Here is a 108,890-nt window from a genome sequence, read left to right as displayed (position 1 = left end):
ATCTCCTTTTTCACCTTGGATGCCTTGGTCCCCTTGATCTCCTTTATCACCCTTTTCGCCCTGGATTCCCTGAATCCCTTGGTCTCCCTGATCGCCTTTATCACCTTTTTCTCCTTGGATACCCTGTAAACCTTGGTCCCCTTGATCTCCTTTATCACCTTTTTCGCCCTGGATACCCTGTAAACCTTGGTCCCCCTGGTCGCCTTTGTCACCTTTTTCACCTTGGATGCCTTGGTCCCCTTGGTCTCCTTTATCACCCTTTTCGCCCTGGATTCCTTGATCTCCCTGGTCACCTTTCTCGCCCTGGATACCCTGTATACCTTGGTCCCCTTGATCTCCTTTGTCGCCTTTCTCTCCCTGGATACCCTGGTCTCCCTGGTCGCCTTTGTCACCCTTTACACCTTGAATGCCCTGATCCCCTTGATCTCCTTTATCACCTTTCTCACCTTGGATTCCCTGTAAACCTTGGTCCCCCTGATCGCCTTTGTCGCCCTTTACACCTTGGATGCCCTGTATACCTTGGTCCCCCTGGTCGCCTTTGTCACCTTTTTCTCCTTGGATTCCTTGTGGGCCGGTAAGATCTGAAGTCGTAAAGGAGGTACCGTCCGAATAGTTTATGGTAAACGTTCCATCGGCATTATCTACAAATGAAAAACTTCCGGTTTTACCGGAACCATCACAGAGATTGTTCCACTGTGCACCATTGAAGTAATAGATACATTGGGTATCGGTATTATATACCATGGCCCCATGTAGGGGAACAATACCTTGCATTTGGGAAGTGGAGACACGGGTAAGTACCAAAGCTTTGTCCGTACTTTCCAGCTCTACAATGGAGGCTCGGTTAATGGTATTCGGGTTTTCTCCTATTTTTACCTGTGCGGTTGCGAAGTTAACTCCTATAAGCAGGAGTAGCCATGGTAGTATTTTTAGATCCATTAGGTTATGATTTGGGGGTATTTGGTCTATTTTCCCGTAAAATTAAAAGACAAAGGGATGGGGGTCCTTAAAATGTTGTGTAGCCGCTATAAAATGTTGTGAATGAGGTAATGCCAGCAAATCACCTTGAAAAATGGTACTTAATCGAGGTCCCGAAATTCAATTTTGCTAGCGGGAGAGATACAAAAACCCTTGAAAATCAAGGTTCAAGTCTTCCAGGGAAACGATGTAGAAATAGATTCCAATGGGAAGTCCTTTTTCCCGGGCAATGACCATATTATCCACATTGGAAAATCCATTGAACTCATTTACATAGTTCCTTTTCTCGAATACTTTTAACCCATTTCGGTCATAGATCCGAAGTATATTATTGGGCGATTGTTCCAGTTCCGGGATGACTAAAAATTCGTTTAGACCATCGCCATTGGGTGTAATCAGGTAGTTGTCCAAATCGAGTATATCCGTGGGTTCCCCGAGGGTTCCAAAAGTGATGATCTCATAATTGTCTGGGATAAACGGGGCAGATACCACAAAACCTTGGTTCAGGTCACCCACTGCGCCACCTTCTCCCAGACTTTCCCATCTACCCGTACTTTTGTTCCATCCCATTGGGATAATTGTACCAATATCCTCTGTTATTGCCCCAATATTGCTGCGTTCATTCCAACTAATGCTAATGGTAGAGGACACATTGCCCACGAGCCGCCAAAATTCCACGGTACTTATGGCACCTATATCCCTCGGTCTATTTTCCGTATCAAAACCTTCCTCAAAGGAGGTAGGGTTGTTGGGGTCTTCCAAAAAATAAGCACATTTGGCGGAGGGATTGACCCCTTCGGAATTTAGGATCAAGGGCCGTAATTGGAGATTATCCCCAATTGGGAAGGTAAAATTCTGTTGGCTAATGATTTCGGCATAGCCGTTGACCTTGGAGAAGTTGCCCTCCCCGACATAAAAGGCCTGAGGCAGAAAATTATAGGTCACATCACTCTGGTTTCGGGGGGTCAAAAAATCCCCGGAGATAAAGTTGGTGTTATTGGCATTATCCAGACCAACCTCTAGCAATACCGCACTGTCATTGGCCAGTTCCACATCAAAAAACGAGGGAATAAAGGCCCCGGAAACGGTAAGGGGGGCAAAACCATAAAATCCGGCTAATCCCAGATTTTGGTCAAAAGCCGAATCATTGATTAGATTTGTATGGAAGCCTAGTTGCCCCTGCTCATGAATCCGGATATTGCCACTGTTGTAGAGCGCGGGTTGGGCCATAATGCCTGAGGATTGTAAGAGAACCAGTATGTAAAGGATCTTCCTCATTCGTTACTTATGTTGGCTTTGAGTAGGGCCTTTATTTCCTGGATATCCTTTCTTAGGGCCCGGACTTCTTGGGTCAGGTTATCATTTTCGTTTTGAAGCTGCTCGATCTTCTTTTGCTGGGCTATGGTATGGAGGAACAATTCTTCTATTTTTTCCAGGTTGATTTCTGTAGCCCTATTCACTAGAATACCACCAATTTTTTCTACTTCTTTTGCGGAAGGTACACCAGGGAGATGTTTTTTGGTTTTGATAAATCTCTCAACTTCTTTGAGATTCTTCATTTGATAATCCGGATTCATATCACTGATTCCATCATAATATTTTTGAAATACATAGTCTGGGGTTATGGTTCCGGTCGCTAAAATATTGCCGTTAACATGTAACTTTTGTGTAGGGGCAATACCTATACCAACGTCTTCGGCGGCGTTTATCTGTAAAACCAGAGCGCCCCCTGTTGCAAAACCTAGTTGATCTTCACCAATGCGATACATTCCCGTATTTGTATCACCATTTGTATGAAACCCGTAGCCGGGATTTCCAGCGGTGCCTTCTGATGCGGCAAAGCCATTCCTTGCCCTAACCTGACCATCAACATCTAATTTATCTTGAGGGGTAATACCACCGATACCAACGTTTCCGGAACCACCCAAAATAAAATTATTTCCACCTAGATTATGGGTTCTATTGGCAGATAATGCTAAATCTGTATTAAAAAGGTTTTGTGCACTGGAACCAGCCAGTGCTGCATCGATCCCTGCCAGGTGGGCCTCCACGTCGGGCGTTCCCGCGGTATAGTTGGTGGGCGCTGCGGCTACGGGCACTGCGGCCGCGTTCTGCGCATCGGTGTTGTCGAGATAGGGAGCCAGGTCAATGGGCGTCGCGGCCGGGTTGTTGGTAATGGTCAAAGTGTTCGTTGCCAGGGCAAGGTCCTGAATCTCGTCGGTGGGGTTCCCTCCGCCGACTGCCCACACCACGTCGCCTGCCCCGTTGGTGGTGAGTACTTCCCCTGCAGCCCCTTCCGCTATCTTGGCAGGAGTGACATTGTCGTCAAGGATTTTGATAGTGGTTATTCCGTTGTCCAATACTTGTAATGGGGTGGCGACACCATCTCCAACTATGGTCACCCCATCAGAAGTAACGGCACCACCTGTTCCCGTTGGAAGGTCATCCCAAACGACATTTCCTGTACCCAGCTCTGTTCTTAAAAATTGGCCTAAAACTGCTGAGGGCTCTATTTTAAATGGGTCGGCATTTGTACCAACACCCGTAATTGTAACTCCATCCACCTCCTCGGTAGATCCAGTGGTGGCCGGTAAGTCTACCCATGTAACTGCCGTACCTGCACCATTCGTTCTTAGAATTTGATCTGCAGCCCCTGGTGCTAGTTTGGTATTGGTTACATTGGCGTCCAATATATTAACCGTTTGCACAGCATTGTTGGCAAGCTTTGCATTATCTATGGCATTATCCGCAACCTCAAATTCATCTCCTACCTGACCATTCCCAAAAATAGTAACTTGGTCGGCCAACTCCGTTGAACCACCACCTCCTGCCAAAGCATTTAAATTAATCTCATTACCAATTGTGGCCGGTCGGGTCAATGTCAGTATGTTCGTGGTAGGATCAAAAGCCAAATCCGTTAGTTCGTTGGTATCATCCGTATCATCATTGGCAATATGGTTGGTTAGGTTGGTGGCATTGGCCGTTATACCCGTCTGTAGAGGAGCTGCATTGAACAAGGCACCGCCATCCGTACCTGCAACTATGGAATTGGGTGTATTGGCGCTTACTATGGTTTGTGCGGAGCCCCCTACAGCGGCATCTACATAGGTTTTAACCGCATTTTGGGTGGGGAAAAGAACAGCAGAGTTGCCCAAGGCCACATCATTGGATTTATTGGCCGTGTCCTCCTTTAGGGCAATGGCATTGGCATTGGTCAGGATATTTGCCGTATTGGTATTTACGCCGGTTTCCAAAACGCTATCATCATAAAAGGCCCCGCCATTGTCCGTAATGGCATTGCCCGCCGCCGCACTCACAATATCCCCTCCGGTAATAAAACCTGGGGTGTTTGTAAAATCGGCCAAAGTAAATTCGTCGGTCGCCAAGGCATCCACACCTACGGAATTTTCAGAGAGCTCGTCCCTGCCCACCGAATCATCCGCCAGTTTATTGGGGCCAATGGAATTGTCCTGGATGTCCTCCCCTCGGACACCTCCGTTTACGATTTGGTCGGTACGGATACTGTTGGGGGCCACCTCCAAATTGATGACATCGTCATTTCGCGTAATGAATATCGTACTTATCTGGTTCTCAATGGGATCTGTGGTAAATGTAAGATCTGCCGAATCACACAAGTTGGCCCACTGCACCCCGTCAAAATAATGGATACACTGGGTATCCGTGTTGTAGACCAAAGCTCCCGGATTGGGAGTAATACCTTCCATTTGTTGGGTGTTGATACGGGTAATGACCAAAACCCGTGAGTTGCTTTCCAATTCCAGTACGGAAGCAGGGTCTATGTTCTGAGGATTATCCCCGATTTTAATCTGAGCTTTCGCCATACTACAGGCGAGAAGGCCAATGGACAGGAGCACTATATTTACTTTCATAGATAGACGCTTTATGCCGTGAATGGCGGGACTAACAAAAGTAAAATTATCTACCCACTTACCTAATTTTAGCGGTTAAAATGTGCAGGTATCGCGGTGAAGTGAAAACATTGTTCCACATAGCCCTCGGGGACGGTTCGAACTTATCAAAATTGAGCGGATAATCCCATGAAAAAAGTAGAATTTCGGGAAATTAACAAAAGTTTAGAGACGTGTGTTTTTTTATGAGGATAACTTATACTTTCTTTATCTTTCTTAAAAAAAGTATAATGAGATACCTAATACCCCTGTTGCTTTGCATTTTTTGTAGTAACGCTGGATTGGCGCAGGAGGATGGGCGTACGATTTTACGGGGAAAGGTCTTGTATCGCAACAGTAGCGTTGTTAATGAAAATGTAATCAATACCACCACGGAACGTGCCACGATCACCAATAGCAATGGGGAGTTTGCAATACGGGTAAAGGAAGGTGACGAACTTGTGTTTACCGCGGTAAACTATCAATTGCAAATCGTAAGGATTACAGAAGAAATACTCAAGCGCAACCGTTTGGTGGTAGAGGTGAACGAGAAAGTAACGGAATTGGACGAGGTGGTACTGTCCCCGGAGGACCAAGAACGTTATTTGGAGTTAAGAAACGAGCAACTCAAAGGTTTTGAATACGAAATTGACCGTTCCACGGAGGTAGAGAACATAGCCATGTCGCAAACGGATCGTGGAATGCGCGATGGTCTAAATATTGCCAATATTTTTAGGGCATTGCTGAAGTCGGGCAAAACAGAGGAAGAAAATAGGCCAAGATTAAAGGTCAGTGAAGCGTTGCGACAAATCTACGATGATGAGTTCTTTGTGTTGGATCTAAAATTGCCTCAGGATAAAATCGATGCTTTTTTGTTGTATTGCGATGCCCAGATGCCGGCACAATCTTTGCTGCGAAAGGATAATGAGTTCCAGTTGATCGATTTTCTGGTAACACACAGCGAAACGTTCCGTAAGTCCTTGGATGAGGGAAAATAGTACAATTTTTATATGTTTTCTTATTTGCGCCATTTCCATGGAGGCCCAGTCCCCTTTTTCCAAAAGAGTGGAAGGTCGCGTTTACAGTACGGATGGGGACGTGGCCGCTACCCATGTATTGAACATTACCGCGCAAAAAGCGACCATAACCGATGTAAAGGGCTATTTTTCAATTTCGGCCAAGCTCAATGATACCCTGGTCTTTTCCGCGATCCAATTTAAGCGGAAGGAGCTTGTAGTAAGTCCGAACGTGTTGGAAAGCAAATTTTTACTGATTCCTTTGGAAGAAGCACTCACGGAGCTGGACGAAGTGGTAGTACGCTTATATAATTTGTCCGGCGATATGAGTTCGGATTTGAACTCCTTGGATACAGAATCCGTAGTTACGGCTTCCACCTTGGGATTGCCCAATGCCTATGTGAAGCCCCCAACACAGGCCGAAAGACAATTTTATGAGGCTACTACCGGAGGTGGTATAGTTCCCTTAAATCCCATTCTAAATGCTATTTCCGGTCGTACCAAAATGTTGAAAAACCGGCTAAAACGCAATGCAAAGTATGAACGCACCCAAAGGGTTCGGGAATTTTATCACGATTCCCTTTTTGTAAAGGATTTGAAAATACCCCAGGAAAGTATACCGGATTTTATGTATTTCTGCGAGGTGGATTCCACTTTTCAGGCCATAGTAGATACCCATGATCGGCTAAAGATATGGGAATACATGCGAAAAAAAAGTAGATACTATCGCAAGAATAATGCATTGGACTAATTTATATAAGGCGTTAAATGAGGGGACCAGAATTCAAAATTCAAATTCCAAGCATACAATTCAAATATCAATTTTGGCACATGGTTTGTTTACCTTTGAATGATGAAAATGCTTAAGAAAGGACTTTTTCTAATACTACTACCACTTTTTGCATTTGTTGCCGCACATAAGTTTTATGTTAGTGTCACTAATATTGCGTATTCAGAAAAGGAAGATGCGCTACAGATAACGTGTAGAATTTTCATTGACGATCTTGAAGATGTATTGAGAGAACGCTATGATTTTGAAGCGTATTTGGCCACCGAAAAGGAATCCGAGACTGCCGACAAACTTATTGAAAAGTACCTAAAGGCAAAATTTGCCGTACAAATCGATGAAAGGGATGTGGCCTATGATTTTTTAGGTAAAAAATACGACAACGATGTTGTGATATGCTATATGGAAGTTCCAAAAATTGATTTACCACACAAAAGCAGCATTCGTATTAGGAACGAAGTACTCACCGATTTGTTCGAAGAACAGCAGAACATCGTTCATTTTCGGATCAAGGGCACGAAAAAAAGCTTTGTGCTCACCAAATCCGATGCTAACGGAACGTTAAATTTGTAACATTTTTCTTCTTAAAACCAAAAAAAGTTTAACTTTCGCGCCTTTAAATTCAACAAGAATGAAGACTATTTCCTTTTTTTTCACCTCCATGTTATTCCTTTTCGGAGGAACTGCCATAGCACAGTCCAATGAAGAAAGTCGAGAGCCGGGCCACTATAACCAAAACAAGTTTAAGCAGCTCTATGAAGAGTTCTCCACTCCAAATACCTACCGATCGGCTTCCGGTGCTCCCGGCCCCGATTACTACCAACAACAGGCAGACTATGTCATGGACATTGAACTGGATGATAAAAATGCCAGAATATACGGAGAGGAGACCATAACCTACACGAATAATTCCCCCGACGATTTGGAATACCTCTGGGTGCAGCTGGATCAAAATGTACGGACCAAGGACACCAAATCCGCCTTACGAAATGGAACCAGGATTGCACAAGCGGAAAGGGTGGAGGACTTTGTAAAGAAATATGTTAACGAACCTTTTGACGGTGGTTTTAACATTGAATACGTAAAAGACGCCAATGGAAAGCCTTTACCATACACTATCAATCAGACAATGATGCGGATAGATATCCCCCGACCGTTAAAAAGTAAGGAACAGATTTCCTTTTCCGTAAAATGGAATTTTAATATTCCTGACCATACCGTGAATCGGGCGAGATCTGGATATGAGTATTTTCCAAATGACGGCAATAGAGCCTATGTTATTGCCCAATTTTTTCCGAGAATGGCGGTCTATAGCGATGTTCTGGGCTGGCAGAACCATCAATTTTGGGGAAATGGAGAGTTTGCCCTACCCTTCGGAAATTATGAGGTGAATATCACCGTGCCTGCAGACCACGTGCTGGATGCCACGGGGACCTTACAGAACCGCAAGGAAGTATTTTCCAAGGAAATGATGAAACGCTATGATCAGGCAAAAAAATCCTATGACAAGCCTGTACTGATAGTAACCCAAGAAGAAGCCGAGGCAGCAGAAAAAGGATTCTCGCAAAAAAAGAAAACCTGGCGCTTTAAAGCGAAAAACGTTAGGGATTATGGTTTTGCTTCGTCCCGAAAGTTTATATGGGACATGCAGGCTGTTAAAATAGGCAACAAAGATGTTATGGCCGTTTCCCTTTATCCCAAGGAAGGCAATCCATTGTGGGAGGAGTATTCCACCAAAGCTGTAGCCCACACCTTAAAATCCTATTCCGCGCATACTTTCGACTACCCTTATCCCAAGGCCATTTCGGTACATGCCAAAAACCAAGGGATGGAATATCCTATGATATGTTGGAACTACGGTCGCCCAAATACAGATGGTTCATACTCCAATCAGGTAAAATTTGGAATGATAAGTGTTATTATACATGAAGTTGGCCATAATTTTTTCCCGATGATCGTTAATTCAGATGAACGGCAATGGGGTTGGATGGATGAAGGTCTGGATACCTTTATGCAATATATGGCAGAGCAGGAATTCGGTGAAGAATTTCCAGAAGCGATTACGGGATACGATACTTATCCATCCAAAAGGGGAGAGCCCTATAAAATAGTTCCTTATATGGCTGGGGATCAAAGTACCTTGGCACCCATCATGTCCAATCCGGAAAATGTATACCAACTTGGACCGAATGCATACGGTAAGCCTGCGACGGCCTTAAATATCCTTCGTGAGACCATTATGGGGCGGGAACTTTTTGACCATGCCTTTAAAACGTATGCCCAACGTTGGAAGTTCAAACATCCCACTCCAGAAGACTTTTTCCGAACCATGGAGGATGCCTCGGCTGTCGATTTGGATTGGTATTGGAGGTCTTGGTTCTACACCACGGATTATGTGGATATTGGTGTGAAGGGCATAAAAAAGTATTTTGTAAACAATGGACCTACAAAAAAGATGCGCGAGTATATGGCGGAAAAGAACATTACCGAGGCAGATTTGCTGCCCCTGGTTTTTCTGGCCGAGGAAGATAGTGATGATTTTAATGAGAGCTTAACGGGAAAGGAAGCCTCTCAAAATTCTATGTTGTTAAAGGAGTTTATGATGGATAAGATGAGTGCTGAGGAAAGGGCACTTGTTAAGGAACCCAAATATTTTTATGAAATTACCTTTGAAAAGCCAGGGGGAATACCCATGCCGTTGATTGTTGAATATACCTATGCGGACGGAACAAAGGAGAACGTGACCTATCCGGCCGAAATATGGCGAAAAAACGATAAAGAAGTCAAAAGGGTCATTTCCTCCCAAAAAGAATTGACGGGTGTTATCGTAGATCCAAAATTGGAGACTGCAGATATAGATATGACCAACAACTCATGGCCCCAAAAAGAGGCAAAATCCGACTTTGAAAAATTTAAGGAGAATATCAAGGGCAAATAAGCTACCAACAAGCATTGATTCACCCTGTCCCTGGTAATCTGTTTACTATTTGGATAGGAAACCTTCGGCGTCCCTTCAATTGCTATACAAACTTGACTATATTTGTAGTATGTATGCTGTACACTTTTTGTTCATAAGCGGAGGGGAGATATTCTTTATTATGTTTATCGTAGTCATGGTTTTTGGTGCCGATAAAATTCCTGGTATTGCCAAAGGCTTGGGGAAGGGTATGCGCCAATTAAAGGATGCTACGGAAGATATTAAACAGGAAATTCAAAGAAGCGCGGAAAAACAAGGTATTGATACGAGCTTGGTATCGGATATCAAAAAAGACATCGACGATGTCAAAAGCAGTGTAAGTTCCAATTTAGGCGATGGCATTTCCAAAGAGCTGGGCGATGTAAAAAAAAGTATTGATGATGTTACGGGCACCATCAAGCGACAATAGTTGCGTTTATGCTCGACAAGATTCTTCAATGGGATAGGGAAACTTTTATTTACCTCAATAATCTCGGGATAGAGGAATACGATATTTTCTGGTCAACGGTTACCAACATCTCCACGTGGATTCCGCTATTCATTTTATTTTTTATCATCATTTACCTAAAATACCCGAAACGGGAGGCGCTTTTTATCACCTTGACCGTTATTGCCTTGGTCTTCTTTATTACCATGGCTACGGATATGACCAAGGAGTATGTAGCTAGGTTACGGCCCAATAACGATGCCCAGGTCAATACCTTGATACGGATCTTAAAAACACCGACTACCTATAGCTTTTTTTCGGGCCATGCCTCAAGCTCATTTTCCGTTACGACGCTAGTGGTGCTTTTTCTTCATAAGAGATTCAAATGGTGTTGGTTCTTCTACGTTTGGCCCTTACTTTTTGCTGCGAGTCGCATTTATGTGGGTGTGCATTATCCCGTTGATATCCTAGTGGGAGCCCTGGTCGGAGTTTTATCGGCCTTTCTCTTTTATACCATGTACCTTAGGCTTATCGTACCCTACTTAAGGTTAAACCATCCCTAATGGGCAAGAGGACGGTTTCTACTCGGGCATCTTCCTTTAATTGTCTGTTATAATCCAAGACTACCTTTGTGGTCTTATCCTTTGGATCTAAGGGCTCCACCACTTTGCCAGACCATAGGACATTGTCCGATAAAATAATGCTCCCGGATTTTGTTTTTTTAAGAACGGCCTCAAAATAAGCGGGATAATCCATTTTTTCCGCATCAATGAACACCAGGTCAAAAACTACCTCCAATTTTGGTATGATTTCCAAGGCATCCCCAGTATGTTGTATGATTTTACCCCCGAACCCACTTTTGTTAAAGTAACGACGTTGTATCTCGTACAATTCTTCATTTTTATCCACGGTATGTAGTTTTCCGTCGTAAGGCAGGCCCTCAGCGAGACAGATGGCGGAATACCCCGTATAGGTACCAATTTCCAAAATTGTATTGGGACGGATTATTTTGGATAACAGGCTGAGAACCCTCCCCTGAAAATGACCTGTCAACATTCGGGGCCGTACCACTTTTAGATGGGTTTCCCGGGTAAGTTCTTGAAGTATTTGCGGCTCTTCCTGAGAATGCCCTGCAATATATTCTTCCAATATGGGAGATAAAAAGTGCATAGAAGGGTTTTGACAAAAATATGGATTACCTTGAAATCGAAAAGCAAAAACCATGAACGGAATTACGATACGACCTGCTCTATTTAGTGATTTACCAATTCTCCAAAAATTTGAGCAAGGGGTTATAAAGGCGGAAAGGCCTTTAGACCCAACTATTAGGAAAGCCCCAGTGAACTACTATGACCTGGAAGCGATGATACGGGACGATGAAGTCGCCGTAATGGTAGCTGAGTATGAAGGCAATATTGTGGCTTCCGGTTATGGTATGGCAAAAAGGGCGAGACACTATTTGGACCATACCAATTATGCTTATCTGGGATTTATGTACACCGTGCCCGAATTTAGGGGAAAGGGGGTAAATCAAAAAATTCTTGCTGCCTTAAAGGATTGGGCCATTTCCAAAAACTTGACTGAAATTCGCCTTACCGTATATGAAGATAATCCCAATGCCATAAGGGCATACGAAAAGTTCGGTTTTAAAAGGCATATTATCGAGATGCGTCTGTTGTAATTTTTCCTAATGACCTTTTCCCAATATCCTTTTTGAAATCGTAGTTTTGAAAAAAAGAGTATGCTGTTCCACAACTCCCTTGATTTTGCCCAAAAACTCGATGCCGAAGATCCTCTTGGAGCCTATCGTGATGAATTTCATTTTCCCAAGATGCATGGAAAGGAAGTAATCTACTTTACAGGCAATTCCCTTGGGTTACAACCCAAACGTACCCAAAGGTATATTGATGAGATTATGACGGATTGGAGGGAATTGGCGGTAGAAGGGCATTTTCACGCCAGTAAACCTTGGTGGGATTATCATGAAAGGTTGGCCGAACCCTTGGCAAAGGTTGTTGGGGCAATACCCAAGGAGGTATGCGTTATGAATACACTTACCGTGAACCTCCATTTTTTAATGGCCTCTTTTTTCACACCTACTCCGGATAGATTCATTATTTTATGCGAGGAGAAAGCCTTTCCCTCAGATCAATATATGCTTCAGAGTCAGGTAAGGTGGCACGGTCTGGAACCGGAAGAGGCTATTGTGACGCTAAAAAAGAGGGATGGGGAGCATTTTTGGCGCACTGAGGATGTCCTTTCCAAAATTGAGGAAATTGGAGATGGGCTTGCCTTGATATTCATGGGCGGCGTAAACTACTATAACGGACAGTTTTTTGATATGAAGGCCATAACCCAGGCTGGAAAATCAGTTGGGGCAAAAGTCGGATGGGACCTGGCGCATGCTGTAGGAAATGTGGCAATGGAACTGCATAACTGGGAGATTGATTTTGCGGCGTGGTGCAGCTACAAATATATGAACAGTGGTCCGGGAAATGCTTCGGGCATCTTTGTGCACGAAAAGCATTTGGAAAACAAGGCCATTCCCCGATTGGAAGGTTGGTGGGGAACCAAAAAGGAAACTCGGTTCTTAATGAAACCCCAATTCGAACCTATGCCCAGCGCCGATGCCTGGCAAGTCAGTAACCCCCCTGTGCTCTCTTTAGCCCCTTATTTGGCTTCCTTGGAAATGTTCGATGAGGTTGGGATGTATGCGCTTATTGAAAAGCGGAACCGATTGACCACATACCTTGAATTTATCTTGAAGGAAATCGGCCGGGAGGTAAACGGTGAGTTTGAGATTATTACCCCATTGGAGAGGGGTTGTCAACTATCCGTCTTTTTACATGGAGAGGGAAGGCCACTCTTTGATTTTCTGATGAAAAATGGCGTAATCGTGGATTGGCGTGAACCTAATGTCATCCGTCTGGCACCGGCACCTTTTTATTGTTCCTACTCGGATATGTACCAATTTGGACAATTATTGAAAAGAGGCATTCTCTCAAAGACCGCTAATGGATAGTTATTCGTTTTTAGTAGTTTTGCCGTCTATTATCAAAACCAACCTGTAATACCACCAACCTCAGATGAAATCCCTCTTGCTTATACTTTCCAATGCCCGCTATTTTGGCCCTGCCTGGGTTTTCGCCAGTCTAAATATATTATTTGGAACATGGGCCATATACATTCCAACGGTAAAAGAAAACCTCGGTATAGATAAGGCCCAATTGGGAATCGCTATTTTCTTTCTATCCCTTGGGGTTTTTACCATATTTCCAATAGCCTCCACAATAATAAATAGGATAGGGGTAGGTAAGGCCACCGGGTATGGTGTGCTACTCATTTGTTTAACGGGCATACTGCCCATTATTGCCCCAAGTTATTACACACTTATGGCCGCCCTTTTTCTTTTTGGTGCCACCAATGGCTTTACGGATATAGCCATGAACACTTTGGTTACCGAATTGGAAAAGGAGGATGGGACAAAATTTATGTCCGCTTCCCACGGTTTTTTCAGTCTGGGTGGAGTTCTGGCCGGTTTGGGGAGCTTTTTGATCGGCCCATTGGCCAATCCAGCTTTACATATGGGTATGGCCATTGCCCTGGTCTTTGTAGTAAACCTTTTTTTCTATGGCAGATACAAGGGTATAACAGCCGCTCCCGTGGAGAAGGAACCTTTTGGCCTAAAACTGTTTAAACCTTTATTGTTATTGGGATTGATTTCTTTTGTTGCCATGGGGAGCGAAGGCGCCATTGTAGACTGGAGCGGACTTTATCTCAAGGAGGTGAGTATTGCCCCGGAAGCCCTCTGGGGAGCTGGATTTCTCGGCTTTCAGATAACAATGACCTTGGGACGTTTCCTAGGTGATGGTATCAGTTCCAAGATCGGTTCGGTGAAAATGGTTTCTTTGGGTACTTTGGTGGTAATTGTCGGCTATGCCTTGGTATTATCTACACAGACGTATTTGGCTATCTTAGGATTTGCAGTAAGTGGTCTTGGTTTTTCGGTAATGGTACCGGAAATCTTCCGGATAGGAGGTAACGTCCGGGGGGTAGAATCATCCCAAGGCGTGTCTTTCATAGCAGGAACGGGATATACCGGATTTTTGATAGCTCCGCCCATTTTAGGGTTTTTGGCGGACAGTTTTTCCTTAGTCACCTGTTTTCTGGTATTGACCTGCTGCGCCCTTTTAATTTTAGGGGCCACCTTTACGATGAACAAGAAAAGAATAAAATCCTAATCCAGGGCCTTTAATTGGTTTTTACCGTGACATTCGTAAAGTACAGTTTAAAACTGCCATCCTCCTTTTGATGCATTTTGGCGATTTTTAAACCGCCCATATCCACATAATCTTCCCAGGTGGTAATCAATGAAGGTTCCGCTTGGTTTCCTTTACGGAATACCCATTCCTTAACCATAAAATCATCCCCAAAATAAAAGTCATAGGCGTCTCCTGGTGTATAGCCCCCTTCGGAACCATAGACCACGGTAAGCTTTTGCATTGTTTTTTTGCTTATCGGTGCTTCCACGTTTTGGGAATGGTCGTAATCAATGCTATGCTCATCCCACAAAATATTAATAGGGGCAATCAACCAGTACTTATCATTTATAAAACCCCCGTTGGTTTTATGGGTTACACTATCCATGTCCTTTCTGAGATAGGTGAGGGTGTCGGTAGCGTTTATGGCCGTAACCTCATTGATTTTTGGTTTCCATATCCAGGTTCGTTCAAAATGACTGGTGTCCCTATCCACATTAAAGGTAAATTTTAGTTCTTGGACTTTGTTCCAGTTCTCGAATCCGTTGGCATAGGCCAATTCTTCCAAAACGGTCAATTCTTTTTCAGCTTCGACAGGGATCGTTTTTTTTTCGTTTTTACAGCCAATTGTCAGTGCAAGGCCCAATAGGAAGGTAAGGAGATATGGTTTCATACTTTGATTTTTTCAAAGATAATCAGTTTTATCCAGATGTCGATTCATTCATTTAGGGGAGTCAAGATTCCCAATAATTTGATTAATTTTACCACTTCACAAGAAAATAAAAAATGAGTTCAAAAAAAGGAAAAGTACAGCAGGCCATACAAGAAAAATTGCTCGATGAACGGAAAGTATTTCTATGGGGCATGGTAGATGATGATTCGGCCAAACACGTTATTGACCGTCTCTTGTATCTAGATCTTCAGAATAACAAGGAAATACAATTGATTATCAATAGTCCTGGAGGCTATGTAACATCGGGATTTGCCATTTACGATACCATCAAACAAATAAAAAGCCCGGTCTCCACGGTATGTTCAGGTCTTGCTGCTTCAATGGGCTCCATTTTATTGTCCGTAGGCGAAAAAGGTAGGCGGTTCATTCAGCCCCATGCCCGGGTCATGATTCATCAACCTAGTGGTGGTGCAAGGGGCCAGGCTTCCAATATAGAAATCCAGGCCAAGGAAATCATCAAGACCAAGGAATTGGGAGCCAAAATTTTGGCTGAGAATTGCGGGCAAACTTTCGAAAAGGTTATGAAGGATTTTGATCGTGACTACTGGATGGGCGCCGAAGAATCCGTGGCATATGGAATTGTCGACGGAATCTTGGAGTAGTTTCGGGCCAATCGGTCAAAACGGCTATTTATAATACTGAAAAAGTCCTTCGCAAATTTCATGGGAAGGACTTTTTTGGTAATGGTCGTTTGCCCTATTTTGACGCTAAAATTCCTTTTTTGATTTGAACTATAGGGAATTCGGTTCTTCTGTTGAGTTCCAATTCTTCCGGAGAACAGTCCTTTTTGTTCGTGCAATGATTGATAAGTTTCCTTTTGCCATAACCCTTATAGGACAATATGCGCTCCTGGGGTACACCTTTAGCGATTAGGTACTCGTAGGTAGACTTTGCCCTACTTTCCGATAATCTATCATTGTAGGCATGGCTGCCTATGGGGTCGGTATGCGCTTCTAGCCGTATGACCATATCCGGATAGGTCTTGGTCATAAGCTTTACTACTTTGTCCAATTCCAACGCGGCATCTGGCCTTATATCACTTTTGTTGAAATCAAAATAAATTTTGTTGAGATTAGCCAACAGCTTTAAATCAAGAATAGGTTCTAGAACAATATCTTGCCTTATGATTTTGGTTTCATGGGGAGTGCTATGCGTATTGAAGAAGGTATTTTTATGTGGATGTGTCCTTCTTACCGCTTCAATCATATAATTTGCGTTCCTATTGATGGGCATTCTATAATAGCCATTTTTGTCCGTCACGGTTTCTCCGGCCAAAGAGTTGGTCTGCTGGTCGAATAATCTAATTTGTACACTGTCCAAAGGTTTGTTGTTTACACCATCCGTAACAAAACCCTCAATATCCAAAGCAGGGGTGAATTTAAATTCATAGATATCATCACTTCCTATACCACCTTCCCTATTTGAACTCACATAACCGGAAATCCCGTTCGGGTCCGCATAAAACGCAAAATCATCGCTTGAACTGTTCATGGGCCTTCCCAAATTGATGACATCTACGATCTTGCCTTCTTCATCGGTTATAGTGGAAAATACATCCAATTGCCCAAAACCTACATGACCATCCGAAGAGAAAAATAGCTTACCTTCTTGATTTACAAAAGGAAACATTTCATTCCCCTCTGTGTTAATGACAGGTCCCGCATTTACCGGGGCTCCTATGCCACCTCGTTCATGGATTTCGGAATAATAGATGTCCGTACCGCCATAGCCCCCGGGGCGGTCGGAAGTGTAATACATTCTAAGCCTGTCCGAAGTTACCGTAGGATGGCCATTGGAATAATAGTCGCTATTTATTCTAATGTTCCGGTTCACGGTCCATTCCCCGTCCTTTTGAATGGCACTGAATATTTTTAGATTTATTTCTTTTTGGGCCCCGTACCCTTCCTTGTTATTGTAATAATTGTTACGGGTAAAGTAAATAATCGTATCATTTTTATAATCCGTTGAGAAAATCAACGAACTCTCATGAAATTTGGAATTTACGTCGCCTGGCAGTTTTTCCGGAACGGAGAGTGAGTCCCCTTCCCTTAATACAAAAAGATCTAACCAAGGTTCGTTGTTCCAGCCATAAGTACCCCCTTCAACATCTTCTTTTCTGGAGGACGCGAAGTAAATATGTCCGTCTCTTTTGAAAACCCCAAAATCACTTTCGGTAGAATTAAAATCTGCAAGTTCCACCTCATACCGTTCCCTACTGTTAAAAACGACGGAGGCCAAGTTCCCATCCTTTAGAAAACGTTTTAACCTGGAATCATTTTTATTGTATTTCTTATATTTTTTCAACCATTTTTCCGCCTCTTTCTGTTCCCCATTGCTGTATAGGGCCATGGCATATTTAAAGTAATAGTCCGTAGGTAGACTTGAATTATGGATAACAGCTTCAAAATGTGGAATGGCTTTCTTGTAATCCCTTATCAATAGGTAACATTCAGCCAGTTGTTGGTGCCCATAGGTTTCGTTGAATCCCCCTGCAATCATTTTTTCATACTCCTGTATGGCCTTTACATAAGAAAATTGGCTGAAGTAGTAATCGGCTCTTTTTTGTGCGCCATACTGGGCTTGCAAGGATTGGTTGGCAGCAAGAAGAAATAATAGTATAAGGAGTGTTTTGGCGTTTTTCATCATCTGATTTTTTTGGTTCCTAGAAGTATCTTGGAGATTTAGCAGGTCCTTTCGTTTGCTTGATTACTTCGTATATAAGAATGATTTCATGGGTGCCACCTGTATATGGTCTAATGGAGGATGTCGGTAAATCATAGGCATAGCCTACCCTAATGTCCTTGGTTATCTGATAGTCCATTATTGCGCCAAAATTTGAGGCATCGTTGAAACGATATGAGGCTCCCAACCAAAATTTCTCGTTAAATAAAAAGTTGGCGGTTAGGTCATACGTCGCCGGGGCACCATTGGTGAACTTTGTAATCATAGTGGGTTTGAATTTGGTTTTTTCGGACAGATCAAACACCAGACCTCCAATAGCGTAGTAGCTGTTTCGTTCCAATGCTTGGAATTCTCCTTCGTTCAAATCCGTATTCAGGATTCTAGGAGAGGATACACCGGCATACCACCTATTTGATCCTATATAGAAGCCTGCGCCAAAATTTGGATTCCAACTGTTGAAGTTGGGGTTAAAAAAATTATCATTTGGATCTGGATTGTCCAGATTATAATTGGTAAGACCAGCTTTAAGACCAAAGGACATCTTAACTTCATCACTCACTGGAACAGTATAGGAAAAATCACCATATACATAATTGGTGCTTTCAAAACCTAACCTGTCGTTGATGTAAGAAAAACCCAATCCAACCCTATCATTGCGTAATGGTGAATGAATTGAAAATGTACTTGTTCTCGGATTACCTTCCAGTCCTGCCCACTGATTTCTATGGAGAACGGTCATATTAATAGTCTCCCTGCTTCCGGCGTATGCCGGGTTTACCGAGATGGTATTATACATGTATTGTGTAAATTGGGGTAACTGCTGTGCAGATACTACACCGCTACTTAGAAAACTAACAAAGAGCAATGCTTTTTTAAAACTGTACATGATGTCTAGGTTAAGATTTAGATTTTACTATACAATTATAGCAGTAGGTCATTTTATACTTCAAAACTATTAAGAACCCCTGCTAATCAATAATTTAGACGTTTAAACCACCCCTAAACTCGTTCTGATACATTAGTTTCGGCCAACTGTTGTTTTCTATGGATGTACAAAACATAAAATTCATAACCAATTGATAATCAGTTTTATGTAATTGAAAGTCTATTCGTTTGAAGAAGCTTTTGGCTAACGTATTTATACATTACATGTGAGGAAAGGCCAATCCTTAACGATTGTACCTTTCCTGCATGTTTTGAGCACTTTATCTAGTGGAACCGAGATATATGTATCCATTGAAAGGTTCAAGTGTTTTGCCAACTTCTGCATCGGTCGCGGTAATAATATAGTAGTAGGTACCTGCCGGAAGAACTCCTGAATTACCAAAAGAGCTTCCTGGTGATGAACCACCCCAATCGTTTTGGTAATCTTTGGACTCAAATACTTTGTCACCCCATCTGTTGAAGACCATTACATCAAAGACAAACTGGCAGAAATCAACTCCTCTGATCTCAAAATGATCATTGGTGCCATCTCCATTTGGGGTAACTGCTGTTGAAATCTCAATTTCATCACGTCCACATGGTACGCAATCTGTATTTACAACTATGGTAAAGTCCACAAAGTATTTGCATTCTCCGCCCGTGGAGCTATAGGCAATCTTATATTCCCCTGGCTTGTGTTCAATGGGGTCAAATAGTGGGCCATTTAACATTACCTCTCCCTCAAGAGTCATGAATTCTCCATTGGCATCAAATCCTTCCGGGAGGTAGTTGAACAGATTTATTGCTTCGTCCTCCACACAAATATCAATGGTCACTTCTACCAACTGTGGTTGCAGTACAAAGATAATCTGCTCAAAGGAAGCCGTGTTTCCACAGGAATCGGTCACGTCCCAGGTATGGATAATCATAAAGTCATCCGAATCCTGTGAGTCCTGTCGTTCCTGGCTGAAAACTACTTGATAGTTTCCACATCCGCCGGTAAATGTCAACTGTGGTATTTCCGGGAAGGTGTCGCCACAAAGAATGGTGATTTCTTCCTCAAAGGGATCGGCCATGATCGGGCCAGTTGGTGGTACCGTGATTACCTGCATATGATTTACGGTATTACCCGCGCAATCACTTGCATTCCAGGTACGCGTAACGGTATATCCGGTAGCGCAGTTTGCGTTATTGGTCACTACTTCATCAAAGATAACTTCAATGTTGGGTTCACAACTATCAATCGCCGTTAGGACAATGGCTTCGGGCACTTCATTACAGGCTACCGTCATGTTCTGTGGTAAGGCCTCTACAAAGGTTGGAGCAACGGTGTCCTCAATCGTAATTACTTGCACATGCTCCCGTACATTGCCGACACAATCCGTAATTGTCCAAGTTCTTGTAATTGTATATTCAGTAGCACATTCATCATCTTGACCCGAAATGTCTTCATTGAGTACTACGTTGATGGCACAAGAGCTACTTGATGTAATATCCACTGCTGGTGGTATGGTATCACAAGCTTCAATGGTACTATCCGTTGGGTAACCTTCATTGCCGTCATTATCAATGATATTTATGGAAACCGTATTATTGGCCAAAAGATTCACCAAACTGGTTGAAATATCGCTTAGTACTACTTGGAAATCCTCCGTATCCTCAATGATAATATCATCGATAATTGGAATGATAATATTCTGAGTATTGGGATTTCCTCCACCGAAGGTCAAGACTTGAGTGTTTGCTGGGACTCCCGTATAATCAAAAGGATCATTTGCCAAGCCATCCGTTGTGTTGAATGCTACGGTAAATTCATTTTGTACATCAGCATTTAGGATTACATTTAGCGAAACAGTTCCAGCACCTTCATCAATATCAATAGATGTAACATCAAATTGAACGCCAAGTGAGGGATCCGCATCATTGTCAAGAATAGAACCGTTAGCCTGTGGCGTATTTATAGATACCAACGGGTTGGTAACACCGGTAAGGCTTACAATGTAATTCTCAGTGGGCTCTATGATCGTATCATCCAGTATTGTAATTTCAATTGTCCGGGTTTCTCCGTCATTCCCTAGGAAGGAAAGGATATCTGCTTGTGCATCAAAATCAGTGGCATCGGCAGTGCCAAAGGCTGTCTCGAAAGATACGTCAAATGGTTCTTGGTAGTTCCCTGTAAGGACCACCTCGAATATTGCCGTTGCGTCCGTCCCCTCTGTCACGGTTACGTTGTTGCTGGCGAAGGATATGCCCGTACCTGGTACCGCGTCGTCGTCGTTTATGTTCCCGTTGGCCGAATTGGTGGCCTGTCCGTCCACGAATCCTATGCCCAGGCCGGATACGATGTTGGACAGCTGTACGGAGAATGCCTCCTGTGGCTCTATCACGCTGTCGTCGATGATCGGCACGTCGATGTCGAAGGACTTGGACGTGGGGGTGAATGTAATGGTCCCCGTCTGTGCGGTGAAGTCGCTTGCGTCCGCGGCGGACCCGTCTATGGTGGCGTAGTCCACCGATACGTTCCCTGCGATGTCCCCGTTCAGGTTCACGGTGAACCTTGCGAAAGCGTCCGTCCCCTCTGTCACGGTTACGTTGTTGCTGGCGAAGGATATGCCCGTACCTGGTACCGCGTCGTTATCCAAAATGGAAATTGAAGTAGTCAGGTTTACCGGAGATTGATATGAGGAAGAAGTAACCTCAATATTCAACAACTCAGTGGGCTCAATGATGTCATCATCCGTAATCGGAACCGTAAAACTAAAGGTCTCCCCATCGTTACCTACAAAGGTATGATTACTATTCACAGCTGTAAAATCTTGACCTGAAACAGCTGTATTATCCATAGTTCTATAGGCAATTGTTGGACCTACTTGATAATTACCCTTAATTTGAACGGTTATAGTCGCCAACCCTATGTCTTCAGAAACCGTAATGTTCTGCGTGGTAATTTCAATACTCTTTGTAGTATCCGGATTAACCGTGATATTCACCGTCGCCGTGACAACAGTTCCATTTGCATCCGTGATTTTATAGACCAAACTGTCCGAACCGTTATAATATGGGTTGGGCGTATATACAATATAATCATCTAACGGGTCATTGGGGGTGCCATTATTGTTTACGGTAGCTGTGCCATTTGAAGGATTTGAATCAACCTCCAGGGCACTATTGTCTTGGGGACCGTCCAAACCAAAATCATCGTTGTCCAAAACATCAAATGTATTGCTGGCCTGGTCCTCGTTTATCGTATAACTGTCATCGTTTGCCGTTGGTAGATTATCCGGTTTTACAGTTAACGTAACTGTGGACGTATTGCAAACCGATTGGTTCGGTGCGGGTAAACAAACCTGGACTTCAAAAACATCAGTCCCTACAAAGTCGTTATCGGGAATATAGGTAAAGGTACCATCAACATTTACATTTACCGTTCCATTTAAAGGTTGAACACTGGCAAAGTAACTGTATGAAGAGTTTTCCGGTACATTATCATTTGCACCCACATCACCGTTAAATTCTTCCCTAAATCCAGATTCGAAGATATCATCTACCGCATAGGTCTGCATCAAAAAGAATTTACCATCACCGTTATCATGGGTTGCCGCGATATATCTAATGGAAGTTATGGTGGAACCTACAGGTGCCACATCCGAAAGTTCAAAAAGTGCAATTCCAATAATTTGTCCATTCTGATTATTCCTCCCGCTACTCCAGTAATCAGAATCCGTGGTTGGTGGGGCCTGTGGTCTTACTCCTGTAAGGTTTCCACTGTTTCTTACAAAAGTACGTCCTAGCAATTGCTCTGGACCACCTCCGGCAGGTATGCCATACAACTCCAAGTATTGACAGTTGTTTCCCCCTCTTTCCGTTACGGCCAGTATGCCATCCGGATTTGAAGGAATACCTGGGCTATAACGTATGGTCTGTATTTGTGAATCTGTTGTAGTTGCCGCATTGAAATCTCCACAGAAATTATCACCGTTGCTATTGGATTCGAAGTAGTGGTTAAGATTAAGGGATTGATAGGCCTCGATTGCCCTAGTATTCCAATTCACATTACCACTACTACCTAGAATTTCCGTTCCATTGCGCCAGATGTTGTTTCCATTATGCCCCCCAGGTCCTAATCGGGTCAATTCATAGGATGAAGGAACTACAAAAGTATTATAGACCGTTCCGTTGATGGTAATGGATTCCAAGTTAGCCGGATCCGAAATAGTACTTTGTGTGTCCGCCCAATTAAAGGTGACCCCAGAAGAAATACCTTGAGCGTTTACCTCAAGAGAGGAACCAACTAGGGAAAAAATGAAAAACACCAAAGATGAATAGGCGAATTTTATATTCAAAATTACTTGAAGTGTAGAGTTTCGCATAGGTTTACGGTTAAGATTTAGAGACAATAGGTGAATTATGGGCTGGTTTTCCTTTAACCCGATTTAGGTGGTAAATGTTTTTTATGAATTGCTAGACCACCCATGGAATAAAAAAATGGACTATGCATTTTTAAGGTACTTTTAACAAACAAAATTATGGTCCACCCTTTCGTGTGTGATATTTTCTTTGTTTAAGAATGTGTTTTGTTCGATTAAAGACCTAAAGTTCGATGAAGGGTAAAACTTATGGGTCGTAGGTTTCGGCAAAAATTCTCAAGATATCGTTTACCGGTCAAAAATAGTCTATGAATGAGATAGTTAGCTATTCTTGTTTTCTGATCTTTATGAAAAATAGCTTGGAAGGGTTTAGGGCCACCATCATATAAAAGACGACCCGTGTTTACAACAAAAAAAGTCCTTCGCAAACCTAATGTGAAGGACTTTCTGGATATATATGGACGCCTAAGCGGAAAATTCTAAATATATACGTTGTAAAGATAGTATAAGGATGTGTCAGCATCGTTAAATGTTTATTAAATGTGGATCAATACTTCTCAGGATTTTGGATAATGTCTTGCGCCCTACGCTTTAAATCCCTTAACTCCTGTTCATCTTTTTTTTCTAAAAGATTTAGCATCATACCCATCCTAGGGTTGTTTGCAAAATGTTTCTTTTTCTCATCCAAGAAATTCCAGTACAAGGCGTTGAAAGGGCATCCTTGTTCACCGGTTTTCTGTTTTGGACTATAGCGGCAATTGGTACAATAATTGCTCATTTTGTTGATGTAATTGGCACTGCTGACGTAGGGCTTGGTGGCGACTATGCCTCCGTCGGCAAACTGACTCATACCTCGGGTATTGGTAATCTCCACCCATTCCACCGCATCGATGTAGATGCCCAAATACCATTGATCCACTTCTTCCGGATCTGTCTGGGTCAATAAAGCAAAGTTTCCAGTTATCATTAAACGTTGGATATGGTGGGCATAAGCGGTGTCTAAACTTTGTTCTACGGCATGTTTTAGACAGTTCATTTTGGTATGGCCGGTCCAATAGAAACTAGGTAGTCTATTGTAATTCTCAAGTTTATTAAGATTACCGTAACTCGGCATCTCCATCCAATAAATTCCACGCATGTATTCTCGCCATCCAATGATTTGCCGAATGAAGCCCTCTATTTGTGAAATATGAATTTCATGGGAATGATTGTCAAAATATTCCAAAACTTGGTTCACGACCTCTTTGGGTGATAGCATCTTGCTGTTCATGGCAAACGAAAGTCGGGAGTGGAATAAGAATTTTTCATCTGTATGCATTGCATCCTGATAGTCGCCAAAGTATTTTATGAGATGTTGGCAGAAGTACTGCAACGTTAAAAGACAATCCCTTCTTGAAACGGGCCAGTGGAAGTTAGTCTCGTCCAAATTCCCAAAAGTCTCCACTCCCGATGACCGTATCTGTTGTACGACTGCGGAAACATCAACGCCAAACCTCTTTTCCTGGGGAATCGGTGGGGTTCCCTTCCATTTTTTCCGGTTGCTTTGGTCAAAGTTCCATTTACCTCCCTGGGGTTGTCCATTTACCATTAGGATATCATGCTTTTTTCGCATCATCCGATAAAAGCTTTCCATGACCAATTGTTGTTTCCCTTTAAAAAAATTCTCTAGCTCATGCCGTGCGGTATAAAAGTGTTCGGTGTCGAAGGATTGGGTATCCACACCCAGTTTTTGGCAGATAGATTGCAATTGGGAGTCCAACCGATATTCATCTGGAAGCTGGTACTCGAATTTTTCGGCTCCAGCACGCTTCATGTGCATCATTACTAATTTTTCCAGATCATGTGGGTTTTCAGGATCCCCGATTTTTAAGTAGATGACCTTATGCCCCTTTTTTTCAAGTTCTTTGGCGAAATTTCGCATGGAGAAAAAAAAGGCGACAACCTTTTGAATGTGATGTTTTACATAATCGGTTTCCTGCCTCAATTCCGCCATAAGATATACAATGGAATCGTCGGTCTGGTTAAACCAGCTATGTTCTGGATTGAGTTGGTCTCCTAATATAAGTCGTAATAACTTCATTTCTTATATGATTTATGGCACACAATTTTTAAAAAAGTGTTTCTTGGAGCCAAAGGGTTTGAAATTTTCCGTAGGGGTCATAGCGCTCTGCTTGATTTCTACTATTAAATGTACGATTGCGTGGGTCATTACCGACTCCACTATTGTACATCCAATTGCCCCAATTGCTGTGTACGTCGTAGTCCAGGAGCATACTTTCAAAATAGGCGGCCCCTATGCGCCAATCCTGTTGAAGTACTCGGGACCAAAAACTCGCAACATTTTGTCTACCTCTATTGCTCATCCATCCAGTACGGGCAATTTCCTTCATATTGGCGTTTATAAAAGGTTCAGTAGTCTGACCGGAAATCCAGCTTTCCATAACCTCTTTGGCGGTCTCCCATTTGTATTTCCTATTGAGAATACCCCCAATATGAAAAATTTGATTGCCGTGTTTTAGGGAAACATACTTAAAGAAATCCCGCCAAATAAGTTCAAAAACGAGCCAATAGGTATCTTGATTTTTTCTAACGGCCCTTTCAAATGCCTTGACCTCCCAGAATATGGTCCGGGCTGAAATGCTTCCATTGGCCAACCATGCGGAGAGCTTGGAACTATATCCCGGGCCCATTAGTCCGTTGCGTGTCCTTTTGTAAAAAGCCAACTTTTTGGTCTCCCAGAAATAGTTCTGAATTCTTTTTTGAGCGTTGGTCTCACCCCCATGGAAAGGAAAGGCCGTTCTGGTATCGATACTAAAATTGTTCAATCCCAGATCCTTTAAACCCGGAACTTCAGTGTTATTTTCGATTAGATTTGTTGAGGGCCTAGCCTTAGGACTTTCCAAGGCGGGCCTCACTTTGCAATAGGTTTCGCAATTTTTTCTAAACTCTGTAAATACCTTTGGTATTTGTTGAAAGTTATTATAGGGAATATCATGAGGATGAAAGAGAAACTGATCGTAGCTTTCCTCAAAATTCACGGAGACCGGAACATTGGCGATTACCGCATCGCGTGCTTCGTTTTCGTCCCGTGTCCATTCTTTCTGTAGAAATACGCTTTGTATTCCATGTTCCTTTATGAATTCTGGAATCCGGTTTTTAGGACTTTCCAGATAAACGAACAATGGAATGTTCAATTTCTTTAGGTTTTCTTTTAGTTGGATAACGGTTTCGATCAAAAATTGGGCCCTGAACTTTTCCGTTTTCTTAAAGCCATAATCACCCACGCCAAAATACAATGGATCAAAGCAATAAATACCCATTACTTTATCTCCCAAGCATGCTTTGTTAAGGGAAGAATTGTCCGTTATCCTAAGGTCGTTCCTAAACCAAATTAGATTATTCATTTGCAACGTAAAAAAGCTTCAAATTAAAATTCGCTTCAAAAGGATTGGTCCGGTTGACGAATTTCAATCTTTGATTTTTTATTTCGTCTACACCGTTTGCTACAGTATTTTACCGCTTCCCAATTTTTTCGCCATTTCCTTCGCCAACGAAACTCCAAGCCACAATTTTCACAGATTTTAGTGGGAAGGTGAACCTTTTTATGGGGCATTTTGATTTAGTTAAATTCATCAGGTCTGGCATAGGCTAAGCGGGTCAGCAGTTCGGGAAGGGCATAACCGTCCAGTCCCACGCCCGATAGGGTCTGTGCTTTGTCCAATTGTACCCATCCATCCGTATGCTGAATGTTTTCTGGCAAATAGATATGATGAATACTTCCGATAATTAAAAGGCAGCCGTTTTCCTTTATTTCATAAGCATTCTCATAATGACACCCTAATTTTATAGTGCTTTCCTTCACATAAGGAGCTTGAAAGTCATCTATATACTCCGCGGTCAAGCCGGTCTTTTCAAATTCGGAGATTTGCTTTTCATATTTTGCCGAAGTCTGGTGTGCCTTTTCCATTATGGATTTATTTACATGATTTACCGTAAAACACCCGTTTTGTCTTAGATTTTCGTACGTATCCCGTCTTACGGTAAGTGGTCTAAGGATGAAACCCAAAAGGGCAGGATTACTCCCTATATGTATAATAGAGTTAAAAATGGCCAGATTGGTAGTTCCTTCCTTAGAAACTGTACCAAGGAGGTTGCAGGCTTTATACCCTGTACAGCTATTGATAAGATTGGATTTAAAACGGGAAGGGAGCTTGTCCAAATCAGACCTTGAATAGTGTACCATATATTTTTTGTTCTACTAAATTAAACAAAAGTTAAACAAAAAATGTTAACTTATCTTTAAACTTAGGATTTTTGAATGCTGTCCAAGGCCATTGTTATGGATGTTTAAATTTTAGTACTTTTACCATCTTTAATCCATAGCCTATCGGATTTTTATGATACAGACTCCCCAAAAAATTGCCATTGTAGGCTCGGGACTGGTAGGTTCGTTGTTGGCCATTTATCTGCAAAGAAGGGGGCACTCCATTACTGTTTTCGATCGAAGACCTGATATTAGGACCATAGAGTTTTCAGGTCGTTCCATTAACCTGGCCATGAGCGACAGGGGTTGGAGGGCCTTGCGGGAAATCCAGATTGAAAATGAGATAAAGAAAATTGCCATTCCCTTGGACAAAAGGGCCATGCATGTTATTGGAAAACCACTTTATTTTCAAAAGTATGGTAAAGAAGGCGAAGCCATCTGGTCCATTTCCAGAGGTGTGCTAAATCGTAAGATGATTGATCTGGCTGAGGGTACCGGGGTCGAATTTCGATTTGAGGAAAAGGTTTGGGATGTAAATTTGCCCCAAGCCAAAATCTATACTGGGGAAACCGAAAAAGGTACGTGGCAAGAATACGAATACGATATTATTTTTGGATGTGATGGGGCTTTTTCGCGAATACGCCATAAAATGCAGAGAAGGAGCCGTTTTGATTATTCCCAGGACTTTATCGATGTAGGATACAAGGAATTGACCATTCCGGCCAATACGGATGGCTCCCATAAACTGGATAAGAATTCATTTCATATTTGGCCAAGAGGTAGGTTTATGTTCATAGCTATGCCCAATTTGGATGGGAGTTTTACCTGTACCTTGTTTATGCCTTTTGAGGGAGAGGTTTCTTTTGAAAACATCACTACAAAAAAAGAGGCAAAGGAATTCTTTAAAACCTATTTCCCCAATGTCCAAAAGGAGATTGAGAATTTGACCACAGATTTCTTTAAGAACCCTACCAGTGCCTTGGTGACCATGAAATGCTATCCTTGGACGTATTGGAACAAAGTTGCGTTGGTAGGTGATGCAGCCCATGCCGTAGTGCCCTTTTATGGGCAGGGAATGAATGCAGGGTTCGAGGATATCTATGTTCTGGACGAGCTGATGAAGCGATATGGCGATGATTGGGAGACTATTTTCCGAACCTATGAAAGACAGCGAAAACCCAATGCTGATGCGATAGCGGAATTGAGTTATCGCAATTTTATGGAAATGAGCAGCAAAACGGCGGATCCACAATTTCTACTACAAAAAAAGATTGAAAAACGTTTTGCCAAAAAATATCCGGATAAATGGATTCCAGTATATTCCCGGGTCACTTTTTCCAATAGGCCTTATGCCGAGGCCCTTGCCGTTGGTGATGCCCAGGAGGAAATCATGAAAAAAGTGATGCAACTACCGAACATTGAGGAAAAATGGGATAGCCGCGAAGTAGAGCAACACATATTAAGTTTGCTTTAATGTTTTTTTGCCGCTCGCATTTCTGCTTTGCGCATGGGCATACCATCAATCAAGTCAAAAACAAGTTGAGGATGTATTAGGAACTCCTCTTTTAGTTTGGCACCCCCGTCCTTCCCGATTAAAAGAATTCCCTTAAATTTTTTAGAAACCCCGGCAGTATCGTAAACATCTTTTAAAGACATACCCTGTACATGACCATTTTGGGTAAAAACATCCTTATCGGCCACAATAAACAGGATTAAATCCCGATCGATCATTTCTTTCTGTGTTTTCGAGAACTTTTCCAATTGTCTCTTTAGGGTATCCGACTTTCTAGAATCATCAAACAATAGAAGAATCCTATTTTTCCATTGATAGTCCTTTAAGGATTGGGCATTTAGCTCAAAAGCGCTTAAAAGTGCAACTGCCATCCCCCATTTTAATATGGTCATGTTTGAATTATTATCTCCTTGTAATATATAACAAAAAAAGCCATCTCACGTACGTGGATGGCTTTTGATTTTTTTTGGAGAATGTTTACAGGCTTGAAAACATTTTCTCCATTTTTTGTTGCTCTTCTTCAGCTAAAACGGGATCGACCAAAATTCGACCACTGTGCTCATCGGTTATGATCTTTTTTCGAGAAGCGATTTCTACTTGTACCTGTGGCGGAATTGTAAAGAAAGAACCTCCTGAGGCTCCTCGTTCCACCGGAACGACCGCCAGACCGTTCTTTACATTGCTCCGGATTCTGGTGTAGGCCTTTATAAGCCTTTCTTCTATTTCACTCTGGAATTTTTTGGACTGGTCCAACAAGGCCATCTCCTCCTTCTCGGTTTCGGCAAGAATAGCATCCAATTCACTTTTCTTATGTTTTAGATGCGCTTCCCTTTCGGCCAGTTTTTCCTTGGTTTCGGTTATCACCTCCTTCTTCTGTTCTATCTGTGCCTTAAACTCTTTAATATTCTTCTCGGCCAACTGGATTTCCAATTCCTGGAATTCCAATTCCTTGCTTATCGAATTGAATTCTCTACTATTGCGGACATTTTTTTGCTGTTCGCTATATTTCTTTATCAAGGCTTTTGCCTCTTCGATAAGATTCTTCTTTGCCCCGATTTCAAAATTAATGGTCTCCACATCGGTTTTGAGCTTGTCCATTCGGGTTTTAAGTCCTAAGACTTCATCTTCCAGGTCCTCTACCTCCAAGGGGAGTTCGCCCCTTACATTACGTATTTCATCTACCCTGGAATCGATTAATTGTAAATCGTATAATGCCCTTAGTTTTTCCTCTACGGTCGCTTCTACCTTCTTAGTCATATGCTTTATAAATACTTGATGGGATTGGTTTTACTTTCCGATAAACGGATTGCAAAACTAGGGATTTTTTTTGTAAGATAATCTACCAAAAGATTTTTTGTAAACTGCTCCGTTTCATAATGTCCTATGTCTGCTATAATCATTTTGTTCTCTGCCTCGTAGAACTGATGGTATTTTACATCGGAAGTCACAAAAACATCGACCCCGGAAGCTTTTGCCGCGGAAATGGCAAAGGCTCCGCTACCTCCAAGAACCGCTATTTTTTGCACCTCTTTCCTTAAAAGCTCCGAATGGCGTACACAGGACGCCTTCATTTTTTGTTTAAGGAACTCTAGAAACCTTATGTCGCCCATAGGTTCTTTTAGATAACCGACCATTCCCATCCCCATGTTAAGATCGGTGTTGTCCAGGGCGTAAATCTCATAGGCCGCTTCCTCATAGGGGTGGTGTTTTACCAGTGCGTTTTTTATTCTGGACTCGTTCATGGCAGAAAAGACCACGTTTATTTGGGTCTCCTCTTCATAATGTATCTGTCCCACCTGACCCTTTGTCGGATTGGCCCCGTCATTGGCTTTGTAACTTCCGGTTCCTTCTATAGTAAAGCTACAATCACTATACTTTCCTATATTTCCTGCTCCAGCAGCAAAAAGACCTTGCCGTACCTTTTCAGCATCGTCTTTGGGAACATAGGTAGTCAGTTTTTTAAGGGTTCCTTTTTTGGGAATCAATACTTTGGGATTAAGAATTCCGAGGACATCACAAATCTTCGCGTTTACCCCATTGGGTGAATTGTCCAATGCAGTGTGCATACTATAAATGGCAATATCGTTTTGGATAGCCTTGATTACGGTCCTTTCAACATAAGAGGAACCCGTTAATTTTTTTAGACCTCCAAAAATTATGGGATGGAAGCTTACGATAAGATTACAATTATGGGTAACGGCCTCATCCACTACGGATTCCAAAGTATCCAGAGTCACCAAAATTCCAGAAACTTCAGTTTTTGGATTACCCACTAAAATTCCGGTATTATCAAAATCCTCGGCGTAGTGCAACGGTGCAAGTTCCTCCAATATTTTGGTTACTTCCCGAACTGTCATTTTTTGGTTTTATAAGGCCATCAAAGATAAAATATTATATTTTCGTTCCGGTGCGACTTTTACGAAAAATAGCGTTTCCCATTTCATTGGTGTATGCCTTGGTCATACATATTCGTAACTATTTGTACGATATTGGGTTTTTGAAATCAAGGACTTTCGACCTTCCTGTAATTTGCATCGGTAATTTGAGTGTTGGGGGGACCGGGAAAACACCTATGATTGAGTTTTTGATATTGCTTTTTCAGGATTCGTGCAATATTGCCGTATTAAGTCGGGGATATAAGCGGAAATCCAAAGGTTTTCTTATCGGACGTGAAGAAAGCACGGTTGAAGAATTGGGTGATGAACCCTTCCAGATTAGTTCCAAATTTCCCAAGGTCGTCGTTGCCGTGGACGGGAACAGAACCAGAGGCATTCTCGAATTAAAAAAGCAGGTAAAGCCCGACGTAATCCTCTTGGATGATGCTTTTCAACATAGGAAGGTAAAACCAGGCTATTCCATTTTGTTGACCAAATATTCCAATTTGTATACGGACGACAGGTATTTGCCTACAGGGGATTTACGTGATGGTAAAAAAGAAGCCAGGCGGGCGGATGCTATTGTCGTTACCAAATGTCCTTCCTCGCTGTCCCAAATAGAGCGGGATACTATTACAAGAAGACTAGGGCCGACAAAAGATCAGCAGGTCTTTTTTAGTAGTTTGGCTTATGACCTCCCCGTAAGGGACACCACAACCGTACCCTGGGAAGATTTAATGGCCCTAAAGGTTACGCTTGTCACCGGAATTGCATCTCCTGAGCCTTTAGTCCGTTTCCTAAGGAGCCAAGGGCTTGTTTTTGAGCATCTAAGATTTCGTGATCATCATTACTTTACCAAGGAGGAATTGGCTCTTTTTAAATCCAAAGCGTGTATTCTTACTACTGAAAAGGATTATGTGCGATTGAAGGGGAAACTCAAAAACCTGTACTACGTACCCGTTCACCATAATTTCCTTGGCAAGGGACAGGACCTATTGAATACGGAACTGTCCAATTTTATGAGGCAGGATTCTTGAATTCTTTCTTGCTAAAAATATTTTCCCCGATTTTTTGATAGAATACTTCCGGTTTAAAGGGCTTGGTTACCACATCGTTACAACCTGCAGCATAGAAACTCTCCAGGCTATCGTCCAAAGAGATGGCCGTGAGTGCTATAATGGGGGTATGGCCATCGAATTTACGGATTTCAATGGTGGCCTCCTCACCACTGATGCCCGGCATATGGATGTCCATTAAAATTGCATCGTATGGATTCTTCCTGGCAAGTTCAACCGCTTCCATTCCATTGCTGGCAATATCGCTGGTGATTTCCTTTTTTGTCAACATTTTTTTGGTTATCACCTGATTTATCTTGTTGTCCTCTACGATCAAAAGATGAAGACCTTTAAAGTCGTAATCCTTCTGGGTAATTTCAAAAGGAATATCATCTACAACACTATCCTTACTTTTTAGCTTCAGTTCAAAAAAGAAAGAACTTCCCTCACCCAGATTACTTTGCAATTGTATCTTGCTATCGAATAGGCCTAAAAGACTTTTTACAATGGTAAGGCCCAATCCGGTGCCACCGTATTCCCTATTAATTTGAATGGAACCTTGTTCAAAGCCCTCAAAAATAACCTTCTGCTGTTCTTCGGAAATACCTATTCCCGTATCCTGAACTTCAAAATACAGGGTTACATCGTCCTCAATCTTTTTTATCAATTGGGCTATTACCTTTACCTCTCCATCTTTAGTGAACTTTAAGGCATTCCCAACGAGATTCATGAATATTTGCGAAAGCTTCAAGGGGTCGCTCATTAAATGGCCCGGAATGTTCTCATCGTATTCCAAAATGATTTTGGTATTGTTTTCCTTGGCACTTTGTTGCAGGGAATCAATAACCTCCTGAAGTATTTTTTTAAGATTGAATTCTATGTTAAGGGGCTCAAGCTTTTCTGCATCAATTTTATTGATTTGCAATATGTCGTTTATAAAGTTTAAGAGATAATCCCCTGAAAATTTCAGCGCCTTTAAATGTTCCTTTTGATTCTCACTGGGATTTTCCTCCAATAATAAGTGCGTCAGACCCGTTACTGCATAGAGTGGTGTCCGTAACTCGTGGCTTACAGTGGATAAAAAGTTAGTCTTGGCCTCCATAGCCTGTACGGCCGCATCCCTCGCACTTTGTAGTTCGTTATTTTTGGTCTGCAACAGGTCGTTCGTCTTTAATTTTATCTGATTGTTTCGGTATAGTGAAACGGCCAGTAGCGAAATAATGGACAAAAATGCTGAAGTGAGGATTGTAGCAATTTCCGAACGATTCCGCGATTCATTCAGTTCCTCTATACGCTGGTCCATCCGTTTGATTTCATCGCTCATAAAATCAAATTGGATTTTTTCCGCAGTTTTGGCCTCTGTTTTCACCTTTTCAATGGTAAATAAGGAATCCCGAATTCTTAGGAGATTTCTATTATGAACCAAGGATTTGTCAAATAGACCTAGGTTTTCATACAGTTGGGTCAATAACTGATTGGCTTCAAGAACTTCCCTGAAAAAGTTGTTTTCCTGGGCCAATTTCAATGCACTTTCTGCATTCAGTGCTCCTTCATTAAAATTCTTGTTTTCCTGGTTCAATTGTGCTAAACCGAGATGCGCCTTGGTCGTTAGATATTCCTTTTCGTATAAATCTGTGTTGACGACCAGCGAGTTGAAGTTTTTAGAGGCACTGTCATATTTTTCCAGGTTCAAGTAAATGTTTCCTTCTACCAACAGGATATTATTGAAGAAATTGCGATCGTTGTTCAATTGCTTGGCCTCATTGAGCATAAAAATGGCCTGAAAGTTTTTATCGTCCCTGAAAAGCAAGATGGCCTCTATAAATTTATGAATGGCATCACCGTAGGGATATTCAATATCTTTTAATATGGATTTGGCCCGATCCCAAAAAAAGAGAGTGGTTTCCTCTTTGTCCAATTTAAGGTAAAGTAGGGCGAGATGGTGGTAACTGTCGACCAAGGCTTTAACATCCTCATTTTTTTCTGCAAGTTCGGCAGCTTTTTCCAAGGACTCCAGGGCAAGATCCATCTTACTCTGGTTTTTTAATTCCCTGGCATTCTCAAAATAGGATTGCAAATCATTCTGTGCCAAGGAATCTTGCCCATGGGATATATGAAGGAAGGTCACAAGGAAAAAGGCCCATAACCATCTTTTAAGGATTTTATGTAAGATTGCGATTCTCAAATATTCTTTTTAATACGGCATGGCCCCTGAAAATTAAATATTCCATCGCATAGTGGAATACAACTTCAATTTTGTAACCGGGGTTCCTGGAAATGAAACGTATAAGAATGGCAACTATTGTTTATTTCAATCAATACCATAAGAATTTTCCTATAAATAGCACGATTTTTATTTTGTTTCCCGAAAACTTGCCAAAAAACTACAATTTATGGAATACCGGTTATATAGTTTGGTACTGTAGTTTTTACATTAATGCACATGTTTATGTGCTTTGTAAGACGATCTTACCAATGCACCGCTTTCCACATATCTAAACCCCATTTCCAATCCTAATGTCTCATACTTCTTGAATTGCTCCGGCAAAATAAATTCCTTAACGGGTAAATGTTTTTTGGATGGTTGTAGATATTGGCCAATGGTCAGGACGTCCACATTTACTTTTCTAAGGTCTTCCATGGTTTGGATCACCTCTTCTTCCTGCTCACCAAGACCAAGCATTATTCCGGACTTCGTCCTATTTATACCATTGTTTTTCAGATACTTGAGAACACCAAGACTACGATCGTATTTGGCTTGAATCCGTACTTCCCGGGTAAGTCGTTTTACCGTTTCCATATTGTGGGAAACTACCTCCGGGGCAACTTGGATTATGCGATCTATGTGATTTTCAATTCCCTGAAAATCAGGAATAAGGGTCTCCAAAGTTGTGTTTGGATTCATTCTGCGGACCGCTTTTACGGTCTCGGCCCAGATAATGGAACCCATGTCCTTTAAATCATCCCTATCCACCGAGGTAATTACGGCATGTTTTATTCCCATGATCTTTATAGATCGGGCTACTTTTTCAGGCTCTGACCAATCCACATTCTCCGGACGCCCCGTCTGTACACCGCAAAAACCACAGGAACGGGTACATATGTTTCCCAAAATCATAAAAGTGGCCGTGCCCTCTCCCCAACATTCTCCCATGTTGGGACAACTACCAGAGGTACAGATGGTATGTAAGTTATACTTGTCTACCAATCCCCTGAGTTGGGAATACTTTTTACCGGTAGGAAGTTTTACCCTAAGCCATTTAGGTTTTCCCTTGGGAGGGGCAACATTACCCAAAGTCTCTACACTCATAGCGAAAATTTACACAAATATACGAAGTAAATTATTGGTTTATTGTACGGTCGGTACTTGGAGGAAACAGGTTTTCTTAATTTAAGCGTTTGCCTTGTTCAAGTTTCCGAATCCTCCTCCATATTCCAAACCTTAAGTCCCTATTGTTTGCTGCCCTTTATGACTTCCGCCAATAGTTTTTTAGCTCTGAGCAATTTCACCTTTACGTTGTTGACGGGCTCGTTAAGCTCTTGTGCTATAGCTGCATAGCTAAGCTCATTGAAGTACCTAAGATTAATGACTTTTTGGTAATGGGGCTTAAGTTTTTTGATATGTAGAAGAAGGTTGGCGAGATTTTGTTCGGTTATTAGACGATCTTCCGCAGTAGGGGCATCGTCCAAAACCCTTTTAATCGCTTCATTGTTCCCATCGGCCTCCAATGGGTTTCTCTTTCTTTTTCTGATCAGGTCAATGTGAATATTCTTCGAAATGGTAATCAACCAAGTTTTGAATTCATAGGCCTCATCATAAGTGGAAATACGATCAAAGGCTTTGGAAAAGGTTTGTATTGTAATATCCTCTGCATCGTTTTCATTTTCTGTACGCTTTAATTGAAAGCCATAGACATCGTTCCAAAAGTTGTCCAAAAGCATGCTAAAAGCGATTTGGTTACCGGACTTGGCCCTTTTAATTATTTCTTGAAGTCCATTTTCCAGCTTGGCCAATCGTGGTAGGTATTGATAAAAATTTAAATATAGAAAAGGTAGGTCCTCTATTGTAGTTTTGGAGATATGTCCTTTTTGCAATCCTGTTCACTTGGAAGTTTTCCACACATGCCACAGGCTTGTCCTTCTTTGTTCAAAAATGGATTTTGGCTTGCACAAGTACCCGCAAATTTGCCGTCTTTTTGGGACCAAATCTTTATGGCTATTCCGGCGAATGCCAGCGCAAGCAAACCTATGGTCAACAGAATCAGCATTTTTTCTGAATTTTAGGCAAAGATATAAAAAAATATGGCCTCGAAGCTAGCTTCGAGGCCATATGAACCTTAAGATTTTCTTATCAATATTTGATATTGGCAACAATATTTTCAACAGTCGGTGTCTGGTTGCCTCCTTTGGGCTCAATGGTAATGTAACCCACGGCATTATCCGAATAGGGCAAGGCTAGTAACTTTTCCCGGCTTACCGCCTCTTTAATGACTCCTAAATTCACCATTTTTCCGTTGACCTCTGCCCACATTTGGAAACATTGGTCCTCTGGCAGGTTAGGCAATTTCTCCACATTGATATAGGACAATTTCTTCACCGGATTCACATAGGCCACGGCCTTTAGTTCCTTGGCTTTTTTATTTCCCTTTACGTTGTATTTCCTGGTCTGTGGATTATTGAGCACAATAAATTGGTTCCTTACGTCCTCCAACTGCTCTCTCATGTCCTCCTCCAAATTCTTTATCTTGTTGTTGACGATAGTATTTTCTTCTTGAAGGTTTTGATTTTGGTTCCAGAAGAAATAAGAGGCTCCCGCAAACAAAAGGGTGGCAAAACTAGCGGCTATGGCATATCTAAAGAACCTTTTTCTCGTTGAGTTTTCTGCCTTTATCCTAAAAAGAATTCGTTCTTTGAGACCTTCAGGAGTTTTTAGAGCATGCATTTTTGCGAAAGCCTCCAAGTTTTCTTGAAGCTCGTCATAGGTTTCACGTACTTCTGGATACATGGCAATATAGCGCTCCACCTGAAAGGCTTCCTGATCCGTAACAGTACCCAGCAAATACTTTTCGAGCAAATCCGAATCCAGGAATATTTTTATTTTTTCTTTCATTGTATCAAATTTAACAGCGGTAGAAAAGACATGGCCGGGCCATAAATCTTTTTCAATTCCCTAAGACCGATTTTTAGCCTGGACTTAATGGTGCCCAACGGAATGTCCAGTTCCTCACTGGCTTCTTGTTGTGTCATTCCTTGAAAAAATAGGGCTTCCAATACAATTTGATATTTGGGTTCTATTTTTTCAAGATTTTCCCGGATGTCCAAAAATTCAGGCCTAATACTTTCTACTCCTAGATTATATACGTCCGAAACGTCCATTTGGATTTCCTTGTCCGTTTTTGTATGGGTACTCCGTAATTTGTCAATGGCGGTATTACGGGTGATCCTAAAGAGCCAAGTAAATAATTTGGCCTTTGAGGAATCATAGGAATCCGATTTTTTCCAGATTTTTACAAAACTCTCCTGAAGCACATCTTGCGCCATTTCCTCATCTCGGACTACCTTATGGGCCACCCCATATAGCGTATCCCCATAGTGCTCGTACAAGAGTGAGATCGCTTTTTCGTTTCGCTCCTGGAGCAATTCTACGATGTGTTTTTCAAGAAGTGTGCTCATATATTGCCCGGAATACCAAAAAATTGAAACGGATAAACATCCAATCCAACCTTTTGACCGTATATCCCATAAACGCTAATTTATAAAATTGATTGTCACAGCAGACAATATCTCATATTTTAATTAGATAAATGTACAATTGGTAACTGTACATTTAGTTTTTGGTTAGTTTGGTTTGGTATAGCCCTCGAAAGAACTATTTTTCGGGGGTTATTTTATGATATTTACCTCAGGATGTATGGTAATGGAAAAATTTTTCCTCACACGTTCAATGATTTGTTCGGCCAGTTTTAGTATTTCCGTACCAGTGGCTTTGCCATGATTTACCAAAACCAAAGCTTGGTGTTTATGAACACCTGCATCACCGAAACGCTTGCCCTTGAAACCACATTGTTCAATTAGCCAACCCGCCGGAATTTTGTAAGCATCGGAGGAAACTTTGTAAAACGGGGCATCCGGATAGTCTTTCGCAAAAGTATCAAATTTTGATTGGCTTATAACGGGATTCTTAAAGAAACTGCCGCTATTCCCCAATTTTGCAGGATCGGGCAGTTTGCTTTTACGTATGGATATTACGGCGTTGGATATATCGATTATGGAGGGCTTATCGATTTTCTTCTTTACCAATTCAGTTTCTATTGCGCCATAGGCCATATGTATTCTATGATTTCTCTTGGTAAGCTCTATAGTTACGGAAACAATGATATATTTTCCCCTCCCTTCGTTCTTGAAATAGGAATCCCTGTACCCAAATTGGCAGTCCTCTTTATTAAAGCTCCTTGTCGTCCGATCGTCAATCTTTATAGCCTCGCAACCCACAAAGACATCCTGGAGTTCCACGCCGTAAGCTCCGATATTCTGTATGGGAGCAGTACCGGTATTTCCCGGGATAAGGGACATATTTTCGAGACCACCATAGCCCTTTTCTAAGGTCCAAAGAACAAGCTGATGCCAGTTTTCCCCGGCCATAACCTTAAGGGTAATGGTATCTTCGTCTTGGGCCAATACCTCAATACCCTTTATGTTTATGTACAGTACTAAGGCCTCTATGTCCTTGGTAATAAGCATATTGCTGCCGCCACTTAGGACGAAGATTTCGGGATGGTCCTTAAGCTGTAGCGCTTGGTCCAAGTCATCTATACTGCTTATTTCAATGAAAAAATTGGCTTTGGCATCAATACCGAAAGTATTGTAATCCTTAAGGGATATATTTTGCTGTATTTTCATCAACCTATATAACTCTTAAGGGCTTCCTTTAGTATGTTTACGGCCCTTTTTAAGCTATCCTTTTCCAATACATAGGCAATACGTATTTGGTTTTTTCCCAGTCCCTCGGTAGCATAGAATCCGGCGGCAGGTGCCACCATTATGGTCTCATTGTTTACCCTAAAGTCTTCCAAAAGCCATTGTGCAAAATCATCTGCGTCTTTTATTGGAAGTTCAACAATGCAATAGAACGCACCTTGAGGCTTCCCTATTTGTATGTTTTCTATTTTCTCCAATTCGGCAATGAGAATATCCCGTCTTTCCGTATACTCTTTTTTTACCTCGTCAAAATAACTTTGGGGGGTACTCAAGGCTGCTTCACTGGCTATTTGCGCATAAGTGGGAGGTGATAGGCGGGCTTGCGCAAACTTTAGGGCCGTTTTTATGACTTTGGTATTTTTGGAAACCAAATATCCTATGCGCGCCCCGCACATACTATATCTTTTGGATACGGAATCCACGACTATGGCATTTTCCTCCAATCCAGGTTCCTTCAAAATGGAATGGTGTTCCCTGCCATCATAGGCAAACTCACGGTATACCTCGTCGGCAATTAAAAACAAGTCGTACTTTTTTGCGATTCCCGCCAACTTTTGGATTTCTCCCTTGGTATAGAGATACCCTGTGGGATTACCCGGATTGCAAATTAAAATAGCCCTGGTCTTCCCGGTAATGCACCTTTCGAACTCCTCTATGGAAGGTAGGGCGAAGTTGTTCTCTATTTGGGAGACTACGGGGAGTACCTTGACTCCGTTAGCCGTAGCAAACCCATTGTAATTGGCATAAAAAGGTTCAGGAATTACAATTTCGTCACCGCTATCGGCAATACTACCTATAACGAAGGATAGTGCTTCGGAACCCCCGGTAGTTACTAAAATTTCCTTGGCCGAAACCGATATTCCTTTGTTGATGTAATACTCCGCTATTTTTTCGCGATAGTTCTCCGAACCTTCGGTCCTGCTATACTCCAACACTTCTAAAGTATTGTTTTTGACCGCCTCCAAGGCTGCTTGGGGCGTTTTGATATCAGGTTGCCCGATATTAAGGTGTATCACCTTGATACCTTTTCTTTTCGCCTCCTCGGCGAATGGTACCAATTTCCGTATGGGCGATTCCGGCATCAACTGTCCTTTGCGGGATATGGAGGGCATAACATTGTTAATTTTCCACAAAAATGGGAAAACCTAATGGACAAAACAATACAAGGAGATTTTATTTGATATATCGAATAATATGTTAATTTCTAATAGGATAAAGGGAAAATATGTAAATTTAATAATGTTACCGGTTTAAAGTTGAGGAATTTGAATAAATTACTTGTTCGCATTACATTCTTGCTAATTGGACTTCCTATAGTGGGAACAGGACAAGGATTTGATTTGCCCGAAGGACAAAAATACCAAAAGGTAAGGTTCAAGCTTATCAATAATCTTATCATTATCCCCATGGAGGTGAATGGAACAGAACTTTCCTTCATATTGGATTCCGGGGTCAGCAAGCCCATATTATTCAACCTCTCCGATCAAGACTCTGTTGAAATAAAGGATGTTTCGGAGATTACTATCAGGGGACTTGGCGACGGGGAACCCATAAAGGCCCTAAGTTCCAAGGGGAATACATTTGCCTTAAAAAATGTTCAAAATAAAGACCAGCTCCTCTATGTCGTTCTGGACAAAAACCTTAATTTTTCTCCTAGTCTTGGAGTTACGGTACATGGCATTATTGGATATGATCTTTTTAGGGATTTTGTAGTCGATATAAATTATGCATCAAAAGTCATAAAATTCCATGACCCTGATTCTTATGTCCGAAAGAAAGAAAAGAAGAGCGAAACGCTTCCCTTATTTGTTGCAGCCAAAAAAGGGTATATGGACGGAAGCGTTATCCTAAGGGATTCCGAGAACTTACCGGTACGACTTCTTTTGGATACGGGAAGTAGTGACGCCGTATGGCTTTTTGAAAATGATGAAATAGGGATTCCGGATAAAAATTATGATGACTTTCTGGGGAAAGGACTAAGCGGGGATATTTTTGGGAAGCGCACCAAGATAAATAGTATAAAATTGGGCAGTTTTTCCTTAAAGGATGCCAAAGCTGCCTTCCCTGAGCGCAGATCTTTCGGCGCGATCAAGTATTTGGGGGATAGAAACGGAAGCATTGGTGGAGAAGTTTTAAAACGGTTTAATATCGTTTTTGACTATCCCAACAATCAGGTTACCCTTAAAAAGAACAAAAACTTTAACATGCCTTTTCATTATAATATGAGCGGCATAGAACTACAGCATGACGGTGTGCGGTATGTTTCCGAGAGCATTGCCAATAGTAATGGTGTGGTACAAGGCAATAAAAAATCGTTCGGGGATGTACAGATTCTTTTGGAGAATCGTACCAGGCTGAGTTTGGTTCCGGAAATTGTGGTATCCGGTATTCGGGCCGGAAGTCCTGCTGAAATGGCAGGACTCCAAGAAGGTGATGTGGTATTGTCCGTAAATGGCAAAAGCGTTCATAGATATAAGCTCCAGGAAATTTTGCAAATGCTCAACGAAAAGGAGGGAAAACGTATTCGGGTGCGTATAGCAAGACAGGACAAGGACCTTCTTTACACCTTTGTACTCAAGGATTTATTCAAAGAAAAGCCCTGATTTTGCGAACCAGGGCTTTTCCAAAAAGGAAATTTAGATAATCCGGTTATTTTTTTCCTTCCGGAGCCTTAACTTCTCCTTTTATCTTCAAGACCTTTGTAGGGGTATCCGCATTGGATATAACGGTAATCGCTTTTCGAATGGGCCCTACGCGATTGGTATCGTATTTAACCTTGATTTCTCCTGTCTTACCGGGCAAAATGGGTTCCTCCGGCTTTTTAGGAATTGTGCATCCGCAGCTAGAACTTACCTTACTCACAATTAATGGCGCGTCACCGGTATTCGTAAACTCAAAAACCCGGACACCATCACTGCCTTTTTCAATGGTCCCATAGTCTACCGTTTCGGCCTTAAACTCAATTTTCGGGGCTTTTACTTGAGCGGTTAGGCTAAAACCCATTAGGCCCACAAACAATACAAGTACTATTTTTTTCATATTCGTAGTTTTAATTGTTTTTCAATGGTAAATGCAACTTATCAATAATCAAAACAGCCCTCTTTAGAAAGATTAACAGGGCAGATTTCCATTACGTTTATTGCAATATCTTGTGTTTTGGGTGAATTTCAAAAGTAAATCTTTTCAGATGAACGTCCAAAATCCTTTTGTTATCTATTAACGTTACTTATTTTTGTTTCGTATTTAACTTGGGCAAAAGACCCTGAACTTATCAATATTTAACATTCGTTTTAGACACGGTTTTTAGTGCCGCCGTTACTTTACCAAAAATTATTCCAAAAATGGATATTCCATCAAAATATGAGCCCAATACCGTGGAAAACCATTGGTATGACTATTGGATGCAACATAAGTACTTTCATTCCAAACCAGATGAAAGAGAGCCCTATACCATTATAATTCCACCACCAAATGTTACCGGGGTACTCCATATGGGCCATATGCTTAACAACACCCTTCAGGACGTTCTCATACGTAGGGCACGACTGTTGGGAAAGAATGCCTGTTGGGTTCCTGGAACGGACCACGCCTCTATTGCCACTGAAGCAAAGGTTGTTGCCAAACTAAGGGAACAGGGGATTCATAAAACGGACATATCGCGAAAGGAGTTCTTGAATCATGCTTGGGACTGGACCCATAACTACGGCGGGGTAATTCTGGAACAGCTAAAAAAATTAGGATGCTCCTGTGATTGGGAACGGACTGCTTTTACCATGAATGACAACATGTCAGACTCTGTTATCAAGGTTTTTGTGGACTTATTTAACAAAGGCTTAATTTATAGAGGGTATCGTATGGTGAATTGGGATCCAGAGGCCCAGACCACACTTTCGGACGAAGAGGTGGTCTATGAAGAAAGGCAGGGCTTGTTATACTATATAGCCTATCCCATAGAAGGATCTGAAGAAAAGGTGACAATAGCTACCACAAGACCGGAGACCATATTGGGCGATACTGCGATTTGCATAAATCCAAAGGATGAACGTTACCGGCATTTGAGAGGCAAGAAGGTCTTGGTACCCATATGCAATCGTGCCATACCAATTATTGAAGATGAGTATGTTGATTTGGAATTTGGTACCGGATGCTTAAAAGTTACACCTGCCCACGACATTAATGACCAGGCGTTGGGGGAGAAGCACAATTTGGAAGTCATTGATATATTTAATGCAGATGCCTCCCTAAACTCCAATGGTCTTCACTATGAGGGCAAAGATCGATTCTTGGTTCGAAAGGAAATTGCCCAGGAGTTGCAGGAAAAAGGATTTTTGGTGAAGACTGAAAACTATATCAATAAGGTAGGTACTTCGGAAAGAACCAAGGCGGTAATAGAACCCCGCTTGTCCGATCAATGGTTTTTGAAAATGGAGGAACTGGTAAAACCGGCCCTACACGCAGTGTTGGAGACCGGTGAAGTGAAGTTTTTCCCGAAAAAGTTCGAAAATTTATATCGGAATTGGATGGAGAACATCCGCGATTGGAACATTTCACGCCAACTATGGTGGGGACAACAGATACCGGCATACTATTTTGGAAGTGGTCAAAATGATTTTGTGGTAGCCGAAAATATCGATGATGCGCTGAAGTTGGGCCGTGAAAAATCCAACAATCCTAACTTGAACAAAGCGGATTTAAGACAGGATGAGGATGTAGTGGATACTTGGTTTTCTTCCTGGCTATGGCCTATGACCGTTTTTAATGGGATTTTGGAGCCTAACAACACGGACATCAAATATTATTATCCCACTAGCGATTTGGTAACGGCACCGGATATCATCTTTTTTTGGGTAGCCCGGATGATTATCTCCGGGTATGAATATCGTAAGGAACCGCCGTTTAAAAATGTATATTTTACAGGAATTGTCAGGGATAAGCAACGCCGCAAAATGTCCAAATCCCTTGGGAACTCCCCGGATGCCCTAAAGTTGATAGAAGAATATGGTGCTGATGGTGTCCGTGTCGGACTTTTATTGAGTTCTGCTGCGGGCAATGATCTTTTATTCGACGAAAGCTTATGTCAGCAGGGAAAAAATTTCTCCAATAAGATTTGGAACGCCTTTCGTCTGGTAAAAGGATGGGACGTAAGCGATGATTTATCCCAACCGGAGGCGTCCAAACTCGGTATAGCCTGGTATACGGCTAAATTTAACCAGACCCTATCGGAAATCGAGAATCATTTTGGCAAATATCGTATTTCAGATGCATTAATGGCCACTTACAAGTTGGTTTGGGACGATTTCTGTTCCTGGTTTTTGGAAATTTCAAAACCAGCTTACCAACAACCGGTAGATAAAGTCACTTTTGATTCCATAATTCATCTATTCGAGCAAAATCTAAAATTGCTTCATCCTTTTATGCCTTTCTTGAGCGAGGAAATCTGGCAACGCATAGCCGACAGAAACCCGCAACAGGCACTTATCATTGCGGAGTGGCCCAAAATGGAAGAGGAAATTAATCAGGGACTGATCAATGGTTTTGATTTTGCCTCTGAGGTGATTTCTGGCATACGGACCATACGAAAGGAAAAGAATATTCCCAAGAAGGAAGCCCTGGAACTGTCTGTTTTGAATCAGGAAAAGGTTTCCCATGTTTGGGATGTAGTTATTGAGAAATTGGCCAATGTCTCAACAGTTTCCTATGTGGATTATGGTTTGGAGGGTGCATTGACCTTTAGGGTCAAGAGTAATGAATATTTTGTTCCCATAAGTGGGGCCATAGATATAGATGCCGAAATCAAGAAAATACAGGATGAGCTAAACTACACCAAGGGGTTTTTGCAAACAGTTCAAAAAAAGTTGTCCAATGAACGTTTTGTAAATAATGCCCCGGAGCAGGTTGTTGCTATCGAAAAAAAGAAGGCGGCCGATGCCGAGGCCAAGATAGAGACTTTGGAAAAAAGCTTGGCCAGTTTGGAGTAAAAGGTATTTTACATAAACCATTATGGAAGCAATGACACCCTAGGATTCCTTTTTTGGATTATTATGTGACCCTTATTATCCGATTTTGGGATTTTTCATTCTTTTGGTCTACCTCATGGAAAACTCCTCCAGTATCTTTATCTTTAGGAAAAACAAGAATACAATGAAAAATTTAGTTTCCTTTCTTTTGATATTGGCTTTTGTTCCACTTGCTTGTCAAGAAATGGAAAAGCCGGAAATCCTTCCTACGGAAATACAAATAAAAACAGCTACGCTTCCTGCACCTGAAGCTGAAAAGGGTGGAGCTATGGTTTATGGTTATAATGAATCTGGTGAGTTGGTCGTTTTACGGGAGGGTACCAATAACCTTGTTTGTCTGGCCGATGACCCTAACAAAGAGGGGATAAGTGTTTCCTGCTATTCCAAAAAACTGGAGCCTTTCATGAAACGGGGAAGGGAACTTTCCGCTGAAGGCAAGGATTTTAACAAGAAAAGGGAAATTCGTGGAGCGGAGGTAGCTGCCGGTAAAATTCAAATGCCCAAGGAGCCTAGTATGATGTATGTATATTTTGGAAGTGATGAAGCTTATAACAAGACCACAGGAGAGCTTGCGGATGGTCAGTATCGTTATGTGATCTATACACCATTTGCAACTACCGAATCCACGGGACTACCGGACAAACCTCACGAAAAAGGGATGCCATGGCTTATGGATCCAGGGACTTTCAGGGCGCATATTATGATTGGACCGTTCAAATAAAAAATTTAGCGTTCTTATATTTATCTTTTTGTCAAAAATCCGTTTAATTCTGTCGGTACACTCCGGCTGTTTTGTATAAAAACACTATTTTGATGGATTATAGGACAACAGGGAAACCATTACTATTTTGAACTTGCGGTATTTCTATTGTTTAAACCGAAAATTGTTTCTGCAAACCGGCGACCACTATGCAATACACTTCTGAGGATTTATTGGGCGTAAAAACGAGAAAGGATTTAATTGAAATTGCCAAAAGGAAAAACATAAAGATCGATAACGTAGTCAAAAAATTGAAGTATGAATTGGAACTTATAAAACTTCAAAGCGAATTGGTCTCCCTCCAACAATGGATTTCAAAGAATAACCTACGTGTGGCCATTCTTTTTGAGGGTAGGGATGCGGCCGGAAAAGGAGGTTCCATAAAACGTTTTTATGAACATTTGAACCCTAGGACGGCAAGGGTAGTCGCCTTGTCAAAACCCACTGATAATGAAAAAGGGCAATGGTATTTCAGAAGATATATCAAGGAACTCCCCAACCCCGGGGAAATTGTATTTTTTGACCGTAGTTGGTACAATAGGGCTGTGGTGGAGCCCGTAATGGGTTTTTGTAATGAAGAACAGTATGCTCAATTTATGGTACAGGTTCCGGGTTTTGAACATATGCTTTATGAGGATGGCGTTATATTGATCAAGTTTTGGTTTTCCATCTCCAAGGAGGAACAGAAGAAAAGGTTCACGGCCCGATTAAGAAACCCGTTAAAACAGTGGAAGTTTAGCCCGGTCGATATGAAAGGTCAGGAACTTTGGGACAAGTATACCTACTACAAGGAACAAATGTTTACAAAAACCCATACGGATTTTAGTCCCTGGATCATAGTGAAGACCAACGATAAACAAACGGCTCGCCTGGAAAGTATGCGCTATGTGCTTTCTAGATTTGATTACCGGAAAAAGGATTATTCAAAAATACCCATTCAACCCGATCCCAATGTCATCGTTCGCTATTATAGGAATGCAAAGCAAATAGATATTTAGTATGGATCCTTTTAAGAATTTGCATTTGTCGGAAGAACATATTAAGCTTCTAAATAGTAAAATAGGTCTACGAAGCCTTTTTGCGAATAAGCACTTGGATTTGGAGAAGGCACTGAGGGATACCCAATACGAAACCAACTTGCGAAAGCGCCAGGTAGAGCTGGTGAAGTTACAAACCTGGGCCATTGAGAATAGAAAAAAGATAGTGATCTTGTTCGAAGGCCGGGATGCTGCAGGAAAGGGAGGTGCTATCCGCCGAATATCCGCCTATATTAACCCTAGGTACTATAGAATAGTTGCATTGAACAAACCCACGGAAGATGAGAAGGGACAGTGGTATTTTCAACGATATGTGAATAATCTTCCCGAGCCGGGTAAAATAGTATTCTTTGATAGGAGTTGGTATAATAGGGCCGTGGTAGAGCCGGTAAACGGTTTTTGCACTCAGGAAGAGTACAGCATATTTATGTCACAAGTGAATGATTTTGAGAAAATGATCATTCAGTCCAATACCTATTTGATCAAATTCTATTTTTCTATTACCAAGGAAGAGCAGCAAAAACGTTTTGAGGACATTAAGGAAAGTAATTTAAAACGTTGGAAAATGTCTCCTGTAGATGAAAGGGCCCAAGAACTTTGGGAAGAATATACCAAGTACAAGGAGGTAATGCTGAACCAAACGAATACTTCATACGCCCCTTGGGTAATAATAAATGCCAATAAAAAGACTAATGCACGCCTAAGCGCTATTGACCATGTCCTGAAGACCATTCCCTATGCCAAGTAAAACTGTGTTCTGGTGCTGAGGTTGATTCAGTTGATCTATAGATTTTATGGGACGGCCAAATCGGTTTAGAGAGATTGAATGAAGGAAAGCCATGGTTTTTTTGAACGATAGAATTCGTATTTAGCAAATGGCTTTTTAAGTTTGCGCTATAAAATCTGAGACTATGAGACCTTACATTTTGGCCGAGACAAATTGGGAGACCCTTAAAGATGTGAATTTTGATTTGGCCGTTCTGCCTTGGGGAGCCACGGAAGCCCATAATTATCACTTGCCGTATGCCACGGACAATTTTGAAGCGGATGCCCTTGCTGCGGGATCGGCAAAGATTGCTTGGGAAAAAGGAGGCAAAGTCATTGTGCTCCCCACCGTTCCCTTTGGGGTAAATACGGGACAATCCGATATCTATTTGGATATTAATTTAAATCCTAGTACGCAGTTTGCTATTCTATGCGATATTGTCGAGGTTTTGCATCGTCAGGGAATTTATAAGCTATTGATTTTCAATAGTCATGGAGGAAATAACTTTAAACCTTTGGTAAGGGAACTGGGCCTAAAGTATCGGAAAATGTTCATTAGCTTTTCTAACTGGCCCCAAGCCCTGGACAAATCGAATTATTTTCAAGAAGAAGGCGACCATGCCGATGAAATGGAGACCAGCCTTATGCTCTATCTAAAACCGGAATTGGTATTACCAAAGGATAAATGGGGCAGCGGCGGCTCAAAAAAATATAAAATCAAGGCGTTTTCCGAAGGATGGGTCTGGGCAGAGCGCAAATGGTCCCAGATCAGTGAGGATACCGGAGTAGGGAACCCGATAAATTCGACTTCTGAAAAGGGTGAACGGTTTTTCAAGGATGTGACCCAAAAAATGGGCAATTTTCTTTTTGAGCTTTGCGGAGCGGATATCAACGATCTGTATCAGTAAGGCTTAGAACCGACCTCAATTTTTCACTTGGTTTTTTCCATTGAGTCTATCTACTATTTCCTAATTTCCTTATTGACCAACTTTGTGTATTGTTTCATGGCCTCCTCCCTACCAATGTTTTTGGCCTGGATCAACGCATTGGCCTTAAAGGCGTTAATAAGCGGGGTCTTGCTTCCAGGGTTGCTAAAATTTTTATTTGCAATTTTATAATAGGCATAAAGTTTTAGTAAAAGATCGGCCGGAAGCGGTTTCGTATAGTTGTTCACAAACTCTACGGCCTCCAAAAAATCAGTATGTAATTTCTGCTTCTTCATCCTTGTCCACAATTGTGGCTATACAGGTTTTTGCACCGACTACCTTTTGATTCAGTTTAACGGTAATGGCACAATCCAAAGGTAGTAACAAGTCTACCCTAGAGCCAAATTTTATAAACCCTGCATCATCCCCTTGTTGCACACTTTCGCCTTTTTCCGCATAATTTATGATGCGCCTGGCCATTGCCCCGGCAATCTGTCGATATAGGATATCCCCAAATTTTGGGGTTCGTATCACAACTGTGGTACGTTCGTTGTCCGTACTGGATTTAGGATGCCACGCCACCAAGTATTTTCCCGGATGGTATTTGGAATACTTTATGCTCCCACTAGCTGGATATCGTGTTACATGAACATTGATAGGGGACATAAAAATAGATACCTGTAGGCGTTTATCCTTAAAATATTCGTCCTCTTGAACTTCTTCGATGACCACTACTTTCCCATCTACAGGGGCCAAAACTTCATCGAAGTTTTTGAGGACTTTTCGCTTTGGGTTACGAAAAAATTGAAGTATTAGAACAAGAAATACCAAAGAAAGAATTTGAATTCCTAACCGCAACCAAGCCGTACCAACATAAAATTGGGATAACAATACTGCTGCACAGACTATAAAAAAAGTTGTAATAATAATTTTTTGGCCTTCCTTATGAAACATAAGTACAAAAGATTAAGGTTAGGTATGCAAACGGTGCGGCAAAAATAAGACTGTCCAATCGATCTAGCATACCGCCATGACCAGGTAAAATGGCTCCACTGTCCTTCACACCAGCACTACGTTTTAATTTGGATTCCAATAAATCCCCAAGGCTACCAAATATTACAATGACTATTGCTAAAATAATCCACTGTTCAGGATTGATGATAGGTTCATATTTTCCAATAATATAGGCGGCACCTAGGGCAAAGATAAAACCACCCAGTGTACCTTCCACAGTTTTTTTAGGAGAAATTGAAGGATATAGCTTTGTACGTCCTAAACTTCGCCCAACGATATAGGCAAATGTATCATTGACCCAAATAAGAATAAAAATGCCCATAATCAAAAGTTTGGCAAAATCATCGTCCTTATATGGGATCATGGTCAAAAAAATACACCCTCCTCCAATATAAAAGAGGCCAACGACGAATTTTCTAAAAGTGCTGAATAAATTTTTGTTTTTCGAGAATAAATAAAAAAGAAGTGCACAATCCACAATTACTGTTAGAAACAATAACACATATATTAATGAAAGGTCATGGACCAAATAAATGTAGGCCCACCAAAGAGCCAAATAAGCCAAAAAAATATGATATCCTCGAAGTTGCACAAGCCTTTTGTACTCATAAAGGCAGGCTAGACCAAATGTCATAAAAAGAAAATCGAAGGCATCGGAGCTTAGAAAAACTGCAGATAACAATAAAATGACATAAACAGCTCCGGTAAGGGCACGTCTAAAAATCTCTCTCATACTAAAGGTCTTCCAGAAGTAAAAGATACAGATTTTTGGAACTGCTTCCATAGGTTAAAAAATCATGCGAGTTTTGATCGGTCGCCTGAAAGTGTTTTAAAGTAGTAATATTGGCAGGGATACTGTGACCGTATTTCTTTTTGATGGTCTTGAGGCCCTCCCCAATGGATTCAACCAATTGGCTTGTAGTAGCAAAAACAATTACATTGGCCGGAAGTTCATGAAGTTTTTTTTCATTTAACTGATTGGAACAGACTAATATAGAACCATTTTGAGCAATTAAATGCTCACATGTGGTGAAAAATACTTCACTGTCCTTGCTGTTTGTGGTATACGAAATTCCCTCCTTGGAAAACCTTTCTTTTAATCTGGAATCCATGGCAAAAAATGGATGTTCCTGCCAATTGTTCTCTTGGACAATATTTCTTAGGGCCTCGGAGATTTCCGAAAAGGAATCGCAATACAGAAATTTGCCGCCATTTTTTTTAAAGTGAATCGTAAATTTTTCATCAACGGGGATGTTGAGATCTGGCATATGCACTCCTCTGGTTTCCACAGTCTCCTTGGAAACTCTTTTGCCACCTCCAAATAGTTTGTCAAATAGCCCCATTTTACATGATAAACTTCTTAATACACTATCCTGTCATTATTGATGAACGTGCAAGTTTATTATTTATTTTCTTTTTTTTCTTCTTCCTCCTTTTCTTCTACGGCAATGTCTTCTGTCTTTTTCTCTCCATTTAATTTTTCCTGCCCTTTTTGGTCAAATTCCTTTTCAAAAGGCCTTTTTCCAAATATCTTCTCGAGGTCTTCTTTAAAAATGACCTCTTTCTCCAAAAGTCGTTCCGCCAAGGTAATCAACTTGTCTTTATTACTTTCAAGTACTTCTACCGCCCTTTGGTACTGTTCTTCTATGATTTTGGAGATTTCAGTATCAATACGTTGGGCAGTTTCTTCACTGTAAGGTTTCGTAAAGCCATATTCGCTTTGACCCGAGGAATCGTAATATGTAAGATTTCCAATTTCTTCATTAAGTCCATAGATGGTCACCATGGCCCTGGCTTGTTTCGTAACTTTTTCCAAGTCGCTCAAAGCGCCTGTAGAAATTTTATCAAAAATCACTTTTTCCGCAGCACGCCCTCCCAGAGTCGCACACATTTCATCCTTCATTTGTTCGGGACGTACGATAAGACGTTCTTCCGGTAAATACCATGCTGCGCCCAGTGATTGTCCCCTGGGTACTATGGTCACCTTTACCAAGGGGGCAGCATGTTCCAACATCCAACTAACAGTGGCATGCCCTGCTTCATGGTAGGCTATGGTCTTTTTCTCGCCTGCGGTAATGATTTTGTTCTTTTTTTCCAGACCACCCACAATACGGTCCACAGCATCCAAAAAATCCTGCTTGGTTACTGCCTTTTTCTCCTTACGTGCCGCGATCAATGCGGCTTCATTACATACATTGGCAATATCAGCACCTGAAAAACCAGGAGTCTGTCTGGCCAAAAAATCGAGATCTAATGTCTCTGCGGTCTTGATAGGTCTCAGATGCACCTCGAAGATTTCCTTACGTTCCCTGATATCAGGTAGGTCAACGTATATCTGTCTATCAAACCTTCCAGCTCGCATTAAGGCTTTGTCCAATACATCTGCCCGGTTGGTTGCGGCAAGTACAATGACATTGGTATTGGTGCCAAAACCATCCATTTCGGTTAGTAACTGGTTAAGCGTGTTTTCGCGTTCGTCATTCGAACCTGTGAAATTGTTCTTTCCTCTTGCCCTACCAATGGCATCAATTTCATCAATAAATATTATAGCAGGGGATTTATCCTTAGCCTGTTTAAAAAGGTCACGTACCCTAGAAGCACCGACTCCGACAAACATTTCAACAAAGTCGGATCCGGAAAGCGAGAAAAAAGGTACCTTGGCTTCTCCTGCAACCGCTTTGGCCAGTAGTGTCTTCCCTGTTCCGGGAGGACCTACGAGAAGTGCTCCTTTTGGAATCTTTCCTCCTAAAGAAGTATACTTGTCCGGGTTCTTGAGGAACTCCACGATTTCCTCCACCTCTTCCTTGGCTCCCTCTAACCCCGCTACATCCCTAAACGATGTGCGAGTGTCCGTCTTTTCATCAAAAAGCTTGGCCTTGGATTTACCAATATTGAAAATCTGGCCGCCGGCACCCCCGCCACCTCCACCGGACATTCTGCGCATTAAATAAATCCAGATGCCAATAATCAAAACGAAGGGAAGGATCCCCAACAAAAAATCACCCAGGTAGTTGGACTCCGTATCATAGTCCACTATGGTATCCAGATTGTTTTCTGTTTTTAGATTTTTAATCTCGTTCTCAAAATTTTGAAGATCTCCGTAATCAAGAACATATTGTGGCGAAGCCGAGGGGCTTAATGCAAAGGGCTGGTCCTTAACGTCTTTATGAACATCCTTTTGGAGTGCCTCGTCCGTTAAAAAGACTTTGGCCTGTCTTGTATTGGTGATTATCAGAATTTTTTCGATATCCCCATTTCTAAGATACTCCTGTAATTCCGAAGTAGTGGTTTTCTTGGTACTGGAGAGATTACCACTTCCAAAGAACTGGAACCCAATTAGTAAAATTGCGATCAATCCATAAATCCACCAGGAACTGAATCTGGGTTTTTTAGGATTTGTATTGCTTTCTTTTGCCATTATTTTATTTTTTGCCCTTTTTTTGGTAATCCTAAGGGATTATTTCAAGGCTTGGTTTATGCTACTTTCGATTTCGGTGAACTTGGCATCGCCCCAAAGACCTTCAATATCATAGAATTCCCGTGCATGCTTCTGGAAGACATGGACTACGACATTGACGTAATCCATTAGAACCCACTCGGCATTATCTTCGCCCTCTACGTGCCAAGGCCTGTCCTTAATTGCTTTGCTAACTGTTTTTTGGATAGATCCGGTGATAGCATTAACGTGGGTGTTGGAAGTACCACTGCAAATTATAAAGTAGTCACAAACAGTATTTTCAATTTCCCTTAAGTCAAGCAAGCTTACATCGTTTCCCTTTACTTCATCAATTCCCTGTAAAATTAGTGCGATTAACTCGTCTGCGCTAGCTTTCCTTTTCTGCATTCAAAAATTTTAGTTTAAGCAAAGTTATTATTTTTTTGTTCTTTTACCTCTAGTTTTTAACAATTGATTAAAGATAGAATCTAAAGGTTGCCCCATGCCAATAATCAAACTTGATGCCATAGACTCTACCAATGCGTACCTAAAAAAACTTATTGCTTCCAAAACCTCCGAGGACTTCACGGTAGTCGTTGCCAAGAAACAGTTTCAGGGTAGAGGACAAAGGGGTGAGCAGTGGATATCGGAAGAGGGTAAGAACCTAACATTTAGTGTTTTAAAAGAAAACAACGACCTTCCTGCAGATAATCCCTTTTTGTTGAACATCATAGTATCACTTGCCCTATTCAATTGTTTGAATAACCTTCATGTTCCTGATTTAAAGGTCAAATGGCCTAACGACATTCTGTCAGGTACTTCCAAAATTTGTGGCATTCTTATCGAGAATATCGTAATGGGTAATACGATAAAAGCCTCTATCATTGGTATTGGGCTTAATGCCAACCAGACGATTTTCCATAATGTTCCCAAAGCTTCCTCGTTGAAATTGTTGTTGGGCAAAACATTTGACCTGGATGAGCTTCTAAGTGAATTATTGAAAAGTTTAAAGTCTGTTTTTAAGGATTTCCAAGAAAGTGGAAGTGAAAAATTATGGGAAGCCTATTTGGAGATATTGTTTTTAAAGGACAGACCAGCGACATTTAAGGATACCAATGGGAATAGATTTATGGGATTTATTCGCGGTGTCTCTACCGAAGGTAAACTGATTATTGCGCTTGAGGATAATGTAAAAAAAGAATTCGCTTTTAAGGAAATAACCCAGCTATACTAGGGTTTTAGCCAAGTTTTCCAACAAGGTATCCATAAAATTGGTGATGGGTTGCTTTATCATCATGGCCATCATGGCATTGAATTCCCCTTGAAAACTTAATGCTACCTGGGTTTCTCCATCAGTTATGGCCAAGATATCGGCCGTGAGCGTAAAAGGTAGTTTTTCGCTTGCGGCTCCTAAAACAATTTTGTTATGTGGGAATTGTTCCTTTCGTTGCAACACAATTTCGGGCATGCCCTTTAAGGCGAACAGGAATCGGTCTTCATTGATAAGTTCAAATTTGTCAGTGCTATTGGGCATCAATTTTTCAAAATTCTTAAGTTCACTAAGAAAATCGAAAACCTGCTCTTGGTTTTTTGAAATACTCTTTTTAGGCGTTTCTATGTACATTCCTTATAAGTTCCATGTAGAAGGACTTTTTCGCCATTCTAACAATGTGTTCAACTGTTCCTCTTTGATGTATCCGGTTTCCGAAGCCTTCTCAATGAGATGGTCGTAATCCCCGAGCGTATGCAATTCAATATCCCTTTTCTCAAAATTTTCCTTGGCCACATCGAAACCATAGTTGAAAATTCCCAACATTCCCTTTACGTTTGAACCTTCGTCAGTGAGTGCATTTACAGCGTTTAAACTACTTTTTCCCGTGCTGATAAGATCTTCCACTACAACCAAATTCTGATGGGCTTCCAATTTACCTTCAATCTGGTTCTTTCTTCCATGGGCTTTGGGTTCCGGTCTAACATAAATAAAGGGGAGCCCTAAATAATCGGCAACCAGCATTCCAATGCCAATAGCCCCGGTAGCTACCCCTGCAATTATGTCTGGCTTACCGTAAAGGGATTCCAATTGTTTGGCCATTTCCTCCCTAACATAATTTCGTATTATGGGGTAGGAAAGTATAATTCTGTTATCACAATAAATAGGGGATTTCCACCCGGAGGCCCATGTAAAAGGATTTTCCGGTCTCAACTTTATTGCATTAATTTGTAACAGAAGCTCTGCTGTTTTTTTGGCGGTGTTTTTGTCCAAAATCATGGAGCAAATGTATAAAGTTTTCGTTAAAGAGGCACCTCTTATTTTAACCAACAAACTTTCTGAAATAGCGAACAGTAAATATTTCCCCTTAAACGCAGAAGCTATACAGGAAGCTATTGATGCATTGGCCAAGAAAAGGTTGGAAGAGGCCTATATCTATCACCCCAACCATGAAGAAATCCTAAAAAAGTTCTGTAAGCAGATTCAACTGGAAATTGCTGCTGGAGGCGTAGTGACCAACAAGAAAGGAAAGGTACTTTTTATCTACAGAAACGATAAGTGGGATTTGCCCAAAGGGAAGTTGGAAAAAAGTGAAAGCTTGGAGGAATGTGCATTACGCGAGGTAGAGGAGGAAACCGGTGTGAAGGGGTTAAAAATCGAAAACAAATTACAGATTACCTACCATGTTTTTAAAAGAAATGGAAAATATAGATTAAAGGAAGTACATTGGTATGCAATGCGTACCAGTTATGAGGGCAAACTAAAAGGGCAAAAGAATGAAGGCATAGAAAAAGTAAAATGGAAAGGCCCTAAAAAAATCCAAAAAGCCTTACAAAACTCATATACCAATATAAAAATACTCTTCGGGGAATAGATCAAGGAACGTCTTTGCCGGAAGCAATTCGGTAAACTGGATATTGCATATGGGAAGGCTCATAAAACTTTGATTTTTGGTACAACCAATCCAATTGGGCGTACCAGTCATCCGCAAACTCCAAATCATTTTTTTTCTTGGTATTGAAATCATCCCTAAGCTGATCGTCATTTTCTAGCATTTCTGCGGCAATATTCTCAAAAATATACGGAGAAAAGCCTTCTTTTCTTTGTAGTATCGAATCAAAGAAATTCCAATTAAAAAAAGAATCGACGGTACAGGGCTCCAAGGTTTCCAAAAGATAACGGATACCTTCCTGGTCGATAGGAATTACGAGGTCTCCCTCCGAGAATAAGAGATTCACCATATCCTTGGAGATTTTTGTATCGTAGTGTAGGTAATGCCCCTCATATGCGAAATCCAAAGTTTTGTATTCTTTTATCTTATAGGATTCTACCGTTAACGTGGAATCCCTCTGCAAAGTTTCGTAGTTTATTTTGTTCAAATCCAAAAGCTCTATCACAGAGGTCCATCCTTTTTTTAGGATGTAGGCTTCCGGGATTTTTACCGAATCAATGGGTTTATAGTGATTTCTATACTCCATTTTTTCAGTGAAAGGTTTTTCCTTATCGTAAGAGAGTCTGTTAAATCCAGTAACCTCGCTGAGGAGAGTGTCGGCCTTGTATCCTTTGAACTCCCGTATTGTGGTTTTGGTTGTGTCCAAAGCCCATTTTATCGGATAGTAGTTCCAGTTTTGATGCCTGGTTCGGGCTTTTTCACCAAGGCGCTTTATTCGCTCGCTGTCCTTATCGGTAATTTTCAACATCGCCTTTAAAAATTCGTGGGTGCCGGCTACACGCTGGGCATAGGGTTTAAGCATATGCGTTTCTATCATAAGGCCAAGGGTGTTCCAGAGCGCGGTATATCCCGTGGAATATCTGGGATGGTCCATAAATTGGGAAAACCCTTTTTCAGGGGGCTTGTTAAACACATTTACATAAGGAGTAATATCCCAATTTTCCAATTTTAGGGACTTCTCCAAGGCAGGCAACATTTCCTGATCAAGGTAGGCACCCAATTCCCCACCTAATTTGTTATGCTGCGTAAACAGATGGGAAAGCGTATATTGATAATCCGCGCCGTTGCTTACATGAGTGTCTATAAAAACGTTGGGTCTTACCAAATGAAAAATTTCCGTAAATGTTCTTGAATTCTTTGTATCCGCCTTTATGAAATCCCTATTCAAGTCATAATTTAAGGTGTTGCCCCGAAAACCGTAGGATTCGGGCCCATTTTGATTTGCCCGCGTGCTTCGGTTCCTATTTAATGCCCCGCCTATATTATAAACTGGGATAGTGACCAATACGGTGTTGCTCGGTGGATTTATCTTCCCGATGACCAAGTCGCGATACAAAAGCATGGTGGCGTCAATACCATCACTTTCTCCGGGATGTATACCATTGTTAATGAGAAGTATGGTCTTGTGATCCGCTATTTTTTGAAAATTAAAGGTCGCTTCGGGATTATAAGTGACCATATGCAAGGGATATCCGCTATCAGTCTTTCCGATAGTTTGGATATTGATTTCAGGAAATTGCTTGGCCAATTGAATATAAAAATCCACTACCTGCAAGTAGGTTGCCGTCTCCTTTCCATTGGAAAGCTCAAATTGGGTGGGAAACTTGGGTTTTTCATCTTCCTTTTTGGTCTCGCAGGCAATAAGACCCAATATCAGCAACAATACACCAAGAAATCTCATAGGGCACAAACAAAAAGTCCATCACAAAATTAAGGAAAAAGTAACTTTCCCATAATTAGGCTGCCTTGGTAATCTCTATTAAATGATTTCGTTTTATGGGTTTGTTATTAAAAGTAATGATGTGGTCTGTCCTGGATTTGTACAGATTCCAATTGTTTACATCAAAGGGGTCTATGGATGAAGTTACAATGTTTATTCGCACTCTTTTTTCTAAAGGAAGGGAAATGAACTCCTCTAAAAATTGCCATCCGTCCATTATCGGCATGTTAATATCCAAAAAAATTATCTCAGGAACCTGACCATCGCTGTTAAGGGACTTTTTGATATCGTCCAAGGCCAATTTTCCATTACCGTGAGCGGAGATGTTTTCGCAGACCGCAATGGAATCCAACATTTTTCGTATGCCGAATACAGTAATGGGATCATCGTCAACGATGTAAATAGAGTTAATCTTTTTCATTAAAATAGATGTTAAACGTAGTTCCTTTGCCCACCTCACTGCATGCCATTACTTTGCCGTTCATGGCCTCTATTTGATTTTTGGTAATGTAGAGCCCAATACCTCTTGAATCCTTTTTGTCATGAAAGGTCTTATACATTCCGAACAACTTGTCCCCATATTTTTTTAGGTCTATACCCATCCCATTATCCGCAATACTCACTATGGTATAACCATTATTACTACTTGCGCTTAGGGTAATTGTAGGATCTCTTTCAGGGTCTTTGTATTTGACACCATTCGTAATGAAGTTCATTAAAATGCTCTCAATATATGCGGGCACTACTTTTACGAACACATCATCGGAAATGGAATTTACAATCTTTGCATTGTTGTTCAACAAAAATGCTGCGAGATTTTGTTGAACGGTCTTTAGTTTCTCGTTAAGATTAATGGGTTTCTTTTCCAAATCTGTATTGGTACTTATGGCAACTACCTCATTAAGGTTTTCCAAAGTTTCTAGAAGATTATCGGATGCGTCTATCAACATTCCGATGATATTCTGTTTTTCCTCTTCGTCTTTTTCATGAATCAAAAAGTCCAATAGCATGGAGAAATTAGCTGTGTGGGACCTTAGATTATGTGATACGATATGAGCAAAATTGACAAGTTTTTTGTTTTGTAAGGAGGTCACATTGATCAAATCCCTTAGTTCCTCCTCCTTTTGCTTAAGATTGCTGATATCCATACTGATGCCTACCAATCCGTAGGCTATGCCGTCATCCCCTATAAGGGGTATCTTGGAGGTTAAAAAGGTAATGGCATCCCCGTTCTTTTTTATGCTTCCCCTTTCCTCTCCCAAAATGGGCGTCATGGAATTCATAACATGCAAATCATCTTCCCTGGTAGTATTTGCTGTTTCCTCATCATAAAAATCATAATCGGTCTTTCCCAAAACTTCTTCAGGGCCCTTAACGCCTAAATAATCACATTCCGCTTTATTTACCAGCACTTTTCTGGATTCCTTATCCTTTATAAAAACATTTAAGGGCAAATGATCGATTAAAGTTTTGAGAAGATGTTCATTTTCCTTGGTCTTCGTTTGGGAAAGAACCTGGTCATTTACATCTTGAAGAGTACCAATCAATCCAATTAACCTCTCATCCTTAAAAATAGGTTTTCCAGCTGCTATTACCCATTTTTCATTACCCTTGGCCGTTATAATCTGTAGTTTTTCGTTCCATGAGGTACCATTTTCCATGGCCTTGTTGACAGCCATGGAAATCGTATTTCTGCTATAACCTTGTTTATAGAAATCAATTCCCTTTTCAATGGTTGGTACATAGTTCATGGGAACCTCATGAATAGCCTTGGTCATGTCGGACCAAGAAATTTCATCCTTGAGTATATCATATTCCCAACTGCCGATTTTGGCGATTTCCGATTTTTCACGCAAAAGAACTTCAAGCTTTTCAAGTTTTATTTCATTCTGTAATCGGGTTGTGATATCGTCCGTTTGGATTATGATGCCAATAATATTTTCATTCTCGTCATACCACGGAATATTGGACCACTCAAACCATTTTTCCTTATTTTCATGGTCCATAAATCGCTCTACACCAACGTTGGACGGTTTACCTTTTAAACAGTTGTTCATGACGGTTTTCCAGTCCTTGCTTATTTCGCCAAAGAGCTCGGAGATATTTTGTCCAAGGACAATATCGTTGCTAAAATGAAAATAGTCTACCCAAGAATCCGAAGCATGTACCACCTGTAGCCTTTTGTTTAGAAAAACAGTGGCTTTGGGTAGTTGTTTAATCAAATAATTACTGGATAATGTTTGGGATCCCCTCAACATAAAGTTGTAATTTCTTACTAAAGTAGAACGATTTTCCATTTTTGCTAAAGGTTTGTTGTGAACATACGCAAACTCGTTGTGATCCTATATTTGGATAGGGTGAAATTTCAAATAAATTTTAGAATAGGGAATTTTCTTACTAAAATTATGAATATTTAGTAATTATTGTGTACTTGTTCCAGAAAAAATGAATAAGTACGTTAGGTCACTGGTAAGAAGCGTACTACGTAATTCTGACGGAATCGGGCACTAGGCCAGTGTAGTCCCCTCCGTGTCTAATGACATCCCGAACGATGGAAGAACTTATGTAAGACTTTCCGGAAGAAGTTAATAGAAAAACGGTCTCAATTTCCGACAGTTTACGGTTGGTGTGTGCAATGGCCTTCTCAAATTCAAAGTCCGCGGGATTACGAAGGCCTCTTAGGATAAAATCGGCATGTACCTTTTTACAAAATTCTACGGTAAGCCCTTGGTACGTAAGCACTCTTATTTTCGGCTCTTTTTCAAAGGCTTTTTTGATGAACCGCATTCTTTGTTCCAAAGTGAACATATATTGCTTTTCCGCATTGATACCGATGGCGATTATTATTTCGTCGAAAAGGGTAATGCCCCGTTTTATGATGTCATAGTGACCTAAGGTGAGAGGATCAAAAGACCCCGGAAATATGGCACGTCTCATAGCCTAAAGTTAGGTATTTTCCCGTAAAGCCTCGTCAATGGCACTTTCAAAAAGGGTAGAAAGGGATATTCCGGCTACGCGTGCTTGTTCGGGCAGAATACTTTCCTTGGTAAGCCCAGGTGTGGTGTTCATTTCCAGCATATAGGGTTCATTATTCACAAAAATGAACTCACTCCTTGAAAATCCTTTCATCTTAATAACCTCATAAGCACGTTTGGCCAATTCCGTAACCTTTTTTTCTTGATCACCGGATATTCTAGCAGGTGTAATTTCCTGGGATTTTCCTTCATATTTGGCCTCATAATCAAAAAAGTCATTTTCCGTGGTTATCTCGGTAATAGGTAACACCTTAGTCTTTCCATTGTAAGTAATTACACCTACGGAAACTTCGGTTCCATCCAAGAATGCCTCAATAAGGATTTCATCATCCTCTTTATATGCCTTCTCAATTGCCTGCCTTAGATCTTCTTTCCTGTAAACCTTAGATATACCAAAACTACTTCCCGCGCGGTTTGCTTTTACGAAGCAGGGTAGTGATACCCGTTCAATAATGGCATCCTCGTCTATGGTATCGCCAAAATTCAAATAATAGGAAGCCGCAGATTTTATACCGTAGGGCTTCAAAACACTGAGAAGATCACGCTTATTAAAAGTTAGGGCCGATTGGTAGTGACCGCAGGAAGTATGGGGAATGCCCAATAATTCAAAATAAGCCTGCATAAGACCATTCTCACCTGGTGTACCATGAATTGCATTAAAAACACAGTCAAAATGAATGGTACTATTCTTAATAGTGACCGAAAAATCATGACGATTTACGGAAATCTCATTTTTGGCATCATCAACGTAGACCCATTTCTCCTTTAAAATATGGATTCGGTATGCATCAAATTTAGCCTTGTTCAGACACTCATAGACCACGTTTCCACTTTTGAGGGAAATTTGATACTCGCTGGAATACCCGCCCATAATAATGGCGATACTTTTTTTCATAGTATAATTCAATAGGAAGTTGGCAGGCCATGCCGTCCAAAGCCCAAAGTAAGTAAAAAACAATTCCATGGCACAACCACGTATTGATTTTTTAGTAAACAAGGATAGGATCCATCAACTTTTAAAGGGTTAAAACCATTTGTTTTGGCTCATTTCCTATCTTTGTCCGACGATTATTTGACCATGAGAAGTTTTTTCAATTTTCTAAAGAGCAAAACCTTTTTGATACAGATAGGCTTATCCTTGTTGGTTTTGATAGGTCTTATATTTTTAAGCCTTCGTTGGTTGAACAGTACAACGAACCACGGAGAATTTGTTGTTGTACCCGATTTTTCAAAAATGTCTGTAATGGAAATGCGCAATGCTGTAGAGGAGGCCGGATTGCGATTTGAAGTATTGGATTCCGCCAACTACGATCCCACATATCCTAGATTCTCCATCATAGAACAAGATCCATCTGCCGGTAGCAAGGTAAAGGAAAATCGGAAGATTTATTTTACCGTGAACCCCTCGGGATACAAGAAAGTTACGGTACCGAATATTATCCAAGTGACCCAAAGGAATGCCTCTTCCATGTTGCGGGCCGTAGGCCTGGATGTACAGCGGGTAACTTACATTGATCAGTTGGGTAAGGATATGGTATACTATATAAAGTATAAGGGTAAGGATATAAAACCCGGAGATAAACTACCAAAAACTTCTAAAATAGAGCTGGTCTGTGGAAACGGGACTATCCCGGATAGTGCTCGGATCCAGGCACAGTCCAACTAAAGATTATGGAAGAACAAGGTACCCGTGAACTTGATGGGGACGAGCTGTTTGAACATTTTAGATTTGTGGCCTCAAAAGGGCAAGAACCCCTGCGGGTGGACAAATTTTTGATGAACTTCATAGAGAACGCTACGCGAAACAAGATTCAACAAGCGGCCAAAACCGGAAATATTTGGGTAAATGACGCTATTGTAAAGCAGAATTACAAAGTGAAGGCAGGTGATGAAGTAAAAGTGCTTTTTGAGCATCCGCCGCATGAGTTGTTATTGGTTCCGGAAAATATTCCGCTTAACATCGTTTATGAGGACGAGACTTTACTGGTCGTAGACAAACCTCCCGGAATGGTGGTGCATCCAGGTCATGGCAACTATTCGGGGACGTTGATCAATGGACTTATTCATCATCTGGAACATCTCCCCATGAATACCAACGAACGCCCTGGACTAGTGCATCGTATAGATAAGGATACGTCAGGATTGTTGGTAGTGGCCAAGACCGAAGCTGCTATGACCCACTTGGCCAAGCAATTTTTCGATAAAACCTCGGAACGTGAATATGTAGCTTTGGTATGGGGCAACATGGATAATGATACGGGAAAAATAGAAGGTCATATTGGACGAAACCCTAAAAACAGATTACAGATGCAGGTATTCCCGGACGGAGAAGAAGGTAAGGAGGCCATCACACACTACAAGGTACTGGAGCGTCTGGGATACGTAACCCTGGTTTCCTGTAAGTTGGAGACCGGCCGGACCCATCAGATCAGGGTGCATATGAAACATATAGGCCATACATTGTTCAACGATGTTAGATACGGCGGAGACCGAATTCTAAAAGGTACGGTCTTTACAAAGTATAGACAGTTTGTGGAAAATTGTTTCAAGGCCTTGCCACGCCAAGCTCTGCATGCCAAGACGCTAGGCTTCGTACATCCCAAAACCGGGAAACAAATGCAATTCGATTCCGTAATTCCAGATGATATGATGCAATGCATCGAAAAATGGAGGGGGTATTCCAAACAGAGTAGGGGGTAAATCATCAATTCTTAGGACGGCCTTGAGCAGAAAATTAGCTTCACGATAGTTTTCCGGTTTACAGTATTATTTTTTCATATAGAGTTATCGAAAACTCTTTCCGTATTTGAGGACATTATCCCAAAATCATTGTTATTTTAGTCTGTCTAAATCAAGAAACAGATGAAAATCGTAATTTCCCCTGCCAAGTCGCTGGACTTTGAAAGTGAACTACCGAGTTCAAAATATTCGGAGCCACAGTTTTTGGAACACTCCAAAAGACTCAATAAGGTTTTACTAAAGAAGAAACCTAGGGCGTTATCCAAATTAATGAGCATTTCAGATAATTTGGCCCAGCTGAACTGGGAACGCAATCAAAAGTTCACTACACCCTTTACGCCTGAGAATGCACGCCCTGCCATGTACGCTTTTAATGGGGATGTATATCAAGGTCTGGATGCCTATACCATTCCTGAAGAAAAATTGGAAAAGTTACAGGATACACTTCGCATCCTTTCAGGATTATACGGTATTCTAAGACCTTTGGACCTGGTACAGCCCTATCGCCTGGAAATGGGAACCCAACTGAGGGTGAACAGAAAAAGGAATTTGTACGAATTCTGGAAAAAGGATTTGACCGCCCACCTAAATTCTGAAATGGAGAGTGACGAACTTTTCCTTAATTTGGCCAGCAACGAATATTTTGGTGCCATTGATGAGAAGGCACTAAAGGTGCCGGTCATTACACCAATTTTTAAAGATTGGAAGAACGATAAGCTTAAGGTTATTAGCTTTTTTGCAAAAAAGGCCCGGGGCTCTATGGTGCGCTATATCTTGGATACAAATGCGAAAACCTTGGATGACGTCAGAGGATTTGATTATGATGATTATCTGTATAGTAAGGAGCATACCCTAAAGGAAAACCAACCTGTTTTTGTCCGATAGAATATTTTTCCAAAGCAACCGTTCTATCCTTATAACATCTTTCTTAAAAAATAAGGATGAAACGATTTTTTATTTTCGCGCTGACTCTCTTAACGCTTGGTTGCACGGATAGGGATGACGATGTTGATGCCATAAACATCCGTATAAAAAATGCCAGTAATAGAAACTTTGATGAGGTTCAGGTTGCGGATGCCGAGGAGGTTTACGAAAATGTAGCGTCAGGTGACTATTCCGGGTATCTTGTATATGAAACGGCCTTTCAATATGCATTCGTACAAATTAGATCGGGAGAGGAAACGTTTACCTTACAACCTATTGATTTTGTTGGAGAAACTCCATTACCCATAGGATTCTACACCTATGAACTTGATATCACCGCTGATGGCAATGTAAACCTTAACTTTCGAATAGATTATTAGGTCACTTCTTTTTCGAAGCACTTATTTTTTCCTCAACGGTTACCCTTTTTTTTATCTTTCTGGGCCTCCTGGCACCATGTGAGCGGTTGGCAATTTTTCCTCTTCTGGTTTTGATGTCCCCTTTCCCCATGGGTCTTGTTTTAAAGAAATACATCATAATTTACGAAATTGCCATGGTAAATACAATCCTTGGTTGGAAGACAAAGGATATTAGTTTAAGATTACCCTATGTTTTTGCACACCCATCCTTACCGACCATTCCTTTTTCCAGAGGCCACCAAGCTCATTGTAGGAACATTGCCACCTCCCAGATTTACTATAGGTGATTTAAAGAAAGGCGATGTGGATTTTTGTTATGGCAGTAGGGATGGACAGCTTTGGCCTATTCTAGACCGTATTTTTAAGCTTGAACTAAAATTTGAGACCTCTGAAGAGGCCATAAGACAGCGTATGGATTTTTTGAGGGACAGAAAAATAGGTATTTGTGATATTGTCGAAAGTGCTGAAAGGGCAAAGATAAATGCTTCGGACCTAGGAATGAGTAATATAAAGCTTAGAAATCTAATAGGTTATTTAACGGAATTGCCCAATGTAAACACGCTTTTGTTCACCGGAGGTAATAGCAAAAACGGGCCGGAATACTTTTTTAGAAAACACTTAAAGGCATTCAGTTTGGAATTGAACCTAATTTCCGATGACATTCCCAGAATACATTCTTTTGTATTGCCCCAAACCCAAAGAACCATAAAAACAGTATCGTTGACCGCGCCTTCCGGAGCGGCAAACCGAGCTGTAGGAAGTTTGGAGACTTACAAAAAAAAGAAAAGGGAAAATCCTGATTTCAACACCTTGGATTTTAGGATATTGCAGTACAAGGTATTTTTTTAAACCCACTTTTATGGTAGTGGATCGGTACCCTTGTTCATTTTGTGATGTCCAAGCCTTATTTTGTTATTTTGATAGGAAACCTACCGGGAATTGCCCAATAATGCTGATATTTACCATCTTGCTTTTCTAGGCAAATTACCTAAAGTTCAATTTTTATCCACTTATGCAACGATCAGAAAAATTAGAGGAGTTCAAGAAATCGGTCACTAATAGATTCAACGTATATAATAGCCTGTTCCTTAATCTTCCCTACAGGAACATTGAGAATGTGGGTATGTTGATTCCCTTGCTTTTTGAACAATGCGAAAAGGGACTGAAATCCGGAAAAAAACCACAGGAAATATTGGATGCCTTTTTTCAGAACTACGCCAATGTTGAATCTGAAAAGGATAGGATAGACTTCATGTTCCGTATAGTTCAATACGTAGAAAGACAAGTAGTGCTTTATGACAGCGTTGAGGACGCGGCTTTTCCCAAGTTGCACCAACATACGACTTCCTTGTCCATAAAGGATTATTTTCAATTGGTAAACGAAAACAAAAGCTGGGACAAAATCGCCAAGAAATTATCCACGTTTAGTGCCCGCATAGTACTCACCGCTCATCCTACACAATTTTATACTCCGGCCGTGCTGGATATAATGGAAGATTTACGTTCCCTAATTTTGGAAGATCGCATCAATGACATCGATTTAACCTTACAACAATTGGGGCTTACTTCCTTGATCAATGCTCAAAAGCCCACCCCTCTGGACGAGGCCAAGAATATCATTTACATCCTTAGAAATGTATACTATGATGCCATGGGAGAACTTTTCGCCTACATCAAGAACAATATCAAGGATGCGGATTTTGATAATTACAATATTATGAAATTAGGCTTTTGGCCAGGGGGAGATCGCGATGGCAATCCTTTTGTCACCGCTGAGATGACCAAAGCCGTAGCGGATGAACTCCGTATTACACTGATGAAGTGCTATTACAATGATTTAAAACAATTGCGCAAAAAATTGACCTTTAAGCGTTTACGGAAACCTTTAAATAGCCTTAGAGACAATCTTTACATTGCCATGTTCGATTCCCAAAAACCCATGGATTATGAGGATATCATTGAGCCGTTAGGCAATATCCGCGATATATTGATAAACGATTACCACTCCCTATATGTAAAGGAATTGGATTATTTTATAGACAAGGTAAGAATTTTCAAGACCCATTTTGCAACGCTCGATATTCGACAGGATCATAGCAAGCATAAACTGGTTGTGGAAAGCGTGCTCAAGCGAAAAGGGATAATCAAGGAGGAATTGGGTGAGCTAAGCGATACTCAAATGACCCGTATCCTTCTGAAAGAAAAATGGACATTGGATCCGGCGGACTTTGAGGATGCGATAGTTAGGGATACCATCCAAAATATATCGCAGTTGGCAGACATCCAGAAAAAGAATGGAGAGGAAGGCTGCAACCGCTATATCATTAGTAATTCCGAGGACATTTTTTCGGTACTTTTTGTTTACGGATTGTTCAGATGGTGCGGTTGGGAGGCTAATAAGATCAGTTTTGATATTGTCCCACTTTTCGAGACCATGAGGGGAATGGAGAATTCGGAGGCCGTAATGCAATCGCTCTTTGACTTGCCAGAATATAGGGCACATTTGGGCCGTAGGAACGAAACCCATACCATGATGCTGGGCTTTTCAGATGGTACCAAGGATGGGGGGTATCTAAAAGCCAACTGGTCTATTTTGAAGACCAAGGAAACCTTGTCCAAAGTATGCAAGAAAAATGGGATAAGGGCCATTTTCTTTGATGGACGTGGCGGACCACCGGCAAGGGGTGGGGGCAAGACCCATCGGTTTTATGCAGCACAGACCAAGGATGTGGCCAATCATGAGATCCAGCTTACCATTCAGGGTCAGACCATAACAAGTACCTATGGGAATAAGGAACAATTTATGCACAATTCGGAACAGTTGCTTACTGCTGGATTGTCCAATAATCTATTTGGAAAAGAGCATATTATTTCAAGAGCATCGAGAAAACTGATCGAGGAGTTATCGGAATTGAGTTTTGCCAAGTACGATGCACTAAAGAACCATGAGATGTTCATTCCATACTTGGAAAACCGAAGTACCCTAAAATATTATACCAAAGCTAATATTGGAAGTAGACCCGGAAAGAGGGGAAATAAGAAAAAACTGGAACTTACCGACCTAAGAGCCATATCCTTTGTAGGTTCTTGGAGCCAATTAAAACAAAACGTACCCGGTTATTTTGGTTTGGGTACGGCAATCAAGGCTCTTAAGGATGAGGGTAGAATAGGGGAGGTCAAGAAACTCTATAAGGAGGTACCCTTTTTTAAAGCGCTGATGCTAAATAGTATGATGTCCTTGTCCAAGTGCTATTTTGAGCTTACCACATATATGAAGGAAGACGAGGCCTACAGTGAGTTTTGGAATATTCTTCATGAGGAGTACAAGCTCTCCAAAGAAATGTTATTGCTCATTTCCGGTTATTCCATTTTAATGCAGGATGAGGAGTTGTCCAGGGAATCGGTTAAGATTCGGGAAAACATTGTATTGCCTCTACTGGTCATTCAGCAATATGCACTTCAAAAAATAGGACAAAATGCCGACCATAAGGATTTATACGAAAAGATTGTGACCCGATCATTATACGGAAACATTAATGCCAGTAGAAACTCGGCATAGCCCTTTTTCTTTGCTGGAAAAAACAAAAAGCCCGCAAATTCTATTTGCAGGCTTTCCCAGTATTATGTTAAGTTGAACTTACTTTTTAGTGGGGCAGTTCCCTTTTTACCTTAATATAGTTTGACAGGTCAAAACATCCTTCCAAATCGTTGGCATTCATACCCATTTCGGCTCCTTTTAGGCCATCTTCATAGCGTAGGTACCAAATAAAGCATACACCAACACCGGCATCATCAAAATTAACACCCTCTACTGCTTCAAGGGTTGGCGGTAGACCTAAAATTTTCCCAGTATCATCCGTAATCACCCAAGTGCTGTTGGTTCCCGAAGCCTCGGAATCATCCAAAGTAATCCCGCTTACCATATCCGGGGTACCATCCACCTTAAAGGTAAAGGGGCCACCATATAGGGTTCCAGCTTCTGTTTTTCTACGATTTACGGTCAGAGGATTGGAGAGGTCAAAATTCCCTTTTAAATTGTTGGCGTTCATGCCTACTTCCGCACCTTCCAATTCTCCTTCATAGCGCAAATACCAAATGAGGCAAACACCTGGGCCGGCGCCATCGAAATCAACACCCTTAACCGCTTCCAGGGTTGGTGGCAATCCTAAAATGTTTCCTTCATCATCTGTAATGACCCAAGAGCTCTCACTTCCATAGGCCTCTGAGCTATCAAGTGTAATTCCATCGACAAAATCAGGGGTTCCATCAATACAGAAATCATAGGGGCCACCTGCAATTTCACCGGCATTGGCACCCATTAGCCGAGTTACTTGTATTGAATTGGAAAGACTAAAACATCCCTCCAAATCATTGGCATTCATGCCCATCTCGGCACCTACAAGACCATCTTCATAGCGCAGGTACCAGATAAAGCAGACCCCTGCTCCGGCCCCATCAAAATCAACACCCTTAACAGCCTCTAAAGTAGGTGGGAGACCAAGGATATTCCCTTCGTCATCTGTAATAACCCAGGTACTATTAGTGCCGGCTACATCGGTATCGTCTAAGGATAGTTCCGTCACAAAGTCCGGTGTGCCGTCGACCATAAATTCATAAGGTCCTCCAGAAAGGGTTCCCGCATTGGGTTGACTACGGGTTACTTCTATGGAGTTGGAAAGGTCAAAAGTTCCTTGCAGATCATCTACATTCATGCCCATTTCAGCACCTACAAGGCCGTCTTCGTAGCGTAGGTACCAGATAAAACAGATCCCTGGCCCGGCTCCGTCAAAATCAACACCGCCTACATCGTCCAGCGTTGGTGGAAGACCAAGGATATTTCCATCCTCATCGGTAATGACCCAGGTGCTATTGTCACCAACGGCATCCGTGTTGTCAATGGAGACATCGCTTACAAAATCCGAAGTACCGTCAACACAAAAGTAAAAGGGTCCCCCGGAGATAGTACCCGCTACCGGTACCACCTCTACCTCCTGCTCTGGAGCAACGGCCTCATTGTCATCTTCACAACTTGCTGTCAACAGCAGAAGTGCTAAAATTGGTAATGCATAAATCTTTTTCATTTTCTCGGTTTTTAAGTTTGCCTAAAAATCCAATTATAGCGTAACAGGAAGCTCACAAAGGCATCAATTTGCTGTGATACTTTGCGGATGTTTTTGTTAGAACTAGATAAAGAGTTGCCTTATTTAAGGAAACTGAAGCCTTTGACATGGGCCAGTGAGGAAAATAATCAAGGCTATTTTAAGATAAAAATCGTGTAATCATGTGACATTTGGGGTCCAAGGAGCAGCAGTATGTCTAAATAGGGTGCTTAGCGCAATTGTTTTCTCTTTCCCTTTCAATTTGTTCTCACCTAACGATCTGATCTTAAATTCCTTTCCAAGATTCAAATGGTTCAAGAGATGATCCGAAACAATGATATCAACCGCATTTGCATTGCATAAGGATTGAATTCTAGCCGTTGTATTCAAAACATCGCCCGTAAATATTATTTCTTTCTTTAGAGCTCCGATTTCACCGGTAGTTACTTTCCCAAAGTGAAAACCGGCCTTAAAATCCGGGGAAACATCAAAATGTTTTTGGTATCGATGTGATTTTTTCTTGAGGTCCCTTTTCATGTTGAAAAAACATTGGATACAGTTGTTATTTTGTATTCCTTTTTCAAATTTCCAGGACACCACGATCTCGTCTCCTACATATTGATATACTTCGCCATAACTATTGACTATGGCGTTTGAAATATCAACATAATACATCCGGAGCAATTCAAAGTATTTTATATGACCCAAGGTTTCCGCAATTGCCGTGGACGATTTCATATCGGCGAACATAAATATTCTTTCCTCTTCCTTGGGTGTATGATATTTTCCCGTAAAGAAATTGATCAAGACCCCATGGCCAATATTGTCACTTATTTCGGCATACACAAGTGAAATACCCAAGGAAACCATGATTTGCAAAAAAGTAGTTAGATACTCGGCACTACTAAGAAAATCAAAGTATTTTTTCCATACCTGATTATCCAAAACATGGGTTTCAAGTTCAATGGAAGCAGCGATCGGAAACATTATCAGAATTATGGTAAACGAGAATGCCAGGTATAGGACCAGTTTATAAGAAATTTTTTTTAGAAAGCTTTTTTTTGCAAATAGGTTATTCAGAAACAAAAGTTCAATGGTCCCAACCAGAAGCCCCACTCCTGTGACCGCCAGACAAGCGAAAACAAAAACTTTGTAATCTACCTGAATGGCACTAGAGGACGAACTATCCGTGCTATTGAATATGACCTGTTCCGTAGTAAGGAAAACCAAGGCCAAAACCAACCAAATGATTCCAAAAGGGATAATGCGAGCAATGTTTCTTTTGGTTTTGGGCGATAGCACTTTTAGTATATGAATTAACTCGATTTTACTTTGAAACGGTACGGCCCGAAAGTTTTCCCCGCCAAATTGATTTGCAGTTTAATTGGCCTGGAATCCCTGTCAATTGGTTGATGTACTTAATATTTCATAAAAGGCCTTGATACCATATGCCAACTGACCTATTTTCAAATTTTCGTTGGGACTATGCTGATTGTTATCCGGGTTAACCATGGGAACAACAAAGGCGGGAATCTGCAGTTCATTGATAAAAGGGGCGATTGGAACGGTACCACCCATAATCCTAATCTGAACAACATCTTCACTAAAGGCATCTTTTAACGTATTGACCAAAACAGTCCCATATGGGTTATCCAGGTTCGTACGAAATGCATCCATAGTTGAACCCTCCTGAACTCTCATTATTTTATCGTATTCCATGCGCTGTTTTTTGGTAGGAACGGTATCCGTAATATAGAAACCCTGCTGTTCTATGTGCTTTTTTACCAAATCTTTTAGCCGATTGCCATCGGTCTCGGGAACGAGGCGCAAATCTAGCTCCACGGTAGCGGTGGCCGGTACTATGGTCCGTACCTCGTCCCCAACCCATCCAGATTCAAGGCCCCTTACATTCAAAGAAGGATATTGCAGGGATTCCTGATAAAAACTTCCGACCTTTTCGGGCGTTTTAATAGCGAGATTGGAATTAATGGTTTTCACGTCATCGGGAACGCTTTTCAGAATTTCCAAGGTGGAGTCGTCCAGGGAGATTCCATCGTAATAGCCATCTATCGTAACCTTACCATGCTCATCTTTCATACTGGCCAGCACTTCCGCCAACAAGAAACCTGGGTTTGGGGCATAATTGCCATAATGTCCACTGTGTTGTGGTTTCATGGGACCATAGGTGGTCAGTGTCATTGTGGTGATTCCGCGACAACCGTATACCAATGTGGGCTTATCCGAAACATGCATCGGTCCGTCAGCAATGATCAAAAAATCCGCCTCCAAGAGTTCTCTATATTCCTTCACGGCCTTAGGTAAGGGTTTGCTGCCTTTTTCCTCCTCACTATCCAAAATTACCTTAATGTTAAAGGGGATTTCAACGTTGTTTTTTTGCAATAGATCAATAGCACTCAATAACATAATAATGGGACCTTTATCGTCTGAAGTAGATCTACCGAACAAACGCCAATCGTAATCGAGATTTTCATTGAGGTCTTCAAAGGACTTGATTTTCCAACCATCCCCACTTCTGGATTTGACAACAACTTTGTACGGGTCGGGTTGATTCCATTGAGATGGGTCTACAGGCTGCCCATCAAAATGCATGTAAAACAAAATGGTCGGCTTTTCATCTTCCATGGGAAGGGCTGCAAAGAATAGGGACTCTCCTTCAGTGGGAAGAATGGAGGAATTGAAGCCCCTTAAATTGAATTTTTTGGTTAACCATGTGAGATTTCGATTAATATCCGCATGATCTACCGCATCATTGGGAATGGCTATAAATTCCCGAAGCTCATCGATACTTTGACCGACTTGGGATTTAAGTTGTAAGGTATCCTGCGAAAAAATGGAAATAGTAGACAAAAAGATAAAAAACAGTGTCGCTTTTTTCATGGAATGTATATGTGAATTGGAATTTTAAAAGTAGAAAATTCGTGGGCAAAACTAGAACTTTCTTGAATTTTTACATCTTAGAAATAAACCATTTGATTTTCCTCAAATTGTAAGGTCTTGGAAAATAAGAGGCGTAATCCATGGTAAGGCATGGAAACAGAAAGATTTTCCAATTTTTGACCAATTTTTCTATTACCGGATCGATTTAATAAAGCCTGCAATGGAATCTACCCCATTTTGGGTTAAATGCTTTATAAATGCTGAACCAATAATGGCACCTTTTGCCTTTTCCGTTGCCTGCGCAAAAGTATCCGAATTACTGATGCCAAAACCCACGATCTGTGGATTTTGGAGATGTAAGGAAGCAATGCGCTCAAAATAACTTTGTTGTTCCGCCCCGAATCCCTGCTTGGCACCTGTTGTGCTGGCAGAACTAACCATATAAATGAATCCCTTGGAGGCATTATCAATTTGATGGATACGTTTATCACTGGTTTGAGGCGTAATCAAAAAGGTGTTGAGAAGGCCATATTTTTTAAATAGGTCCTCATACTCCTCTTGGTAGACATCAAAAGGAAGATCTGGCAAAATAAGGCCATCGATTCCTATTTCCCGGCATTTTTTACAAAAAGCTTCCACACCGTATTGCAGAACGGGATTAAAGTACCCCATGATGATCAAGGGAATGGAGACGGTTTTGCGAATATCCTTTAACTGTTCAAAAAGAATTTCAGTAGTCATCCCATTCTTGAGAGCGGCAGTAGAACTCTTCTGGATGGTGGGCCCATCTGCCAAAGGGTCGCTGAAAGGCAAACCTATTTCTATCATATCCACTCCGTTTTTCTCCAACTCGGCGATAATTTTTACGGTGTCGTCCAAATTGGGATAACCTGCAGTAAAATAGATGGATAGCAGTTTTCCGTCTTCCCTTAATTTTTGGTTGATTCTATTCATAGTCAAGATTAGGGATTCTAGATGTAAGACGATACAATCGAAAATCTTACACCTAATTTCTAATTTCTAAAGTTTAAAGTAGTCAATATACGTTTGTAAATCCTTATCCCCTCTACCGGATAAATTGATTACTACAATATCATCTTGCTTAAATTCCCTGTAATCAAATATGGCGAAGGCGTGGGATGTCTCAATGGCTGGAATTATTCCTTCCAATTGTGCTACTTCCAGACCGGCAGTCATAGCCTCGTCATCCGTAATAGAAATAAACTCGCCGCGACCTGATCGGAATAAATGGGCATGCATCGGGCCGACTCCAGGATAGTCCAAACCGGCCGAAATGGAATAGGGTTCCGTTATCTGACCGTCTTGGGTCTGCATCAACAAGGTTTTGCTTCCATGAATAATACCCACCTCGCCTAAGGCTGAGGTAGCGGCACTTTCCCCGGAATCAATTCCCTTTCCTGCGGCCTCCACAGCAATGATTCCTACATCCCCGTCATCCAAATAATGATAATAGGCCCCGGCTGCATTGCTTCCGCCACCCACACAAGCCACCACATAATCCGGATTTTCACGACCTTCCTTTTCCTTTAATTGCCATTTAATTTCCTCCGAAATAACGGATTGGAACCGGGCCACCATATCGGGATAAGGGTGTGGCCCAACAACAGAACCGATAATATAATGTGTATCCACTGGGTTGTTTATCCAATCCCGAATGGCCTCATTAGTAGCGTCCTTTAATGTTCTACTTCCGGAAAGGGCAGGCCGTACCTTGGCCCCCAACATTTTCATCCGCGCCACATTCGGAGCTTGACGGGCAATATCGATTTCCCCCATGTATATCACACATTCAATACCCATAAGGGCGCAGACGGTGGCCGTGGCAACCCCATGCTGTCCGGCTCCGGTTTCTGCAATAATCCTTTTCTTGCCAAGTTTTTTTGCCATCAAAATCTGTCCGATGGTATTGTTTACCTTATGTGCCCCGGTGTGGCACAGATCTTCCCTTTTAAGATAGATTTTAGCGCCATATTTTTTGGATAGACGGTCTGCAAAATACATCGGGGTAGGCCTTCCCACATAGTCCTTCAACAACTGATCAAATTCTTGTTTAAAGGAAGGTTCTTCCATAATCCGGATGTAATTTTGGCGAAGTTCCTCGGTATTGGGATACAACATTTCCGGGATGAAAGCCCCTCCAAACTCCCCATAATATCCTTTCTCATTGGCATGATAAAGACTATTGGCCGACCTTTTTCCCAAAGAGGGGGTCACATTCATTTCATTTTTCATCAATTTTTCTTTAAACCTTTTTAGCTTCTCAATTTCTTTAAGTCCCGGTTCTATTTCAAACCTACTATTGACGTCAATGGCATGGCAATACTTGGCTTCGGGCCGACTCATAAATTCCCTTAGTGATTCTACCTCCTCCAAACCGATACCCCCGCTTAAAAAATAGGGTTTGGTAGCGGGATAATTTTGCAAGACTTTCCAATCAAAGGTATATCCATTGCCCCCTGGGAGCTTTCCCTTGGTATCGAAAAGGAAGTAATCGCAACTGTTTTCATAGGGGTCCAACAGCCCAAAATCAAAGTCAGCCTTTATGGAAAATACCTTGATGATTTTAACTGGCTTTTGAGCGTAATGCTGTTTTAGCGCTTTACAGAATTCGGGGCTCTCATTACCATGCAATTGTACGGCCTGTAAACCATACTTGTCGATTTTGGCTATTATTTCGTTTGGGGGAGCGTCTACAAAAACCCCGACTTTTTTAGTGTTTTCCGGTAGCCCTGGAATTTCTCCATCAAAGGAACGTGGGGATTTGCCCCAAAAAATAAAACCCAAATAATCTGGTTGCAAAGCGGCGACCTCCTGGGGATTGTATTTCATTCCACATACTTTGAGCTTCATGAGGTAGGTTTCAAATTAGGTTATCGATGAATTCAGTAGCACTCCTGCCTGGATTATCGGTCTTCATAAAACTCTCCCCTATCAAAAAGCCCTGATAACCGTATTTTTTAAGTTCCTGAATGGCCTCTACCTGGCTGATACCACTTTCGGACACTTTTACAAAATCATCTGGAATCTTTTCCGAGAGCGATTTACTGGTTTCCAAATTTACTGCAAAGGTTTTTAAGTTTCGGTTGTTTACACCCAATAGGTCCAAACTGGGCATAAGGGATTTTTGTAGTTCAGCTTCATTGTGTACCTCCAAAAGCACATTTAGTCCAAGACTTTTGGCAAATTTTGAAAAAACTCGGATTTCTTCACGCGTTAAAATTGCGGCAATCAATAGAATAGCATCGGCACCGTGGGCCTTGGCCTCAAGAATTTGATATTCGTCAATAATGAATTCCTTTCGTAATAGGGGCAACTTAACAGTCGCTCTTGCCAACAGGAAATCGTCCAAGGAGCCTCCAAAATATTTTGCATCGGTCAAGATGGACATGCCACAGACTTTGGCCTTTTCATATCCCAGCGCCACTTCCTGAACGCTGAATTTTTGATTGATAATCGATTTGGAAGGCGATCTTCGTTTATGTTCGGCAATGATCCCGGTCTTGCTTTTGCGCAGTACCGAAGCTAAAGAAACGGTTTTCCTGCCAAAGAGCTCCGTGCCCTCCAATTGCCGAACAGGGACCATACTCTTTTTTAAGCCGACCTCTTTTCTTTTGTCGGCCACTATCTTGTCAAGGATATTCATTTTTGTATGTACTCCTGAATTTTCATTTTTTACTTAGTCCCTGTAGCCTTTTTAAGGCATTTAATCCTTTACCGCCTAAGAGTGATTCCTTGGCTTTTTCAAAACCTTCTTTTGGACTACTGTTTTCTACTGTGGCAATGGCAATACCTGCATTGGCACACACCACATGGTTCTGGGCTTCGGTCCCCCGCCCGTTCAAAATATCCATGAATATTTGTGCTGACTCTTCTATACTATCCCCCCCAACAATTTCCGATGATTTAATAGGACTTACCCCAAAATCCTCCGGTTTCAACATACTCTCGGAGCCGTTGGAAATGGTTTTTGTACTACCCGTGAGCGAAATCTCGTCATAGCCATCCAAAGCATGTAGTACTGTAAATCTTTTATCTGTATTCTGATAGAGGTATCCATACATTCGGGCCAGCTCTAGATTAAAGACACCCACCATTTGGTTTTTGGGGAAGGCAGGATTCACCATTGGCCCCAACATATTAAAAAAGGTCTTTACCGCAAGTTCCCTACGAATAGGTGCGACGTTTTTCATCGCTGGGTGAAACAATGGGGCATGCAATACACAGATACCGGCATCGGAAATGGACTTTTCCAAGAAATCCCTTTCATTGCTGAATTTGATGCCCAAAAACTCCAAAACATTGCTGCTGCCGCATTTAGAGGACACCCCATAGTTGCCATGCTTGGTAACCTTTATTCCAGCACCTGCGGTAACGAATGAAGCTAGGGTGGAGATATTAAACGTGTCTTTACCATCGCCCCCTGTACCGCACAGGTCTATAGGGTTGTAATCGGACAGATCCACAGCCAAACAAAGCTCCAGAAGGGCATCGCGAAAACCCTCCAGTTCCTCTATGGTAATGCTCCGCATCATGTATACGGTTAAAAACGCCGCTATTTGACTGGTATTGTAATCGCCCTTGGCTATGTTGACCAGTACCTGTTTGGCATCTTTTTTTGAAAGGATGTCATGGTTTATCAATCTATTTAGTATTTCTTTCATTTTGTAATTTTATGGTTGCTGTTTAGCCAATTTCCCAATATTTGCTTTCCATATGGAGTCAAGACGGATTCCGGATGAAACTGTACTGCGGAGACATCAAATTTCTTGTGGCGAAGGGACATGACCTGTCCATTCTCATCAAAGGAAGTTGCTTCCAAGTCTTTTGATAGATCCGGATGTACTACCCAAGAGTGATATCTACCTACTTCGATTTCTTCCGGAATATCCTTGAACAAATTGTCCTCCTTGACAATTTTTATTGTAGTGGCCACGCCATGATATACTTTTTCCAGGTTTACCAAGGAACCGCCGAAAACTTCTCCAATGGCCTGTTGTCCCAAACAGACTCCAAAAATCTTTTTAGTAAGCGCATAGGCCGCAATAATTTCCTTTAAAAGTCCGGCTTCATCCGGGATGCCCGGACCAGGGGAAAGGACAATTTTTTCAAAGGCATCCACCTCATCCAAAGTCAGTTGGTCGTTTCGTTTTACAACTACTTGGCAATCCAAGTCCTCCAAATAATGCACCAGGTTGTAGGTAAAACTATCATAGTTATCAATTACCAGTACTTTTTCCATAATTAGATAGTTTCCGCGATTTCCAAAGCCTTATTTAAGGCGCCAAGTTTATTATAGGTTTCCTGAAGTTCATTGTGCGGATCGGATGCGGCCACCAGTCCGGCTCCCGCTTGAAAATGTAGCTGGTGATTTTTACTCAAGAAGGTACGTATCATAATGGCATGATTAAAATTTCCGCTGAAGTCCATAAAACCAATGGCCCCACCGTAGTAACCCCTACTTGTTTTTTCATATTTTTCGATAAGTTGCATGGCCATATGCTTGGGTGCTCCACTTAGTGTTCCGGCCGGAAAAGTGTCTGCTACCACTTTCATGGTAGGGATGTCCTTTTTCTTCAGCCCGGTTACTTTGGAGACCAAATGGATGACATGGGAGAAGTACTGTACTTCCCGATAATTCTCTACGCTTACCGTATTACCGTTACGACTTAGATCATTTCGCGCCAAATCTACTAGCATTACATGCTCACTATTCTCTTTATCGTCCGCTACGAGTTTTTTGGCCAAATCGGCATCCTGTTCATCATTTCCCGTGCGCTTAAAGGTGCCAGCTATGGGATGGATTTCAGCTTTGCCATCTTTTACCACCAATTGGGCTTCTGGCGAACTGCCGAAAATCTTAAAATCGCCATAATCAAAATAAAACAAGTAAGGAGAAGGGTTTACGGACCTTAGGGCACGATACACATTAAATTCATCTCCCCTAAATCTCTGTGAAAACCTTCGGGAGAGCACCAATTGAAAGACATCGCCCCTTTGGCAATGTTTTTTGGCCAAAGCGACGTGTTGCTTATACTCTTCGTCCTTGAGGTTGGATACTACTTCGCCATTCCGGGAAAAGTTGTAGGACGCAAAGTTTTTAACGTTGAGAATCTGTTCAAGCTCGGCCGTATTGTCTTTGGTATCATAGCAATGGGCAAAAATGTAGGCTTCGTTTTTAAAGTGGTTAATGGCGATTATGTTTTGATAAACGGCATAGTAGATATCGGGAATGGCTATGGAGTTCTCCTTTTTTGATATTTCAATGTCCTCATAGTAGCGTACGGCGTCATACGCCATGTAGCCAAAGAGCCCATTGTTGATAAATTTAAAGTCGTTGTTTTCCGCTTCGAATTTTTTGCCAAAGGCGTCAATTATACTTACTACGTCCGTGTCCGCCCCAATTGGCATTTCCTTTTGTGTTCCGTCCGGAAATTGTTCCGTTACCATTTCGTCTACTATCTCAATAGAAGCTATGGGATTACAACAGATATAGGAAAAACTATTGTCATTGGCATGGTAATCGCTACTTTCCAAAAGAATGCTATTCGGAAACCGATCCCTGATCTTTAGGTACACGCTGACCGGCGTGATGGTGTCCGCCAGAATTTTTTTATTGTAGGTCTTAAGGGTATACTTCATAATTTAGAATTGTATTGTCTTTTCTATAAAGGCGGAAAAACCTTAAAATTTCTACTTTTCCGTCCAGCACGTACTTTGGTGAAACAAGAACAAAAGTTTCTCAATTAAAAAAGGCCTGTCGTGATGACAAGCCTTATATAGTTTTTACTACAATGATGCTCAGCTCACGCTCCTTGTCGCAAGTTGTTCCACCACCAAGTATTTACTGTCAAATTTTTCATTGAGCGTCAAATATAAAAATCATTTTTAAAACTGCAAATCAAATCGGGTAATAAAAAAACCCGCCTAGGCGGGTTTTCAATGTGAGGTCAAGTTTATTAAAACTCCAAGTCTACGACAAGGTCAAATTCGTCATAAATAGTTTTGTCCCCTAAGTTATCAAAAAAACTGCCAGAACCATAACGTACATCATATTCTGCACGATCTACTTTTAAGGTAGCGGTAGCTTTGCTTCCATAAATGGAGACATCAAAGGTCACGGGTTTGGTGATGTTCTTAATGGTAAGATCACCGGTAACTTCATAGGAGTTTTTACCGGAAGCCTTTACTTTGGTAAAGACGAGTTTGGAAGTGGGGTGGGTGGCAACACCAAAGAAATCGTCCGACTTCAAATGGCCTTCCAATTTTCCCTTGTATTCCCCTTCCAGATCTGTGGAGATCAAAGAAGCCATGTTCACTACAAATTCACCCCCTGTTAATTTGTCGCCATCGAACATCAGGGCCCCTTCTTTCAAATCCACGGTTCCCGTGTGTGACCCGGTTACTTTATACGCTTTCCAGGTTACTTTGCTTTCCTTGGTTTTTACTTCCTTTTTTTCTCCTTCTATCGGAGTGCTCGCGGTTGCGAATGCTCCAAAAACTATAGCTAAGGCTAAACTCAATACGTTCTTTTTCATGATTGTGGTTTTAATAGTGTTTCTACTTTCAGTTAAAATTTATTGAATAATATATTTAATTGTTCCAATTCCTTTTGGTCGAAATTTTGCAGGATCCTTCTTTCGGCTTGATTCATGGCCAAATCCATTTTTTTCAATTCTACTTCTCCAAGTTTAGTGATCGTAATCTCCACTTTACGCCGATTTGAAGGGCATGTTTTTCGATCGGCATATCCTTTGGCCAACAATTTATCCACCAATCTTGTTGTATTGCTCATTTTTGTGACCATACGTTCGTTTAAGGTGGAAAGGTTGGCTGGCTTCCCCTTTTGCCCCCTTAAGATACGTAATACATTGAATTGTTGTACTGAAACATCACAGGGTTTTAAGGCCATGGATATTTCCTCATTAATTTTATTGTTAACCAGCATAAAGTGGATGATCGTCCTACTTTTTAGTGGGATCGATCGATCCGTCTTTATAACTTCCTCTACATTCATGCCATTACAATAATTGTATATACAAATGTAAATGTTTTTTTCAACCATAAGGATGGGACCAAGCTAAATTTTTGTTAAAAAGCGCCATACGTTTTTTGAGATAAAAACCTACTTTTGAAAAATCTAAAATTTGATTGAACTATGGACCTATCGCAAGAAGAATGGGAAGAACAACTTGAGAACGATGATAATGCCTTTATTTTGGACGTACGTACTCCGGAGGAGGTAGACGAGGGTTATATACCCAATGCGGTGAACATTGATATTTATTTGGGGCAGGAGTTTGTGGACGAACTGGAAAAATTGGACAAGGAAAAGAACTATTATGTATATTGTAGAAGCGGTAATCGTAGTAGACAAGCCTGTGCTATTATGAATAGTATCGGGATTAAGAATGCCTACAATCTAGAAGGTGGAATTTTGGAATGGGAAGGCGATTTGATAGAGTGAACCATTTTCTTCGATGGCTACCGGTTTTATCCGTAATACGCAATCTTTGAACTTGCAGATAGGATAAGGGTATAAAATAGTACCGGCCTCATTTTTTTTAAATATGCATTTCATACCAAGGATCCAAACATAAATAATGAAGATCCATGCGTGAAGATTTGCTCCATTTTATTTGGAAATACCGAAAACTCCCCCTTAAAGGTCTTGTCACTTCAAATGGCCAGAAAATAGAAATTTTTGAGGTAGGGATACACAACCATTTTGCCGGGCCAGATTTTTTTAATGCAAAAATTCGCTTAGAAGGGCAGCTTTGGGCAGGAAATGTGGAAATACATGTAAAAGCCTCGGATTGGTATGCCCATGGTCATGAAAAGGATGCCAACTACAATGCGGTAATTCTTCATGTGGTTTGGGAAGATGATGTCGCAGTTTTTCGGGGTGATGCCAGCGAAATCCCCACACTAGAACTCAAGCGTCACATTCCTGACTATCTTCTAAGCAACTACCAAAACCTTTTTGACAAAAGGCACAAACGCTTTATCAATTGCGAAAAGAGTATTGGCGAAATAGATCTTTTTGTTTTTCGGAATTGGTTGGATCGGCTGTATTTTGAGCGATTGGAAGGTAAATCGATGCGATTGCAAAACTTGTTGAAGGAGTCCAAAAACAATTGGGAGCAAGTACTTTTTAACGCACTACTCAAAAACTTTGGATCCAAGATCAATGGTGAATCATTTTCAAGTTTGGGCGGGGCGTTGGATTTTTCCATTATCAGGAAAATTCAAAATGACTCGTTTAAGTTAGAAAGTGTATTTTTTGGTTTGATGGGCTTATTGACAAATCATTCGATTAAGGACATCTACTATATTAATATGAGCAAGGAATACGGCTATATAAAAGCAAAGTACCAATTAGATGATAGAGGTATTCGGCAACCCGAATTCTTTAAACTTCGTCCTGCCAACTTTCCTACGATACGCCTATCCCAACTTGCGAATTTGTATAGCGTCCACCCCAATCTTTTTAGCGAGGTCATTGAAGCAGCCAGTACAACCGAATTGTATTCGATTTTCACCGTTTCCGCGAGTTCTTATTGGGATACCCATTTTACATTTGGAAAAGAATCAAGGCGAAGTACAAAAAAATTGACCAAGGCATTCATTGACCTACTTATTGTGAATACTATAATTCCGTTAAAATTCTGTCACGCACAGTACACGGGAAAGGAAATAAACGAGGAAATTGCAATGCTGGCATCTCAATTAAAAAGGGAGGAAAACAACATTGTCAAAAACTTTGATGACCATAGGATAAAGGCTACTAACGCCTTTGAAAGTCAGGCCCTGTTACAGTTATACAATGAATATTGTATCAAAAATAGGTGTCTGGAATGTGCTGTAGGTACTACTATATTAAATAGAAATAATTAATTTTAGGGCTATGAATATGTTCTACCAAATACTTTACTATTTTCAAAAGCGCGGCTTTGAGGTTTGTAGACGTATTGCCGAGAGGTTGGGCATTCGTGCCAGGGTTGTCCGGACCTCTTTCATCTACCTCACCTTTGTCACCTTGGGGTTTGGATTTGCTCTCTATCTCTTTTTGGCCTTCTGGCTTCGGATAAAGGATCTGGTACATACTAAAAGAACTTCGGTTTTTGACCTTTGACTATGATAAAGCTTTTTCGTTCCAAGATTTACCTGTCACTATTTTTAATGGTCTCTGTGCTGCTCTTTGGTATCTTGGGCTACCGGTACGTTTCAGACTATTCTTGGATTGATGCCTTTTACATGACCATCATAACCATAACTACTGTTGGTTTTTCGGAGGTGCGACCCATGGATATCGAAGGAAAGATTTTTACAGTAGTTTTAATTGTATCAAGTGTTTTCATCTTTGCCTTCGGGCTATCCGTCATTACCGAATATATACTGAGCAGAAACTCGTTGCAAATTCTAAAAAAGAAAAAAGTGAGGAATACGATTAAGAGTCTTAAGGACCATGTCCTTGTTTGCGGTTTTGGCCGCAACGGGATGCAGGCGGCAGAACGTTTAAAAGCCTATAATCGCCCCTTTGTGGTCATTGAAAGGAATAAGGATATTATCGAAAAACATGAGGATGACGTCCTTTTTGTTGAAGGGGATGCCAACGAGGATGAAGTATTGAAGCAGGCGGGAATAGAACGTGCACAATATTTGATTGCGGCCTTACCGGATGATGCGGCCAATTTGTTCGTAGTGCTTACGGCACGTCAATTGAACAGGGATTTGTTTATAATCAGCAGGGCTTCACAGGTGGCCTCACAAAAAAAGTTGACCTTAGCCGGAGCGGACAAGGTCATTATGCCAGACAAGATTGGTGGTGATCATATGGCCTCGTTAGTAGTAATGCCGGACCTTATTACGTTTATGGATAAGCTTTCCATGGAAGGTCGACACACTACTAATCTTGAGGAAGTGGCCATAGAGGATTTTGCGGATCAGGTGGAATGCAATTCCCTGCGTGATCTGGACCTAAGAAGAAAAACGGGTTGTACCATTATTGGGTATATAGACCCGGATGGTGAATATATCATCAATCCGGAGGCAGATATGCAATTGCAACCCAAAAGTAAAGTGATTGTGTTGGGAAGGCCGGAACAGATTCAGAAATTGAACGAGATGTTTCATATTGAAGCGTCCTAGCACTATGAATATACAGCGTGTTCCCTTTTAAGTTGGGCTACGGATTCAATTTTGCAGAACAGCCTTATCCAGAGACTCAAATGACCTATGGACGTTCGCCTCATTAGACGGTAAATTGGTTATCGATCGCTAATACCAAAAAGTAATAATTTGACTACTTTGATTATTTTTTAGATATTGCCGGCTTTACATTGAACTAACACGCCAAAAATTTGGATTATGAAATATAGACCTATTTCCTTGATCGCTTTTTTAATGCCCTTATTTTCGTTAGCGCAGGAAACAGCGGAGAAAGGATTAGATCAAAAAATCGATGAAGCTTTTGGGAGTGCAACGGGATGGTTCGTGAATTTTGTGTTTTATCAAATCCCTTTTGGCGAGGAGATTAAGGTGTATTGGGTTCTGTTTCCCTTGATCATTGGGGCTACCTACTTTACTTTCTACTTTAAGTTGATCAATTTTAGAGGCTTCCTTACTTCCATAAATATTGTCCGGGGAAAATATGATGAAATAGATCATCATGAACCCCTTTCCATGGCAGGCGATCCTACCCCTGGGGATGATGTCCTACAAACTATGGCGGTGGAAGGACATAGTGGCGAAGTATCCCATTTTCAAGCACTCACCGCCGCACTTTCCGCAACCGTGGGCTTGGGCAATATTGCAGGTGTAGCCATTGCAGTATCCATTGGAGGTGCCGGTGCCACATTTTGGATGATTGTTGCGGGATTTCTTGGGATGGCCTCAAAATTTGTAGAATGTACTTTAGGAGTAAAATATAGAGACATTGAATCAGACGGTACGGTGTATGGAGGACCAATGTATTATTTGCGAAAAGGGTTAAAGTCCAAGGGAATGGAGGGACTTGGAAAGGTCTTGGCCGGTCTATTTGCCGTTTTTGTAATTGGTGGATCGTTTGGTGGAGGAAACATGTTCCAGGTAAATCAGGCATTTCAGTTGGTAGAGAATATCACTGGGGGTAGTGAGTCCTTTTGGTACGGTAAAGGGTGGTTATTTGGAATAGTGATGGCTATCCTTGTGGGTATAGTCATAATTGGAGGTATCAAAAAGATAGCCAAGGTTACTGACAAGATCGTTCCGTTTATGGTAGTCGTTTACGTAGGTGCCGCCATATTCGTTTTGGTCGCCAAATATGATATGATAGGGGATGCCTTTATGCAGATTATCAACGGTGCCTTCGGCCCTACCGGTGTCGTCGGAGGAGCTGTAGGCGTTCTGGTACAGGGATTCCGTCGTGCAGCGTTTTCCAACGAGGCAGGCGTGGGATCTGCATCCATTGCCCATTCCGCGGTAAAAACAAAGTATCCCGCCTCAGAAGGAATGGTGGCATTGTTGGAACCTTTTGTAGATACCGTAGTGGTATGTACAATGACGGCGTTGGTATTGATAATTACTGGGAACGTTACAGCGGCGAATGCAACTTTGAACGATTCCCAAGCCATATTGTTGACGTCCGGAGCTTTTGAATCGGTTATTTCCTGGTTCCCCTATGTGCTAACGATTGCCGTGGTTCTCTTTGCTTTCAGTACCATGATTTCGTGGTCTTATTACGGTTTTCAAGGATGGGCTTATCTTTTTGGACGGAGTAAAAAGACCGAATATACCTATAAGATAATCTTCTGTATTTTCGTAATTATCGGGGCAGCAGCAAGTTTGGGATCGGTCATCGGTTTTTCGGATGCCATGATTTTTGCAATGATGGTTCCCAACATGATCGGATTGGTTATTCTTGCTCCAAGGGTAAGGAAGGAATTGAGCACTTATCTTAATGCGATAAAGGCATTGGGAAAATAATTATAGGCTATTGAAAGATTTTAAATCCCTCTTTAAGTTCAACAAAAGGGAGCGAAGTGGGATTTTCTTTTTGCTGCTTATTATATTGATACTTCAGACAGGTTATGTGGTGCTCCAGTATTTCCCCAGGTCCAACTCCAAGAGTACATTTTCCGAGGACACTACGTTACAGGCAAAAATCGATAGTCTAAAGCAAAAAGTACCACAGAAAGATTCACTTAAGATATATCCCTTTAACCCTAATTTTATTAGTGATTATAAAGGATATGCTTTGGGAATGTCAACAGATGAAATAGACCGTCTGCATGTCTTTCGAAGGCAAAACCAATATGTAAACTCGCCCGAAGAATTTCAGAAGATCACGTTAATATCGGATTCCCTTATGGCCCAAATTTCTCCCTATTTTAAATTTCCAGAATGGGTTGGGAAGACCTCAGGTAAATTGGTTGCGGGAAACGAGGCTATCAAAAACTCCAAAGATGACAAGAAAGACATTGAAATAAAAGACTTGAATAAAGCGAGCATTAAAGAGTTGCAATCTATCCGTGGAATTGGGGATAAGCTGTCCCGCCGTATTGTGAAGTTCAGAGATCGTTTGGGTGGATTTTTGGTGAATGAACAATTATATGACGTATATGGACTGGAACGGCATGTGGCCAAAACAGCCTTAAAAAGCTTTAGGGTCATAGAAAAACCTGATATCCAGAAAATAAATATCAATACGGCATCGTTAGAGGAGATGGTTCAATTGGTGTATCTTAGAAGGAAAATTGCCTTACGGATAGTGGAATATAGGAATAGAAATGGAGGGATTTCCTCCTTTGATGAATTATCTAAAATAGAAGATTTTCCATCGGACAAGATTGATAGAATTAAATTATATTTGACGCTATAAAAAATTGCTTGAATGATTACGGATACAATGTCTACCTTAGGTTTTGATTTTTCGGAAACCCAACAAATGGTGGCGGCTTCGGCTAAGGAATTCGCCGAGCAACATATACGGCCCTATGTCATGGATTGGGACGAATCCCAGACGTTTCCCTTGGAGGTTTTTAAAAAGGCAGGGGAAATGGGCTTTATGGGGGTTTTGGTACCGGAACAATATGGTGGCTCTGGACTGGGCTATCATGAATATATAGCCATTATTGAAGAGATTTCCAAAGTGGACCCTTCCATAGGATTATCGGTAGCAGCCCACAATTCCCTATGTACCAATCATATTCTTTCCTTTGGAAACGAGGAGCAAAAACAAAGGTGGTTGCCCAAATTGGCTACTGCCGAATGGATAGGAGCCTGGGGCCTAACGGAACACAACACGGGTTCCGATGCCGCTAGAATGGCAACTACCGCCGTTAAGGATAATGATTCGTGGATTTTGAACGGGGCCAAAAATTTTATCACACACGGTAAAAGTGGCGATATTGCCGTAGTTGTGGCCAGAACAGGCGAAAAAGGAGATAGCCATGGAATGACCGCTTTTGTTATTGAAAAAGGGACACCTGGTTTTTCAAGTGGAAAAAAGGAGAACAAATTGGGGATGCGTGCAAGTGAAACCGCTGAACTGATTTTTGATAACTGTATTATTTCTGATGATAACCGATTGGGAGAGGTGGGAGCCGGATTTATCCAATCCATGAAGATTTTGGATGGTGGCCGGATCTCCATTGGCGCCCTATCCTTGGGAATAGCCAAAGGGGCTTATGAGGCTGCCTTGAAATATTCCAAGGAAAGGATTCAATTTGGTAAGCCTATAAGTCAATTTCAAGGTGTCTCCTTCAAGTTGGCCGAAATGGTTACCGAAATCGAAGCTTCTGAACTTCTGGTACACAAAGCAGCATTTTTGAAAAATGAAGGGCGTCAAATGACCCAGTGGAGCGCTATGTCCAAAATGTATGCCTCCGAAATGTGCGTAAAAGTAGCCAATGAGGCCGTTCAGATACACGGTGGATATGGATATACCAAAGATTTCCCCGTGGAGAAGTTTTACAGGGATGCCAAACTCTGTACCATTGGTGAAGGTACCACCGAGATACAAAAAGTGGTCATCGCCAAAAATATTTTAAAATAGTTTTGCACCAACTCAACTATTCCAGTTATATTTGCAGTCCAAAACTTTAAAGAAAGGAGGTTGTAGCCAATGTTAATAATACCAGTAAAAGAAGGAGAAAATATAGATAGGGCGCTAAAGCGATTTAAACGCAAGTTTGATAAGACAGGCACAATGCGGCAGTTGCGTAAGCGACAGCAGTTTACAAAGCCATCTGTAGAACGTAGACAGCAGATCCAAAAGGCACAGTACATACAGAGCCTTAGGGATAGGGAGGATATATAGATTTTGTAACCCTACCTTACAATATAACGAAATCCCATTCTTTAATGGGATTTTTTATTGTTGATACTTTGGTGATTCAATTCGTAACTTTGCGTTATGTCCGTCCAATCATTTGTGGATTACCTTTCCCTGGAAAAAAACTACTCCGCTCATACGGTCCTGGCCTATGAAAGGGACCTCAAGTCGTTTAATTCATTTTGCCTTTCCGAGTATGGCCTCAAAAGTGGTGATGACGTCTCCTATAGGGAGATTAGAAGTTGGATTGTGAGCTTGGTAGATTCTGGTATTTCAAACCGTTCCATTAATAGAAAAGTGGCCTCGTTAAAGGCCTATTTTAAATTTATGCAAAAAACGGGAAATATTGACACCAACCCTTTGGCCAAACATAAATCCTTAAAAACCTCCAAAAAAATAGAAGTTCCCTTTTCTGAGGACGAAATGTTAAAAGTACTTATGCAGATTCCTTTTGAAGACGGCTTTGAAGGAATCCGGGATAAATTAATAATTGAACTTTTCTACACTACGGGCATAAGAAGGGCGGAACTAATCAATTTAAGAATAAAGGACTTGGACTTTGACGGAAATGCCCTTAGGGTTTTGGGAAAAAGGAACAAAGAGCGCATTATTCCGCTTCTACATTCGACAAAGGAAAAGTTTATGGCCTATATTCAAGAAAGAAATACATTGAATACCAAGACCGATACGGACTATGTCTTTTTGCGAAAAAGCGGGGACAAAATCTATGAAACCCTTGTTTATAGAATTATAAATAGGTATTTTAGTGAAGCGTCGACTAAGGTAAAAAAGAGTCCACACATCCTGAGACATACCTTTGCGACCCACTTATTGAACAAAGGAGCCGATTTAAATTCGGTAAAGGAACTTTTAGGTCACTCAAGTTTGGCGTCTACCCAAGTATATACACATAATAGTATTGCCGAACTTAAGAAAGTGCATGCCGCCGCCCATCCAAGAGGCGGGAAATAGTTAAACAATTTAAAACATGAGGTCTATGAAATAAGTCACTACAAATCTTGATGTTGGCCGAAGGGCTCTATGGCGAATGGTATTTTCCATAACAAATCGGATAGAATAATGAATTTATAAAACAGCAAAATTTGAACAGATGAAAGTAAACACACAATCCGTAAATTTTAATGCCAACCAAGAATTAGTAAGTTTCATTCAAAATCGATTGAACAAATTGGATACTTTTTACGATAAGGTGATACATTCGGATGTTTATTTAAAAGTAGAAAATACAAGTGCCAAGGAAAACAAGATAGCGGAAATAATTCTTCATATCCCGAAGGATAAATTTAGGATAAAAAAACAATGTAAATCCTTTGAGGAAGCAGTGGATTCTGCCTGTAGTTCGCTTGAGAGAAAACTGATAAAAAAGAAAGAAAAACTGCGGGTTTACGCCTGATTAAAATTTTCCAAATTTTGTTTTGATTAAACAAATAAATATATACATTTGCAGTCCGTTAGAAATAGCGGACTTTTTTATGCGCAAAAAGGGGGTAAAAGGCCGATGTAGCTCAGCTGGCTAGAGCAGCTGATTTGTAATCAGCAGGTCGTGGGTTCGAGTCCCTCCATCGGCTCAAAAGGTCTTAAAAACATTAGATAGGGGGAGATACTCAAGCGGCCAACGAGGGCAGACTGTAAATCTGCTGACTATGTCTTCGCAGGTTCGAATCCTGCTCTCCCCACCAAATTGGCATAAAGTTTTGTTTTGTGTTCCCTATTTAGCGTAATAGGAACGACGATTTGAAATTTTGGATAGGAGAATATTGCGGGAGTAGCTCAGTTGGTAGAGCGTCAGCCTTCCAAGCTGAATGTCGCCGGTTCGAACCCGGTCTCCCGCTCAAAGAAAAGCTGAGTTGACGTTTGTGGTTTTAGAGCCGAAACTTTAAACTTTGAACCTGCCCGACGGTCAGGCGGGCCTGAAACCCATTAAGCCGGCGTAGCTCAGGGGTAGAGCGTTTCCTTGGTAAGGAAGAGGTCACGAGTTCAAATCTCGTCGTTGGCTCAATAAAAATATAATTGTACACTAATATATAACTAAGATTAAATTCATTTAAAAATGGCAAAGGAAACTTTTGATCGTTCCAAACCGCACTTAAATATAGGTACTATTGGACACGTGGATCACGGTAAAACTACATTGACTGCCGCTATTACAACCGTATTGGCAAATGCAGGGCTTTCTGAAATTAGAAGTTTCGATTCTATCGACAACGCTCCTGAAGAGAAAGAAAGGGGTATCACCATTAATACATCACACGTAGAATATCAAACGGCCAATCGTCACTATGCACACGTGGACTGTCCAGGTCACGCGGATTACGTGAAGAACATGGTAACAGGTGCTGCCCAGATGGATGGTGCCATATTGGTGGTTGCCGCTACAGATGGTCCTATGCCACAAACTCGTGAGCACATCCTTTTGGGGCGTCAGGTAGGTATTCCAAGAATCGTGGTTTTCATGAACAAAGTGGATATGGTGGATGATGACGAACTTATAGAATTGGTCGAAATGGAAGTAAGGGAATTGCTTTCTTTCTATGAGTACGATGGTGACAATGGTCCTGTAATTGCAGGTTCGGCTTTGGGTGCCTTGAACGGAGAGCAAAAATGGGTCGATACTGTTATGGAATTGATGGAAGCGGTAGACTCTTGGATCGAATTGCCGAAAAGGGATGTGGATAAGGATTTCTTAATGCCTGTTGAAGATGTATTCACCATTACCGGTCGTGGTACTGTGGCTACCGGTCGTATTGAAACCGGTGTGGCAAACACAGGAGATCCGGTAGAAATTATCGGAATGGGTGCCGAGAAATTAACTTCTACCATTACTGGTGTTGAGATGTTCCGTAAAATTTTGGATAGGGGTGAAGCGGGTGACAATGTGGGTATCCTTTTGAGAGGTATCGAGAAATCCGATATCAAAAGAGGAATGGTAATCTGTAAGCCAGGTTCTGTAAAGCCTCACGCCAAATTTGAAGCTGAGGTCTATATCCTAAAGAAAGAAGAAGGTGGGCGTCATACTCCATTTCATAACAACTATCGTCCACAATTCTATGTAAGGACTACGGATGTTACGGGTAACATTAACCTTCCTGACGGAGTTGAGATGGTTATGCCAGGGGATAACCTTACGATTACTGTTGATTTGATTCAGGCAATCGCTTTAAATGTCGGTCTTCGTTTCGCCATCCGTGAAGGTGGTAGAACCGTTGGTGCCGGACAGGTGACCAAGATATTGGATTAATCTTTTAGATAATTTATAGTGTAGGTAAAGGGTGTTCCACGTTTAGTGGGACACCTTTCCCTGCAATTATAAAAGGGTGTAGCTCTCCCGATAGTTATCGGGAAGAAAAGCACCATAGAAACGGGTGTAGCTCAGTTGGTAGAGCACTGGTCTCCAAAACCAGGTGTCGGGAGTTCGAGTCTCTCCTCCCGTGCAAAATAAAATGGATAGTTAACGAGGCGAGAAACCTGTCCCATGTTCAAACGACGGGGGTCTCTTCTCCCGTGAAGGATAAAAGAAGAAGTATGTTGACATATATCAAGGAATCTATTGAAGAACTAAGGAATAATGTGACCTTGCCTTCTAGGGCAGAATCCTCGAACCTAATGGTGGTGGTGGCTGTTTTTTCCATTCTTTTTGCCTTGGCCACTTGGGGAGTGGACACAGTCTTCAGCAAATTGATTCAATTGTACTTCAATAAAATTCTAAATTAAAAGGGTCGCCATGTCGGAAGTATTGGAAAAAAAGTGGTATGTGGTAAGAGCGGTCAGTGGTCAGGAAAACAAGATCAAAGGCTACATTGAAAGCGAAGTGGAGCGTCATGGATTTTCGGACTATTTGGAAGATGTTTTAGTACCTACCGAGAAGGTTATCCAAATCCGTAATGGGAAAAAGATAAATAAAGAAAGGGTTTATTTTCCGGGTTATATAATGATCAAGGCCAATTTGGGTGGGGAGATGATACATATAATTCGCTCCATTACCAATGTTATAGGATTTTTGGGTGAAACAAAAGGAGGTGATCCCGTACCCTTGCGTAAGTCCGAGGTAAACCGAATGTTAGGAAAAGTAGACGAGCTGGCCGTAAATACGGATAGTGTGGCCATACCCTTTGTCCATGGGGAAACGGTTAAGGTTATCGATGGGCCGTTTAATGGGTTCAATGGAACCGTAGAGAAGATAAACGAGGAAAAGCGTAAGCTTGAGGTTATGGTTAAGATTTTCGGAAGAAAAACCCCATTGGAACTCAGTTATATGCAAGTTGAGAAGATATAAAGAAAAATTGTTACATATTTAAAAGTTGTGTTGCTTCCAATTAACACGCTTTCAATTTAATTTTAGACAATGGCAAAAGAAGTAGGTAAAGTAGTTAAACTACAAGTTAGGGGAGGTGCTGCGAATCCATCGCCACCGGTTGGACCCGCCTTAGGTGCTGCCGGCGTTAACATCATGGAGTTCTGTAAACAGTTCAATGCCAGGACACAGGACAAACCAGGCAAAGTATTGCCAGTTGTTATCACCGTATACAAGGACAAATCTTTCGATTTTGTTGTAAAGACACCACCAGCGGCGGTTCAATTGATGGAAGCAGCTAAGATTAAGAAAGGATCTGGCGAACCTAACCGAGTTAAATTAGGTAGTGTAACCTGGGACCAAATCAAGGTAATCGCCGAAGATAAAATGGTGGACCTTAATGCCTTCACGGTAGAATCCGCAATGAGTATGGTAGCGGGTACCGCAAGATCAATGGGTATGAAGGTTTCAGGGAAAAGACCTTTTTAAATCTTTAAAAAGCAACTGAAATGGCAAAATTGACAAAAAAGCAAAAGGAAGCCCACGCCAAAATAGACAGGGACAAGCTCTATTCCGTGGATGAGGCTTCAGCTTTGGTAAAGGAAATAACCAATACAAAATTTGACGCATCCGTTGATTTAGCGGTTCGATTGGGGGTAGATCCCAGAAAAGCCAATCAAATGGTAAGAGGGGTGGTTACCCTACCTCATGGTACCGGTAAGGATGTCAAGGTCTTGGCTTTGGTGACACCGGATAAAGAGGCTGAAGCTCAGGAGGCTGGTGCCGATTACGTGGGATTGAACGAATATTTGGATAAGATCAAGGGCGGTTGGACAGATGTCGATGTAATTATAACCATGCCCAGTGTTATGGGAAAACTAGGTCCTTTGGGACGTGTTTTGGGGCCAAGAGGCCTAATGCCCAATCCAAAAACAGGTACGGTTACTATGGAGGTAGGCAAGGCCGTTTCCGATGTAAAGGCGGGTAAGATTGATTTTAAGGTAGACAAGACCGGTATTGTACATGCAGCTATTGGAAAGGCATCTTTTTCGGCCGATAAGATAGCAGGTAATGCCAGGGAATTATTGGATACTTTGGTAAAGCTCAAGCCAGCCGCGGCCAAAGGGGTGTATATGAAGAGCATTTACATGTCCAGTACTATGAGTCCTAGCGTACCATTGGATCCAAAAACCGTATAATTCCGCTGGGAGTTAAAAATTATTAGTATGACAAGAGAAGAAAAAGCAAACGTAATACAGGATTTAACTGCTCAGCTATCCGATAACGCTACCATTTATTTGGCTGATATATCGGGATTGAATGCCGCTGCGACCTCGGATTTGAGAAGGGCGTGTTTTAAGGCCAATGTTAAGCTATCCGTAGTTAAGAACACCTTGCTTGCCAAGGCAATGGAGGCCTCCGATAAAGAATTCGGTGAACTTCCCGAAGTTCTAAAGGGAAATACTTCATTGATGTTCTCGGAAACTGGGAACGGTCCGGCAAAACTGATTAAGAATTTCAGGAAAAAATCGGATAGACCCTTGTTGAAAGGAGCCTTTATTGAGGAGGCAATTTTTATAGGGGACGATAAGTTGGATACTCTCGTGAGTATTAAGTCCAAGGAAGAGATTATTGGGGATATTATCGGATTGTTGCAATCACCGGCGAAGAATGTTATTTCAGGTCTTAAGTCTGGTGGAGGCAAGCTCGCAGGTATCCTAAAGACCCTTTCCGAAAAAGAATAAGCACACACTAAACTAAGTATATTTTAAAATTTTATTAAACGATAGAAAAATGGCAGATTTAAAGGATTTCGCAGAACAATTGGTTAATCTTACCGTAAAAGAGGTAAACGAATTGGCCGATATATTAAAAGAAGAATACGGTATAGAGCCTGCAGCAGCGGCCGTGGCCGTAGCCGGAGGTGGCGCCGCTGGAGGTGGAGAAGCTGAGGCCGCGGAGGAAAAAACAGAATTCGACGTAATTTTGAAGGCTCCAGGAGGATCTAAGCTTGCCGTTGTAAAATTGGTCAAGGAATTGACTGGACTAGGATTAAAAGATGCTAAGGACATTGTTGATAGCGCACCTAAAGCCGTTAAGGAAGGTGTAAGTAAAGACGAAGCCGAAGGAATCAAAAAATCATTGGAAGAAGCAGGAGCAGAAGTTGAGCTTAAATAATAGCAGCGACTATAGCACATTGGTTTAGGTCTTTTCCCGTCCTTACGGGGTTAGACCTAAGCCTTTTTATACATAATACATTTTTGCGTATATGAGGGCATATACTACCTATTTATCATTCACGATCAAAATACTGTCCATAGATGTTCACAAAACAAACTGAAAGAATAAATTTTGCATCCGCTAAGAACACGCCGGAGTACCCGGATTTCTTGGACATCCAGATAAAATCTTTTCAAGATTTTTTTCAACTTGAGACCAAATCGGATGAAAGGGGCAATGAAGGTCTGTACAATACCTTTATGGAAAACTTTCCGATTACGGACACGAGGAATCAGTTCGTGCTCGAATTTTTGGATTATTTTATAGATCCTCCCAGGTATTCAATTCAAGAGTGTATTGAAAGGGGGCTTACCTATAGCGTACCCTTAAAGGCAAGATTGAAATTATACTGTACCGATCCGGAACACGAGGATTTTGAGACCATTGTACAAGATGTATATTTAGGGACAATTCCCTATATGACGCCCAGCGGTACTTTCGTAATAAATGGTGCGGAAAGAGTAGTTGTTTCACAGCTTCACCGTTCACCCGGTGTCTTTTTTGGACAGTCTTTTCATGCCAATGGCACCAAACTGTATTCGGCAAGGGTAATTCCTTTTAAAGGTTCTTGGATCGAGTTTGCTACGGATATCAATGGTGTCATGTATGCTTACATTGATAGAAAGAAAAAATTGCCGGTTACTACACTGTTTAGGGCCATTGGATTTGAGCGGGATAAGGATATCCTGGAAATTTTTGACCTTTCCGAAGAGGTAAAGGTCTCAAAAGCAGGACTAAAGAAAATTCTGGGCCGTAAATTGGCGGCAAGGGTTTTGAATACCTGGCATGAGGACTTCGTAGATGAGGATACTGGAGAAGTGGTTTCCATTGAACGGAACGAAATTGTTTTGGACCGGGATACTATTCTCGAGAAAGAACATATAGACGAGATTTTGGATACCGATGTAAAAACGATTTTGCTACATAAGGAGAACAATGCCCAGTCGGACTATGCCATTATTCACAACACCTTGCAAAAGGATCCTACCAACTCGGAAAAGGAAGCCGTAGAGCACATATACCGTCAATTGCGAAATGCGGAGCCACCCGATGAGGAAACCGCTCGTGGCATTATAGACAAATTGTTCTTCTCCGATCAGCGGTATAATCTGGGAGAGGTTGGTCGTTATCGAATGAACAAAAAGTTGGGTCTTGATATCGGAATGGACAAACAGGTCTTGACCAAGGACGATATCATTACCATTATAAAATATCTCATAGAACTCATCAATTCCAAAGCGGAAATCGATGATATAGACCACTTGTCCAACCGTCGCGTCCGTACTGTTGGGGAACAATTATCCTCTCAGTTTGGAGTAGGTTTGGCCCGTATGGCAAGGACTATTCGTGAACGGATGAACGTAAGGGACAATGAGGTATTTACCCCTATTGATTTAATCAATGCAAAGACTTTGTCCTCGGTTATTAATTCATTCTTTGGTACAAACCAATTGTCCCAGTTTATGGATCAAACGAATCCGCTGGCTGAGATAACGCATAAAAGAAGACTGTCCGCTTTAGGACCGGGAGGTCTCTCAAGGGAAAGGGCAGGATTTGAGGTACGTGATGTCCACTATACCCATTATGGAAGATTGTGCCCTATAGAAACCCCTGAAGGGCCCAATATCGGTTTGATTTCCTCACTCTCCGTTTTTGCTAAGGTTAACCCTATGGGCTTTTTGGAGACGCCGTATCGCAAGGTCGAAAATGGCAAGGTAGACACCAAGGAGTATTCGTACTTAAGTGCGGAAGAGGAAGAAGGAATGAAAATTGCGCAGGCTAACATTCCTATGAAAGAGGATGGAACGATTGACAGTGATAAGGTTATTGCACGTGAAGAGGGGGATTTCCCCGTCGTGGATCCCTCCGAAGTGAATTATACGGATGTGGCACCGAACCAGATAGCATCTATATCTGCTTCCCTAATTCCGTTTTTGGAGCATGATGATGCCAACCGGGCCCTAATGGGATCTAACATGATGCGCCAGGCCGTTCCCTTATTGAAACCACAATCGCCTATTGTTGGTACAGGATTGGAACGTCAAGTGGCTTCGGACTCCAGGGTATTGATCAATGCAGAGGGTGAAGGGGTAATAGAATATGTGGATGCTGAAAAAATCACCATCAAATATAACAGGACGGATGCCGAAAGGTTAGTAAGTTTTGATGAAGATGAAAAGACTTATGAGCTGGTCAAATTCAGAAAGACCAATCAAGGTACCAGTATCAACCTAAAGCCCATAGTAAGCAAAGGTGATAAGGTTAAAAAAGGGCAGGTCCTTTGTGAAGGCTATGCTACGGAAAATGGCGAATTGGCCTTAGGGCGTAACCTAACGGTCGCCTTCATGCCATGGAAGGGATACAACTTTGAGGATGCTATCGTGATTTCGGAAAAAGTGGTACGTGAGGACATCTTTACTTCCATCCATGTAGATGAGTATGCCCTAGAGGTAAGGGATACCAAATTAGGTGCCGAGGAATTGACCCATGATATTCCCAATGTGTCGGAAGAAGCTACCAAGGATTTGGATGAAAATGGTATGATACGCATCGGTGCAGAGGTGAAACCCGGGGACATTCTTATCGGTAAGATCACACCAAAGGGGGAATCCGACCCTACACCGGAAGAGAAGCTACTTCGGGCTATTTTTGGGGATAAGGCCGGTGATGTAAAGGACGCCTCTTTAAAGGCCTCACCATCCCTTACCGGAGTTGTCATTGATAAGAAGTTGTTCTCGCGGTCTATTAAAGATAAGCGGAAACGTTCAGAGGACAAAGAGGCCATTTCCAATTTGGAGATGGAATACGAAGTGAAATTTCAACAACTAAAGGATATTTTAGTTGAGAAACTGTTCTCTTTGATCAGTGGAAAGACATCTCAAGGGGTTTTGAACGATTTGGGTGAAGAAGTTTTGCCAAAGGGCAAAAAGTATACCGTAAAGATGTTGAATGCCGTGGATGACTTTGCACATTTGGTTGGAGGAAGCTGGACAACGGATAAAGAGACCAATGCATCGGTCGCCGACTTGCTTCACAATTATAAGATTAAATTGAACGATCTTCAAGGAAACCTGAGAAGGGACAAATTCACCATTTCCGTAGGAGATGAACTTCCTGCGGGTATCATGAAGTTGGCCAAGGTTTACATCGCTAAGAAGCGAAAGCTTAAGGTTGGCGATAAAATGGCGGGGCGTCACGGTAACAAGGGTATTGTTTCCAGAATAGTACGTCAGGAGGACATGCCTTTCTTGGAGGATGGAACCCCTGTAGATATTGTATTGAATCCACTTGGGGTACCATCACGTATGAACATTGGACAGATTTACGAAACTGTTCTTGGATGGGCCGGTCTTAAATTGGGCAAAAAATATGCAACCGCTATTTTTGACGGAGCCACGTTGGATGAAATCAACAGTTATACAGATGAAGCCGGTATTCCGCGATTTGGCCATACCTATCTTTTTGATGGAGGCACAGGGCAACGATTTGATCAGCCCGCCACCGTTGGGGTCATTTACATGTTAAAATTAGGCCATATGGTGGACGATAAGATGCATGCGAGATCAATAGGACCTTATTCCTTGATTACGCAACAACCTTTGGGTGGAAAGGCCCAATTTGGAGGCCAACGTTTTGGGGAGATGGAAGTATGGGCCCTAGAAGCCTATGGAGCTTCCGCTACCCTGCGGGAAATATTGACGGTTAAATCCGATGACGTTATTGGTAGGGCAAAGACCTACGAATCTATCGTAAAGGGTGAGACCATGCCAGAACCTGGATTACCAGAATCCTTTAACGTATTGATGCACGAACTGAAAGGTTTGGGTCTGGATATACGCTTGGAGGAATAAGTAAATCGATGTTACGATTTTAGAACACACATTTTAATTTAGTATCACCATATATTATGGCTAGAATAAAAGACAATAACCCAGTAAAAAGGTTTGATAAGATTTCAATCGGATTGGCTTCACCAGAGGCAATTTTGGCGGAGTCCAGGGGAGAAGTCCTCAAACCTGAAACCATCAACTACAGAACGCACAAGCCAGAACGTGACGGACTTTTTTGTGAGCGTATCTTTGGCCCTGTAAAGGATTACGAATGTGCCTGTGGTAAATACAAACGTATTCGTTATCGCGGTATTGTTTGTGATCGTTGTGGTGTGGAGGTTACCGAGAAAAAAGTTCGCCGGGATCGGGTAGGGCATATCAACTTAGTAGTACCTGTGGCCCACATCTGGTATTTCCGTTCTTTACCCAATAAGATAGGATATCTATTGGGTCTTCCTTCAAAGAAGCTGGATATGATTATCTACTACGAAAGATACGTAGTAATCCAACCTGGTATTGCTAAAGGACCTGAAGGAGAGGAAATCCAAAAAATGGATTTCTTAACAGAGGAAGAATATCTGAACATAGTAGAAGAACTGCCTCAGGAAAATCAATATTTAGAGGATTCCGATCCCAACAAGTTTATTGCAAAAATGGGAGCGGAGTGTTTGATCGATCTTTTGGCCCGGATCGATTTAAAGGAGTTATCCTATGAACTTCGACATAAGGCCAATACCGAAACTTCAAAACAGCGCAAAACCGAAGCACTTAAAAGACTTCAGGTTGTTGAGGCCCTAAGGGAATCCCAGGATAATAGGGAAAATAAACCGGAATGGATGATAATGAAAGTGATTCCTGTTATTCCTCCCGAATTACGTCCATTGGTTCCATTGGATGGAGGTCGTTTTGCCACTTCGGATTTGAATGACTTGTATCGAAGGGTAATTATACGAAACAATCGTTTGAAGAGGTTGGTGGAAATCAAGGCTCCTGAAGTGATTCTTAGAAATGAGAAGCGTATGCTACAGGAAGCCGTCGATTCTCTTTTCGACAATACGAGAAAGGCATCCGCCGTTAAAACCGAATCCAACAGGCCCTTAAAGTCCCTTTCCGATTCCCTTAAGGGAAAACAGGGGCGTTTCCGACAAAACCTTTTGGGTAAACGAGTGGATTACTCCGCACGTTCGGTAATCGTGGTCGGACCCGAAATGAAATTGTATGAATGTGGTCTTCCAAAGGATATGGCTGCCGAATTGTACAAGCCTTTTGTAATCCGTAAACTGATAGAAAGGGGTATTGTCAAGACCGTCAAGTCTGCTAAAAAGATTATCGATAAGAAAGAACCTGTGGTTTGGGATATCTTGGAAAATGTACTGAAAGGTCATCCAGTGCTTTTGAATAGGGCTCCTACCTTGCACCGTTTAGGTATTCAGGCATTTCAGCCAAAACTTATTGAAGGTAAGGCGATTCGTCTGCACCCATTGGTATGTACCGCTTTTAATGCGGATTTTGATGGAGACCAGATGGCGGTTCATTTACCCTTGGGTCCAGAGGCTATATTGGAGGCCCAGTTATTGATGCTGGCCTCACATAATATCTTGAATCCGGCAAACGGTTCACCTATTACCGTACCTTCCCAGGATATGGTATTGGGTCTATATTATATGACCAAGGAGAGAAAGTCTACTCCCGAGGTTCCCGTAAAAGGTGAGGGACTCACTTTCTACTCGGATGAAGAAGTGGAAATCGCTTTTAATGAAGGTAAAGTAGACCTTAATGCCGGTATAAAAGTAAGGACCAAGGATTTCAATGACGAAGGGGAGTTGGTCAACCAAATTGTAGAAACTACCGTAGGTAGGGTACTCTTTAACATGGAGGTGCCAGAACAGGCCGGATATGTGAATAGTGTCTTGAACAAAAAGGCCTTGAGGGACATCATCGGAAAGATTCTTGCGGTAACTGATGTTCCCACAACGGCTGAATTCTTGGACAAGATCAAGACCATGGGATACGAGTTTGCCTTCAAGGGTGGACTTTCATTTAGCTTGGGAGACATTATTATCCCACAGGAAAAACATGAAATGATCGACGATGCCAATGGTCAGGTCGATGCCATTATGGCCAATTATAACATGGGACTGATTACTAATAACGAACGTTATAATCAGGTAATTGATGTTTGGACATCCACCAATGCCATGTTGACCGAATTGGCCATGAAGCGTATCCGAGAAGACCAACAAGGGTTTAACTCAGTGTATATGATGCTGGATTCCGGTGCTAGGGGTTCTAAGGAACAGATACGTCAGCTTACTGGAATGCGCGGATTAATGGCAAAACCAAAGAAATCGACAGCCGGAGGTGGGGAAATTATCGAAAATCCAATTCTGTCCAACTTTAAGGAAGGCTTGTCAATCTTGGAATACTTCATATCCACGCACGGTGCACGTAAAGGGTTGGCGGATACCGCCTTAAAAACTGCCGATGCGGGCTACTTGACAAGGCGTTTGGTCGATGTATCCCAGGATGTGATTGTGACTATTGAAGACTGTGGTACGCTTAGAGGTATTGAAGTCACCCCATTGCGTAAGAATGAGGAAATTGTGGAGACGCTAGGGGAACGAATTCTTGGTAGGGTATCCCTACATGACGTTTACAACCCTTTGAATGAGGAATTGCTTCTGGAAGCAGGTAAGGAAATCAAGGAAGCCGATGTTAAAAAGATTGAGGCTTCTCCAATTGAAAAGGTAGAAGTACGTTCTCCGTTGACTTGTGAAGCACCCAAGGGAATCTGCGTGTTATGTTATGGAAGAAACCTTTCTACCAACAAAATGGTGCAACGCGGCGAGGCCGTTGGTGTTGTGGCCGCTCAATCCATTGGGGAGCCTGGAACACAGTTGACCCTGCGGACTTTCCATGTGGGAGGTATTGCCGGCAATATTTCCGAGGATAATAAACTTGAGGCCAAATTTGATGGGCTTGTAGAAATTGAGGACTTAAGGACGGTTAAAGGTAAGGATAGTGAAGGTAAGGCTGCGGAAATTGTAATTTCAAGGACCTCCGAAATAAAGATTGTCGATACCAAGACTGGAATAACCTTAAGTAACAATAACATTCCTTATGGTTCCCAATTGTTCATAAAAAATGGGGCAAACGTTAAAAAGGGAGAGGTTATTTGCCAATGGGATCCCTATAACGGCGTCATTGTTTCGGAATTCCCAGGTAAGATTGCCTACGAGAATATTGAGCAAGGTGTTACGTACCAGGTAGAAATCGATGAACAAACAGGTTTCCGGGAAAAGGTTATTTCCGAATCCCGAAACAAAAAATTGATTCCTACCTTATTGATTAAAAATGATAAGGATGAGGTTTTACGTTCGTACAACCTACCCGTTGGCTCCCATATTATGGTAGATGATGGGGATAAGATTCAAGAGGGTAAAATCTTGGTAAAAATTCCACGTAAATCGGCCAAGGCCGGTGATATCACTGGAGGACTTCCTAGGGTGACCGAGTTGTTCGAGGCCAGAAACCCCTCAAATCCCGCAGTTGTATCCGAGATTGATGGCGTAGTTTCCTTTGGCAAGATCAAAAGGGGTAATCGGGAGATTATTATAGAATCCAAATTGGGCGAGGTCAAGAAGTATTTGGTAAAATTATCCAATCAGATTTTGGTCCAGGAGAACGATTACGTCCGTGCAGGTATGCCATTATCCGACGGATCTATTACACCAGAGGATATTCTGGCCATAAAGGGCCCATCCGCTGTACAGCAATACTTAGTAAATGAAGTACAGGAGGTGTACCGTTTGCAAGGGGTTAAGATAAATGACAAACACTTTGAAGTAGTAGTACGGCAAATGATGCGAAAAGTTCGGATTGAGGATCCGGGGGATACGATTTTCCTTGAGAATCAGTTGGTTCACAAGTCGGACTTCATTGAAGAGAATGATGATATTTTTGGCAAAAAGGTGATTACGGATGCAGGAGAGTCCGAAACGCTAAAGGCAGGTCAAATAGTTACAGCCCGTGAGATGAGGGATGAAAATAGTATCCTAAGGCGTGCGGACAAAACTCTGGTGGAAGCCAGGGATGCGGTAGCCGCTACGGCTACACCTATCCTTCAAGGAATTACAAGGGCGTCCTTGCAGACCAAGTCCTTTATTTCCGCAGCTTCCTTCCAGGAAACGACGAAAGTGTTGAACGAAGCTGCTGTTAGCGGTAAGGTAGATACTTTAGAGGGATTGAAGGAAAACGTAATCGTTGGACACAAGATTCCGGCAGGTACGGGAATGCGAGACTATGAAAACATCATCGTGGGATCTAAGGAGGAATACGATGAAATTATGGCTCGTAAGGAAGCTTTGAAATTCTAACATCAAAAACCCTCGGTACATGTATCGAGGGTTTGTTTTTTAAGGTCATGAACGAAAAAGAACAAAAACAAAAGCAAATTAATATAGAGTTGGACGAGAAAATGGCCGAAGGAACCTATTCCAACTTGGCCATTATCAATCATTCCATTTCTGAATTTGTGGTCGATTTTATAAGTATGATGCCCGGTTCGCCTAAAGCAAAGGTTAAAAGTAGGATTATACTAACCCCGCAGCATGCAAAAAAATTTCTAAAGGCCCTCAATGATAACGTAAACCGTTTTGAAAAGGCACACGGCACAATAAAGGACTATGAACAACCTCCAATTCCCATTAATTTTGGGCCTACGGGAGAAGCATAAAAGAGGCTACCTTTTGGTAGCTTTTTTTAGTAGTTTTTGGTTTTAGGACAACCAACCTTTTTGAATTCCCTTATTGGTAAATAAAATAAACAAAATTCCCGCAATCACTACCAAAGTTGGCATAGTGTATGAATTGGGAAATACTTCCGGTGCATTTTGAATAAAAAGCCAGTTGACAAATTGGGCTAGCATTGCTACCAAGGAAGTAATAAACATAGGTTTTGCCCATTTTTTTCGCATTATTAAACCAACTGAAGCCAGCGTTCCAGAAATTGTGGCTATGGCGAAAGCTATGGTAGCCCATATAGGCATTGCCTCAAAAAGCTCTCGCTGCTCTTGATTTAGAGTTTCTAAAATGGTTACTTGGTTAAATGTGGAATTGTAAAAGTTAAATAATCCAAATAAATTCCATAAAAGTGCGAAAGCACTCACCACCCAAAACCAAACTGGAGGTTTTACTGAAGTCATCATAACGGTATGTAGAATTGGTTATTTACAAGCAATGTACAAAAAAAGTATCTACCGAAAGATACGGGTGTTTCAGGTATAATCTAGCCATGAATTATGAGTGCGACATCCCAAGGGGTTTCATTTTCAGCTACCTAATTGACCATTTTCACCAAATTCTTCGGCCATGGGTCATTGAATTCATAACCATTTTTCCAAAGTTCTATTTCCTCATTGGTAAGAAAACAAGACTTTAAGGCATTGGTAAATCGGTCAACTTGAGTTTTGTCACCGATTACAGTAAGGTCACAATGACGATCCCCAAAACGGCCAGATTCCCTTGAGAGTCTTTCTTCCAGAAGTTTTATCTCCATTTCCGAAAGCCCGTTATGCTCATCTTCAATGATTCCCGATATCCAGGATCCGATAATTTCCAAGCTAATGCTACCCGCTGCTTGATTCCACAATAGTGAATGTTTATCCCTACTAGCAAGCCAGAAGAATCCCTTACTTCGATAAATTCTCTTGTCGAGGTATTGATGACAAATTTCCCAAAGCCGCTGTGGATGAAATGGTCTATCATCTTTAATCACCCTGGTGGCCAAATCATAAGGCCTATCATTCTCCTCTTCGGCCATTAGCACAGGTTGTAGCTCCTCAACCAATTGGGCCACCCTAAAGTAATCATACTCCTGCAGTTCCAATAAAGCCTCGATTTGAAGTTTGCCGAAATGAACGGAATGCGTGGATATAAAGGGGTTTATTTTTTGGATATAGGATGCAATATGCGGTAGTCTGTCTTCTTCGATACGATCAGCTTTGGTAAGGAGAAGATGACTGCAAAATAAAATCTGTTCTACCAATAAGTTCACCATATTCCTTCTATTATGAACAAGATTGTTTTGCATTTTGGATACTAGACTTTCGCCATAATTGTAATCATGGGCTAACATTAGGCTATCTACCAATGCAAAGACTCCGGTCAGTTGAACCTGAAGGTGATTCTCAAAATAATTTATAAGGGGCATAGGATGGCAACTTCCTGAAGTCTCAATGATAATCAATTCCGGATTTTGATTTGATAGCAATTTTTTAAGTGATTTATCGAGTTCCTTTATACCCTTTTTACTGCTAAGTACACAAGAGTGAATGGACTCCAGAATGCTGCGATCCTCCTCAACCACATCCGTTGTCCCAAGTAACTCCCCGTCTACGTCTAGTTCACTCATGTCATTGACAATGGCGCAAACGGGTATATTCTTCGTTTTGGACTGTGATAGAAGATTTCTAAAAAGTGTTGTTTTGCCAGATCCTAGAAATCCGTTGAGAATGACAACCGGAACCCTTCTTAATACGTTCATTAAACAAATAGTTGTTAGAAGTAGAATGGAACTATACCAAATCAGCATCGCCCGCTATCTCCATACTAGCTCTAGGTATAATCTTTTTTTGATTTTTCAAAAATGCAACAGTATGGTAAAATTAGCTTTTATTCACTCTAAGTGCAATTAAGTTGCGTTTATAAATGAAGTATTTGAAAAAGAAAGCCACTTGAAAAAGCAAGGGTATCTCCTTGCTTTGGTAAAACCCATTAGTATTATCCATAGGACATATTCGCTCATTCGAACTCGGAGGTAAAATGTAACTTGACCGATGGATACTTCTGTTGCGTCATCTGTAGGGAAAATTGAGAATCGGCCAAGAAGACCTCTTGGCCTCTTTTATCCTTTGCCAAAAATTTTTGCTTTACCCTACGAAACTCCATAAATTCTTCACTTTTGGAATTTCTGGGATCTATCCAACACGCCTTGTGCACCGGAAAGTTCTCATAAGTACATTTGGCTCCATATTCATGTTCCAGACGATACTGAATAACTTCAAATTGAAGTGCTCCCACGGTACCGATTACCTTACGATTATTGATTTCAAGGGTAAACAATTGCGCAACTCCCTCATCCATTAGCTGATCTATGCCCTTGTTCAATTGTTTGGCCTTCATCGGATCCGCGTTATTGATGTAACGGAAATGTTCAGGGGAAAAACTCGGAATTCCCTTGTAATGCAGACTTTCACCTTCGGTCAAGGTATCACCTATTTTAAAATTCCCGGTATCATGTAGGCCAACAATATCTCCCGGGTACGAAATATCCACTATTTCCTTCTTTTCTGCAAAAAAGGCATTGGGACTGGAAAATTTTAACTTTTTGCCATGGCGGACATGCAAATAGGGTCTGTTGCGTTCAAAAGTACCTGAAACAATCTTTATAAATGCTAGACGATCCCGGTGTTTCGGATCCATATTGGCATGGATTTTGAAAACAAATCCGGTCATGTTCGGTTCAAAGGCATCCACCAAACGTTCCTCCGCCAGTTTGGCCCTAGGGGAGGGTGCAATTTCCACAAAACAGTCCAGCAGCTCCCGCACTCCAAAATTGTTTAGGGCAGATCCAAAAAAAACAGGTTGTTGGTTCCCTTCCAAATACTTTTCCTTACTGAAACTCGGATAAACGCCCTGTGCGAGTTCCAGGTTATCCCGTAATGTTTTTGCCGCTTCGCTTCCAATAATAGTCTCCAGTTGGGGATTTCCAAGATCGTTGAAAGCTATGGTATCCTCAATATTCTTCTTACTATCGCCACTGAAAAGATTAATGTTTTTTTCATAGATATTATATATACCCATGAAATCATATCCCATGCCAATGGGGAAACTAAGTGGCGTTACGGATAGGCCTAACTTCAATTCAAGTTCATCCAAAAGATCGAAGGCATCTTTGCCCTCCCTATCCAATTTATTGATAAAGACAATAATCGGAATTTTTCGCATCCGGCATACTTCCACTAGTTTTTCCGTCTGTTCCTCTACGCCTTTGGCCACATCTATTACCACTATGACGCTATCCACGGCAGTCAGTGTCCTAAAGGTATCCTCGGCAAAATCTTTGTGACCCGGGGTGTCCAATATATTTATCTTTTTGTCCTTATATAAGAAGGCCAATACTGATGTAGCTACCGAGATTCCGCGCTGTCGTTCAATTTCCATGAAATCACTGGTAGCGGACTTTTTTATTTTGTTACTCTTTACGGCGCCTGCTTCTTGGATGGCACCACCAAAAAGAAGTAGTTTTTCCGTGAGGGTGGTCTTTCCGGCATCTGGATGGGATATTATGCCAAATGTCCGCCGCTTTTGGATTTGGGTCTTAAAACTCATTTGAAAAATTTCGGCAAAAGTAAGGTAAAAATGATGGGTTATTCATTATTTCGTCTTTTTTAGGGCCAAGGGGTCCGCATACTTTTGGACGGTTATGGTTGTTTAGGTAAAAACCGAGTCCTAAATACATTTTTGTCGATGAACTACAGAAATAACCGATTTTCATCAACAAAGTAATCTTTTTGTTTAAGGTTCAACGTATCTAGATAGTGATTGGGCATATCATATTTTTGCGTTTTACCGAATAAACATGTTATTAAAAGATATTACGTATTGATTGCTTCCCAAACAATTTGATGATCTAATTTTTAGATATATCTTGCATGGATATTATATTTAGAACAACCCCGAAAATCTTAACATTTTTGAATTCCTACGGCCATGGTGATTAGTTTAAAATAGAAAACTATCATTTATGGAAAATACTACTTTCTTAAAAAGGGAAAATAAGTTTGTCTTGACTTTAAGTCTAGCCATGATTTTTCTTTTGGAACCACTTACTTTTTCCTTTGCCAAGCCCAATTCGTATTTCGAGTCTTCAATGTTCATCTTTACAGATACTGATGGGGACAATGTTCATGATTCCGAAGATGTGGATGATGATGGAGATGGGATTATAGATACCATAGAAGACCAGAATGAGGATGGGGACAATGACCATACAACTAATCCTACGGATACAGATGGGGACGGTATCCCGGACTATTTGGATATCGACTCGGACAATGACGGTATTCTGGATAATATTGAGGCACAGACTACCTCTGGCTACATTGCTCCCTGTGGAATTGACTCAGATGGGAACGGTTTGGACGATCATTACGAAGAAACTCCAGGCAGTTGTAACGGTTTAACTCCAATTGATACGGACGGTGATCATATCCCGGACTATTTGGATATCGACTCGGACAATGACGGTATTCTGGATAATATTGAGGCACAAACCACTTCTGGCTATATTGCTCCTTGTGGAATTGACTCGGATGGGAACGGATTGGACGACCATTATGAAAGCCATCCGGGAGGAGGAGAGGGTATAACACCTGTAGACACGGATCATGATCAACATCCTGATTTCAGGGATATAGATTCGGACAATGACGGTATTCTGGATAATATTGAGGCACAAACCACTTCTGGCTACATTGCTCCTTGTGGAATTGACTCGGATGGGAACGGATTGGACGACCATTATGAAAGCCATCCAGGAGGAGGAGAGGGTATAACACCTGTAGACACGGATCATGATCAGCATCCAAATTTCAGGGACATTGACTCCGATGATGATGGCATTCCCGACAATGTAGAAGGTCAGACCACTTCCGGTTACATTCCTCCAACCGGTCATGACGACGATATGGATGGATTGGATAACGCTTACGAAGGAAGTGGTAATGAAGGAATCCACCCTGTGAACACAGACGGCGCGGACGATCCGGACTATCTTGACGAGGACACTGACAACGACCTGGTGCCGGACAACAACGAGGGTAACGACTTCGACTTCGACGGAGTACCCGACCAGACCTATACGGGCACCGATACGGACGGCGACGGTCTCGACGATGGCTACGAGGGCGGCGACGTGGACGACGGCTTCGACGTGAACGACGAGATCGACGACCCGGCGAACGACCTTCCCGATACCGATGGTACGGAGGACGTGAACTATCGCGACGTTGACGACGACGGCGACGGCATCGATACCCCCGACGAGGACGCCGACGGGGACGGCGACCCTACCGACGACGACACTGACGATGACGGCAC

At 41.6% G+C, this 108,890-nt stretch carries 97 protein-coding genes, 5 tRNA genes and 3 pseudogenes; 52 read left to right on the top strand and 53 right to left on the bottom strand.

Going from position 1 to position 108,890, the window contains the following annotated elements; genetic code table 11:
- The 3 genes and pseudogenes from Q0993_RS02310 to Q0993_RS02300 form a co-directional block, all read right to left on the bottom strand.
- Positions 1 to 939: pseudogene (locus Q0993_RS02310) on the bottom strand (hypothetical protein); the annotation flags it as partial.
- Between the two features lie 168 nt (positions 940 to 1,107).
- Positions 1,108 to 2,256, bottom strand: coding sequence for a gliding motility-associated C-terminal domain-containing protein (locus Q0993_RS02305; protein ID WP_299529426.1), 1,149 nt, complete (start codon positions 2,254 to 2,256; stop codon positions 1,108 to 1,110).
- Positions 2,253 to 4,868, bottom strand: coding sequence for a bZIP transcription factor (locus tag Q0993_RS02300; protein ID WP_299529424.1), 2,616 nt, complete (start codon positions 4,866 to 4,868; stop codon positions 2,253 to 2,255). Before Q0993_RS02300 ends, Q0993_RS02305 begins: the two co-directional genes overlap by 4 nt.
- A 269-nt stretch (positions 4,869 to 5,137) precedes the next feature.
- On the opposite strand from Q0993_RS02300, the gene Q0993_RS02295 reads away from it, so the two are divergent.
- From Q0993_RS02295 to Q0993_RS02270, 6 genes are all read left to right on the top strand, one after another.
- Positions 5,138 to 5,884 (top strand): carboxypeptidase-like regulatory domain-containing protein, encoded by a 747-nt coding sequence (locus Q0993_RS02295; protein WP_299529422.1) that lies wholly within the window; start codon positions 5,138 to 5,140, stop codon positions 5,882 to 5,884.
- Positions 5,871 to 6,653 (top strand): carboxypeptidase-like regulatory domain-containing protein, encoded by a 783-nt coding sequence (locus Q0993_RS02290; protein ID WP_299529420.1) that lies wholly within the window; start codon positions 5,871 to 5,873, stop codon positions 6,651 to 6,653. The genes Q0993_RS02295 and Q0993_RS02290 overlap by 14 nt, the downstream gene beginning before the upstream one ends.
- Positions 6,654 to 6,761: 108 nt before the next feature.
- Positions 6,762 to 7,262: a DUF6702 family protein gene (locus Q0993_RS02285; protein ID WP_299529418.1), complete on the top strand. Its 501-nt coding sequence runs from the start codon at positions 6,762 to 6,764 to the stop codon at positions 7,260 to 7,262.
- A gap of 58 nt (positions 7,263 to 7,320) precedes the next feature.
- Positions 7,321 to 9,627, top strand: a complete 2,307-nt coding sequence (locus tag Q0993_RS02280; protein WP_299529416.1) for a M1 family metallopeptidase — start codon at positions 7,321 to 7,323, stop codon at positions 9,625 to 9,627.
- A 109-nt stretch (positions 9,628 to 9,736) separates the two neighbouring features.
- Positions 9,737 to 10,075 carry a twin-arginine translocase TatA/TatE family subunit gene (locus Q0993_RS02275; RefSeq protein WP_299529415.1) on the top strand — a complete coding sequence of 113 codons (339 nt, stop codon included), beginning with the start codon at positions 9,737 to 9,739 and terminating at the stop codon, positions 10,073 to 10,075.
- An 8-nt stretch (positions 10,076 to 10,083) separates the two neighbouring features.
- Positions 10,084 to 10,656: a phosphatase PAP2 family protein gene (locus Q0993_RS02270; RefSeq protein WP_299529413.1), complete on the top strand. Its 573-nt coding sequence runs from the start codon at positions 10,084 to 10,086 to the stop codon at positions 10,654 to 10,656.
- Here the strand turns inward: Q0993_RS02270 and Q0993_RS02265 are convergent.
- A complete protein-coding gene (locus Q0993_RS02265) occupies positions 10,622 to 11,263 on the bottom strand; it encodes an O-methyltransferase (protein ID WP_299529411.1) in 642 nt (213 codons plus the stop codon). The genes Q0993_RS02270 and Q0993_RS02265 overlap by 35 nt on opposite strands.
- Positions 11,264 to 11,315: 52 nt before the next feature.
- Between Q0993_RS02265 and Q0993_RS02260 the strand changes: the two genes are divergently transcribed.
- From Q0993_RS02260 to Q0993_RS02250, 3 genes are all read left to right on the top strand, one after another.
- Complete coding sequence (locus tag Q0993_RS02260; protein WP_299529409.1) at positions 11,316 to 11,774, top strand: GNAT family N-acetyltransferase; 459 nt, start codon at positions 11,316 to 11,318, stop codon at positions 11,772 to 11,774.
- A gap of 60 nt (positions 11,775 to 11,834) precedes the next feature.
- On the top strand, positions 11,835 to 13,115 hold the full coding sequence (gene kynU / locus Q0993_RS02255; RefSeq protein ID WP_299529407.1) for a kynureninase: 1,281 nt from the start codon (positions 11,835 to 11,837) through the stop codon (positions 13,113 to 13,115).
- Between the two features lie 64 nt (positions 13,116 to 13,179).
- Positions 13,180 to 14,334 carry an MFS transporter gene (locus tag Q0993_RS02250; protein ID WP_299529405.1) on the top strand — a complete coding sequence of 385 codons (1,155 nt, stop codon included), beginning with the start codon at positions 13,180 to 13,182 and terminating at the stop codon, positions 14,332 to 14,334.
- A 10-nt stretch (positions 14,335 to 14,344) separates the two neighbouring features.
- On the opposite strand, the gene Q0993_RS02245 is transcribed toward Q0993_RS02250, so the two are convergent.
- Positions 14,345 to 15,025: a hypothetical protein gene (locus Q0993_RS02245; protein ID WP_299529403.1), complete on the bottom strand. Its 681-nt coding sequence runs from the start codon at positions 15,023 to 15,025 to the stop codon at positions 14,345 to 14,347.
- A 113-nt stretch (positions 15,026 to 15,138) separates the two neighbouring features.
- Between Q0993_RS02245 and Q0993_RS02240 the strand changes: the two genes are divergently transcribed.
- Complete coding sequence (locus tag Q0993_RS02240; RefSeq protein WP_299529401.1) at positions 15,139 to 15,687, top strand: ClpP family protease; 549 nt, start codon at positions 15,139 to 15,141, stop codon at positions 15,685 to 15,687.
- Between the two features lie 94 nt (positions 15,688 to 15,781).
- Here Q0993_RS02240 and Q0993_RS02235 read toward each other — a convergent pair whose 3' ends face one another.
- The 7 genes from Q0993_RS02235 to Q0993_RS02205 all read right to left on the bottom strand — a co-directional run bounded on the left by Q0993_RS02235 (position 15,782) and on the right by Q0993_RS02205 (position 27,301).
- The gene (locus Q0993_RS02235) at positions 15,782 to 17,731 is read right to left on the bottom strand and encodes an OmpA family protein (protein ID WP_299529399.1); all 1,950 of its coding nucleotides are present in this window, start codon (positions 17,729 to 17,731) and stop codon (positions 15,782 to 15,784) included.
- Positions 17,732 to 17,747: 16 nt separating this feature from the next.
- Positions 17,748 to 18,653 carry a type IX secretion system membrane protein PorP/SprF gene (locus Q0993_RS02230; RefSeq protein WP_299529397.1) on the bottom strand — a complete coding sequence of 302 codons (906 nt, stop codon included), beginning with the start codon at positions 18,651 to 18,653 and terminating at the stop codon, positions 17,748 to 17,750.
- 319 nt (positions 18,654 to 18,972) lie between these two features.
- A complete protein-coding gene (locus Q0993_RS02225) occupies positions 18,973 to 23,061 on the bottom strand; it encodes a Calx-beta domain-containing protein (RefSeq protein WP_299529395.1) in 4,089 nt (1,362 codons plus the stop codon).
- 544 nt (positions 23,062 to 23,605) lie between these two features.
- Complete coding sequence (locus Q0993_RS02220; protein WP_299529393.1) at positions 23,606 to 25,138, bottom strand: cryptochrome/photolyase family protein; 1,533 nt, start codon at positions 25,136 to 25,138, stop codon at positions 23,606 to 23,608.
- Between the two features lie 28 nt (positions 25,139 to 25,166).
- Positions 25,167 to 26,462, bottom strand: a complete 1,296-nt coding sequence (locus Q0993_RS02215) for a DASH family cryptochrome (protein WP_299529389.1) — start codon at positions 26,460 to 26,462, stop codon at positions 25,167 to 25,169.
- Between the two features lie 35 nt (positions 26,463 to 26,497).
- Positions 26,498 to 26,671: a DUF2256 domain-containing protein gene (locus tag Q0993_RS02210; protein ID WP_299529387.1), complete on the bottom strand. Its 174-nt coding sequence runs from the start codon at positions 26,669 to 26,671 to the stop codon at positions 26,498 to 26,500.
- A 6-nt stretch (positions 26,672 to 26,677) separates the two neighbouring features.
- On the bottom strand, positions 26,678 to 27,301 hold the full coding sequence (locus tag Q0993_RS02205; RefSeq protein WP_299529385.1) for a flavin reductase: 624 nt from the start codon (positions 27,299 to 27,301) through the stop codon (positions 26,678 to 26,680).
- A gap of 154 nt (positions 27,302 to 27,455) precedes the next feature.
- On the opposite strand from Q0993_RS02205, the gene Q0993_RS02200 reads away from it, so the two are divergent.
- Positions 27,456 to 28,796 carry an NAD(P)/FAD-dependent oxidoreductase gene (locus tag Q0993_RS02200; protein ID WP_299529383.1) on the top strand — a complete coding sequence of 447 codons (1,341 nt, stop codon included), beginning with the start codon at positions 27,456 to 27,458 and terminating at the stop codon, positions 28,794 to 28,796.
- Here the strand turns inward: Q0993_RS02200 and Q0993_RS02195 are convergent.
- The 3 genes from Q0993_RS02195 to Q0993_RS02185 all read right to left on the bottom strand — a co-directional run bounded on the left by Q0993_RS02195 (position 28,793) and on the right by Q0993_RS02185 (position 31,192).
- Positions 28,793 to 29,227, bottom strand: coding sequence for a DUF4174 domain-containing protein (locus Q0993_RS02195; RefSeq protein ID WP_299529381.1), 435 nt, complete (start codon positions 29,225 to 29,227; stop codon positions 28,793 to 28,795). The genes Q0993_RS02200 and Q0993_RS02195 overlap by 4 nt on opposite strands.
- 85 nt (positions 29,228 to 29,312) lie before the next feature.
- Positions 29,313 to 30,092: a C4-type zinc ribbon domain-containing protein gene (locus tag Q0993_RS02190; protein ID WP_299529378.1), complete on the bottom strand. Its 780-nt coding sequence runs from the start codon at positions 30,090 to 30,092 to the stop codon at positions 29,313 to 29,315.
- Between the two features lie 5 nt (positions 30,093 to 30,097).
- Complete coding sequence (locus tag Q0993_RS02185; protein WP_299529377.1) at positions 30,098 to 31,192, bottom strand: Nif3-like dinuclear metal center hexameric protein; 1,095 nt, start codon at positions 31,190 to 31,192, stop codon at positions 30,098 to 30,100.
- A 50-nt stretch (positions 31,193 to 31,242) separates the two neighbouring features.
- On the opposite strand from Q0993_RS02185, the gene lpxK reads away from it, so the two are divergent.
- Positions 31,243 to 32,247 carry a tetraacyldisaccharide 4'-kinase gene (lpxK, locus tag Q0993_RS02180; protein WP_299529375.1) on the top strand — a complete coding sequence of 335 codons (1,005 nt, stop codon included), beginning with the start codon at positions 31,243 to 31,245 and terminating at the stop codon, positions 32,245 to 32,247.
- Here the strand turns inward: lpxK and Q0993_RS02175 are convergent.
- The 8 genes from Q0993_RS02175 to Q0993_RS02140 all read right to left on the bottom strand — a co-directional run bounded on the left by Q0993_RS02175 (position 32,228) and on the right by Q0993_RS02140 (position 40,355).
- A complete protein-coding gene (locus Q0993_RS02175) occupies positions 32,228 to 34,450 on the bottom strand; it encodes an ATP-binding protein (RefSeq protein WP_299529373.1) in 2,223 nt (740 codons plus the stop codon). The two genes, lpxK and Q0993_RS02175, sit on opposite strands and share 20 nt — an antisense overlap.
- 249 nt (positions 34,451 to 34,699) lie before the next feature.
- The gene (gene lipA / locus Q0993_RS02170) at positions 34,700 to 35,575 is read right to left on the bottom strand and encodes a lipoyl synthase (protein WP_299529371.1); all 876 of its coding nucleotides are present in this window, start codon (positions 35,573 to 35,575) and stop codon (positions 34,700 to 34,702) included.
- Positions 35,576 to 35,715: 140 nt separating this feature from the next.
- Positions 35,716 to 36,279, bottom strand: a complete 564-nt coding sequence (locus Q0993_RS02165; RefSeq protein WP_299529369.1) for a sigma-70 family RNA polymerase sigma factor — start codon at positions 36,277 to 36,279, stop codon at positions 35,716 to 35,718.
- 47 nt (positions 36,280 to 36,326) lie between these two features.
- Positions 36,327 to 36,533 (bottom strand): membrane or secreted protein, encoded by a 207-nt coding sequence (locus Q0993_RS02160; RefSeq protein ID WP_299529367.1) that lies wholly within the window; start codon positions 36,531 to 36,533, stop codon positions 36,327 to 36,329.
- An 83-nt stretch (positions 36,534 to 36,616) separates the two neighbouring features.
- Positions 36,617 to 37,375, bottom strand: coding sequence for an anti-sigma factor (locus Q0993_RS02155; RefSeq protein WP_299529365.1), 759 nt, complete (start codon positions 37,373 to 37,375; stop codon positions 36,617 to 36,619).
- The gene (locus Q0993_RS02150; protein ID WP_299529363.1) at positions 37,372 to 37,938 is read right to left on the bottom strand and encodes an RNA polymerase sigma factor; all 567 of its coding nucleotides are present in this window, start codon (positions 37,936 to 37,938) and stop codon (positions 37,372 to 37,374) included. Before Q0993_RS02150 ends, Q0993_RS02155 begins: the two co-directional genes overlap by 4 nt.
- Positions 37,939 to 38,148: 210 nt before the next feature.
- Positions 38,149 to 39,165, bottom strand: coding sequence for a UDP-N-acetylmuramate dehydrogenase (gene murB / locus Q0993_RS02145; RefSeq protein ID WP_299529361.1), 1,017 nt, complete (start codon positions 39,163 to 39,165; stop codon positions 38,149 to 38,151).
- Positions 39,165 to 40,355 carry a pyridoxal phosphate-dependent aminotransferase gene (locus tag Q0993_RS02140; RefSeq protein WP_299529359.1) on the bottom strand — a complete coding sequence of 397 codons (1,191 nt, stop codon included), beginning with the start codon at positions 40,353 to 40,355 and terminating at the stop codon, positions 39,165 to 39,167. The genes murB and Q0993_RS02140 overlap by 1 nt, the downstream gene beginning before the upstream one ends.
- Positions 40,356 to 40,508: 153 nt before the next feature.
- On the opposite strand from Q0993_RS02140, the gene Q0993_RS02135 reads away from it, so the two are divergent.
- Complete coding sequence (locus tag Q0993_RS02135) at positions 40,509 to 41,846, top strand: aspartyl protease family protein (protein ID WP_299529357.1); 1,338 nt, start codon at positions 40,509 to 40,511, stop codon at positions 41,844 to 41,846.
- A gap of 46 nt (positions 41,847 to 41,892) precedes the next feature.
- Here Q0993_RS02135 and Q0993_RS02130 read toward each other — a convergent pair whose 3' ends face one another.
- On the bottom strand, positions 41,893 to 42,282 hold the full coding sequence (locus Q0993_RS02130; RefSeq protein WP_299529355.1) for a DUF1573 domain-containing protein: 390 nt from the start codon (positions 42,280 to 42,282) through the stop codon (positions 41,893 to 41,895).
- 302 nt (positions 42,283 to 42,584) lie between these two features.
- Here Q0993_RS02130 and Q0993_RS02125 point away from each other — a divergent pair, with 302 nt between their 5' ends.
- The 5 genes from Q0993_RS02125 to Q0993_RS02105 all read left to right on the top strand — a co-directional run bounded on the left by Q0993_RS02125 (position 42,585) and on the right by Q0993_RS02105 (position 48,730).
- On the top strand, positions 42,585 to 45,221 hold the full coding sequence (locus Q0993_RS02125) for a valine--tRNA ligase (protein WP_299529353.1): 2,637 nt from the start codon (positions 42,585 to 42,587) through the stop codon (positions 45,219 to 45,221).
- Between the two features lie 163 nt (positions 45,222 to 45,384).
- Positions 45,385 to 45,981 (top strand): hypothetical protein, encoded by a 597-nt coding sequence (locus Q0993_RS02120; protein WP_299529351.1) that lies wholly within the window; start codon positions 45,385 to 45,387, stop codon positions 45,979 to 45,981.
- 188 nt (positions 45,982 to 46,169) lie between these two features.
- Positions 46,170 to 47,018: a polyphosphate kinase 2 gene (gene ppk2 / locus Q0993_RS02115; RefSeq protein WP_299529349.1), complete on the top strand. Its 849-nt coding sequence runs from the start codon at positions 46,170 to 46,172 to the stop codon at positions 47,016 to 47,018.
- A gap of 1 nt (position 47,019) precedes the next feature.
- The gene (gene ppk2 / locus Q0993_RS02110) at positions 47,020 to 47,805 is read left to right on the top strand and encodes a polyphosphate kinase 2 (RefSeq protein ID WP_299529347.1); all 786 of its coding nucleotides are present in this window, start codon (positions 47,020 to 47,022) and stop codon (positions 47,803 to 47,805) included.
- A 163-nt stretch (positions 47,806 to 47,968) separates the two neighbouring features.
- Positions 47,969 to 48,730, top strand: coding sequence for a creatininase family protein (locus Q0993_RS02105; protein WP_299529345.1), 762 nt, complete (start codon positions 47,969 to 47,971; stop codon positions 48,728 to 48,730).
- Positions 48,731 to 48,783: 53 nt separating this feature from the next.
- Here Q0993_RS02105 and Q0993_RS02100 read toward each other — a convergent pair whose 3' ends face one another.
- Genes Q0993_RS02100 through rsfS form a run of 6 tightly spaced genes read right to left on the bottom strand, consistent with a single transcriptional unit; the run spans position 48,784 to position 53,606 of the window.
- Positions 48,784 to 49,044 carry an acyl-CoA-binding protein gene (locus Q0993_RS02100; RefSeq protein ID WP_299529343.1) on the bottom strand — a complete coding sequence of 87 codons (261 nt, stop codon included), beginning with the start codon at positions 49,042 to 49,044 and terminating at the stop codon, positions 48,784 to 48,786.
- Positions 49,019 to 49,702 carry a phosphatidylserine decarboxylase family protein gene (locus Q0993_RS02095; RefSeq protein ID WP_299529341.1) on the bottom strand — a complete coding sequence of 228 codons (684 nt, stop codon included), beginning with the start codon at positions 49,700 to 49,702 and terminating at the stop codon, positions 49,019 to 49,021. Before Q0993_RS02095 ends, Q0993_RS02100 begins: the two co-directional genes overlap by 26 nt.
- Positions 49,692 to 50,495 carry a phosphatidate cytidylyltransferase gene (locus Q0993_RS02090; protein WP_299529339.1) on the bottom strand — a complete coding sequence of 268 codons (804 nt, stop codon included), beginning with the start codon at positions 50,493 to 50,495 and terminating at the stop codon, positions 49,692 to 49,694. The genes Q0993_RS02095 and Q0993_RS02090 overlap by 11 nt, the downstream gene beginning before the upstream one ends.
- A gap of 1 nt (position 50,496) precedes the next feature.
- Entirely contained in the window at positions 50,497 to 51,105 is a 609-nt protein-coding gene (locus Q0993_RS02085; protein ID WP_299529337.1) for an LUD domain-containing protein, read from the bottom strand.
- A 59-nt stretch (positions 51,106 to 51,164) separates the two neighbouring features.
- On the bottom strand, positions 51,165 to 53,180 hold the full coding sequence (gene ftsH / locus Q0993_RS02080) for an ATP-dependent zinc metalloprotease FtsH (protein WP_299529335.1): 2,016 nt from the start codon (positions 53,178 to 53,180) through the stop codon (positions 51,165 to 51,167).
- 39 nt (positions 53,181 to 53,219) lie between these two features.
- A complete protein-coding gene (rsfS, locus tag Q0993_RS02075; protein ID WP_299529333.1) occupies positions 53,220 to 53,606 on the bottom strand; it encodes a ribosome silencing factor in 387 nt (128 codons plus the stop codon).
- A 94-nt stretch (positions 53,607 to 53,700) separates the two neighbouring features.
- Here rsfS and Q0993_RS02070 point away from each other — a divergent pair, with 94 nt between their 5' ends.
- Entirely contained in the window at positions 53,701 to 54,432 is a 732-nt protein-coding gene (locus Q0993_RS02070) for a biotin--[acetyl-CoA-carboxylase] ligase (RefSeq protein WP_299529331.1), read from the top strand.
- Here Q0993_RS02070 and Q0993_RS02065 read toward each other — a convergent pair.
- Positions 54,424 to 54,822 (bottom strand): SRPBCC family protein, encoded by a 399-nt coding sequence (locus tag Q0993_RS02065; protein WP_299529329.1) that lies wholly within the window; start codon positions 54,820 to 54,822, stop codon positions 54,424 to 54,426. The two genes, Q0993_RS02070 and Q0993_RS02065, sit on opposite strands and share 9 nt — an antisense overlap.
- 3 nt (positions 54,823 to 54,825) lie before the next feature.
- Complete coding sequence (gene pyrE, locus Q0993_RS02060) at positions 54,826 to 55,467, bottom strand: orotate phosphoribosyltransferase (RefSeq protein WP_299529327.1); 642 nt, start codon at positions 55,465 to 55,467, stop codon at positions 54,826 to 54,828.
- Positions 55,468 to 55,474: 7 nt separating this feature from the next.
- On the opposite strand from pyrE, the gene Q0993_RS02055 reads away from it, so the two are divergent.
- Positions 55,475 to 56,062, top strand: a complete 588-nt coding sequence (locus Q0993_RS02055; protein ID WP_299529325.1) for an NUDIX domain-containing protein — start codon at positions 55,475 to 55,477, stop codon at positions 56,060 to 56,062.
- A 1-nt stretch (position 56,063) separates the two neighbouring features.
- Here Q0993_RS02055 and Q0993_RS02050 read toward each other — a convergent pair whose 3' ends face one another.
- The 5 genes from Q0993_RS02050 to Q0993_RS02030 form a co-directional block, all read right to left on the bottom strand.
- Entirely contained in the window at positions 56,064 to 57,821 is a 1,758-nt protein-coding gene (locus Q0993_RS02050; RefSeq protein ID WP_299529324.1) for a M14 family metallopeptidase, read from the bottom strand.
- A 55-nt stretch (positions 57,822 to 57,876) separates the two neighbouring features.
- Positions 57,877 to 58,281, bottom strand: coding sequence for a response regulator (locus Q0993_RS02045; protein ID WP_299529322.1), 405 nt, complete (start codon positions 58,279 to 58,281; stop codon positions 57,877 to 57,879).
- The gene (locus Q0993_RS02040) at positions 58,268 to 60,157 is read right to left on the bottom strand and encodes a PAS domain-containing protein (RefSeq protein WP_299529319.1); all 1,890 of its coding nucleotides are present in this window, start codon (positions 60,155 to 60,157) and stop codon (positions 58,268 to 58,270) included. Before Q0993_RS02040 ends, Q0993_RS02045 begins: the two co-directional genes overlap by 14 nt.
- A gap of 184 nt (positions 60,158 to 60,341) precedes the next feature.
- Positions 60,342 to 60,797, bottom strand: coding sequence for a pantetheine-phosphate adenylyltransferase (coaD, locus tag Q0993_RS02035; RefSeq protein WP_299529317.1), 456 nt, complete (start codon positions 60,795 to 60,797; stop codon positions 60,342 to 60,344).
- Between the two features lie 9 nt (positions 60,798 to 60,806).
- Positions 60,807 to 61,790 (bottom strand): D-alanine--D-alanine ligase, encoded by a 984-nt coding sequence (locus tag Q0993_RS02030; protein ID WP_299529315.1) that lies wholly within the window; start codon positions 61,788 to 61,790, stop codon positions 60,807 to 60,809.
- A 183-nt stretch (positions 61,791 to 61,973) separates the two neighbouring features.
- Between Q0993_RS02030 and Q0993_RS02025 the strand changes: the two genes are divergently transcribed.
- The 4 genes from Q0993_RS02025 (at position 61,974) to Q0993_RS02010 (ending at position 64,938) form a co-directional block, all read left to right on the top strand.
- Positions 61,974 to 62,561, top strand: a complete 588-nt coding sequence (locus tag Q0993_RS02025) for a PASTA domain-containing protein (protein ID WP_299529428.1) — start codon at positions 61,974 to 61,976, stop codon at positions 62,559 to 62,561.
- A gap of 5 nt (positions 62,562 to 62,566) precedes the next feature.
- A complete protein-coding gene (locus Q0993_RS02020; RefSeq protein WP_299529312.1) occupies positions 62,567 to 63,595 on the top strand; it encodes an RluA family pseudouridine synthase in 1,029 nt (342 codons plus the stop codon).
- 162 nt (positions 63,596 to 63,757) lie between these two features.
- Positions 63,758 to 64,519 carry a peroxide stress protein YaaA gene (yaaA, locus tag Q0993_RS02015; protein WP_299529310.1) on the top strand — a complete coding sequence of 254 codons (762 nt, stop codon included), beginning with the start codon at positions 63,758 to 63,760 and terminating at the stop codon, positions 64,517 to 64,519.
- Positions 64,520 to 64,575: 56 nt separating this feature from the next.
- The gene (locus Q0993_RS02010; RefSeq protein ID WP_299529308.1) at positions 64,576 to 64,938 is read left to right on the top strand and encodes a hypothetical protein; all 363 of its coding nucleotides are present in this window, start codon (positions 64,576 to 64,578) and stop codon (positions 64,936 to 64,938) included.
- A 1-nt stretch (position 64,939) separates the two neighbouring features.
- Here Q0993_RS02010 and Q0993_RS02005 read toward each other — a convergent pair whose 3' ends face one another.
- A complete protein-coding gene (locus tag Q0993_RS02005) occupies positions 64,940 to 65,068 on the bottom strand; it encodes a 30S ribosomal protein THX (protein WP_299529306.1) in 129 nt (42 codons plus the stop codon).
- A gap of 98 nt (positions 65,069 to 65,166) precedes the next feature.
- Here Q0993_RS02005 and Q0993_RS02000 point away from each other — a divergent pair, with 98 nt between their 5' ends.
- A complete protein-coding gene (locus Q0993_RS02000) occupies positions 65,167 to 65,826 on the top strand; it encodes a uracil-DNA glycosylase family protein (protein ID WP_299529305.1) in 660 nt (219 codons plus the stop codon).
- A 163-nt stretch (positions 65,827 to 65,989) separates the two neighbouring features.
- Positions 65,990 to 68,536 carry a phosphoenolpyruvate carboxylase gene (locus Q0993_RS01995; RefSeq protein ID WP_299529303.1) on the top strand — a complete coding sequence of 849 codons (2,547 nt, stop codon included), beginning with the start codon at positions 65,990 to 65,992 and terminating at the stop codon, positions 68,534 to 68,536.
- 85 nt (positions 68,537 to 68,621) lie between these two features.
- Here Q0993_RS01995 and Q0993_RS01990 read toward each other — a convergent pair whose 3' ends face one another.
- From Q0993_RS01990 to Q0993_RS01940, 12 genes and pseudogenes are all read right to left on the bottom strand, one after another.
- Positions 68,622 to 70,058: a hypothetical protein gene (locus Q0993_RS01990; RefSeq protein ID WP_299529302.1), complete on the bottom strand. Its 1,437-nt coding sequence runs from the start codon at positions 70,056 to 70,058 to the stop codon at positions 68,622 to 68,624.
- Positions 70,059 to 70,256: 198 nt separating this feature from the next.
- The gene (locus Q0993_RS01985; RefSeq protein ID WP_299529300.1) at positions 70,257 to 71,378 is read right to left on the bottom strand and encodes an adenylate/guanylate cyclase domain-containing protein; all 1,122 of its coding nucleotides are present in this window, start codon (positions 71,376 to 71,378) and stop codon (positions 70,257 to 70,259) included.
- A 99-nt stretch (positions 71,379 to 71,477) separates the two neighbouring features.
- Positions 71,478 to 72,974: a M20/M25/M40 family metallo-hydrolase gene (locus tag Q0993_RS01980; protein ID WP_299529298.1), complete on the bottom strand. Its 1,497-nt coding sequence runs from the start codon at positions 72,972 to 72,974 to the stop codon at positions 71,478 to 71,480.
- A gap of 192 nt (positions 72,975 to 73,166) precedes the next feature.
- A complete protein-coding gene (gene trpA, locus Q0993_RS01975; protein ID WP_299529296.1) occupies positions 73,167 to 73,928 on the bottom strand; it encodes a tryptophan synthase subunit alpha in 762 nt (253 codons plus the stop codon).
- A 66-nt stretch (positions 73,929 to 73,994) separates the two neighbouring features.
- Entirely contained in the window at positions 73,995 to 75,215 is a 1,221-nt protein-coding gene (gene trpB, locus Q0993_RS01970) for a tryptophan synthase subunit beta (RefSeq protein WP_367279575.1), read from the bottom strand.
- 33 nt (positions 75,216 to 75,248) lie between these two features.
- Positions 75,249 to 75,824: pseudogene (locus Q0993_RS21855) on the bottom strand (phosphoribosylanthranilate isomerase); the annotation flags it as partial.
- Positions 75,825 to 75,855: 31 nt separating this feature from the next.
- Positions 75,856 to 76,638 carry an indole-3-glycerol phosphate synthase TrpC gene (trpC, locus tag Q0993_RS01965; protein WP_299529292.1) on the bottom strand — a complete coding sequence of 261 codons (783 nt, stop codon included), beginning with the start codon at positions 76,636 to 76,638 and terminating at the stop codon, positions 75,856 to 75,858.
- Positions 76,639 to 76,660: 22 nt separating this feature from the next.
- Positions 76,661 to 77,656, bottom strand: a complete 996-nt coding sequence (gene trpD, locus Q0993_RS01960) for an anthranilate phosphoribosyltransferase (protein ID WP_299529290.1) — start codon at positions 77,654 to 77,656, stop codon at positions 76,661 to 76,663.
- The gene (locus tag Q0993_RS01955; protein WP_299529288.1) at positions 77,653 to 78,234 is read right to left on the bottom strand and encodes an aminodeoxychorismate/anthranilate synthase component II; all 582 of its coding nucleotides are present in this window, start codon (positions 78,232 to 78,234) and stop codon (positions 77,653 to 77,655) included. The genes trpD and Q0993_RS01955 overlap by 4 nt, the downstream gene beginning before the upstream one ends.
- A gap of 2 nt (positions 78,235 to 78,236) precedes the next feature.
- The gene (locus tag Q0993_RS01950; protein ID WP_299529286.1) at positions 78,237 to 79,634 is read right to left on the bottom strand and encodes an anthranilate synthase component I family protein; all 1,398 of its coding nucleotides are present in this window, start codon (positions 79,632 to 79,634) and stop codon (positions 78,237 to 78,239) included.
- A 317-nt stretch (positions 79,635 to 79,951) separates the two neighbouring features.
- Positions 79,952 to 80,530 carry a YceI family protein gene (locus Q0993_RS01945; RefSeq protein WP_299529284.1) on the bottom strand — a complete coding sequence of 193 codons (579 nt, stop codon included), beginning with the start codon at positions 80,528 to 80,530 and terminating at the stop codon, positions 79,952 to 79,954.
- A 32-nt stretch (positions 80,531 to 80,562) separates the two neighbouring features.
- The gene (locus Q0993_RS01940) at positions 80,563 to 81,009 is read right to left on the bottom strand and encodes a MarR family winged helix-turn-helix transcriptional regulator (RefSeq protein ID WP_299529282.1); all 447 of its coding nucleotides are present in this window, start codon (positions 81,007 to 81,009) and stop codon (positions 80,563 to 80,565) included.
- Between the two features lie 141 nt (positions 81,010 to 81,150).
- On the opposite strand from Q0993_RS01940, the gene Q0993_RS01935 reads away from it, so the two are divergent.
- The 25 genes from Q0993_RS01935 (at position 81,151) to Q0993_RS01815 (ending at position 103,465) form a co-directional block, all read left to right on the top strand.
- The gene (locus Q0993_RS01935) at positions 81,151 to 81,459 is read left to right on the top strand and encodes a rhodanese-like domain-containing protein (RefSeq protein ID WP_299529281.1); all 309 of its coding nucleotides are present in this window, start codon (positions 81,151 to 81,153) and stop codon (positions 81,457 to 81,459) included.
- Positions 81,460 to 81,605: 146 nt separating this feature from the next.
- Entirely contained in the window at positions 81,606 to 82,889 is a 1,284-nt protein-coding gene (locus Q0993_RS01930; RefSeq protein WP_299529280.1) for a DUF2851 family protein, read from the top strand.
- A gap of 10 nt (positions 82,890 to 82,899) precedes the next feature.
- Positions 82,900 to 83,127, top strand: a complete 228-nt coding sequence (locus Q0993_RS01925) for a PspC domain-containing protein (protein ID WP_299529279.1) — start codon at positions 82,900 to 82,902, stop codon at positions 83,125 to 83,127.
- Positions 83,128 to 83,129: 2 nt separating this feature from the next.
- Positions 83,130 to 84,143, top strand: coding sequence for a TrkA family potassium uptake protein (locus tag Q0993_RS01920; protein WP_299529278.1), 1,014 nt, complete (start codon positions 83,130 to 83,132; stop codon positions 84,141 to 84,143).
- A 219-nt stretch (positions 84,144 to 84,362) separates the two neighbouring features.
- On the top strand, positions 84,363 to 85,958 hold the full coding sequence (locus Q0993_RS01915) for a sodium:alanine symporter family protein (RefSeq protein ID WP_299529277.1): 1,596 nt from the start codon (positions 84,363 to 84,365) through the stop codon (positions 85,956 to 85,958).
- A gap of 10 nt (positions 85,959 to 85,968) precedes the next feature.
- Positions 85,969 to 86,853 carry a helix-hairpin-helix domain-containing protein gene (locus Q0993_RS01910; protein ID WP_299529275.1) on the top strand — a complete coding sequence of 295 codons (885 nt, stop codon included), beginning with the start codon at positions 85,969 to 85,971 and terminating at the stop codon, positions 86,851 to 86,853.
- A gap of 12 nt (positions 86,854 to 86,865) precedes the next feature.
- Complete coding sequence (locus tag Q0993_RS01905) at positions 86,866 to 88,029, top strand: acyl-CoA dehydrogenase family protein (protein ID WP_299529273.1); 1,164 nt, start codon at positions 86,866 to 86,868, stop codon at positions 88,027 to 88,029.
- A gap of 69 nt (positions 88,030 to 88,098) precedes the next feature.
- Positions 88,099 to 88,293, top strand: a complete 195-nt coding sequence (gene rpsU, locus Q0993_RS01900) for a 30S ribosomal protein S21 (protein WP_299529271.1) — start codon at positions 88,099 to 88,101, stop codon at positions 88,291 to 88,293.
- 96 nt (positions 88,294 to 88,389) lie between these two features.
- The gene (locus Q0993_RS01895; RefSeq protein ID WP_299529269.1) at positions 88,390 to 89,280 is read left to right on the top strand and encodes a tyrosine-type recombinase/integrase; all 891 of its coding nucleotides are present in this window, start codon (positions 88,390 to 88,392) and stop codon (positions 89,278 to 89,280) included.
- Between the two features lie 139 nt (positions 89,281 to 89,419).
- On the top strand, positions 89,420 to 89,722 hold the full coding sequence (raiA, locus tag Q0993_RS01890) for a ribosome-associated translation inhibitor RaiA (RefSeq protein WP_299529267.1): 303 nt from the start codon (positions 89,420 to 89,422) through the stop codon (positions 89,720 to 89,722).
- A 101-nt stretch (positions 89,723 to 89,823) separates the two neighbouring features.
- A tRNA-Thr gene (locus Q0993_RS01885) sits at positions 89,824 to 89,897 on the top strand.
- 26 nt (positions 89,898 to 89,923) lie between these two features.
- A tRNA-Tyr gene (locus Q0993_RS01880) sits at positions 89,924 to 90,008 on the top strand.
- A gap of 80 nt (positions 90,009 to 90,088) precedes the next feature.
- Positions 90,089 to 90,161: transfer RNA gene (locus Q0993_RS01875), tRNA-Gly, on the top strand.
- A 92-nt stretch (positions 90,162 to 90,253) separates the two neighbouring features.
- Positions 90,254 to 90,325, top strand: a tRNA-Thr gene (locus tag Q0993_RS01870).
- Positions 90,326 to 90,379: 54 nt separating this feature from the next.
- Positions 90,380 to 91,567, top strand: coding sequence for an elongation factor Tu (tuf, locus tag Q0993_RS01865; RefSeq protein ID WP_299529265.1), 1,188 nt, complete (start codon positions 90,380 to 90,382; stop codon positions 91,565 to 91,567).
- A 120-nt stretch (positions 91,568 to 91,687) separates the two neighbouring features.
- Positions 91,688 to 91,760: transfer RNA gene (locus tag Q0993_RS01860), tRNA-Trp, on the top strand.
- A 91-nt stretch (positions 91,761 to 91,851) separates the two neighbouring features.
- The gene (gene secE / locus Q0993_RS01855) at positions 91,852 to 92,040 is read left to right on the top strand and encodes a preprotein translocase subunit SecE (RefSeq protein ID WP_299529263.1); all 189 of its coding nucleotides are present in this window, start codon (positions 91,852 to 91,854) and stop codon (positions 92,038 to 92,040) included.
- A gap of 10 nt (positions 92,041 to 92,050) precedes the next feature.
- Positions 92,051 to 92,602, top strand: coding sequence for a transcription termination/antitermination protein NusG (gene nusG / locus Q0993_RS01850; RefSeq protein ID WP_120713239.1), 552 nt, complete (start codon positions 92,051 to 92,053; stop codon positions 92,600 to 92,602).
- A gap of 69 nt (positions 92,603 to 92,671) precedes the next feature.
- Entirely contained in the window at positions 92,672 to 93,109 is a 438-nt protein-coding gene (rplK, locus tag Q0993_RS01845; RefSeq protein ID WP_299529254.1) for a 50S ribosomal protein L11, read from the top strand.
- A gap of 20 nt (positions 93,110 to 93,129) precedes the next feature.
- Positions 93,130 to 93,819: a 50S ribosomal protein L1 gene (gene rplA, locus Q0993_RS01840; protein WP_299529252.1), complete on the top strand. Its 690-nt coding sequence runs from the start codon at positions 93,130 to 93,132 to the stop codon at positions 93,817 to 93,819.
- 27 nt (positions 93,820 to 93,846) lie between these two features.
- Positions 93,847 to 94,365 carry a 50S ribosomal protein L10 gene (gene rplJ, locus Q0993_RS01835; RefSeq protein ID WP_299529250.1) on the top strand — a complete coding sequence of 173 codons (519 nt, stop codon included), beginning with the start codon at positions 93,847 to 93,849 and terminating at the stop codon, positions 94,363 to 94,365.
- 49 nt (positions 94,366 to 94,414) lie between these two features.
- Positions 94,415 to 94,798, top strand: coding sequence for a 50S ribosomal protein L7/L12 (gene rplL / locus Q0993_RS01830; protein WP_299529248.1), 384 nt, complete (start codon positions 94,415 to 94,417; stop codon positions 94,796 to 94,798).
- A 143-nt stretch (positions 94,799 to 94,941) separates the two neighbouring features.
- Complete coding sequence (gene rpoB, locus Q0993_RS01825) at positions 94,942 to 98,751, top strand: DNA-directed RNA polymerase subunit beta (protein WP_299529246.1); 3,810 nt, start codon at positions 94,942 to 94,944, stop codon at positions 98,749 to 98,751.
- 56 nt (positions 98,752 to 98,807) lie between these two features.
- Positions 98,808 to 103,106, top strand: coding sequence for a DNA-directed RNA polymerase subunit beta' (gene rpoC / locus Q0993_RS01820; RefSeq protein WP_299529244.1), 4,299 nt, complete (start codon positions 98,808 to 98,810; stop codon positions 103,104 to 103,106).
- A 47-nt stretch (positions 103,107 to 103,153) separates the two neighbouring features.
- The gene (locus Q0993_RS01815; RefSeq protein WP_299529242.1) at positions 103,154 to 103,465 is read left to right on the top strand and encodes a DUF3467 domain-containing protein; all 312 of its coding nucleotides are present in this window, start codon (positions 103,154 to 103,156) and stop codon (positions 103,463 to 103,465) included.
- A 42-nt stretch (positions 103,466 to 103,507) separates the two neighbouring features.
- Here Q0993_RS01815 and Q0993_RS01810 read toward each other — a convergent pair whose 3' ends face one another.
- From Q0993_RS01810 to Q0993_RS01800, 3 genes are all read right to left on the bottom strand, one after another.
- The gene (locus Q0993_RS01810; protein ID WP_299529240.1) at positions 103,508 to 103,936 is read right to left on the bottom strand and encodes a hypothetical protein; all 429 of its coding nucleotides are present in this window, start codon (positions 103,934 to 103,936) and stop codon (positions 103,508 to 103,510) included.
- Positions 103,937 to 104,067: 131 nt separating this feature from the next.
- Entirely contained in the window at positions 104,068 to 105,273 is a 1,206-nt protein-coding gene (locus Q0993_RS01805; protein WP_299529238.1) for a GTP-binding protein, read from the bottom strand.
- 257 nt (positions 105,274 to 105,530) lie between these two features.
- The gene (locus Q0993_RS01800; RefSeq protein ID WP_299529236.1) at positions 105,531 to 107,120 is read right to left on the bottom strand and encodes a peptide chain release factor 3; all 1,590 of its coding nucleotides are present in this window, start codon (positions 107,118 to 107,120) and stop codon (positions 105,531 to 105,533) included.
- Positions 107,121 to 107,535: 415 nt separating this feature from the next.
- Between Q0993_RS01800 and Q0993_RS01795 the strand changes: the two are divergent.
- Positions 107,536 to 108,890, top strand: a pseudogene (locus tag Q0993_RS01795) (hypothetical protein); the annotation flags it as partial.

Source organism: Ulvibacterium sp. (genome assembly GCF_028285715.1).
Classification (GTDB): domain Bacteria; phylum Bacteroidota; class Bacteroidia; order Flavobacteriales; family Flavobacteriaceae; genus Ulvibacterium.
This window is presented reverse-complemented; position numbering and strand designations above follow the sequence as displayed.

Bases quoted from the DNA above. Each gene is read 5' to 3' on its own strand.
- Q0993_RS02010 (WP_299529308.1), top strand. From the start codon at position 64,576: ATGAAACGATTTTTTATTTTCGCGCTGACTCTCTTAACGCTTGGTTGC.
- Q0993_RS02205 (WP_299529385.1), bottom strand. From the start codon at position 27,301: ATGGTACACTATTCAAGGTCTGATTTGGACAAGCTCCCTTCCCGTTTT.
- lipA (WP_299529371.1), bottom strand. From the start codon at position 35,575: ATGAGTGTAGAGACTTTGGGTAATGTTGCCCCTCCCAAGGGAAAACCT.
- Q0993_RS02260 (WP_299529409.1), top strand. From the start codon at position 11,316: ATGAACGGAATTACGATACGACCTGCTCTATTTAGTGATTTACCAATT.
- Q0993_RS01995 (WP_299529303.1), top strand. From the start codon at position 65,990: ATGCAACGATCAGAAAAATTAGAGGAGTTCAAGAAATCGGTCACTAAT.
- Q0993_RS02250 (WP_299529405.1), top strand. From the start codon at position 13,180: ATGAAATCCCTCTTGCTTATACTTTCCAATGCCCGCTATTTTGGCCCT.
- yaaA (WP_299529310.1), top strand. From the start codon at position 63,758: ATGAAAATCGTAATTTCCCCTGCCAAGTCGCTGGACTTTGAAAGTGAA.
- Q0993_RS01895 (WP_299529269.1), top strand. From the start codon at position 88,390: ATGTCCGTCCAATCATTTGTGGATTACCTTTCCCTGGAAAAAAACTAC.
- Q0993_RS02295 (WP_299529422.1), top strand. From the start codon at position 5,138: ATGAGATACCTAATACCCCTGTTGCTTTGCATTTTTTGTAGTAACGCT.
- rplA (WP_299529252.1), top strand. From the start codon at position 93,130: ATGGCAAAATTGACAAAAAAGCAAAAGGAAGCCCACGCCAAAATAGAC.
- Q0993_RS01805 (WP_299529238.1), bottom strand. From the start codon at position 105,273: ATGAACGTATTAAGAAGGGTTCCGGTTGTCATTCTCAACGGATTTCTA.
- rplJ (WP_299529250.1), top strand. From the start codon at position 93,847: ATGACAAGAGAAGAAAAAGCAAACGTAATACAGGATTTAACTGCTCAG.
- Q0993_RS02215 (WP_299529389.1), bottom strand. From the start codon at position 26,462: ATGAATAATCTAATTTGGTTTAGGAACGACCTTAGGATAACGGACAAT.
- Q0993_RS02125 (WP_299529353.1), top strand. From the start codon at position 42,585: ATGGATATTCCATCAAAATATGAGCCCAATACCGTGGAAAACCATTGG.
- Q0993_RS02220 (WP_299529393.1), bottom strand. From the start codon at position 25,138: ATGAAGTTATTACGACTTATATTAGGAGACCAACTCAATCCAGAACAT.
- Q0993_RS02005 (WP_299529306.1), bottom strand. From the start codon at position 65,068: ATGGGGAAAGGGGACATCAAAACCAGAAGAGGAAAAATTGCCAACCGC.
- Q0993_RS02045 (WP_299529322.1), bottom strand. From the start codon at position 58,281: ATGAAAAAGATTAACTCTATTTACATCGTTGACGATGATCCCATTACT.
- Q0993_RS02275 (WP_299529415.1), top strand. From the start codon at position 9,737: ATGTATGCTGTACACTTTTTGTTCATAAGCGGAGGGGAGATATTCTTT.
- rpsU (WP_299529271.1), top strand. From the start codon at position 88,099: ATGTTAATAATACCAGTAAAAGAAGGAGAAAATATAGATAGGGCGCTA.
- rpoC (WP_299529244.1), top strand. From the start codon at position 98,808: ATGGCTAGAATAAAAGACAATAACCCAGTAAAAAGGTTTGATAAGATT.
- ftsH (WP_299529335.1), bottom strand. From the start codon at position 53,180: ATGGCAAAAGAAAGCAATACAAATCCTAAAAAACCCAGATTCAGTTCC.
- Q0993_RS01905 (WP_299529273.1), top strand. From the start codon at position 86,866: ATGATTACGGATACAATGTCTACCTTAGGTTTTGATTTTTCGGAAACC.
- Q0993_RS02020 (WP_299529312.1), top strand. From the start codon at position 62,567: ATGGAAGAACAAGGTACCCGTGAACTTGATGGGGACGAGCTGTTTGAA.
- raiA (WP_299529267.1), top strand. From the start codon at position 89,420: ATGAAAGTAAACACACAATCCGTAAATTTTAATGCCAACCAAGAATTA.
- Q0993_RS02240 (WP_299529401.1), top strand. From the start codon at position 15,139: ATGAGTTCAAAAAAAGGAAAAGTACAGCAGGCCATACAAGAAAAATTG.
- Q0993_RS02100 (WP_299529343.1), bottom strand. From the start codon at position 49,044: ATGAAGAAGCAGAAATTACATACTGATTTTTTGGAGGCCGTAGAGTTT.
- ppk2 (WP_299529349.1), top strand. From the start codon at position 46,170: ATGCAATACACTTCTGAGGATTTATTGGGCGTAAAAACGAGAAAGGAT.
- rplL (WP_299529248.1), top strand. From the start codon at position 94,415: ATGGCAGATTTAAAGGATTTCGCAGAACAATTGGTTAATCTTACCGTA.
- Q0993_RS01930 (WP_299529280.1), top strand. From the start codon at position 81,606: ATGCGTGAAGATTTGCTCCATTTTATTTGGAAATACCGAAAACTCCCC.
- Q0993_RS01810 (WP_299529240.1), bottom strand. From the start codon at position 103,936: ATGATGACTTCAGTAAAACCTCCAGTTTGGTTTTGGGTGGTGAGTGCT.
- ppk2 (WP_299529347.1), top strand. From the start codon at position 47,020: ATGGATCCTTTTAAGAATTTGCATTTGTCGGAAGAACATATTAAGCTT.
- Q0993_RS02105 (WP_299529345.1), top strand. From the start codon at position 47,969: ATGAGACCTTACATTTTGGCCGAGACAAATTGGGAGACCCTTAAAGAT.
- Q0993_RS02305 (WP_299529426.1), bottom strand. From the start codon at position 2,256: ATGAGGAAGATCCTTTACATACTGGTTCTCTTACAATCCTCAGGCATT.
- trpD (WP_299529290.1), bottom strand. From the start codon at position 77,656: ATGAAAGAAATACTAAATAGATTGATAAACCATGACATCCTTTCAAAA.
- Q0993_RS02280 (WP_299529416.1), top strand. From the start codon at position 7,321: ATGAAGACTATTTCCTTTTTTTTCACCTCCATGTTATTCCTTTTCGGA.
- Q0993_RS02245 (WP_299529403.1), bottom strand. From the start codon at position 15,025: ATGAAACCATATCTCCTTACCTTCCTATTGGGCCTTGCACTGACAATT.
- Q0993_RS02300 (WP_299529424.1), bottom strand. From the start codon at position 4,868: ATGAAAGTAAATATAGTGCTCCTGTCCATTGGCCTTCTCGCCTGTAGT.
- Q0993_RS02095 (WP_299529341.1), bottom strand. From the start codon at position 49,702: ATGTTTCATAAGGAAGGCCAAAAAATTATTATTACAACTTTTTTTATA.
- coaD (WP_299529317.1), bottom strand. From the start codon at position 60,797: ATGAGACGTGCCATATTTCCGGGGTCTTTTGATCCTCTCACCTTAGGT.
- Q0993_RS01950 (WP_299529286.1), bottom strand. From the start codon at position 79,634: ATGAAGTATACCCTTAAGACCTACAATAAAAAAATTCTGGCGGACACC.
- Q0993_RS02160 (WP_299529367.1), bottom strand. From the start codon at position 36,533: ATGCTGATTCTGTTGACCATAGGTTTGCTTGCGCTGGCATTCGCCGGA.
- Q0993_RS02040 (WP_299529319.1), bottom strand. From the start codon at position 60,157: ATGGAAAATCGTTCTACTTTAGTAAGAAATTACAACTTTATGTTGAGG.
- Q0993_RS02225 (WP_299529395.1), bottom strand. From the start codon at position 23,061: ATGCGAAACTCTACACTTCAAGTAATTTTGAATATAAAATTCGCCTAT.
- Q0993_RS01955 (WP_299529288.1), bottom strand. From the start codon at position 78,234: ATGGAAAAAGTACTGGTAATTGATAACTATGATAGTTTTACCTACAAC.
- trpB (WP_367279575.1), bottom strand. From the start codon at position 75,215: ATGAATGTGACCCCCTCTTTGGGAAAAAGGTCGGCCAATAGTCTTTAT.
- Q0993_RS02285 (WP_299529418.1), top strand. From the start codon at position 6,762: ATGCTTAAGAAAGGACTTTTTCTAATACTACTACCACTTTTTGCATTT.
- Q0993_RS01815 (WP_299529242.1), top strand. From the start codon at position 103,154: ATGAACGAAAAAGAACAAAAACAAAAGCAAATTAATATAGAGTTGGAC.
- Q0993_RS02120 (WP_299529351.1), top strand. From the start codon at position 45,385: ATGAAAAATTTAGTTTCCTTTCTTTTGATATTGGCTTTTGTTCCACTT.
- rplK (WP_299529254.1), top strand. From the start codon at position 92,672: ATGGCAAAAGAAGTAGGTAAAGTAGTTAAACTACAAGTTAGGGGAGGT.
- Q0993_RS02235 (WP_299529399.1), bottom strand. From the start codon at position 17,731: ATGATGAAAAACGCCAAAACACTCCTTATACTATTATTTCTTCTTGCT.
- kynU (WP_299529407.1), top strand. From the start codon at position 11,835: ATGCTGTTCCACAACTCCCTTGATTTTGCCCAAAAACTCGATGCCGAA.
- Q0993_RS02265 (WP_299529411.1), bottom strand. From the start codon at position 11,263: ATGCACTTTTTATCTCCCATATTGGAAGAATATATTGCAGGGCATTCT.
- Q0993_RS01920 (WP_299529278.1), top strand. From the start codon at position 83,130: ATGATAAAGCTTTTTCGTTCCAAGATTTACCTGTCACTATTTTTAATG.
- Q0993_RS01940 (WP_299529282.1), bottom strand. From the start codon at position 81,009: ATGAATGTAGAGGAAGTTATAAAGACGGATCGATCGATCCCACTAAAA.
- Q0993_RS02065 (WP_299529329.1), bottom strand. From the start codon at position 54,822: ATGTACATAGAAACGCCTAAAAAGAGTATTTCAAAAAACCAAGAGCAG.
- Q0993_RS01800 (WP_299529236.1), bottom strand. From the start codon at position 107,120: ATGAGTTTTAAGACCCAAATCCAAAAGCGGCGGACATTTGGCATAATA.
- Q0993_RS02200 (WP_299529383.1), top strand. From the start codon at position 27,456: ATGATACAGACTCCCCAAAAAATTGCCATTGTAGGCTCGGGACTGGTA.
- Q0993_RS02070 (WP_299529331.1), top strand. From the start codon at position 53,701: ATGCCAATAATCAAACTTGATGCCATAGACTCTACCAATGCGTACCTA.
- trpC (WP_299529292.1), bottom strand. From the start codon at position 76,638: ATGAATATCCTTGACAAGATAGTGGCCGACAAAAGAAAAGAGGTCGGC.
- rsfS (WP_299529333.1), bottom strand. From the start codon at position 53,606: ATGCAGAAAAGGAAAGCTAGCGCAGACGAGTTAATCGCACTAATTTTA.
- Q0993_RS01980 (WP_299529298.1), bottom strand. From the start codon at position 72,974: ATGAAAAAAGCGACACTGTTTTTTATCTTTTTGTCTACTATTTCCATT.
- Q0993_RS02085 (WP_299529337.1), bottom strand. From the start codon at position 51,105: ATGGGGCTATTTGACAAACTATTTGGAGGTGGCAAAAGAGTTTCCAAG.
- Q0993_RS01945 (WP_299529284.1), bottom strand. From the start codon at position 80,530: ATGAAAAAGAACGTATTGAGTTTAGCCTTAGCTATAGTTTTTGGAGCA.
- tuf (WP_299529265.1), top strand. From the start codon at position 90,380: ATGGCAAAGGAAACTTTTGATCGTTCCAAACCGCACTTAAATATAGGT.
- Q0993_RS01990 (WP_299529302.1), bottom strand. From the start codon at position 70,058: ATGAAAAAGATTTATGCATTACCAATTTTAGCACTTCTGCTGTTGACA.
- Q0993_RS02290 (WP_299529420.1), top strand. From the start codon at position 5,871: ATGAGGGAAAATAGTACAATTTTTATATGTTTTCTTATTTGCGCCATT.
- Q0993_RS02195 (WP_299529381.1), bottom strand. From the start codon at position 29,227: ATGACCATATTAAAATGGGGGATGGCAGTTGCACTTTTAAGCGCTTTT.
- trpA (WP_299529296.1), bottom strand. From the start codon at position 73,928: ATGAATAGAATCAACCAAAAATTAAGGGAAGACGGAAAACTGCTATCC.
- Q0993_RS02185 (WP_299529377.1), bottom strand. From the start codon at position 31,192: ATGACAGTTCGGGAAGTAACCAAAATATTGGAGGAACTTGCACCGTTG.
- pyrE (WP_299529327.1), bottom strand. From the start codon at position 55,467: ATGATTTTGGACAAAAACACCGCCAAAAAAACAGCAGAGCTTCTGTTA.
- Q0993_RS02140 (WP_299529359.1), bottom strand. From the start codon at position 40,355: ATGCCCTCCATATCCCGCAAAGGACAGTTGATGCCGGAATCGCCCATA.
- Q0993_RS02190 (WP_299529378.1), bottom strand. From the start codon at position 30,092: ATGACTAAGAAGGTAGAAGCGACCGTAGAGGAAAAACTAAGGGCATTA.
- nusG (WP_120713239.1), top strand. From the start codon at position 92,051: ATGTCGGAAGTATTGGAAAAAAAGTGGTATGTGGTAAGAGCGGTCAGT.
- Q0993_RS01915 (WP_299529277.1), top strand. From the start codon at position 84,363: ATGAAATATAGACCTATTTCCTTGATCGCTTTTTTAATGCCCTTATTT.
- Q0993_RS02090 (WP_299529339.1), bottom strand. From the start codon at position 50,495: ATGAGAGAGATTTTTAGACGTGCCCTTACCGGAGCTGTTTATGTCATT.
- Q0993_RS02130 (WP_299529355.1), bottom strand. From the start codon at position 42,282: ATGAAAAAAATAGTACTTGTATTGTTTGTGGGCCTAATGGGTTTTAGC.
- Q0993_RS02050 (WP_299529324.1), bottom strand. From the start codon at position 57,821: ATGAGATTTCTTGGTGTATTGTTGCTGATATTGGGTCTTATTGCCTGC.
- Q0993_RS01935 (WP_299529281.1), top strand. From the start codon at position 81,151: ATGGACCTATCGCAAGAAGAATGGGAAGAACAACTTGAGAACGATGAT.
- Q0993_RS02030 (WP_299529315.1), bottom strand. From the start codon at position 61,790: ATGAAAAAAAGTATCGCCATTATTATGGGCGGGTATTCCAGCGAGTAT.
- Q0993_RS02000 (WP_299529305.1), top strand. From the start codon at position 65,167: ATGTTTTTGCACACCCATCCTTACCGACCATTCCTTTTTCCAGAGGCC.
- Q0993_RS02150 (WP_299529363.1), bottom strand. From the start codon at position 37,938: ATGAGCACACTTCTTGAAAAACACATCGTAGAATTGCTCCAGGAGCGA.
- Q0993_RS01925 (WP_299529279.1), top strand. From the start codon at position 82,900: ATGAATATGTTCTACCAAATACTTTACTATTTTCAAAAGCGCGGCTTT.
- Q0993_RS02270 (WP_299529413.1), top strand. From the start codon at position 10,084: ATGCTCGACAAGATTCTTCAATGGGATAGGGAAACTTTTATTTACCTC.
- Q0993_RS02210 (WP_299529387.1), bottom strand. From the start codon at position 26,671: ATGCCCCATAAAAAGGTTCACCTTCCCACTAAAATCTGTGAAAATTGT.
- rpoB (WP_299529246.1), top strand. From the start codon at position 94,942: ATGTTCACAAAACAAACTGAAAGAATAAATTTTGCATCCGCTAAGAAC.
- Q0993_RS02230 (WP_299529397.1), bottom strand. From the start codon at position 18,653: ATGTACAGTTTTAAAAAAGCATTGCTCTTTGTTAGTTTTCTAAGTAGC.
- secE (WP_299529263.1), top strand. From the start codon at position 91,852: ATGTTGACATATATCAAGGAATCTATTGAAGAACTAAGGAATAATGTG.
- Q0993_RS02055 (WP_299529325.1), top strand. From the start codon at position 55,475: ATGTATAAAGTTTTCGTTAAAGAGGCACCTCTTATTTTAACCAACAAA.
- murB (WP_299529361.1), bottom strand. From the start codon at position 39,165: ATGAAAATACAGCAAAATATATCCCTTAAGGATTACAATACTTTCGGT.
- Q0993_RS02025 (WP_299529428.1), top strand. From the start codon at position 61,974: ATGAGAAGTTTTTTCAATTTTCTAAAGAGCAAAACCTTTTTGATACAG.
- Q0993_RS02155 (WP_299529365.1), bottom strand. From the start codon at position 37,375: ATGAAAGAAAAAATAAAAATATTCCTGGATTCGGATTTGCTCGAAAAG.